The sequence below is a fragment of the Pseudarthrobacter siccitolerans genome (assembly GCF_001046895.1).
Taxonomy (GTDB): Bacteria; Actinomycetota; Actinomycetes; order Actinomycetales; family Micrococcaceae; genus Arthrobacter; species Arthrobacter siccitolerans.
On record NZ_CAQI01000044.1, the window covers coordinates 224999 to 337698 of the forward strand.

Here is a 112700-nt window from a genome sequence, read left to right on the forward strand (position 1 = left end):
CCTCGTCGCCGATATTCTTCAGGCCCTGAAGGGGCGTGCGGCCGTGGGAACCAACCTCCTGGACATCAACCGGTGGGCCGGGGAGATGATCATCGAAGCCGGCGCCACGTCCTGCTACATCGACTATGAGCCGTCCTTCGGGCGCGGGCCGTTCGGGCACTACATCTGCACCGCCGTCAACGACGCCGTGCTGCACGGGCTGCCCCACGACTACACATTGGCCGACGGCGATCTGCTCACCCTTGATCTCGCCGTCATCAAAGGCGGCGTGGCGGCGGACTCCGCCATCAGTTTCCTTGTGGGCGATGCAAAGCCGCTGGAAAGCATCACCATGATTGATGCGACCGAACGCGCGCTCTACGCGGGAATTGCTGTTGCCGGGCCGGGAGCGCGGATCGGCGACATCTCCCATGCCATCGGTTCCGTCCTCAGCGAAGCCGGCTACCCCATCAATACGCAGTTCGGCGGCCACGGCATCGGATCAACCATGCACCAGGACCCGCACGTCCCCAACACCGGGCGGCAGGGCCGCGGGTACACGCTGCGTCCGGGCCTGCTGCTGGCGCTGGAGCCCTGGGTTATGGCGGACACCGCCGAACTCGTCACCGATCCTGACGGGTGGACCCTCCGCAGCGCCACAGGGTGCCTGACGGCGCACAGCGAGCACACCATCGCCATCACCGACGACGGTGCCGAGATCCTTACCCTCCCCACCAAGGCCGTGCAGTAAGGCGTGCAGTAAGACAATCAGCGGTCCCAGGACGTCCAGTCGGCGTCGTCGAACGCCTGCCCGCGGAAATGGGCGCGCAAGTACTCCCCCACCACCGCAGCTCCCAGACCGCCGACGTCGGGCGCCACAACCCTGGCGCCCACCCGCCGGGCCATGCGCTGCACGAACCGCTCCAGGCTGGGATCATTCCCCAGGCGGAAGAACGTGGTCTGGGTGCCGCCGCGCCCCAGGCGGTCGAGCTCGGCCACCGTGACCCGGATGGTTTCCGGGTCCGAGGGCCAGCAGAACCACGGCTCGCCGTCCGAAAGCAGGTGGGCAGTTGGCTCACCGTCGGTCACCAGCAGGAGGACGTGCTGCATTGACGGATGCCGGCGGAAGAAGCGCCCGGCCAGCAGCAGGCCGTGGTGCAGGTTGGTGCCCTGCTCCCGCCGCGACGGCAGGGCGGTCAGCTCGCCGATGTCCATGGACCGGGCGTAGCGGCCGAACGTGATCAGTTCCAGCCGGTCGCCGCGGAAGCGGGTGGAAATCAGGTGGTGCAGGGCCAGGGCGGTGCGCTTCATCGGGACCCAGCGCCCCTCGGCGGCCATCGAGAAGGAGACGTCCACAAGCAGTACGACGGCGGCCTGGGTACGTGCCTCGGTCTCGCTGACTTCGATATCGGCAGCGGTAAGGCGGAGTCCCCGGGCAGGGTTGCCGCCGTCGGCCGCCGTGCGGTGGATCGCGTTGGTCATGGTGCGGGTGACGTCCCAGGGTTCGGCGTCCCCGAACTCCCAGGGGCGGCTGGAACCGGTCTGCTCGCCGGCGGCGCCGGCGACGCGCGTGTCCCGCCGCCCCTGCCGGCCGGACAGCTGCTTCGCGGTATCCCGCAACAGGGACCTGCCGAGCTGCCGCATGGCCTGGGGGGAGAGCCGCAGGTCGCCGTCGCTACCCTTGCGCAGGTAGCCGCCGTCCTGCATGGCCCGTTCGATTTCGGCGAGGGTGCGGGCGGTGACGGCGGCGTTCTGGCCGAGCTGGCGGGCCAGGGCATCGAGGTCCAGGTCGTCCAGATTGGACCCGTTGTAGGACTGGGACAGCTGGTCGGCGAGTCCGTCCAGTTCGGCGATGTCCTGCAGCACGCCGGTTCCGTCGCCCAGTCCCAGGCCTTCCTGGCCCTCGAACCGCTCCGAGCCGGACCAGTCTTCGCCCGGCCGCAGGGCGCGCAGGCTGTCATCGAGCTGGTCCAGCTGCGCCATCAGTTCGGGCGAGCCGAACGCCTGGGCGGAGAGCCGCATCAGCTCCTCGCGCTGCTCGGGCGACATCGACTGCAGCAGGCGCTGGGCCGCCGCGGCGCGCTTGGCGAGGGCGTCAATGAGCTCCTCGACGGACTGGGGATTCTCCGGGAAGAAGTCCCCGTGCTTTGCCATGAAATCCTGGAAGTCCTGGTCCGTGTCCTCGCCGCGCCGGTGTTTGTCCAGCAGCCCGTTGAGGTCCCGCAGCATCCCGGCCACGGCTGCTTTGTCCTCCTCCGTGGCGTTTTCGAGCGCCTGCTTCATGCCGGCGAACCGCTGGTCCAGGACTTCGCGGCCCAGCAGGTCCTTGATCCGTTCGTAGGCCTCCCGGGCTGTACCCGACTGCCAGTCATAGGAGGCCAGTTCGTTGACCGCAGCTGCCGTGGACTGCGGCAGGTTCTTCAGCTGCATCTCCCGGAAGGCGCGGTCGGTGTTGTCCATCATCGCGTCTCTGGCAAGCTGCTTGCGTTCCTCCAGCACTGCGGTGTCAAGCAGCTTCTGGACTTCGTTGAGGGTTCCGTCCAGCCGGTGCCGGCCCAGCAGTTCGCTGCGGCGCTGCTGGACCCGCCGGGCGAGGTCATCCAGGCCTTCCCGGTTCCGGCCGCCCCGGCGCAGGAACTCCTGCAGCGCATGCCGGGGCGAGTAGCCGGCCATCACGTCCTCGGCGACGGCGTCCAGTGCCTCGGCGAGGTCAACCGGCGGCGCGAGAGGATCGGGCCCGCCCGTGTATCTGCCATACCTGGCCGAGTGGTTGTGGCTGGCCATGACGCCTCCTGTTCCGGCCGCCCGCTCCTGGCTGTAACTCTTCCAGCGCCGCGGCTAGCCGTAGATGGTTTCCTCGTCGTCGGACTCCTTGGAGATCCGGCGGGCGAGGTACAAGCCCTCCAGGGCAAGTTCGATGGCCGCAGCGCGCTGACCCTGGTTGGTGGCGCCCAGCCGCCCGCTGATCTCGTCGTAGAGCCCCGACCCGTTGAGGCCAGGCAGGTTCTCCAGGAACTCCTGCGCCGTGATGTGTTCGCCGGTGGTCACCGTCCGGTGGCCGTCGAGTGCAGCAACGAGCGGACCCATGTCGATTCCTTGGTAGTGGGCGCGCACAGCTTCCGCGGTGGCCGTCCGCAGGAGGTGGTCGAGGACCGCCTGTTCCCTGCCCTCCTCGCCGGACTCGAATTCGATCTTGCCGGTGAGGACGTCCACAGCGGTGCCGAGGTCCACGATCCGTGCCACGGCTTCGCCTTCGCCGCGCACGCTGGCCCGGCGCAGTGCAGCCGCCGCCACCGTTTCGGCGCCGGCGATCGCGAACCGGGCAGAAACACCCGAGGTCTGGTTGATCGCCGGGGACTGCCGGAGCGCCCTGGTGTAGCGGGCCAGGATTTCGAGGATGACCGGCGGCACGTCCGCCACCAGCTGTCCCTCCTGCCGGATCACCGAAACCTCGTCCTCCAGTTCGATGGGGTAATGAGTCCGGATCTCGGCGCCGAAACGGTCCTTCAGCGGCGTGATGATCCGGCCGCGGTTGGTGTAGTCCTCGGGGTTGGCGGAGGCGACGACGAGCACGTCCAGCGGCAGCCGCAGCACGTAGCCGCGGATCTGGATGTCCCGCTCCTCCATCACGTTGAGCATCGACACCTGGATCCGCTCGGCGAGGTCCGGCAGTTCGTTGATGGCGATGATGCCCCGGTTGGAGCGCGGGACCAGTCCGTAGTGGATGGTCTCAGGATCGCCCAGGCGCCGGCCTTCGGCGACGCGCATCGGGTCGACGTCTCCGATGAGGTCGGCCACCGAGGTGTCAGGGGTGGCAAGCTTCTCCACATACCGCTCGGACCGGTGCCGCCACGCCACCCGCATGCGGTCCCCCTCAGTCAGGGCACGGGCCCGGGACTGCTCAGTAATCGGCTCGTACGGGTGCTCGTTCAGCTCGGAGTCCTCGATCACTGGAGACCATTCGTCCAGCAGTCCGGCCAGCGTGCGCAGCAGCCGCGTCTTGCCCTGCCCGCGCTCGCCGAGCAGGACCACATCATGGCCGGCGATCAGGGCGCGCTCCAGCTGGGGCAGGACGGTGCGGCTGAAGCCGTACAGCCCCGGCCACGGATCACGGCCTTCGGCGAGCGCAGCCAGCAGGTTGTCGCGGATTTCGTGGCGCAAATCTTTCTGGACATGCCCGGCTGCACGCAATTCACCAACAGTGAAGATTTCGGGTCGATCAGTCACCACTCCACGGTAGCCCTACCCCTGCCGGGAATCGAGGAAATTCCGGGAATCGATCCACGCGGTCCCGCCGTCCAACCTAAGCTGATTGGTGATGACTGCCCAGAGCACTCTGCTTCTCCTCATCCGCCATGGGGAGACGCCGACCACCGGGAAGGTGCTGCCCGGCCGGGCGCCGGGACTGCACCTGTCCGAGCATGGCCGGACCCAGGCCGAACGGATATCCGAACGCCTCACAGGCTTGCCCGTTGGCGCCATCTACTCCTCGCCCCTTGAACGGACCAGCGAGACTGCGGCCCCCTCGGCTGAACGCACTGGCTTGCGGTTGAACCACAACGACGGCCTGATCGAATGCGACTTCGGCGACTGGACGGGCGCGGCCCTCGCCGAACTCGCGGTCCTGCCCCAATGGCAGGAAGTGCAGCACAGCCCGTCGACCTTCCGCTTTCCTAACGGGGAGAGCTTCATGCAGATGCAGGCGCGGATGGTGGGCGCACTCGAGGTGCTGCGCGCAGCACACCCGGGCGCCGTCGTCGTATGTTTCTCCCACGCCGACCCCATCAAGGCGGCTATGGCGCATGCCATGGGCACGCACCTCGACCTGTTCCAAAGGATCATGATCAGCCCGGGATCGGTGTCCGCCATTGGGTATGTGCAGGGCTGGCCGCCCGCGGTGCTGATGGTGAATTCGACGTCGGAACCATTGAGCGGGTTGAGGGCGCCGTGATAACTCCCGATACCGGCCCTGCTGGAGGAGATTGCGCCGCTTGCTGAGGAAGTTCCTCCCAATGTGGCGGAGCTGCTGGACCCTGGGGAAGTCCGTGCGCTGCGGCGCCGCGTTCAGCGTGTATTGAACAACGGCGTCCTGCCCGCGGACCCCACGGGCATGCGCTACCCGTGGCCGCTCGTTCAGGAGGCATCATCGGCTCAGCGCTAACCCAGCGTGCCGCAGGCCCGCTACACAGCGTCCCGAACAGCATCAGTGTCAGTGGGCGCGGCGCGGTGGTCCACGCTGGCGGTCAGTTCGTCGATGCGTTCCACTGCCGAGTTGAGCTGCTGGACCGCCGCCCAGAGGACGGGCTGCCCGTCGCGGATCTGTTCGAGGGTGGCGCCGGCGGATCGAAGGGTTGCGAGGTCGAAACTGACGTTGGTGCGCGCCCCTGTCACCGCTGCCCGCAGGGCGCCGAACGCGACGACGACATCGGCAATGAGCGCCGGGTTCCCGTTGGCAGCAAGCCAGCCCAGGTCTTCAATGGCCTCGGCGGCGCGTTCGCCCAGCACGGCCGATGCTTTGGCGGCGTTCACCGATGCCCGATGGATGGCCTCGTCGCGTTCCGGGCCTGGTTCGAGGCGGAAGGCGGCGCCGAAGGCTTCGGAGGCGGCAGCATCGTCGTCGGCAAGCCGCAGGGCGGTCCGGCGCAGCGTGCGGGCCCGTGCGTGGACATCCGCCAGTTCCTTCCGCTCCCCGTCGCCGGGTTGCGTGTAGCCGGCCACCATGGATGCCAGCGACGCGGCGATGGCGAGCATCACCCCTGTCCCGGCCCCTCCTCCCGGCGAGCCCTTCGACTCCGCCAGGGCCTGGGTCCATGCTTCAACCGTCGAATCCTGGGTAGTCACCGCTTCAGAATCAGCCATGGCTCCCATTGTGCCTGCTTCCCCGGCGGATCTTGAGCAAATTTTGGGCGTACACATGCCGTTTCCTGATGATGATGCAGCAGGATCAAGCCAGGTTGGATATGCGCTGGATGAGAACAAGGGGACGGCATGGCACAGGACGCTCCACCGCCGGGGATTTCCGGCGACGACGAGCCCCACCAGGCCGCGCCTCCGATGGGAACCATGGTCATCCGCACCTGGACCGAACCCGACCATAGCCCGGGCTTCCGGGCACGGATGACCTACAGCCATTCCCCCACGGCAGAACCGAAAACCATGTACACCGTGGACCCTGATGAGGTCCTGGACGCAGTGCGGCGCTGGCTCCTCCCGCACACCGGGACCCCGCACCAGGCGTAGCGCGGCACCCTTCAGCCCTTCCGTTCCGCCCTGTACGCCCGCGGACTGACGCCATGCAGCCGCCGGAACTGCCGGGAGAAGTAGAACTGGTCAGCGAGGCCCACCTCGCGCCCCACCTCAGCCACTGTCAGGTCGGTGGTGTCCAGCAGGAGCCGCGCCCGCGCCATCTTCAGCGCTGTGTGATGGGCCAGCACTCCCCCGCCCGTCGCCTCCCGGAACAGTTTGCTCAGCTGCGACGACGATACCCCCACCAGGGATGCCAGGTCAGGCAGCCGGATGGACCCGTCCACCCGGTCCTCCAGGAAGTTCATCGCCCGCTGCAGCGCAGTGCCCTGGGCGGGGACACGGTGGTCCACCGCCAGGGTGGCCAGCAGCCTCCACGCCATCCCGGCCGTGGCCACCAGGCGGGCCGGCGACTGGTCCTGTTCCAAGGCGGTGATGATCTCATCCAGCATGGCCGTCAGCCGGTCCACGGCCACCAGTGGAATGATCGGCCGGTCCGGACGGACGCCTGATTCTTCGACCAGTTCGGCGGCATCCGAGCCTCGGACGTGGCACCACCAGATGGTCCAGGGGTCCTCCCTCGACGCACCGTACGCGTGCGCCTCCCCTGTGCCACCGGGAAGGACGACGGCGGTGCCCTTGCCGACGTCGAACCGGGAACCGCGGGTTTCCACCCACCCGGACCCCGCGACGCAGAGGATCACGATGGTTTCCTGTGCGCCCTGGGGGCGGTGCCGGCCGTGCGCTTCCGCGACCGGAAAGACCCCGGCGTCCGTCACCACCAGCCGCCGGGTGACCGGGCGGGCCAGCGCTTCCCGGACCAGGGGGCGGGGAACCACCACCAGCCGCTGGTCCTGGAATCCCGTTGCCCGCTCCACGTCCGCCCCCTTAGCCACCAAACGTCCATGCTAGCCGCTCAGGTTCAGTCAGGCCGGAGCCTCCCGCCAGGCAGTCCAGTGGATCAGCTCCACGGTGTCCAGGGCGGCCAGGTCGCCGTCAGCATCATTCCGCCTTTGTTGGGCCGCCTGCGGCACACCTGCTTTGGCTTCCCTGGGGAGCGGCAGGATTTGCAGCAGGATCTCCGCGCCGGGGCGGATGCCGGCGTCGTGCGTTTCGATCACCCAGGAGGAACCGTCCCAGAAACGGTCGGCCACCACGGTTCCGTCAACGAGCAGCCGGGCGACGTCACCTGCCCAGGTGATCTCCAGCTCCGTATGCCCCTCCCCGGCAGGGAAGGCCGCCACCGGCTCAAGCCTGTAGACCTCTGCAAATTCGTCCATGTCCCTGTCCGTGGGGGCTGCCGCCCTGCCGGACAGTGACCCGAAGGAAACCGGGACGGGCGGGGCGGCCCGGATGCGTTCGGCGGCCAGGGTCCGCCGCGCTGGTTCCGGGCCTTGCCCGGCCACCCGGACCTCCTCGAACTGGCCGGACTCTGTGGAGTACCGCCGGATGGCAGGTGATCCCGGCGATCTCCCGGCCAGGCGTCCGTCCGCCCCCACCCAGAGCGGGTCAGCGGACAGGACCAGCTCTCGTCCACGCCGGGTGTCCAGCACCCATGCCTGGTCCGCCAGGTCTGCCGGCAGGATCAGGATGTTCAGTGCACCTTCGGAGGTCCGCGCCGTCAGGGCGGTGGGCGTGGTGGGGTCGGCGGCGTAAGCGCCGCCGCCCAGGGCAACAGCCGGTCCTTCAAGGACTGTTCCCTGGGCGAAGCAGAGCTGCGGTTCGATTCCCGCTTCGGCTGCCAGGACCAGTGTTGGTGCGGCCTCCGGACCCAGGAGGGTCAATGGGGATGCAGTGGCCCAGCGCAGCCGGACTCCGGCAAGGTCGAGGTTAACGGGCCAGGCCGCGATCGTGCCGGCGGGAATGGCGACAGGCTGCCCGGGAAAAGTGATCCTTTCCTCCCCCAGCGACAGGCTGAACTGGGCGCCGGCGTAAAGCGGCAGGGGCACATGGGGCTGGTGCCAGGTGATGAACACGAAGCCTGACTCGCCATCCGAACGCAGCGCCCAGCGAAGCGTCTGCGAATCCTCCACCCCGACGGGCACCTGGTCCGGCAGTGTGGACGGCATCGGGGCGAGCCGGTCGCCGAACGCCGCGAGGAACGCGTGCTGCCTGCGCAGCAGTGCGAAGCTTGGAGCCAACCTGCCGGCGGCGCCGATTGGGGCATGGAAGTCGTAATCGAAGACGGGAAGATCGTTGGGGTAGCCGGTGGCCTGGGATTCCTGCAGCCTGACGGACGGGTTGGTCCCGCCGGTGAACATGTAATAGCCCTGCCAGCCCGAGCCGCTGCCGATTTTGTTGTTGGCCACGGCAGCCACGTCCTTGCCCGCGGGCCACGGCCGGCGCTGGTAGGCGGTGGCCATGCCCCCGGTCAGTTCGCAGGTGGCGGGCGGGTAGAGGGCCGACGGCGACCGGGGCGGCTCTGCCTCACTGCCAGCGAAATGCTCTCGGAGGTCGGCGCCGATGCCAGGGTCGTCCCACTGGTGGCTGAAGAAGTAGTGCTGCCGGAAGGTGGGGTCCCAGGGCGCGTCGGCGTCCACCCAGAAACCGTCGCCGTAGCCGCCAAAGACCGGCAGGACCTCCTCCTCGGGGATGTCCGCCCCGCCCCAGGCGGTGGCGGTCCAGATAGGGGCGCTTAGACCTGCTGCCCGGGCAAGGTTCTTCAGCCTGGTGATGTGTCCGGGCTGGTCATAGAGTTCGTTCTCCAGCTGGATGCCGATGACGTTGCTCGCCGGCCCGGTCAGCCCCGCAAGCTCCGTGCCGAGGCGGTTGAACCAGCGCTCCACCATGGCCAGGTAGGCAGGATCATTCGTGCGGTGCCCGACGGCGGCCGTTTGGACCCAGTCCGGGAAACCGCCGTTGCGCACCTCGCCGTGGCACCAGGGCCCGATCCGCAGCACAACGTCCAGCTCCAGGGCGGCGCACAGCCGGACGAAGGCGGCAACGTCCAGGTTGCCGTCGAAGCGCGCCTCGCCCTCGACCTGTTCGTGGTGGATCCAGAAAACGTAACAGGCCACCACAGTGATGCCGCCGGCCTTCATCAGCCGCAGCCGGTCTTCCCAGCGGGACCGGGGAAGCCGGCTGAAGTGGATTTCGCCCGATACCGGCACGGTGGGGCGGCCATCCACTTCGATGTAATGGCTGGTCACCCGCCACCTGGTGTGCTGGTCCAGGGTGTTGCTCATGGGCGGCAGGTGCAGGGCACGTTCGTGGGGCCGGTGGGTGGCGGTCAGGAGTTCGAGGGTGGTTTGTTCAGGAGGCATGGGACTCTTTCAGCTCACGGGGGCGGTCAGGATGACGTTGTTCATGCGACGCTGCCACCCGTCGTCGGCCCACAGGGGATGGTGCGGGGCAGCGTTTGAGCTCAGGACCATGCCCCAGATTCCGTGCTGCAGTGCCGTGCGGATGCCGCGTTCGGCCAGGTCCTTGCCGATGGGGCCTTCCTCGAAGGTTCCCTGGAGCGGGGTGTAGCCGATCCAGCCTTCGCCCACCACGGCCGGCACGTTCTTCCAGCGGGCCCAGGCTGCGATGGCGATGACCCGCGACTCGATTTCCCGCCGCATCGCCTCGCGGTAGGGCCTGTACTCGTTGTAGAGCCAGGTGTCCCACGCCTCCGGATCAATCCAGTCGTACCCATAGAACATCTGGTCGGTCACCACAGTGGCGCGGTACTTCCAGTCGGCCAGGCGCCCGTACTCTTCAATCGACGGCGCATCGGGGCGCAGCAGCGCACGCAGGGCCGGGTTGGGAAAGCCGGAGGTGCCCTCGGACCGGATATCGATCTGCTGCTGCAGCGCATCAAGCACCCCGTAGCTGTAGACATGGAATTGCGCCCCGCCAAGGCCGTCAGGGACGGTGTGCATGGCCAGGTGCGGCGGTTTGCCGTAGCTGGCGGTGACGAGGAGGTCCGGATGCAGTGACCGCAGCCGGTGCAGCTCCTCACTGCCGCCGTCGGCCAGCGCGGGCAGGATGGAAAAGTCCACCTCGTTATGCAGTTCCACCATGGCGATGCGGTCCCGGTGCCCGGCCGCGGTGAGCGTTTTGATGAGCCTGTCCCAGGCATCCGTCAGAACCCGGTATCTGTCAGCGAAAGGAACGGAATCGATAGCCTCGAACCACTCGGGGGACCGGGCGAACACTGTGGACTGCTGGTACTCCCAGCTGGCCAGGATCACAAAGAGTCCGTGCCGGGCTGCGGCCTCGAAAAGCTCCAGGAGCCGCTCCCGCAGGTTGAGGCCATAACCGCCCGGCGCGTCGTACCAGCGTGTGCCCCTGCCGTAAATGCCGCCATCCGGAGCCTGGCCCAGGCCCTCGATCTCAAGGTCAGCGGCCACGGAGTCCAGCCCCAGGCCGCCGAAAAGCAGCAGCGGGGCGGCACAGATCCGGAGTGTGTTGTAGCCGAGCTCCGCCGCCTCCGCGCAGGCGGCGTCCAGGTCCGCGTATGGGCCGCCGTCCTCGGCCCGCGTGTACCAGGAGAAGTCCCAGAGGGTGATGGTCAGGCGTGCCGGAAGGTGCGACGGCGGCGGCCCGGTCAGGCCGCCCGGGTCGCGTTCGAGTGTTCCGGAGCCCAGGTACCGCGGTGCGTCGGTCACAGGTTCGCCCCTTCTTTCTCGTGTGTCCGTCCCAGGGCGGCGAGCTCCCGGAGTGATTTCGCCAGGTCGAGCCGGGATGGTGCAGTGCCGGTGTCGAACAACAGCAGTTCGGGCAGGGACGTCGCGAAATAGTCGGGAACCGCGGGGGCGGCCGCCAGTTCATCAGCCCGGGCTTCAAGGCACCGCCAGGCCGCCTTCGCTTCCGTCTTTCGGCCCAGCCGGATGAGGGCGATGCCCCGCCAGTAGTCTGCAGGGCCGGCAGGCCTGGGGTCCACGGCCAACAGGCTGTTTTCCCGGCACGCCTCATTCCAGGCTGCCGCCGCCGCCTCGGTATCCCCGGCCAGTTCGAGGGCGTCGCCCAGTGCCACCAGCCGTTCGGCCATGCTGTCCGCCGGGTGCCGTCCCTCGCCCAGGTTCGCCGGGGCCTCGATACCGGCGCGCAGCAAGGTGATGGCCGCCGTCGGTTCCTGCTCCATCAGCGTCCTGGCCTGCTGGACCGCCGCCCGGTCGTAGGCCGCGAGCGCCTTGCCTTCACCGCCCTCGAAGGGCTGGAAGCTGCGGGTGGACATGATCTCCAGGGCTTCTTCTGCCCGCCCTGCATCCAGGAGGAGGTTGACGTAGAGGAGCACCAGGTCGTCGCGGTTCAGGACCGAACGGGAGTGCCGTTCGATGGCGGCGATCCGCTCGTTGGCCGGCACGCCGCGGAGGCCGGCCAGCACCGACCGTTCGAAGACCAGCCGTGCATCATCCGGGCTCAGTTCCAGTGCATGCTCCAGGTACTGGTCGGCGGCCTCGGGATCACCGCCGCTATTGACCGTGGCAATGGCGGCGTTCCGCCACACCACGGGATCCGTTGAGCCGAACAGCATGGACTTTTCCAGGTGGGCCAGGGCTTCTTCGGTGCGTCCGGCATCCAGCAGCCAGCAGCCCAGGAGCCCGTGTGCCACCTTGTCCCCGGGGTGGGCCTCGAGGGCCCGGTGCAGCGCGTCGTATTCGTCCAGCCCATAGGGGAAGGCGTAGGCCAGATCGCTGCTCCTTGCCGCCCTGCGCTCCACCGACGCCGCGTCCGGATCCAGCAGTTCCTCGAACCAGCCGGCACGGAGGTAGTGGCGCAAGGGTTCCGGGTTGCCAAAGGCTTTGTTGGCAGCCCCTGGCAGCCCCTGTCCGGTAAGGTCCAGCGCACGCCGCCACTCCCCTGCACGTGCCAGCCAGCAGGCCACGGCCAGAGGGGTCTTCGGGTCCGCCGTTGCCAGGGAGCCGTCCAGTGCCAGTGCCACGGGGTCCAGCGGATCCGACACGAGGATGTCCTGCAGCAACCGGGCGCTTTCGTCCAGGTGTCCGGAGCCGGCCATGGCAAGGAACAACAAGTGCTTTGCCTCCGGGCTGGCCGGGTCCAGGCGCAGCGCGGTGCCGGCGTGCCGGCGTGCCTCAGCGGGCTGTCCCTGCCCCAGGGCCAGGCGGGCCAGCGCCAAATGCGCCGGATGGGCCCAGGCCTTGTCCCAGGCCGCCTTCCCGAACCGCTCCCGGGCCTCATCCAACTGGCCGATGCGCTCAAGGACGAGGCCCAGGCGGTAGCCGGCCTCCCCGCTCGGCGGATTCAGGTTGCGGCGGGTCAGCCGCGCCAGCGCGTTCTCCAGCAGCTTCCTGGCCTGCCCGTAGTGTCCGGTTCGGTACTTCGCTGCCGCCAGCGCCATCGACGCGCGGGAATCCTGCGGGTCCCGGCGGAGCATCTCCTCCAGGTAAGGCAACGGCGAGCGCGTGGGGTGCCGGTTCTGCGCCAAGTGGGTTGCCGTCACAAAGAGCTCGTCCTGGTTTTCCATGTCCGACGGCGGCACGGGTTCAGTTGCTGCCCAGGGCTCCGCGGGGGCGTCCGCTGGCGGGCGCGGGGTCCAGGTGATCAGTTCCCGGTCCCCGTCCATGACCTGCAGGGTGAGGCCGGTTTCCGTTGCGCCCGCGGGCAGCTCCACGGTCCCGGTGAAAGGGTGGGCCGGTGACAGACGGCCAGTCCATTCCCGTATGGTTGCCTCCCGGTGTTTGAGCACCATGGTGGCGGTCTCCCGGCTGGCCGTGCTCGAGAGACCCACCGTGACCTTGCGGCCCGTCTTGTCCAGCTGCAGTGACACGGCAACATCGAGGTTCGCCTGGTGCGCCGGCCCGATCTGTCGAATGGGGTACCAGAACTCACTGAAGCTGCGGGTCTCCCCCGGTGCCAGGTAGCTGAAGTCAGGCTGGTTGTCCGTAAAGACCCCGGACATCAGCTCCACGTAAGGGCCGTCGTCGTCCGTTAAGTGCTGATCCCACGCCTTGCCCACTGAACCGTTTCCCCAGGTCCACTGCTTTTTGCCCGGGGAGATGCTGCGGTCGGCCCAGTGGACGAAGCCGGCACCGGCGTCGTGGTCGTAGCCGCCGAAGAAGCTGTCCTTCGTGTCCGTGATCATGTACGAGGTGGGGACCGGGATGTTGGCATAGAAATCGATCCGGTCCGCGTCCACCTGGCCGTCCTGCCCGGCCAGGGCCGGGTAGTCCACGCCGTAGTAGGGCCGGTCGGCGCGCGGGAAGGCGGTGACCGCCCGCCGGGCATGGTCCGCGACGTACCGGACATCGGTGGGAAAGAACGACCGGTAGTTCCCGTGCACCCGGGCCGCGGCGTTCGCCCACCACAGGAAGGTCTGGGGTTCATCAGTGCAGTTGTACAGCCTGGCCTCAACCTCCACCAGGGAACTGCCCGGACGAAGGCGCACCCCGTGCGTCCCCCGCATGCGCTGCAAGGGATCGAGGTCGCTGTGCCACACAGTCACCAGGCCGTCGTCGCTGCGCTCCACCGAGGTTTCCACCGGGAGGAACGTTCCCGGGCGGTGGTGCTGCGGCCAGTTGAACTCCACCCCGCCCGAAATCCAGGGCCCTGCCAGCCCCACCAGGCCGGGCTTGATCACGTTGTTCCGGTAAAAAAAGTCGTAGCCGGCGGTCTTGTCGAAGCCGATATGGATCCGGCCGCCGATCTCCGGCAGCAGCATCAGGCGCACATATTCGTTTTCCAGGTGGATGGCCGGCCAAAGTCGGGGTTCCTTCGACGCCGCGATGCTGTCGATAAAGGGCAGGGGGTACACCTTGCCGCTGGAGCCCTGGTACACGCGCCGGTCCAGGAACAGGGGGTAACGGTCCGGGTTCCCCGCAGCGTAGGTATCGATAACCACCGGCTCGGACCAGCAGGCAACACCGCCCGTTTCCAGGACCGCCTCCTGGTCCGGGGGTGCGTCGGGCAAAACTATCCGGCTTTTGTTCTGATGCTTCACGGATCAAAGCCTATGGAGTTGTTGTGGCCGTTCCCATGGCAGATCCGCGCCAGTATATGGACGATTGTGTACGGCTAGGCGTCAGCGACGTCGGTCGGCACCTTGCCCACAACGCCGTCTTCCACGGCGGCATGGGCCGCGGCAGTATCGGCCAGTCCAAAACGGTGCAGCGTTCAGCGGTGCACCAGGTTTGGCACCACGGCGTGACTTCCGATGGCTTTCATGGTCACCTAACCTACGCAGAAACACGGCAGCGGGGCCACCGTCAGGCGGCCCCGCTGCCGTGTTTGTGTTGGCGTGCCTCGACCCGGCGCGCGCGTTCCCCAGGGCCGGGGTCAGTGGTGGCCGCGTCCCTGGTGCTCGGAGTCAACAACCTGGACAGCGGTGGCGAGGGTGCCTTTAGCCAGGCTTCCCCAGGCATACACGATGGTGTTCTTGCCGCCCTCGATGGTGATGTCCGCCGGGCCGATCACGGGGGTGGTGGTGCCGGCCGCCGCAACGGAAGCCGAGATGGTCCCGGCCCTGAGCTTCAGGGTGGCTTCGGCGGGGTTGCTGAGCCCCTCGATCACTGCAGTTCCACCAGCCAAAATGTCGACGGCGGGCGCTGCGGCTACGTGCCGCACCGTCAGTTTCCCCTTCTTGTCGTTGCGCGGAGCCCTGGTGTCATTGGTGAAGAGCGTGGCAGTGGGAGCGCCGTCAGCGCTGAGATGCGCCACCGCCGTATAGTTTCCGCCGCCCTCAAGTTCAACGGACACCGGCCCGATCACCGGATTGGCTGCGCTGGTGGCGTCCGAAGCGGTGATGGCAATGTCGTAGTCTCCGCCCGCGAGTTCCAGCGGACCGGCCAGCTTTCCGGGAGTGAAATCATTGAGGGTGAGGTTGCCGTTAACCCAGACGTCCACGGTCAGCCCGGGCACGCCGTGGAGAACCGAGAGCCTGGCGGGATCATCGCCGTGGTGGTGCCAGCCGCCTGCCTGGGCCGGAGGGGCGAAAGCCAGTGCGGCCGCGAGTGACAGTGCACCGGCGGCGTAGGTTGATGTGCGCATTTCAAACTCCTCAGGGGGACGCCCGCGGGGACGGGCTGTGCTTGTGCTTACACCTCTACTACCGGCGGAGCAGCCCCTGTGGATGCAAAGTAATGAATCTTTTTTGCCCGGGTCCATATCCTCAGGCGCTGCGCGGGGCCGGCGGGCCGCTGAGTACCGTGGGGACGTATTCGAGCAGTTGGAGCCGGCCGTCGAAAGTCCTGCTGTCCACCATGTCCAGTGCCACGTCCGGGTACCCGTCATAGATCCGTTCACTGCCCGTCCGGCCCGTGATGACCGGGAAGACCACCAGCCGGAACCTGTCGACCAGGCCGGCAGTCAGCAAGGAGCGGCAGAGGCTGAGGCTGCCGAGCGTGCTGAGGGGCGCCGTCCCGCTCCGTTTCATCTCCGCCACCGCCTCCACCGCGTCACCGGCCACAAGCTGCGAGTTGGGCCAGGTTAAGGGAGCCTTCAGGGTGGAGGAGAAAACCACCTTGGGCACGGCAGCCAGGCCGGTGAGGCTGGCCCCCTCGTTGTCCGAAAAGCCCGAATCTGCGGACGCCGCCTCCTGGGACATGCCGGACATCAGCCGGTAGGTGTTGGCCCCAAGCAGGAAGGTGTAGTTCTTCTGTCCCTCTTCCTCAAGCCAGGCCAGGTACTCCGGCCCTTCCAGCCCCCACCAGCCGGGCCATCCTTCGGCAGAGGCATAACCGTCCAGTGAAATGATCAGGTCCACCATCAGTGATGATGCTCGTGTTTCTCCGGTTGCCTGGCTCATGGCCGTCTCCTCGTTGAATCGGCGGATCCCGGAGAGGCAGCAAAGTACGTGCCGCAGGGTCCGGTGCCGGCCATGCTATCGCCGGCCTGCTGCCGGGTCTACCCGTCCGGAGGCTTGCGTGAGAGCATACGGGCATGTCCCCCATCAGGCGCATCCGTCCCGAAGGGCTCGTTGCAAGCCCTGCCTTCAGTCATGTTGCTGTGGTGCCGCCGGGCGCAACCACCATTTATGTCGGCGGGCAGAACGCCGTAGACGCCGAAGGATCACTGGTCGGCAAAGACGACGTCGCCGTACAGTCCGCCAGGGCTTTCGGGAACGTGAAGACCGCGCTCGCGGCTGCGGGCGCGACCACCAGTGACGTTGTGCAGTGGACCGTATTGTTTGTGGACGGCGCCGACATTGCTGCAGGGTACGGGGCCATCGCACCTGAACTGGCCTCCGACGAGCCGGCCTTGGTCACTGCAGCCCTTGTGTCCGGGCTGGGCGTACCGGGCGCTCTTGTGGAAATCAGTGCCGTCGCTGCCGTGCTTCCGGAAGCCGCGCCGTAGCACTGGACATCCCGCCACCGCAGAAGGGAAGCCATGAACCGCGTCACCTGTGATCTGACCGTATCCCTCGATGGCTATCTCGCGGGCCCCCACCAGACGCCGGACAATCCTCTGGGTGAGGGCGGCGAGGAACTGCACCGGTGGCAGTTCGAGGAACCCGTTGCCAACGCCGCAGAGCTTGAGGGAATCCTCTCCGCCGGTGCCTACATCATGGGGCGCAACATGTTCGCCGGCCCCGGCCCTGGCCCATGGGGAGCGGACTGGCGCGGCTGGTGGGGCGAAGAACCTCCCTATCACGCCCCGGTCTTTGTGCTCACGCATCATCCGCGGCCGCCCCTGGCGATGGACGGCGGCACAACGTTCTACTTTGTTGAGGACGGGATCGGGCCGGCACTGGCGCAGGCGCGGGAAGCCGCTGGAGGCAGGGATGTGGCCGTTGCCGGCGGCGCGGAAACCGCCCGCCAATATCTTTCGGCGGGGCTCATCGACGAGTTGCGCCTCCATATCTCCCCGCTTCTCCTTGGAGCGGGCGAACGGCTCCTGGACGGCGTCCGGAACGTCAGGCTGGAGCCGGTGGGGGTAAGCGGCACCAGCCTGGTAACGCACATCCGCTACCGGGTGGCGGTCCGCGAAACAAGGTAGCTGAAGAACCTTCCCGGTCTTGACCGGCATGGTGCCCGGGCGTATACCAAGAGGGTCATAGCGCTGGCCCTCGCTGGGCCCGGACGGAGCCGGCTGCCCTGTGGTCTCTGTGTGTATTTGGAGTTGTCATGGGTAGCGATCAATTCGCTGTGCTCCGCGAACAGGTGCGCGGCCAGGTCATTGAAGAGGACGACGCCGACTACGAGTCGGCGCGTCGCGTGTACAACGGCATGATCGACCGTCGGCCTGCGGCCGTCCTGCGGGTGTCCCAGCCGGCAGATGTGATGGCCGCCGTCCGCTTTGCGCGCGGTCTTGATATTGAGGTTGCCTTGCGCGGCGGCGGACACAGCGCGCCTGGCTTCGGAACGGTCGACGGCGGCCTGGTCCTCGATTTCTCGGCCCGCCGCGGGGTCCGGGTTGACCCCGCCCTGAGGACTGCGCGAGTGGAGCCGGGCGCCACCTGGGCTGATTACAACCACGCGACACATGCGTTCGGGCTCGCGAGCACGGGCGGCATCGTGGGCTCAACCGGCGTAGCAGGCCTCACGCTGGGCGGCGGCATCGGCTACCTCACCCGCAAATACGGCCTGGCATGCGACAACCTGCTCTCCGCCGACGTGGTTCTCGCGGACGGTACGTTCGTAACGGCCAGCCAAGCGGAAAACGTGGACCTCTTCTGGGCACTGCGTGGCGGCAGCGGCAATTTCGGCGTCGTCACGTCGATGGAGTTCCGGCTGTACCCTGTGGACATGGTCCATGTGGGGATCATGTTCTTTGATGCGGCGATCGGAGCTGAAATCGGCGCGGCATACCGCGACTGGATTGCCGCAGAACCCGAGGAGATGGGCGCCTTCCTCGGATTCCACCGGGGTCCCCCGGTTCCCTTCCTTCCTGAGGAATGGCATGGGCGGCCCGTAGCAGTGATCGCCGGCATGTGGACGGGTGATCTTGACGCCGGGCCTGCACACTGGCAGGCCATGCTGGAAGCCGGTCCTGCACTGGGGAGCTTCTTTGCTCCGATGCCGTATCCGGCGCTGAACATCATGTTCGACGGGCTTAATGCCCCGGGACTGCAGGGCTACTGGAAGGCCGATTTCCTGCGGACCCTCAGCGACGATGCGCTGCGCACCGCCGTGGAATTCTCCCCCGGGATCCCCACCGTCCACTCGGCCAACCACTTCTATCCCATCGACGGGGCCGTGAACCGGGTCGCCCCTGAGGCCACAGCTTTCGCTTACCGGGATGTGAAGTTCGCTCCGGTCATCGCCGGTCAGTGGCCAGAGCCTGCGGAGAATGAAAAGAACATCGCCTGGGTCCGGGACTACTGGGCAGCGCTGCACGAGTATTCCGAGCCTGGCGGCTACATCAACTTCCAGGATGCCGACGACCAGTCCAGGATCGAGGACACACTCGGGTCCAACTATCCGCGGCTCGCCGAGCTCAAGGCCAAGTACGATCCGGACAACTTCTTCCACATCAACCAGAACATCAAGTCCGCTGCACCTGTCTCGGACGGTGTCCCGTCACAGGCGCCGGCTGTGCTGCTGTCAGCCCCGACGGCGGAGACGGCGCCGGCGGGTGCGGCACTGCCGGAGGCCACCCCGCCAGAGGCCGCTCCCACCGTGTAGGCCCCGCCGGGCGCCCCTGGATCAGCGGCCGGAGCCGCCTCAGGGGCGTTCCGCCGTCGCAGTTTGGACGTGCTGGGCGCTAGCCCTGCCCGTGTGGAACGCGCAGGGTGCCGTAGCGCTCCATACGGTGCCAGCGCAGGTGGACGCCGGCCAGCGCTGTGACCACTGCCTGGATGACGACGAGATACATGAGCTGCCGGTAGACGAACTGCTGCAGCGGAAGCGTCCAGAGCGGCCGGAGCCGTTCATTATCGAGCCGGAACGCGTAGGCGGCCATCAGGAACTGGACGGCCAGGAAGACGAACCAGAGCGCGGCAATCCGAAGTGGATCGAGGAAGATCAGGCCGTAGAGAGCAAAAATATCCACCACGGGTGCGAACAGGGGCAGCAGCACCTGCAGGACCAGCAGGTAGCCCAGTCCGCGCCGGCCCAGCTTGCCGGCCGCACCTCCCTGCACCACCGCGCCCCGGTGCTTCCACATGGCCTGCAGGGTGCCGTAGCACCAGCGGTAGCGCTGTTTCCACAGCGCTGCGAGGCTGGCGGGCGCCTCGGTCCAGGCACGGGCGTCGTCCTTGTACACAACCCGCCAGCCGTCGCGGCACAGTGACATGGTCAGGTCGGTGTCCTCGGCGAGCGTGTCGTCGCTGACTCCACCGACCCGGAGGAGGGCGTCACGGCGGAAAGCACCGATGGCGCCGGGGACGGTGGGCATGCATTCGGCGACGTCGAACAGCCTGCGGTCCAGGTTGAAGCCGACCACGTACTCGATGTGCTGCCAGGCGCCCAGGATGCCGCCGCGGTTGGCGACCTTTGTGTTCCCCGAAATGGCGCCCACCCGCGGGTCGGCGAAGGGCTGGATGAGGGCGTGGACCGTGTCCGGTTCGAAGACCGTGTCGCCGTCCACCATCACCACGAAATCATGGCTGGCCGCGTGCAGCCCGGCGTTCAGGGCGGAGGGTTTGCCGCCGTTCTCCTTCCGGATGACGGTGACGCCGGGCAGTCCGAGCCCGTCCACGATATCGGCCGTCCCGTCGGTTGAACCGTCGTCCACAACGATGATCTCCACCGGATGGGTGGACGCCGCAATGGACCGGACCGCGGCCTCTATGCCGGCCGATTCGTTATAGGCGGGCACAATCACGGTAACCGGCCCGGTAATTTCCGGCCGGACCAACACGTCCGCCCGGCGCCGGCCACGGCCGGCAGCCGCGATCCGGCGTGCTGCGCGGCTGTGGCGGGCGGCAAAGAAGACCACAAGGACGGCGCGGATGAACGTCACGACGCCGGCCGCCACGAGCGCCCAAGAGATGGCAGTGACCACGAAGTCGCTCAGCCGGATACCCCACAGGAAGGCCGTCCCGCTGACCTTTTCCATAGCGGAGGCCGGCCGCGTGCTGTCGATGCCCATTGAGTCACCCACTGTGGTGACCCGGAAGCCTTCGTCCTCGAACTTCGTCAGGGCGGAATCAAGGGCGGCGACCGTCTGCTCCCGGTCTCCTCCGCCGTCGTGCATCAGGACCACCTGCCCCTGCGCACCTGTTGGATCAAGGTTGTCTTCGATCGTGGCGGCGCCCGGCAGCCGCCAGTCCCCGCTGTCCATGCTGCTGAGCACCGTAAGGTAACCCTGGTCCGCCAAGCCTTGCATGGCGGACCACGTGCCATTGGTCAGCGCCGCGTTGCCGGAACTGTAGGGCGGGCGCAGCAGTGACGCGGCCTCACCCGTGATTCCCACGATCACGTCCTGGGCACCCTGCACCTCGAGCTGGCTGCGCCACGTTCCGGCGGTGCCGAGATCGGCGTGGGTGAGTGTATGGACGCCGATCTCGTGGCCCTCAGCCACCATCCGGCGCAACAGGTCGGGATTGTCGGCCGCCGCGGACCCCACCACGAAGAAGGTTGCATGGACCTGGTGTTTCCGCAGGACGTCGAGGATCCTGGGTGTCCAGACGGGGTCCGGACCGTCGTCGAAGGTCAGGGCCACCGTCCGGTCCGGAGGGCTGGCCGCACGCACTGCCCCGCCGCGCGGATCCACTACCGGACCGCCCTCGGATACAGCTTTCGGGACATCACTGGCAGATGCGCCTGCCGGTACGGAGTCGTAACCCACCCGGCCAAGGTGGTGCATGTATCCCTGCACCACGAGGGCAAGGCCCAACGCCAGCAGCGTGGCCAGCAGGACCAGCCAGTGAGCGCGGACATTTGAGGTGCGAGGGCTTTTGGTGCTGGGGCTTTTGGTGCTGGGGCTTTTGGTGCGGACAGCGCCTTTGCTGCGCACACCGGCTTCGCCGGGGCGGGACATACTCACGGGCGCGCCGGGGCCGAAGGCCGTGTTGCCTGGCCGGGCGCCAACCCGCTGGCGCCCGGCGCCGTGCCGCTCATCCCGGGATCCGTTGGCCGGGCTCCGGGCTCCGGCTCAACAGCGGGTGCTGCCGGGGCCGCCGGCGGGACAGCGGCGGCGCTGACGGGCGGTGCTGCAGGGACCGCCGGGGGCGCCGCCGGAACCTGAAGTGCAGCAGGCGCGGCCGGGACGGCTGCCGGGCCTTCTGCACCCTGGGGAGCAGCGGCGTCCGCAGCGGGCGCCGGCGGGGAAGACGGTACGCTGCCGGTGCCCACGGCGGCGGGGAGGGGCAGGTAGGGCGCGGCTATGTTGGGACCGCCGATGAGGGCAACCAGGAGAAGGGCCACATAGCCTGCCACGATTCCGAGGGCGCCCAGGCCCACGAGCTTGACCCGCCGCAGCCGTCGGCCCGAGGAATCAACAAAAACAGGACCAGGCGGCGATGTCTCATGAGGGGCATTCATCGAGCACCAACCTTAGAGGACGGGCATTCTTCACCCAACTTGATGATTACTGTCCGAACGGGGGAAAGCACCAAAACGGTGACAGGTGTGCGTGGCGGCGCAGCCCTGGACGGACCCCGCAGCACCGGACGGGTCCCGCCTTTTCCGCTTGAAAGCTGCTATGGCGCGGCCGCTGAGCGTGGCTGTAGCTTTGGATTACTTTCCTTCGAACCAGCCGAGGTGCCGGAGGTACCGCCGATGCAGCCCTTGTCCACGTCATTGGTTCTGATTGCGTTGCTGGCTGTTGCCGCGCCCCTTGCTGCCCGCTTCCTGGACCGGGTGCTCAAGGTGCCCGTCGTAGTGTTCGAAATCATCCTCGGAATGGTGCTCGGTCCCAGCCTGCTCGGCTAGATACAATCCACGCAGTTCACTGACACCCTGGCGGATTTTGGGTTGGCGATGCTGTTCTTCGTGGCCGGCAACGAGATCGATTTCGCCGCAATCCGGGGCCGGCCCGCCAGGCGTGCTGCGGCAGGCTGGGTGATCTCACTCGCGGCGGGCATCGGTGCCGGGCTGGTCCTGGCACCGGGGCCGGAGGCTGCCGTGATCATCGGCGTGGCTTTGTGTTCCACCGCCCTCGGTACGCTCTTGCCGATCCTGCGCGACGCCGGCGAGTCAAAGTCCCCGATCGGCGTCACGGTGGCAGCGCTGGGCGCAGTCGGGGAATTCGGGCCCCTGGTCGCGGTCTCGCTGTTCTTCAGCGGAAGGGAACTGGGGCCGGCCACGGCAGTGCTTCTCGGGTTTGTCCTGCTGACCGGCCTGGCGATTTTCCTGGCCTCCCGCGCGCGGCATTCACTGCTGCACTCCCAGGTCACCAGGACCTTGCACACCAGCGGCCAGTTCGCGGTCCGGTCCATCATGTTCATCCTGAGCGTTCTCGTTGTCCTCAGTATGGTGCTGGGGCTGGACATGCTGCTGGGCGCATTCGCCGCGGGGGTCCTGTGGAAGGTTGCCATCGCCCGGGCTCCCGAACACGACCGGCACATCATCGAGATGAAGATCGACGCCATCGCCTTCGGTTTCCTGGTGCCGATCTTCTTCATCGATACCGGCATCGACTTCGAGCTGAGCGCGCTGACCAGCAGCCCGGCAACCCTTGCGCTGGTCCCCCTGTTCCTTGTACTCCTGCTCGTCATCCGCGGGCTGCCGTCCCTGCTGGCCGCTCCCCCGAAATCCATTCCCGGCGACAAACGGGCCATTGTCCTGTTCGCGGCAACGGGCCTGCCGATCATTGTCGCCGTGACCGGCATCGGCCGGGACGAAGGGCTGATCACCAGCGGCATCGCTTCGGCGCTTGTGGGAGCAGGAATGCTCTCTGTCCTCCTGTTTCCGCTGCTTGCACTCCGGCAGCATCAGCGCGGCGCAGCAGGAACCAAGCGGCCGCCTGTTTCCAGCCGTTAGGTCGATTCCGCCTCCTCTTCACCGCACTTTCCATGCCGGCTTCGGGAACGACGAGAGCCCGAGCGGGCACATCCCTGGGTTCTCAACCCTGCCCTTGACAGACATTTCTGAGTGTACTCATAATTGAGAAGGATCATATATTGAAAGGGTATTCATGAAAGCTTTTGTCATTACCAAGTACGGCGAGCCGCTGCGCGAAGCGGACGTCGCCGAGCCAGCCATGGGGGAAGGGGATGTGCTGGTCCAGGTGCAGGCAGCAGGCCTGAACCAGCTGGACGAAAAGATCCGGCGGGGCGAGTTCAAGCAGATCCTCCCCTACAAGCTCCAGTTGATCCTCGGCAACGACGCAGCCGGCACGGTCCTCCGCGTCGGGGACAAGGTGCGCCGGTTCAAGCCCGGCGACGAGGTCTACGGCCGCCCCGCCAAGGACCGCATCGGCACGTTCGCAGAGCGCATCGCCGTCGCCGAGGAGGACCTTGCGCTCAAGCCCGCGTCGGCAAGCATGGCGGAGGCCGGCTCGCTGCCGCTCGTGGCACTCACGGCATGGCAGGCCCTTGTCGAACAGGGCAACGTGCGTCCGGGCCAGAAGGTCCTCATTCACGCCGGTGCAGGCGGGGTTGGTTCCATCGCCATCCAGCTCGCCAAGCACCTCGGCGCGACCGTTGCCACCACGGCGAGCGGCTCGAATGCAGCCTTCGTCCGTGAGCTCGGGGCAGATGTGGTGATCGACTACCGGAACGAGGACTTTGAGCAGCACCTCAGCGGGTATGACCTGGTACTGGACAGCCTCGGCGGGGCGAATCTCGAGAAGTCGCTGCGCGTCCTCAAACCAGGCGGGAAGGCGATCGGGATTTCCGGTCCGCCGGATCCGGAATTCGCCCGCAAGGAAGGCTTGAATCCTGTCCTGCGGCTGGCGGTCACCCTGCTCAGCAGCAGGATCCGACGGCAGGCCAGGAAGCTCCGGGTCAGCTATGAGTTCCTCTTTATGCGCGCCAGCGGCGACCAGCTGCGCCGGATCGGCGCACTGGTGGACGACGGCGTGCTGCGCCCGGTGGTAGGAAGGGTTTTCGATTTCGCCCAGACTCCACAGGCGCTGCAGTCCCTGGCCGGCGGCGGCATCCGCGGCAAGGCCGTGCTCACCCTCACGCACTGACCCCACACTCAGCCAGCAGCCCCCACAGCCCAATCAGGAGAAGACCATCATGAACACCACCGATCCCGCCTCGTACGCCGAAGCAGCTACCCGCACCATCAATGCCGGGGACGTCACCTACGCGTACCGCGAGCTGGGGCCCAAAAGCGGCATCCCCGTCGTCTTCTTCGTGCACCTCGCCGCAACACTGGATAACTGGGACCCCCGCATCATCGAACCCATTGCGAAGGACCGGCACGTCATTACTTTCAACCAGCGGGGCGTGGGGGCCTCCACCGGAGAGGTTCCTGGCACCATCGAGGAGATGGCCGATGACGCTTACGCCTTCATCACGGCCCTCGGATTCGACAGGATTGACGTTTTCTCCTTCTCCATGGGCGGCATGATCGCCCAGGACCTCGCCCTCAAGCACCCCGGCCTGGTCCGCAAGCTCGTGCTGACCGGAACCGGACCGCGGGGCGGCAAGGACATGGACAAGGTGGTGGCCATTGCCTACTGGGACATTCTCCGCGCCGCCGTGACGCGGTCCGACCCCAAGGAGTTCCTGTTCTTTAACCGAAACCCCACGGGCAAGCCGGCAGCAAAAGCATTCATCAGGCGCCTCCAGGAGCGCACCAAAGAGCGCGATCAGGCCATCAGCACCAAAGCCTTCCAGACGCAGCTGAAGGCGATCCAGCGGTTCGGCCGGGCTGTTCCCTCGGACCTGTCGAAGCTCACCGTCCCCACCCTCATCGCCAATGGCGACCATGATCGCATGGTGCCGTCGGTCCTCTCGGAGGATCTGCACCGGCGGATCAAAGGATCCGAACTGGTGATTTACCCCGACTCCGGCCATGGCGGCATCTTTCAGTACCATGCCCAGTTCGGACCCGTGGCAGCTGCCTTTCTTGGGACAGCAGATACGCCGCTCGACTGAGTCCGGAGCAGTAGGGAACGTTATACTCATAATTGAGTGCGGTCAGTTAATCCCGGAGGAACCACTATGTCTGTTGCGTCCCAGCCGATCGGACGGCGCGAGCGGAACAAGCAGCAAAAACTTGACCGCATCACGGCCGCCGCCAGCGAGTTGTTCGCCGAACATGGGGTCGAGGACGTCACAACCCAGCAGATCGCCGACAAGGCGGACATTGGCACCGGGACGTTGTTCCTCTACGCCAAAACCAAGGGCGAACTTCTCCTGCTCGTGCAGAACGCCCATTACGCCGAGGCCCTTGAGCGCGGCAGGGCCGATGCTGAATCCACCCCGGAGGCACTGGACGCAGTAATGGCCATCGTGCGGCCGATCGTGGAATGCAACCGCGTCCAGGTGGGCAACGGGCGGATCTACCTCCGCGAGATGGTGTTCGGCGACCCCTCCGAGCCGCACCATGGCCAGGCTCTGTCTATCGTGGCCCACACTGAGGAAGCCATCGCCGCCGTCCTGACCAAGCACCATGTGGTCAGTGACGGCGACGCCGCAAAGCTGGCGCACATCGTCAGCGCGGTCATGTTCCTGGGCATGGCGGCGACTGTGAACGCCGGTTTGAGCGTGGACGAGATTGTCCAGGACATCCGCGCCCAGGCCAGCCTGCTGATTCGGCGCTAAGTGCGGGCCGCTGCCTGTTGTCTTGCACGGCCGTCTTGCCCACCATTGAGGGGTGGGAAGGAAGTGTGAGCGGCACCTGCTCTCGTTCGCTTTGTGCCTGCTGGTCCCCCTCGGCGGAACGGCCGGGTGCGTCTATGAATACCCCGAGCCCTCGCATACACCGGAATCCGCCCCGGAGCGGGCGCGTGAACCAACAGTTGAGCCTGCACTCGGCACAGCGGCCCCGAAACCGTACAGCGATTCCCAGGTTCTGGAACAGGAGGCCGTGAACTACGCCCGGCTGGACCGGATTCTCGGAGCAATGCCGGAGCCAGTCCTTCTTTCCGAGGTGGGCCCATTGGACGGCCCGCTCAGGGGATTTGGCAATACCGGGAAGGTGCCGGCGGCCGGGCGGTACACCGTCACCGCGGCCTGTGTTGGTGCTACCGGAGCGAAAGTTTCCGTGAGGCAGGAGCACCCCGGCGCCCCCTTCCGGCCGGTGGAGCTCGACCTGGATTGCGCCGGCGCCACGTCGCAGGTCATTGCACTTGAGCAGGGGCACGTATTCGCCCACCTGTCCCTGCCCGGCCCGGGCGATACACCGTGGACCGGCGCGGTTGGCGGTGTCCGCGTGGGGGCTGCCCCTATCGAGTGACAGTCAGGGGTTCGGTCCTGGCAGCGCAGGAGGCCCGCTTCATGCCTGACGGGTGCGCCACCCGGTTGTTCCTGCCCGTATCGTCGCACCAGTCCAGGTCGTAGGGAACAGCTTCAACCGAAGCCTCCCCTGGAGATGCCTGTTGCGGGAGGACGAACCGGAAAGTGAACCCGCCGCCGTCGTTCATGGGCGACGTTTCCTTGATGAGATCAAGGCCTGCTGCATCGGTGACCGTGACCTGAATGAGGGCGTCCTGGCCGTAGCGGGGATTACAGCGCGCGTCGTCGGCGTGAACTGTGACTATGTCGCCAGGTTTGACGGATGAAGGGCTCACGGCGTAGTCGGGCGGGAAGCATGGCGGTGCGTCCTGCCAGGAGGGTCGACAAGCCGAGGAACCCACAACGAGAAGAACGCCAATCCCCGCGACCAGGAACGCCCTTTGGCAAACCTGGGCAATCCCCTCGGCACGAAGTCCCATGGGCCAATTATGGCCAGCTTTGGTGGCAAATAGTCCTGTCGCCCGGCAGTACTTCTTCGTCAGGCTTTTTTGCTGGAATATATTCTGAGCGGGATCAGTTATGAGTAGCATCAGCAACAATCCTCCGCACCGATCAGGGGCGCACCGTCCAACAAGAAAGAACTGTGAAATGCCTTCACTCACTGGAGCAGTCGTCCTCGTCACCGGAGCAAACGGCGGCATCGGAACCAATTTCGTTCACCACGCGCTCGCCCGCGGCGCCAGCAAGGTCTACGCCACCGCCCGCAACCCACGGACTTGGGATGACGAGCGCGTTGTGCCCCTCACCCTGGATGTCACAGATCCCGCCTCCATCCAGGCAGCAACCGAGGCCGCTCAGGACGTCACTGTGTTGATCAACAACGCTGGGGCCTCTGTTGCCAGCGCGGGTATTCTCACCCACACCGCCGAGGAAATCCGGACCAACGTGGAGACAAACTTCCTCGGCCCGCTGTTCCTCGCCCGCGCATTCGCACCGGTCTTGTCAGCGAAGGACGAGTCGGTCATTATCGACATCCACTCTGCCATGAGCTGGTACGCCGTAGGTGGCATCTACAGTGCCACCAAAGCCGCCCTCTGGTCGGCCACCAACTCCCTGCGCCTGGAACTCGGCCCCGCGGGGGTCCACGTGGTGGGTGTCCACGTCGGTTATGTAGACACTGCCATGGCTGCTAATGCCACCGGCCCCAAGATGGAACCGTCCGACCTCGTCCGCATGGTTCTGGATGCGGTCGAAGCGGGTGAGTACGAGGTACTCGCCGACGAGACATCCGTCCAGCTCAAGGCCGGGCTCAGCGCCCCGATTGAGGCCATGTACCCACAGCTGGCTGCCAAGAACGTGTAGGGATGACTGGTCGCCGTACCGGCGTCTCTTCCTGGCCGGCGGGCGCGCCGTCACATGCTAGGCTGCCCGGAACCCCACGCGGCTGCATGAAGGCCGCAATCAACCAGGAGGTTCGCCGTGCCGGATACTACCTGCCACATGTCAATCTCACTGGACGGCTTTGTTGCCGGGCCGGACCAGAGCCGGGAAAACCCACTGGGCAGGCGCGGGCTGGAGCTGCACGGCTGGCACATCGGGGACCCGCGGGCCAACGATGCCGACAAGGTCGCGAACGGGTGGCTGATGCGTCCGCGGGGAGCGTATGTGATGGGCCGGAATATGTTCGGCCCGATCCGCGGGGACTGGGACGAGGAATGGAGCGGCTGGTGGGGAGCCGAACCGCCGTATCATGCACCGGTGTTCGTGCTGACCCATCACGCGCATGATCCCATCCAGATGAACGGCGGGACGACCTTCCACTTCGTGACCGAGGGGTTCGATGCCGCCTATGCAGCAGCGTGCGAGGCTGCCGGGGACAACGGCGTAGATATCGCGGGTGGAGCCTCGACCGTCCGGCAGGCACTCAATGCCGGTGTCGTGGACGAGCTCATCCTCGACATTGCCCCGGTCCTGCTCGGTTCGGGTGAGCGGATCTTCGACGGCGTGGAATCCTTCGACTTCGCACCCACCGAGGTGCTTCACTCACCCCTGGCCACCCACATCCGCTATCGGCGTGTGAGCTAACCACGACATTGCCAGCTTCTGGATCGGCACCCACCCCGGGTGCCGACGTCGGAATTTCCGTGCCGGAAGTGGCACTCGGACTCCGTGCGCCTCGAAACACCAGGGTGCAGGACCAGGCAGCAGCAGCGGCTTCTGCGAGCGGAAAAATAGGCGTGATACTAGGCGGTCCTGTTCAGGGTCGGCGCCTGATCGTTCTCGCGGTCTTCCAAGGCTCCCGTCGCTGCAGCTGTGAGGCTGTTGGCAATGTGAACCCTGGCAAGTTCAGCTGCACCCGCCCCGTCCTGGGCAACGATGAGGTCAAGGATCTGGTGGTGCTGGTTCAGGTCAATTGTTCGGGGCTCATCGCCGGACGGCAGTTCGAGTCCGATACGCCGGTAGCGGTCCGATTTGTCCCACAGGTCATCAAGAAGCTTGATCATCGTGGTGTTGTGGGACGCGCTGTAGACGGCGCGGTGGAAGTCGCGGTGGGCCGTGATGGCGTCCTCGCCCCAGATCCGAGTGACCGGCAGCAGCTTTTCCGCCGCTATCCGAATGGCGTCAATATCAGCGTCGTTCCGGCGGTACGCGGCCAGTTCGGTCGCTGACGGTTCCAGCGATAGACGGACCTCCAGCAGTTCCCGGGCCTCGGCAGCGCTCATGTCAGCCACGCGGGAGTCGCGGTGGGTGTCCATGATGATCAGGCCCTCACTGGAAAGCCGGCGGATCGCTTCACGCAGGGGGGTGATGCTCATCTGCATATTGTCGGCGAGTTCGTACTGGGAGATACGCGACCCCGGGGCCAGGCTCCCGGAGAGGATCAGTTGGCGAAGTTCGCTGTACGCCAGGCTGCCTTTACTCGAAAAGACGTTCGTGGCGTCCATGACTGCTCCGCTTCTCTCTTGGGGAAGGGGCGTCCCACTTCCTCGTCTCGAAACATCTTATAAGAATTTTCCCCCGCTAGCTTGTGCTGCCCATCACTGATCCCCTACGCTTGAACCAAGGTCTTATAAGATATTCGCTCAAGCGCCCCGTTCCTCCCCTTTTATAAGGAGCAATGCTGCCGGCAAGTCTTATAAGAAATAAGATCCGAGTGAAGAGAGATTCAAAGATGAAAATCGTTTCCGCCCACGTAGGCACCATTCCCATCAGCTCGTCGATCCGCAACGCCTTCATCGACTTCACCAAGATGGACTGCACGATCATCGCGCTGGTCAGCGATGTTTTTGTTGATGGAAAGCCCTTGGTGGGCTATGGATTCAACTCCAACGGCCGCTACAACGCGACGGCCATCCTTGAAGAGCGCATTCTCCCCCGCCTGCTCGACGCACCGTCGGAGGACCTTCTCGATGATGACGGCGGCCTCTCGCCGGAGAAGGCATGGGACCTGATGATGTCCAACGAAAAGCCCGGCGGCCACGGTGAACGTTCCGTCGCCGTCGGCGTTGCCGACATGGCACTGCACGACCTCGCCGCCAAAATCGCCGGCGTACCGCTTTACCGCTGGATTTCGGACCACTACGGCGACGGCAACCCGGACAAGGACGTCTTCGTCTACGCCGCCGGCGGCTACTACGCGCCGGGCAAGAGCCTCGAAGACCTGCAGAACGAAATGAGGGGTTTCCTGGCCAAGGGCTACGACGTGGTCAAGATGAAGATCGGCGGCGCCGACCTCGCCGAAGACCTCCGCCGCATCGAGGCTGTCCTCGAGGTCCTCGACGGCGACGGCTCCCGCCTCATGGTCGACGTCAACGGCAAGTTCGACCTGGAAACAGCACTTGAATACGGCAAGGCCATCGACCAGTACGGGCTGTTCTGGTACGAGGAAGTCGGCGACCCGCTGGACTACGCCCTGAACGCCACCCTCTCCGAGCACTACAGGAACCCGATCGCCACCGGAGAGAACCTGTTCTCCCTCCAGGACGCCCGGAACCTCATCCGCTATGGCGGTATGCGCCCGGACCGCGACTTCATCCAGGTGGACCCTGCCCTGAGCTACGGCCTGACCGAATACCGCCGGATCCAGGACATGCTCGCCCAGCACGGCTGGTCCTCCCGCCGGTGCATCCCTCACGGCGGACACCAGTTCTCCCTGCACATCGCCGCCGCCCTCAAACTCGGCGGCAACGAGTCCTACCCTGGCGAGTTCCAGCCCACCGGCGGCTTCACCGACGACGCTGTCATCGTCAACAGCCGTGTAGCCCCCGGCGACCTTCCGGGCATCGGCCTGGAAGGCAAGGCCGAGTTCTACAAGGTCCTGCGCGGGCTGCACGAGTAGGACCAGCTGTTCGCGCCTGGTCCCGGGCAGCACCACTGCCCGGGACCAAACCCTTATTCCCACCCCAAGTCTGATGTGCAAAGGAGCACCCTGGATGTCGTCCCACACTGTTAAGAACCCGCAGCATTCCTCCCCGGCGCGGCAGCCCTCCAGGTTCGGGCGCCTGCTGCGCGAACTCTGGTTCCAAGTTGTCCTGGGCGCCGTCCTGGGCATCGCCGTCGGCTTCCTCCTGCCCTCCGTCGGCAAGCAGCTCACGCCCCTCAGTGACTGGTTCATCGCCCTGGTGAAAATGATCGTCATCCCCGTGGTGTTCTGCGTCGTTTCCCTGGGAATCGCATCGATGGACAGCCTGCGCAAGGCCGGCCGCATCGGCGTGAAGGCGCTGGGCTACTTCCTGGCCCTGTCGCTGCTGTCGATGCTCATCGGCCTGGTTGTTGCCAACGTTTTCCGTCCAGGCGATGGGATGAACATCGATCCGTCCCAGCTGGACTCCAGCAAGGTTCCCGCCAAGGCCAATGAAGGCTTCGACGGCATCGAGTTCGTCAACAACATCATCCCCGAGTCCCTGTTTGGCGCCCTGACCGGCCACACGATCATCGCCGCCCTCATGGTCTCGATCGTCTTCGGCGCCGCAATGAATGTCTCCGGTGAAGCCGGCGCCTTCCTGACCAAAGGCATCCAGGCCCTGTCCACCGTGATCTTCAAGATCGTCAACTGGGTCATGCGCCTCGCCCCCATCGGCACCTTCGGCGCACTGGCCGCCGTCGTAGCCAACTACGGGACGCAAAGCCTGCAGCAACTCGGTTACCTTGTCCTGCTGTTCACCGGAACCTGCATCGTGTACGTCCTCGTGGTCCTGGGCATCATCGCCCGTACCTGCGGGCTGAACATCTTCACGGTCATGCGCTACTTCAAGGCAGAACTGCTGATCGCCCTGAGCACCTGCTCCAGCGAAGCGGTCCTTCCGCAGCTGATCAAGAAGCTCGAAGCCATGGGCGTCGGCAAGTCCACCGTCGGCATCGTCATCCCCTCCGGGTTCTCCTTCAACCTCGACGGCTCCGCCGTCTACCTCACCATGGCGTCGGTGTTCCTGGCCCAGGCCGTTGGAATGGACCTCTCCTGGGAACAGCAACTGGTGATGGTCGGCGTCATGATGCTCACCAGCAAGGGCACCGCTGGAATCGCCGGCGGCGCGTTCATCGTCCTGGCCAGCACCCTGAGCTCGGTCGGCGGCATCCCGCTGGCCGCTCTCGCCCTTATCGTCGGCATCGACCGCCTCCTGAATGAAGGCCGGGTGTTCATCAACGTCCTGGGCAACGTCATGGCAGCCGTCGTCGTCGGCAAGTGGGAAAAGGACTACGACCCCGAACAGGCCCGCCAGGCCCTGGACGCCGCAGGCCAGAAAAAGAAAGACCTCGAATCAAAGACACCAACCACTGTGGAAGCGGACAAGGTCGACGTCCACTAGAACCGGATCTGTCAGGGCCGCCGCGTACCCGCGGCGGCCCTCTCCCCTGCGCGCTTCACACGGCAGACTCCCCCGCCACACCATCGACGAGGAACACCATGGCCCTTCGCATACTGATCACCACCGATTACCTCCATCCTGGGGATGCCGTCGACCAACTGCTGCGCGATCATGGTTTGGAACCCGTCTACTCACCATTTCGAGGCCCGCGGCCTGTTGGGGAACGCCGCGCGCTGTTCGACGGCGTCTCCGGGGCCATCCTCGCCAGCGAGCCGGTCACCGCCGACATGCTCCCGCAGGCCGCGTCGCTCAGAGTCATCGCCCGCAGCGGGGTCGGATACGACTCCATCGACATCGAGGCCGTGGCCGCACAGGGAATCAGGGTCTGCAACGCTCCCGGGACCAACCACCACTCCGTCGCCGAACTCACCATCGGACTGATCATCATGGCCGCACGCCGCCTCTCTGAGGTCACCACCGCCGTCCGACAGGGACACTGGCCCCGAGAAGCCGGCAACGAACTGCGCGGTTCCACCCTCGGCATCATCGGCTACGGCCCGAGCGGGCGCGCTACCGCAAACCTGGGTGCCGCACTGGGCATGGATGTCCTGATCAGTACCGCCCACCCCGACCCTGACACCACCGCCGCCCGGTTCGCCGATCCCGACACCGTCATCCGCAAAGCCGACTACCTCTCCCTGCACACACGGGCAGGCCAGCACACCGGCCCGCTCATCGACGCGCCCCGGCTGGAAGCGATGAAACCTACCGCCTTCCTCATCAACACGGCCCGCGGCTCCCTTGTGGATGAAGAGGCGCTGGCCAAAGCACTCCACGACGGCACCATCGCCGGGGCTGCGCTGGACGTGCTCCAGAGCGAACCCCTGCCCGGCGACAGCCCCCTTCGAGGCCTGGACAACCTGCTCATCACCTCCCACCTCGCTGGCCAGACAACCCAAGCCCGGACGCGGGCCGGCCTGGCAGCGGCCCAGGCCGTCATCGACGTCCTCGAAAACCGCGAACCGGCACATCCGGTCGGCCGCTAACCCAAAACCTGCGAACAGATAAAGAAGGATTCCTGATGTCGAAACCCCACCGCATCGCAGTCATTCCCGGCGACGGAATCGGCACCGAAGTCGTGCCGGAAGGACTGCGCGTCCTGGACGCCGCGGCGTCAGTCTTTGACCTCAACCTCAAATACGAGCACTTCGACTACGCCTCCGCTGACTACTACACCCGGCACGGCAAAATGCTCCCCGACGGATGGTTCGATCAGTTGAACCAGTTCGACTCCATCTTCTTCGGCGCCGTCGGGTGGCCTGATGTGGTCCCCGACCACATCTCGTTGTGGGGCAGCCTTCTTCAGTTCCGTCGCCACTTTGACCAGTACGTCAGCCTCCGTCCGGTCAAACTCCTCCCCGGCGTTCCCAGCCCCCTGGCCGGCCGTTCCCCGGGCGACGTCGACTTCTATGTCGTGCGCGAAAACACCGAAGGCGAATACTCCAGCATCGGCGGGAAAATCTTTGAAGGCACCGACCGCGAAACCGTGGTCCAGGAAACGGTCATGACCCGCACCGGCGTGGACCGCATCCTCAAATACGCCTTCGACCTGGCGCAAAGCCGTCCCAGGAAACACCTGACCTCAGCCACCAAGAGCAACGGCATCTCCATCACCATGCCCTACTGGGACGAACGGGTGCAGGCCATGTCCGCCGCCTACCCGGAGGTCGATGTGGACAAATACCACATCGATATCCTCGCGGCGAACTTCGTGATGCACCCGGACTGGTTCGACGTCGTCGTGGCCAGCAACCTCTTCGGTGACATCCTCTCCGACCTTGGACCGGCCTGCACCGGAACCATCGGCATCGCCCCCAGCGGCAATATCAACCCCGAACGGAAGTTCCCCAGCCTTTTCGAACCGGTCCACGGCTCCGCCCCCGACATCGCCGGCAAAGGCATCGCCAACCCCGTCGGGCAGATCTGGTGCGCGGCGATGATGCTGGATCACCTGGGCGAAGCCGAGGCAGCCGCCGCCATCACCACCGCCATGGAAGCCGTGCTCGCCCGCGGACCCGAAACCCTGACACCCGACATGGGCGGCAACGCCACCACCGAAGAACTGGGCAAAGCGGTGGCCTCGGCGCTTACCGCACCGTGACTGGGCCTGTGATCGCGGCGTATTCCGTGGCCTGGTCACGAACTTGTTGAATGTAGGCGTCGGATTGGTTGTAGGCATAGATCGCGGCGGTCCACCCTTCGGCGGTTGTGAGGTCACGGCCGCGGGCACACAGATAGGTCGCTGCACTGAGGGCCGCATCGTCAATATTGAACGGATCCGCCGTTCCATCCCCGTTACCGTCCCGCCCTACAAGCTGCCAGGTGGAGGGAATGAACTGCATCGGTCCCACGGCACGGTCCCAGCGGTCATCCCCGTCCAGGGCACCCCCGTCCGTGTCAGCGATAGCGGCGAAGCCGGCACCGTCAAGGACCGGGCCTACAACCGGACGGTTCACCTGCCCCGCGGCGGTGAGGCCGCCGCCACCGTACGTCCCATGTGCTGTCTCAACGAAACCAACGGCCGCCACGGTGTTCCAACCGATCCCGCACGTGGGAGCAGCAGCTTCTGCTGTCTCCGCCGCGGCAACGTACGCACGCAGCGCGCGTTCCGGGATCCCGGTTTGCCCGGCTGCGCGAGCAACCCAATCGGCATCCGCATTTCTGGTGACATTCACGGCCGTGGTCATGCCGGAGGTAAGCATCTCGAGCTCAGCGCCGGCCCGCGGTGGTGGAGAAATGACATGCCCTGTTTCCGCCCCACGCTGCCCAAGCACCCAGAACAAGGCGGCGGTAGTGGCGAACACCGCAAACAGGACAAGGACCACGAGGCGTCTGAGACCGAGCACCGACTAATCAAACCATCCCAAGCTGCCCACCGTTGCCTGAAAGATCATTCCGAGCAGAAGTCACGCTGGCTGTGTACCGACTCCGATGATCGAGATGCACGGCGGGTGTCCCTATGATCGGCCTCCGGATCGCCAAGCGCCCTAACAGGGCAGCTGTCGCAGTTGCCTCCTACCGTCCAACGGCCTGCAGGCGTAGCGTCTTTTGCAATGGAGTAAGGCAGCGATCGACGGCGCGGGCCAACAGTCGAGGAGCCTTACATAAGCGGCTGAAAGGAGACCGTGATGGCTGGATGGAATGCCGACACGGCTGCCGGGCCGGTGGGGGCCGGCACGGTCACCTTGGTGGAGGGGCCTTCCTTCTGCATTTCGTCGGCGAATGGGGACATCCACCCGGAACATCCGCACGGCGTTTTCCATGAGGACACCCGCATCCTGTCGCGCTGGAACCTGACAGTCAACGGGCAGGTCCTGGAGCCGTTGACAGCATCAACGCAGGAACCCTACCGGGCCTTGTTCATTGGCCGCGTTCCCCGTTCCGACGGTTACGCGGACAGTCCCATGATTGTGGAAAGGCTGAGGGAGGTCGGTGCCGGCATCCGTGAGGAGATCACCATCCGGAACTACTCCTCGGAGGCCGCTGACTGCCGCGTCTCGCTCACCGTTGAATCGGACTTCGCGGATCTTTTTGAAGTGAAAGAGGCGCGCGTCGAACGGCACTGGGCACAATCCCGCCGCCCGGAGGGCGACTCCCTGACCATCAGGGGCGCCTGGCAGGACGTCCGGAAGGCCGTCGTCGTCAACGCCGGCGGCGCCGACGTCACCACCGAGGGTGTGACGTACCGGGTGGTCATCCCACCGCACGGACAGTGGAGCACCGTTTTGACAGTGGTGCCGACCACGAACGGCGCGCAACCGGCGTCGTTCGTCCGTCCGCTGAGCGGTGAGCTATCCCTCAGCGACCGCCGCCGCCAGGAATGGGTAGCAAAGATTCCCAAACTGCATATCGGGAACCGCTCCATCGAGCGGACCCTGCGGCGCAGCTACGATGACCTGGGCGCGCTCCGCATCGAGGATCCCGCCCATCCGGAGCGGATTGTCGTGGCCGCCGGAGCGCCGTGGTTCATGACCCTTTTCGGCCGGGACTCGCTGTGGGCATCCGAAATGGCACTGCCCGTGGACCCTTCCCTGGCACTTGGCACGCTGCAGACGCTGGCCGACCGCCAGGGCACTGTGGTGGATCCCATGAGCGAGGAGGAACCCGGGAAAATCCTGCACGAAGTCAGGCTCGGCGTGTCCGGCGGGCTGGCGTTGGGTGGGAAATCCGCCTACTACGGCAGCGTCGACGCCACTCCACAATTCGTGATGGCCGTAGCCTCAGTGAGCCGTTGGGGCTTTGCCAAGGACACCATCGCCGCGCTGCTGCCCCACGCGGACCGCGCACTGGACTGGATCAGGACATATGGCGACAAGGACGGCGACGGGTTCGTCGAATACAAGCGCCTCAACGATTCCGGCCTCATCAACCAAGGCTGGAAGGACTCCTGGGACGGCATCAACTTCGCGGACGGCCGGCTCGCCGAACCCCCTATCGCCCTCTGCGAAGCCCAGGCACTGGCCTACAGTGCATTCTTGTCCCGGGCATGGATGGCGTTCGACGCCGGTGACGAGGCCTTGGCGGCCCAGCTCACGGGTGAAGCAGCCCAGTTGAAGAAGAGGTTCAACGAAGAGTTCTGGATGCCTGAGCGCGGCTACTTCGCCATCGCCCTCGACGGCGAAAAACGGCAGGTCGACGCGTGCGCGTCCAACATGGGACAGTGCCTGTGGCACGGCATCGTGGACGAAGACAAGGTACCGCAGGTAGCGGAACGGCTGGTGTCCCCCGAAATGTTCAGCGGCTGGGGCGTTCGAACCCTCGCCAGCGACATGGGGGCCTACAATCCCGCCAGCTACCACAACGGATCGGTCTGGCCGCACGACAACGCCATCATTGCCGCCGGGCTTATGCGCTACGGCTTCGTGGATGAGGCCCAGCGGATTGCCACCGCCCTGTTCGAGGCGGCCGACCACACCGATGGCCGCCTCCCCGAACTCTTCTGCGGGTTCAGCCGTGACCAGGTCGCCGAGCCCGTGCCCTATCCCACGGCATGCTCCCCGCAGGCCTGGGCAGCCACCACCCCGATCATGCTGGTGACGAGCCTGATGCGGTACGACGCCCATATTTCCCGCGGGGGCCTGTGGATGGATCCGGCACTTCCCGGATCATACGGCGACCTCCACATCACCAATGCGCCCATGGCGGGAGGCCGGATCACCATCGATATCAAAGGATCCGAACCCTCCGTGCAGGGGCTGCCCGAAGGCATAGCATTCCATCGTGACCACCGCCCCTGGCTGACGGAGCTGATCAAACAGGCCGGGTTGTAGAGGTCCACAAGTCGCCTTTGGATGTTGCAGACTCGCGGGCAGGAACGACGACGACGGCCCAGCCGTGGTGCCGACCTCACCATAAGCGCCCGCACGTTGGAAGCCCAGCTATGGCGCCGTTGCCCCCTGTCCGACGGCGGGACGCCCGGTTCCGACTCCACGTAGACTCGCCTTTAGGACTGGGACTTGGGGGATCAATGATGGACAGCAAGCACACGTGTGCGATGTGCGCGCGGGCTACGTCTGCGCATGACAGGGACGTCCGCTTCCGGCTCCCGGACCCGGTCCTGAATAGCCCGGACCAACACCGCGCCGAGGACAGCTGGCTGAGCGACCCGGACCCCAACCAGGCGACACTCATGCAGATTCCATACATCAGCCCGTTCGTCCGAGCCCTGCTCCCCGTCAAGCTTGAGGGCGGGCACGAGCTGCGCTTCGGAGTCTGGATCGCGATTCACCCCGATGACCTCCAGCGTGCGTGCAGGGTGTGGAATGCGCCCGAGTACACCGACCTGAAGCTGACCGGCTACCTTGCGAACAAGATCCAGCCCTGGGGCCTCTACAAGGTCCCAGTGAACCTCGCCGTTCTAAACCCGGACCACACCCCCTACTGTGTCTCCAGCTCGGATCAAGAGCTGAACGACGTGCTCACCAAAGCGTGGCCGCACGACATCCTCGCTTCCTTGCCATGAGACCTTAAAGATACGTGGCTTGACTCCTCGCCATGGATTCACGGCAGCCTTTGCCAGGGCACTCGGAAGCTTGCCAATTCGACTATAAGCATGCTTATGATACGTGCAGTCGGATGGGGATGCGGCTGCGAGGGGAATCGAAAGGGTGCGCTCAGCGAACGGGGCGCACCTTTTTCGTGCCCTCGGGCATTTCCACCGGTATTGGTCCCTGCTTGTGCAAATTTCCGGCTTCGATGCTGCGGAGTTGCGTCCGGGAATCCAGGCGGCGCCGTCCTAGACTTTCGGCATGCACCCCTTAGTGGCAATCGGTCTGGTCTTCCTCGCCGCGATTGCCTGGACGGTCACCATCCTGACCATGCTGATTGTTCTGGTCAAAGCCCGACGCCGGCCGCCAGCCGAAGTCAGCGGCACAGTCCAGGGTGTGGAGATCCAAAGCTCCGATGAAAGGGCGGCTTAGTTCTTACTGGCGCCTGGTCGGTGCGTGGCAAGCTGGGACTCGACCGTGGCGAACAGTTCACGGACGCCAGCGAGAACCTAACTGACCTGTAACCGCCGGATCGCCGGACCTTCGCCACTCCCCCGAAGACCTGGTTCAGACGGCCCGGCTCGTCAACCTCCCGCCGTCGGACCTATCCACGCGCTGAAGTCACCTCTTCTTCCTTCCCCACGCTGGTCGTCATCCTTGCCACACCGCCGGCACCGCCTATAGACGGCCCCGTCATCGGCGTGTTCGAGATGCCATTCGTGCCGGATGTTGAACTTGCACAGCAGGGCCTGGATCATTGCAGCCTCCGATTCAAATCGCAGCGCTCTGTACCTTCCATGATGGCCTTCAGCTTGCACGTGTGGAATGGGCAATCGCCCAACCCCGGTCAGGAATTGAGTACTACAGTGGATGCATGGCTCCCAGCCGCCATCCGCTCGACGAACTGCGCGAAACCATCGGCCATCTGGCCGATCAGCTCAAGCTGCCCACTTCGGAGCGCGTCGACGACCTGGTCGGCGATCTCATCGGCTCGCGGCCCGGCCCGGCCCGCCCGTTGTCCGAAGTGCAGGCCGAGCTCGACGGGCTGGTGGGACTGGAGACCGTGAAGGAGCAGGTGCGGGCCCTCGTCGCACTGCTCCAGGTCCAGGCCCGCCGCAAGGCGCACGGCCTGCCGGAGGTGGCCACCTCACAGCACCTGGTGTTCCTCGGAAACCCGGGCACGGGCAAGACCACCGTGGCGCGGCTCCTGGCCGAGATGTACCGCGCGGTCGGTCTGCTGCAGAAAGGCCACCTGGTCGAGGTGGACCGTTCGGGCCTGGTGGGGCAGTACGTCGGGGCGACTGCCATCAAGACGGACCGGGTGATACGGCGGGCGCTGGACGGCGTCCTGTTCATCGACGAGGCCTACGCGCTGGCCCCGGAGGACGGCCGGATGGACTTCGGCCCCGAGGCGATCGAGGTCCTGCTCAAGCGGATGGAGGACCACCGCCACCGCCTGGTCGTGATCGTGGCCGGGTACCCGCGGCTGATGGAGTCCTTCTTGCTCTCGAACCCCGGGCTGCGCTCCCGGTTCGCCCGCGAGATCACGTTCCCGGACTACTCCGTCGACGCACTCGAGACGATCTTCCAGCAGATGCTGGCCCAGCACGAATATGTACTGGAACCGGGCGCCGACCAGGTTCTGCGCCGCATCTTCGCCGGGCTCCACGCGGGCGAAGAGTCCGGCAACGCACGGTTCGCCCGTACGCTGTTCGAGCAGGCGCTGAACCGCCAGGCGCTGCGGCTGTCGCTCGACGAGGAACAGAGTCTCGACGCGCTCGATCGTGAGGCCGTCATGACGCTAACTGGGGACGACATCGTCAAGGCCGCACTGGCCTTGGGCGAGGAGCCTGAGCCGGAACCGGCGCCGGAACCTGAGCAGCCACGCTGGTGGCGCTGGCTGGTCTGACCGGATCCGCGGCGGCTGTCAACCGAATGCTACGTCAGCCCATGGGGTCGGACCTCCGGACCAGCTTGGGCATCAATGAAGACCTGGACCGCGACAACATGCGCCTCCGTCAGCCCTTGGTCCGGGCTCGGTTTCTCCAGGAGGACTGGCTTGGCGTAGTTGTGGGCCCATTCGTGCACGTCCGGCCCGAGAACGTCGTCGATCCACACGACCGCGTCCCAGTCCGCCTCCCCCGCGGCGTCCATCCGGTCCAGCCACCGTGCGACGGACCGGAGCTTCGGGGTCGGCGTATCAACGTCGCTGTCCTTCATCGCCAAGGTCACGCGCAGCGGCTCCACTTCGAGCTGCAGCTGCTCCTCCAGTCCGGCCACCACATCTCCGGGTGAGGTGGACACCCAGGCGATCCGGCCCTTGGTTGCGAGCCGCCGCACGAGCGCCACTTTCCCGTCCGACAGTTGCGGGTCCGGACTGTCGCCGCCACCGCGGCGGACCGTGGGGTTGAGCACTCCGTCGATGTCGAGAAGGATGATCGGCTTCATACGAGCAAGCTACATGGTCGGCCCGGCGCTGACTATGCACAGCCGTTCCGGCCCGCCGCTACAGTGTCAGCGTGACCAAAGCTGCACTTCTCCTGGCCGGCACTGCCACCGCAGTCATCGTTTCTGCTGCAGCGGGGGCTTCCCTCCATATCGCACGTGCTCTTATTACCCCTGCGGGTGAACGGCCCGAGCGGATCCGCATCCTGGCAGCAGACGACGCCACAGTGACGCTGCACGCAGACGAGGACACCCTCTCCCCTGGAGTTTTCAGCCTCTACTGGGGCAACCGGACAGGCCATGCCAGGATCGGCCGGATCCTCTCCCATCAACCGGCAGCAGGCACTGTCACCCGTGCTGTGGAGAAGGTCTACGCCGGCGTTCTGGAGGCGGGCACCTCAGGTTACTGGTCCGGGTACACCTACCCGACACCTGCGGAGGCAGGATTGCCCAGCAGCGACGTCTGGCTGCCAGGGCCGGCACCGGCATGGCTTGTCCCCGGCGACGACTCCGGGCGATGGGTCATCCACATCCACGGCCTGGGCGGCCGCCGCGCCACTGGCGTTCGGACTGCACCGCTCTTCCACCGCCTCGGATACACGCAACTGCTGATCTCCTTTACCGGTGACGGTGATGCTCCGGCCACTACCGACGGCAAACACCATCTCGGGCATACTGAGGTCGACGACGTCCATGCAGCTATCGACTACGCTGCCAGCCACGGAGCGGACTCCATCATCCTCTCCGGCTGGTCAATGGGGGCCGCCATGGCCTTGGCTGCCGCGCACACGTCACCGCTGAAGGATCGCATCGACGGACTTATCCTCACAGCTCCCGTCCTGGACTGGGACAGCACACTGTCCTTCAACACGGCGGCGGCACGGCTCCCCGCATTTCTGTCCGGATCGGCGCTGTGGATCCTCCGCGGCCCCCTGTACCGGCTGGCCGGGCTGAACCAACCCCTGAAACTCAAAGACCTGGACTTCACCTCCATAAAGCCCGAATTCCCGGTTCTCCTCCTGCACAGCAACGCCGACGCCAGCACACCGATCAGCGTCAGCGCCAAGTACGCCGCACTTCACCCGGACAACGCGACACTGGTCCGCTTCCCTATCGGCCGGCACACCCAGGAATGGAATGCCGACCCCGGACTGTGGGAGCGATCAGTGGAGCACTGGCTGCAACCGTGAGACCGGCCCGTGCGTTTTGAACAGGTTCAGGCTGCTGGGAGTCCCGGCGGCGATCAATCGCAGCCCTGCAGTATCGTCGCGATGGCGTCGTGCTCGGCTTGCGTGACCCAGAGACGGTATTTGGCCTTAACGGCAGTTTGGCGGGCGACGTATTCGCACCGGAAAGCCTTGTTGGGCGGAAGCCATGTAGCTGCATCTTTGTCGCCTTTGGCACCGTTGGTGGGGCCGTCGGCGGCCATGAGATTCACCGGGTCATTGGCGAGTTCCTTGCGCTGGTCCGCGTTGAGCTGCTGGGCGCCCTTTTGCCAGGCATCGCTGAGGGCGACGATGTGATCGATCTGGACGTCGGAGCTCGTGTCCTGGCCGCGCGTGAAAGTAATCGTGGTGCCGGTGTACTTATCGGCCAGGGTTCCCGTCAGGACCACACAGTTGTTGGTGCCTTGCTTGAACGTCTCGTTCGCCAGGTCACGGGCGAGGATGTCGTTGCGGGTGTCGCAGCCATTGCGGTCCGTGTCTGCCCAGGCCGGTCCAAACTCATCGCGGGTATAGCCAGTCTTCGGCGCGCGACCCTTAACCGGAATACTCTTGAGCTGGACGAGCGCATCGGCGGCAGTTGCCGGATCTACCGTGCTCGAGGCACCGCTGCCTGGAGCACGGTCGATATTCTCAAGGGCGTTGGCTGCGGCGTCACAACCTACTAGCGACCCTGCCAGCATCATCGCGGTGACAACGGTCAGGACTTTGGCGGCAGAACAGTTGGTCTTCATGGTCCTTCTGGGTATAGGGCGTTGTTCCACGCTAGCTTCGACCACCACCTGCCGCGGGTAACTCAGTCCGTGGTGCCTGCCACACGTCCGTCACCGACAAACGAACGGCCTTCGGTAAACCCGTCCTTATACTGCGCGGATTGAAACGAGCTCGTAGACCATGGCCGAGCTCATTGCCGGTCCGCGGCAAGTCAGTTGGTTCGGCGGGGCGTGGCGGGCACGCAGTTCGACGTCGACACGCGCCGGGTGGGGCGGGTTGCCGGTGATGCGGACCCGCCAGTAATCGCCATCGCGGGAGGTCGCCGCAACCACATAGTCATTCCGGCCAGCCGGGCCGAAACGTCTGAGCGTGGCCGCGACAGCGGCCTGCTGTGCTGGGATGAGATCCGTGTAGCCGCGCAAATACTCCGCGTGGATACGGCCGGCCAGGTGTTCTTCGATCGTGGCGACGGATGACTCAACGTCCAGGTTCCCGTAGTAGACACCGTCGGGTGCAACCACCACGTTGGCTGCGAACCTGTCACCGCCTACATGCGAGGATTCCCACACCAGCTCCGGCCACCGCTCAGTCAGCGCACGTGCCACAGGCCGTCCCCGCACGGCACAGCATTGGTCACGTTGACTGTGGGTGCACACCAGGATGACTGGCGGATGGCCGAGCTCTCCCGGGGTGCTGAGGGCTGCGGCAATCTCCGCCAGGTCCTCATCCCGGCTCCACGTTCCCCACTGCTGACGAAAGGCACCGGAGTTCTCATGGCGCAGCACGGCCCAATGGCTCTGTCCCTCACGGCGGCGGGTGCCGGGCCGCCTCACCAGCAGTACCCGCGCCCGCGCCGTCTTCGCGGCGGAAAGCACTATAGCTTTGGTCCCAGGCTCGAGATCAAGCCCCTCGAAGCCATTGAGCGGCCACCCGCCCCGATACTCAATGAGGACCCAGACGGCACCGTGCGACGCCGTTCCGGCAATCGGGTCGCCGCGCAACCGGGCGCCATCAGAACAGAAGAAGCGCTCACTGGCGGCCGCTGCGGCCAAGTTATTGGTTGGATCACTGTTCAACGGGAACGAGAACCCCCGCGCGCAGTAGTCTTTCAACGAGTTCGACGCCGAGATCACCCGCGGTGTGAACGTCACCGTCCAGCGCGCACATCACGGACGGCAGGTCGGTCTCACGGAAGTCGAGCCAACCGACGCGGGTGGTCAGGCGCAGGCCCTCCAGCCGTGCTTCCAGTGCATCGCGAAGCCGTACCCTGGACTCGGGGCTTATGCCTTCGACAGCGGCGAGCTGGGCCAGCGGTCCCAGCGGCGCGGGGCGTCCCTGTCCTCGCCGGGCGCGGTGGAACAGGGCAGTGGCATCAGCCTCAGCGAGGGCGGCCGCCAGCCGCTCACGGACGACGTCGATCTCCCCGTTTGGCCCGTCCACGCCCAAAGGCAACGTCCGGCGCATCTCGGGATCATCACCCAGCGCTGCAAGCGCGGCCTGGGCGAGCTGTTCGGCCAATCCGTAGCGGGTCCAGCTGTGGATTCCCAGCGTGAGGTGGATAGAGACCTCGCCCTGCGCCTGGGCGGCATGCAACCAGCCGCGCGGCAGGTAGAGGACATCCCCTGGCTCTAGCACCGTGTCGATGTAGGCCTCGCCTTTCGCGGCCTCGGCCACAGCGGAGCGGCGGTCGGTCCAGGGTTGGTCACGCAAGGGGTCCGTGTGAACCGGCTCATGGATGATCCAGCGCTTTGTCCCCTCGATCTGCAGGACGAAGACGTCGTGCACGTCGTAGTGATCGTCGAACCCCCGGTTTTGAGGCGGCGTGATGTAGGCGTTGGCCTGCACCGGATGTCCGAGCTCGGTGCTGAGCCTGCTGCTGAAGTCCGAGACTGGCTCCCAGGTTCGGTGCAGTGCCTGCAGCACGAGCGTGGCACCGTCCGCGAATTTGCGCCAAAGCGCTGTGTCGTCGAGCTGGTCAGGGATGGTGGCGCCGACGCCGGCGGGTGAGGTGAATGATGAGTCGGGAAATGTGGTGCCATCCTTGGCCACGCGGAGAAAGGGTGTGCGCAGTCCACGGCGCGAGATCAGTTCGTCGACGGCCTCGGCGGAGAAGAGATCGGAAAAGTCGCTTGCATCACGCGTGAGCAGCGCCGTTCGCCCCCAGACGTCGCCGGCGAACCTTTCCCGGTTAATCTCAATCAGGCGTGTCTCCAGGACCCCGCCGCTTTCCACGGCGTCGGGGTCCTGAAAGTCCGTGCGGGTGGTGCTCAAAATTTAGATGCCCCGTTCTGCGGCTCCCCCATCGGCTCCGCCGTCGGCACCGCTGTCAGCCCCACCGTCGGCACCACTGTCAGCGCCTCCGTCTGCACCACTGTCGGCACCTCCGTCTGCACCTCCGTCAGCACCGCTGTCGGCGCCTCCGTCTGCACCTCCGTCAGCACCGCTGTCGGCGCCTCCGTCTGCACCGCCGTCGGCGCCTCCGTCTGCACCGCTGTCTGCACCGCTGTCGGCACCCCCGTCATGCATGCCGGGGACGCCGGCCGCGCCAGCGTCCGCGGGGCCTTCCTGCTGGCTTGGATCCTGCTCTGGACTGGTCATGCTTCCTCCCGAGAATCGAATCGCTGGAATCAGCTCCATGACTGGCACCTGATTACCCAACCGGGCGATCCTTCATCGGCACCGCCCGTGATCACCCTAACCTCACTGGCCAGCCCTGGGAACAACCTTCTTTTTATCCAGGACTGGGACAGTCCTGGTGGCCGGCCGGCACGGCCGTCCCGTCCCCTTCATGTATTGAATCCAGCGCGCGTCGGCGTCCGGGAACACTGCTGTCTGCAAGATTGAGCAGCTTCAGAGGCATGATTTCCGCTATGGGCTCGACACCGCCGTCGGGGCCGTCATGTTGTACCGGTAACCCCGGACCATGAATAGATGTGGCTACCCATGACCAACCCGAAAGAATGGAACGAGGAACCACGAAACCCGCCACAGCCGGCGGAAGATCCGCCAGCCTGGGGACTTGAACCGCCATCGCACAGACCTGAATTGGTGGAGCGGCGATCAGGCAACAGCCCCCGCACCTAGCCTCAGCGGGACGCCACCACAAGCTTTATACAGACGACAATGCCCCCCGTTGATGAGGAGATCGGGCCAAGGGGATCTCCGCAGGTTCTTCACGGGGATCATGCATCTGTCCTCGATGTTGGTCCACTCTCGCCAGATGATGACTCGCCTGACGGGCCGGGGCCGAGTTCGGCTTCCTGGCAGGCCGAGCGGCTGGCTGAGATCCCTGAAGAGATCGAGTCATGTCAAGGGTTTGCGCGCGAAAACTCGCCTTACCGGGGACGAGTATCCCCTCGCCGTCAGCGTGGTTGCACCGTCAGCGAGGGGATACTTTAATGTCGCGTTGCTCAGCTCTTGACCGGTTCCGCTGCAGTCACATCATCGCTCGCTTGTGAGGTGGCATTAGTCCCTTCCGCCTCCGCCGCCTTAGCCTTGACCTCGCGCCGGCGTCTACGCTGCTGCATGAAGACTGTGATCGCAACCGCAATAATCAGGGCGAGGCCGTTGAACACGTCGGTCACCCAGAGGTCGGCGCCAGCCAGCCGGAGTCCCTGGACGCCGGTTCCGAGCAGGTAGATTGCAAGCACCGTTCCCCAAATATTGAATCGCCCGGGTTTCAACTGCGTCATCCCGAGGAAGGCCGCAGCGAAAGCGGGAAGCAGATACTGCGGACCGAGCGACTGGTTCACTGAGTTCAAGTTCGACGCCAGGAGTACGCCTGCGACACTCGCACCGGTGCCACTAATGACGAAACTCCAAAAGATGAACCGGTCCGTACGGATTCCCGCGAGCCGAGCCGCATCCGGATTGGCGCCGGTCGCATACACTCGACGCCCCCAGGGAGTGTGCTCCAGGATGTACCAGAACACGAGGGCGATCAAAAGTAAGTAGATGGTAAGAACTGGAATACCGAACACGTTGCCAGCCGTCAGCCCGCGAAAGGAATCCGGAAATGGCCCAAGGTACTCGCCGTTCCCGACGAGCGCTGCGGCCCCGACAAGTAGCGACGTCGTCCCGAGAGTCGCGATGAAACTCCCTAGCTTGAACAGGGTCACCAGCAAACCGTTGACCGCTCCAATCAACGCGCCCAAAACCATCACCAGCAGGATCGCCGTACCGGGATCGAGACGTGGCTCGCGCGTAATCAGTGCCCCACAGACGAGGGCACAGAAGCCCATGATCTGTGCGGCAGAAAGGTCGAAGCCGCCGGTCGCGAGGGGGAAGAGCAACATGATCGCCAAGATGGCGGTGATCGCTTGGCCCTGAAGGATGGTGCGAAACGTCGCTTCAGTGAGAAAGGACTGGGGCATCCACGCCGCGAAGATGGCGATGATCGCAATGAGGATGAAAATTCCGGAGTACCTCCCAAGCTGCACGTGCGCCAGACGTGCGCCGAATCCGGGCGCTTCCGAAGTGCGCTCTCGCGTCTTCGAAGATTGAGTAGTGTCAAGCATGAGTCAGGTTCTCCCTAGATGAAGTGTTGGGCCGAAGCATCTCCCCCAGCAGGTTGTCGACTGTGAGGCGGGCGCCTCGCAATTCGCCAGTAATTCGGCCTTCGTGAACGACGTATACGCGATCGCAGACGGCGCAGGCCTCTTCCAGATCGGATGTCGTCATCAGCACGGCCGCTCCGTCCGCTGCCAACTGAGTCAGCGCGTTGTAGATGGCGGACTTTGCCCCGACATCCACTCCGGCGGTCGGTTCATCCAGCAAGTAGGCGCGAGCCTGGCATCGCAGCCACCGCGCGATCATAACCTTTTGTTGATTTCCGCCGCTGAGCGAAGAAAAGCCCGCTTCGGTATCGTTCGGCTTGACCTCGAGATCGGTGAGGAACGAAGCCACCTGCTTGCCCTCCCACCGCTCGGACAACCAGCGGAGAGGGCCCCTGCCAATGATTTTCGGTAAAGTCAGGTTCTCACGCAGAGTCCAGTCGGCTACGCCACCGAGCCGTTTGCGATCACCCGGCACAAACGCAAATCCTTTTCGGATCGCATCCCAGGGCGAGCTCGGGTTGCAGGACTTGCCGTCAAGCTTGATGTCACCGGCGTCTCTTTTAGTGGCCCCGAAGATCAGGTGGGGAATATCTCCAGCTCCGGATCCGTCGAGTCCGACGATTCCGACGATCTCATTTGCCATCACGGTGCAGGAGAAGTCTTTGACGGCACCGCCCTGCAGGCCAGCAATCTCAAGCACGGCATCTTTTCCGGGAACTGAAGGCTCCGGGTAGAACGCATCAACCGGACGACCAAGAATCAACTCCACCAGACTGTCGTGATTCAGGTCCGCAACATCGCGAGTCGCAACACTGCGTCCGTCGCGAAGCACAGTCACGCGATCAGCTAGCTCGAACACCTCGTGCAACCGATGCGTTACGTAGAGCATCGTTCCGCCCTGCGCCTTTACATCACGCAACATCGCGAAGAGATGGTCCTTCTCGACCTCGGAGAGCGATGCGGTGGGCTCGTCGAGAACGAGAATGCCGTTGACCGCGTCGCCGTGGTGCAGCGCGCGAACAATCGCGGTCATCGTACGACTGGCCGCTCCAAGCGCACCGAGAGAAGCACCGACGTCGATATCGATGCCGTACTTGGTAAAGACATCCTTTGCATGCCGCCGCTCCCGCGATTCCGAGAGCCAGAAACGGCCTGTGTACTGGTTGCCCAGGGCAAGGTTTTCATAAACGGAAAGGCTGTCGATCAACGCTAGATCCTGGTGAATGAAGCGTATGCCTCGACTATGAGCAGCCGCGGACGATCCGAGTTCCAATTCCTCACCATCGACGAACGCGCTCGCCCCGGCTTCTGGCGAGTGATAGCCAGCCAACGTCTTAATCAGGGTCGATTTACCCGAACCGTTCTGGCCGAGAAGGCAGTGTATTTCTCCCGCTCGAAGCTCGAGAGAAACATCATCAAGGGCACGCTGACCCTGAAAGATCTTGGTCAGACCCGTCAGCGACAATTTTGCGTCTTGGGCGCCGAACGTGCGGTTCAAGTCAGAAGCCACCGGCGTCCCCTTTCCGCGCAATGATCCGGTCGGCCTGTTGGGTTATTTCCATACTTGTTCCTCTTGGAGAGATGACCGAAGTGAATACCATCTGCGCCAACACTCAACCGATTGCTGGAATCGGGAGGGTGAGGCGATGCTACAGGAGAGATCGGGGGTTAAACTCACCCCCGATCTCTGAATCCGTTTCAGTAAGCGGTCAGTTCACACCCCAGGCGGTCTTGTAGACCTTCTTGAAGTCCGCCGGCGCCTGCAGGGAAGGATCGGCCTTGTCTGGTGTGATGAGACGCATCACGGTGATCGGCTGCTTCGGGTCGATCGGAGCATCCTGGACGGCTCGGGCCGCTGCATCGAATACTCGCCAGATATAGGCCTTATCGCCGCTCTCGCCTGCCACCCACAAGTCCACGTCGCCGGTCTTGACCATTTCGACGTCACCATCGTTTGAGGGGTTGAGGACAATCTTCTTGACGTCAAGCCCGGCAGCCTTCAAAGCACTGCTGGTGCCAGGCAAGAAGGCGGGTGACGTGAAGAGGAGATACTTCACGTCCGGATTGCGCTGCAGAAAACTCACCGTGCGCGCGGCGTTGGCCGCAGGATTGTCGACGACACTCAGTTCGAGCACCTTGGCCGTGCTCCCTCCGCCGTTCTTTTCGACCGCCGACTGGCCCCCCTTAACCATCGCGCCCAACGCCGAAATGTTCTTGTCGGTGACGAATCCAACCGATGTCTTGGAGCCCGCGTCAGCCAGCGCGACGTTTGCAAGTGCGGCACCCTGCGCCTCCACGGCCGGCGCGCACTGAATGCAGGCCAAATAGCCAGGCGGGTCCTCCAGCGAGCCGATATTGATCACTTTGATGCCTGTTGCTACCGCTGCGTCAATCTGATTTTGAACTAGCGATGCCGCATTGTTCTGAGCCACGATGAGTACATCCGGCTTCGATCCGATTGCGGCATCCATGGCCGCAACAACATCCGACGGACCTTTTGCGAGGTCATACGGGAAGTCTTTTACGTTCCATCCCAGCGCGGCCCCTGGCTCCGCACCGCCACCGGGCAGGCAGGCGGGCAGAGTGCAGTTGACGACGGCGACCGTAACCCCCTTCTCGGCTGGCTTCGGTAGCGGCTCGACTTTGAGCGGAGGGTTGCTCAGGAGCTCGTCATAGACGGCTTGTGATGCCGCAAAAGCGCCTGCGTCGCCGCTCGCCGAGCCTGTCTGGTCGCTCGACGCTGGACCGTTGGCGCATCCAGCCATCAATAGAGCCGAAGCGGCAACCGCCGCTGTTGCTCCAAATCGCCATTGGCCAAGTAGTTTCTTGTTCATTTCTGCTCCTCCATTGGAGAGATAACGCTGGAGCGAACTCCGGCGACGCTGCCATTTTGCTCACTCGGGGTGTGACGCGAATGCTCGGCCCTTGCTGACGGAACACGGCGCCCAAAAGGCGCCTGTGAACTGTACTGCGTTCGGGCTTCGATCCCTGCCTGTTGGAATCGTAGTCAACAATGGTAGAAAAAAGCAAGCATCTGGAGCTCGGACGGCAAGTACACCTATAAGAGAACTTCCACATACCTTCACCAACGACATTGGCATCCGTGAACATTTTCGAATACAGCGACGACGGCGGCGCACGTAAGGAATACGAATTTGATCAAGGCACTCGGGGAATTCTCAACTTCCTCCACGAAAACCGACCCTGGAAGTAACCGCGACCAGGAGGATGTCGGCCTGATTTCGGCCTCTCCCCCGGCCATGTAATCGCAACGCTAACAACGTGCTGGCCATCATTCCCGGCTGAGATCAGCCCATCCACCCGCAACCCATAGGCTGTGCGACGGTGGCATCACCGGCATAGAGGAGGTAGTAAGGCTCCGGAAGGCCTGACGGGGCTTAATGACGTAGGGCGTAGGCGATCCTAGTGGCACGGTGCGCCATGGCGCAGGCGATGACCCCACCATGTTTGCCCCGCGCTGTGAGGCCGGCCGCGTAGGCCCGGCTCGGCGCATCATTGAGCCACAGCCCACCCCGAGATCGATCAGGGCCCGGCGCAGCGCCACGCTGCCTTCCCTGCTAATGGATCCGTCCCGCCGTTTGCCTGCGGACTCATACTGGCTCCGAGAGAGCCCCGAGGCCCGGTAGATCTGCGATGGTCCGGGCCAGCGGTGCGGGTCACCCAGCGTCCCGCCATAGTTCCCGGCCCTCACAACACCCCGGCCCGGGGTGTTGTGAGGGTCGCGAACGGGCTCATCGGCAGCAGCCGGGCGAGCTCTGCCTCGGCCGCGTCGATTTGGGCGCTGAGCTCTGCCAGCAGCGTTAGGTCCTCGGCGAGCACGCGCCAGGCCACCGGCGCCTCCACGGTGGCCAAGGCATCGCGGGCAGCACAGACGACGCGTTCGGCCAGCGGCCGGCGCACCTGAAGCCCGCGGGCGGCCGCGAACCGATGAACCGGCCCGCGCCCAGCGCCGCAAGCCGGCCAGGGTCGGAGAATTCGGCCGCGACGAGCCTTCCAACCTTGGTGCCGAGCACATCCGGAAGAACAAGGCTCAACCCGGCGAAGGCCCGGTCCAGCTGGCCCAGCAACTGGTTCTTAGTGGCCGTCCGCACCTGAACCCTCCGGGTCCGGTGCGCGGCCCGCGCCCCCAACTCCCCGATCACTGCCTCGTGAGCCGTAACCAGGATGCCGCGGCCGGCCAGCACCAGCTCCGTGATCGCTTCTAGATCCAGGGCGTCCGTCTTGACCCGGCGACGTCCCTGGACCCGGCGCTGTTCGGCTACATGCGCGGGATTCAGCTCGAGGACCTGCCGGTCTGCAGGCCACACTGACGGACCCAGCAGCGGTCGGTGGTAGTGCCCGGCGGCTTCGATGCCGACTTTCACCGGAACATTCGCCCCTGCCAGCGTTCGTCTGATCAGGGCGAGGACCACCTCCACGCCCCGGCCGGTCATCTCAAACTCCACCGGACCCAACAGACGGTGCCGCCCCGAATCAGTGACCGACAACGAGACCACTTTCTTGCCCACATCGACGGCAACAACCACGGGTAACTCCATGGCCACCAAGGCCTGAACAGACATAAAAACACCTCCGGCATCGGGAGGACCCCAGATCAAACCCAAGTCCTCAACGGAAGCTGATACATCCCGTCCTGACATCTCCGGAGGTGTTTGGGAAGGACAGACTCAACTCATATCAGCTGTACTCAGCCAGTAGGTTGGTTGCACCTGCTGACGGCGGCGATTGAGTTCGCGTCTTCCGAGTCGACTTCGATGAGGTCCTAGCCGTGCGCCGCGACCGGCAACTGCGACCGCACCGCACCGCACCGCACCACCTCGAGTCTGGACCTGGAGCGGCCCGCGAGTCCGAGTCGCATACCCGGCGGTGCATGCTCTGCGACGTAGACGGCGATCAGCCGGCCAACGAAACCCGTCGCTCCGTAAAAAACGAGGTCATGTTCCCGAGATGAGGTGTCCACTGAATTGACCCCAGCCGAGGAGTGAATGCACTCACCACCGGTTCCGGCCGCATGCTCAGCTAAGCACGGGTTTGCCCGCTCGCGCAGGTTTTCGGCGTATTGGATTCAGTTAGCGGAAGGGGCTGCGAGAGGGCCATCAAGGGCCTGGGAGAGAAGGACGGCGGCTCGCAAGCGACAGTGCGACTCGTAGCATGAGGTCCACTTGGTCCTGGCTCAGGCCAACATTCCCTTTCTAGAGGCACGGAGTGCCGCGCGAGTATGCAAAGGCCACGGGTGACGCTGCAGCACCGATCGGGGATCGGTCGCCGCCCCGCTACTGAGCGGTGTGCCCACCGTCGATGACGAGGTCCGCGCCCGTCATAAACCGCGATTCGTCCGAGGCAAGGTAAAGCACGCCGTACGCGATGTCGATGGGATCCGCAGCGAACCCCATCGGGATCTTCGACAACGTGCGAGCGATTCTCTCTTGTGGGAAGTTCTCGAGGATAGGCGTGCGAACGAGGCCGGGATACACCGTGTTGACTCGAACGCCGTCCCTGGCAACGCCAAGAGCAATCTCCCGAGAGACTGCACCTACCGCCGCTTTCGACGACGCATAGGCCACCGATCCACCACTGACCCCGCCCACGAATGCGGCAGCAGACGACACGTTGACTATCGATCCCGCCCCGGACTTCTTCAGCTCGGGCATGGCCGCCTTGATGCCGAGAATTGCACCCATGATGTTGGTCGTCAGAACCGTCGTGGCGTTTTCAGCGTCGACGTCCCACGGCTCCTCGCTCGCGCGGCCAGGGATCGCCGCGTTGTTCACTAGAATGTCCAATTGGCCAAAAACCTCAACTGCCTTGGCAACTACGTTGGCCCAGTCGCTTTCGCTCGTAATTTCATGCGTGACGCCGAACACTCGCTCGCTGTTCAACTGTCGATTAAGGTCCGACACCAACTCATTGAGCCGCGCCTCGTTACGTCCGGTCGCGAGGACTCTCGCGCCCTCATGGGCGAAGAGCTTCACTAGGGCTTCCCCGATGCCACCAGAGCCGCCGGTGATGATCGCCACCTTGTTGGCCAGACGCCCCATGCGATTGCCGCCCTCTAAGTTTGACGCACGTCGAAGCGGGCGCCCATCCAATGGTCGAGGAATCGCGGCTGCGACTCGCTCGCGTGACAAAGACTGACGCTACCCACGCTTGAATACGATGTCAAGAAAGTTGCGCCGGACACGCTGACTGTCCGCTAGAGCGTCATGTCGCCAGGGATTGCGAATCCGCAGCAGGGTGGCGACTGGCTGGTCGAGCAGAGGTACCGGGCGGTGCTCGAGGGACTGGATGGCTCCCCGGTGGCCGAGGTGGCATGGCGCTACGGGGTGTCCCGGCAGTCCGTCTACGGCTGAAGGCGAAGATGCGGCTGGTGGCTTCGATGGACTGCGGGAAGGACCGCGGCCGAGGTCGAGGCATTGGTCTGTGAGATGCGGCGGGCCCATCCCCGATGTGTCCGTGCTGCGAGAGAGGGATGAGGGAAACCGTCCCGGTACTGCCGCGGAGGCTCTCGCTAACCTCACCCCGGTGCTACCAGACGGATTCCCCTCGGCCGTCTCCAGCGCACCGCGGGAGATTCCAGCCAGCTTTCGGATGGCGCATCTGCAGCTGTCCTCATGGAAGCGTCCGAAGCGGAGCGTCGCGGCCTGAACCCACTGGGGATCTACAGGGGAATGGCGGTCGCGGGGTGCAGCCCGGAGGAGATGGCGTCGGTCCTGTTCCCGCGGTACGGACGCTCCTGGAACGCCACTCACTCGACATCGACGACATCGGCCTCTGGCAGCTCAACGAGGCGTTCGCCTCACAAGCCCTGTCTGCCGCGACGAGCTCGGCATCGATCCCGACCTCCTCAACGTTGACGGAGGTGCGATCTCCCGTCGGTCACCCTACGGCATGTCGGGTGCACGAATGGTCGGGCACGCGCTCCTGGAGGGACGTCGCCGGGGGCGCAGCTCGTCGTCATCTCCATGTGTGTCGGCGTCGGTATGGGAGCAGCGGGGCTGTTCGGGGTTGTGCGATGACGGACCAAGGCCGTCGGAGCGTCTCGAGCGCTAACGAGATCGGCCGGGCCGTCGGGGAACACCTCGGAGTCATCTTGGACGACCAGCACCCAGCAGCGCATCGATGATTTTGCCGAGGCGACCGGGGACTATCAGTGGATCCACGTCGACCCCGTCCGCGCGGCCTCCGGATCTTTTGGGTCCACGATAGTGCACGGCTACCTGACACTGTCTCTCGTTAGCATGTTCATTGAAGGGCTCATCGACTTCGGCGAGTCGATCACCCGGATCAACTACGGTGCGGAACGAACCCGGTTCCCCGCGCCAGTCCCGGTCGGTTCACGGCTTCGCGGAGGCGTCGAGATTGTCGCCCTGGAGGAGACGATCCGGGACCATCACCGCCTCGTCGCTCGAGTCACCGTGGAATCGAGGGGCACGACAAGCCGGCCTGCGTCACCGAAATGGTGATCTTCCTGCTCCCCTGACCCCTGGGGCCGGGCACCGGCGCGCCGCAACATCCTTAGAAATGGCAACCAATTCCCCGAGGAGACCAGCTGACCCTTTCGTTCGACTTTCATGACAGGGCAGCCGTCGTCAGCGGAGCCGCCCGGGGCGTTGGATACGAAATCGCTTGCCTCGTGGCAACGGGCGGAGTTTGGCAAGGTCATCGATCAGGTCGTTCAGAAAACCGGATCCCTGGACATTCTTGTCAACAACGCTGGCATCCTCCGCGACGGGGTGCTCTGGAAGACGACGGATGCGGACTGGCAGAGCGTGCTGGAGGTGCACCTCACCCGCACTTTCCGACTCACACGAGCGGCAGTCAGGCCGATGCGAGTGCAGGGCTTCGGACGAATCGTGAACGTCACCTCCTATTCCGGGATGCATGGCAACTTCGGTCAGGCCAACTACGCCGCGGCCAAGGCGGGGATCATCGGATTCACCAAGACCGGAGCGAAGGAGCTCGCGAACTTTGGCATCACCGTGAAGGCGGTCTCGCCGAACGCACAGACCAGGATGATCTCCTCCATCGGAGGCGAGGCTTACCGAGCTCACCGAGACGATCCCCTTCGGCGGTTCGCCGATCCACACGAGATCGCCATCGGAGTCGGCTTCCTCGCTTCAGACGAGGCGGCCTACATCACTGGGGTCATGCTCCCGGTCGACGGCGGAGTGTCCATGTCGTCATCGCCACCAACGGCAAACACCACATCCTCGATAGTCCCGGCCAGCATCGGGTCATCGAGGATGCGGTGTTTGAGCAGTGAAATCCCGACTCTTATTCTGAGGGCGGGCGGCCTGAAAGCGCGACCGCGGCATTTTGCTCCGCCAAGAGTGCTTCGCGGTGTTCAACCCACGCCCGGGCGGGCCTGCCCGGATGATCGACGGTCATTCCGCCGTCCGCTGTGAACTCCGATCCGGTGGAGTAGCTGGACTCGTCGGAGGCGAGGAAAAGGACCAAGTAGGCGATCTCTTCCGGCCGGCCCCAACGCCGCAAAGGCAAGGCCCACTCTATGGGGTTGGTATCCAGCACACCGGCGCCGTACCAGGATCCGGAGGTCGCCGACATCGGAGTCTTGATGCCACCGGGAAGCACATGATTGACGCGAATGCCGAAAGGCCCGAACTCGATCGAACTGCTCTTGGTGAGACCGGCCAGGGCGTGCTTAGAGGTGGTGTACCCGGTGCCTCCGGCTTCTCCACGGCCACTGTTCGTCGACCCGATATTGATGATCGATCCGCCACCTGCACGCCGCATCGGATCAAACACCGCCTTGGTGCCAAGCCAGGGGCCCACAACGTTGACCGATAGAATGTTGAGCAGATCTTCCTTCACCATCTGATCGATCGTTCGGTGCTGCGTTATCCCGGCGTTGTTCACGAGAACCGTAGGAGGTCCGAATCGCTCGATGGTTGTAGCGACCGCAGCATTCCAGTCGTCCTCGCTGGTGACGTCCAGGTGGACGTAGAGGGCGTTTTCGCCGAGGTCTGACGCCAGCGCCTGGCCAAGATCGTCGAGCACGTCCGCGATGACGACCTTCGCTCCCTAAGCGACGAAGAGTCGTGCTTCGGCCTCGCCCTGTCCTCGTGCTCCGCCCGTGATGATGGCGACCTTGCCATCCAGCCTGTTACCCACTTCACTACCCTTTCAGCCAGTTTTTCCCGCGTGTTTCGCATCGACAAGAGGCGAGGCGATGTTGCATGTTTGCGCACCACGGGTGCGCGGTCGACCCGACGTTCGCGCCAGAGAGCCTTCGGCTGGCGCCTAACTGCACTCCACGCGCAGGCGGGCAAGTCGAAGTGTTTTGATGTACCAGCGTCCGTCGTCAAGTCGAACGTAGCTCTCGTGATAAGTACCAAAGTTGTGCATATAGGCCACCGGCTCGCCCGTGAGGAGCCAGTGGTGGCTCTCGTAACGGAAAACTGCGGTGGCAGTGGTATCGGACGTGAGCTCGATGTCAGGGTTGAAAATGTGATGGACCATGCCGTGGTCCTCCCGGGTCGATGAGACCGTGGCACGGATGGCGGCTCGGCCCACGACCGGCCATACAGCCCCCTGGCTCGCAACCGCCTCAAGATACTCGAACGCAGCCTTAGAGGCTGGTTCGTTTGAACCTGGTTTGCGGGCATTCGGGAAGTCACTCTCATCTAGCTGCGCATCAGGAGCGAAGAGCGACTCGAACTCATCCCAGCGGCGGTGATCGATGCTGTTTGCATACTTGCTCTTGACCCGTGTGATGGCCGCGATCGCCTGCAGTTGCTCGACATCGCTCAACGTGAGTTGGCTCGATGACATCAGTAGTCCCCTCTCGATGCGCTCCCCGCGGTGACATCATGCTGTCGTTCGCGTGGACGCGATGAGTACCGCCGCCGATGAGCCCCCGACCCTAGAAATCGTATTCAAGGCATGCTAACAGCATCCCAACACGAATGTCACGCCAACCAGCGCACAACCCGGCATTCTGCAATCCTAGGGGCGTCCCCCTCCGGTCTGCCTACGACAGTAGGGCCGAACACCCGAGGAAGGGCAATAGAGTGGAATCCGATCAATGATACGGTAGATTCGTATTCAGCGTGGTGTGGTGTCTGCCTCCCGCTATTGTGTAAGCCGTGTTCGTCGCTACGAACTCAGGCACAATCGAAGGACTGTTTCCGCGTCACAGTTTTCTGTGCCATATACAGCAACGAAGGAGTCGCTCACCGTGACGGAGTTCGTCGATTACCAACACAGTTATCAGCACATAAAACTGACTAGGGGTGAGGATGGAATCCTCCTGGTGCAGCTACATTCGGACAACGACTTCCTTCGCATGGGAGAAACGACTCACCGGGATCTCACCGCCGCGTTCCGGCAGATCGCTCTGGACCGCGCGAATCGGGTGGTGATCATCACCGGCACCGGTACCGACTTCATCGGCCCGCGAGCCGACGCTCCCGGAGGCAGAACCCTGACCCGCCAGAGCAACCTCGCCGACGAGTACGCAGTGTGGGAAGAACTTGCCTGGACCAATCAGCGCGAGATGAACAATGCGCTGCTTGACATCCCCGTGCCCGTGATCGCGGCGGTCAACGGTCCCGTGCGTCGCCACTGCGAAATGCCGTTGTATTCGGACATCGTGATCGCATCCGAGACCGCCTCCTTCGAGGATTCCGCCCACTTCGATCTCCAGGATTTGGTACCGGGCGATGGCAGCCACATCTGGATGACCATGCTGCTGGGCATAAACCGCGCCCGCGCGTACATGCTCACCGGAGAGGTCATCACCGCTGAGGAGGCGCTTCGCTGGGGGCTCGTCAAGGAAGTCCTGCCACAGCAGCGCGTCCTTGAGCGTGCCTGGGAGATCGCACGCAGGATCGCCGAAAAATCGGATTCGACGCTCCGCTTCACGCGCTCCCTCATGGTTCAGCCGATCAAGAAGCAGACACTCGAGCTCCAAGGGATGGGCCTCGCCTACGAGGCCCTCGCAGCGTTTGGCCGAGGTCTCTAACCAATACCCTGACCTGAATGACGGATTAGAAGGAGTATCCACTGTGAAGAAGACCTTGGAGTGCCCGTGCGGTCAGACCATTCACGGACGGATGAAGATGACCTTGTAGCCAAGGCGAATGAGCACCTTCGCGTCGAGCACCCTGGCCGGGAGTATTCGCGCGAAGAGATCCTCTTCATGGCTTTCTGAACGAGCCCTCGGCAGGCCGCGCGCAAGGCTCAGGCACTGCTGCGCGGGTTCGGCTTCACGCGCACAGTGATGAGCAAAGGAGACTTATGAAAAATCAACTTCAGCGCTACGGGGTGTGGAAGGTAGCAGACACCTGGACACCGGTCCTGGCGAAGGAACTGGAGACGTTGGGCTTCGGGGCTCTGTGGATCGGCGGCTCGAAGGACAGCGAACTGCACGTCGTAGAGCAACTGCTGCAGGCGACAGAGAACATCGTCATTGCCACGGGAATCATCAACGTGTGGTCCACAGATGCAGACATCGTTGGCCCAGCGTTCCATCGCATCGAGCAGCGCTTTCCTGGCAGGTTCCTTCTGGGCATTGGTGCCGGCCATCGCGAGTCCAACCAGAGCGTCTACGACAAGCCGTACACGGCAGTGAAGCACTACCTCGACCGTCTCGACGCCGGCGACGTGCCGTCCGATCGACGCGTCCTTGCCGCCCTGGGCCCCGACATGGTGCGCCTATCCGGACGCCGGTCACTGGGAGCACATCCCTACCTCACCATTCCGGAGCATACGAAGAAGGCGCGAGATCTCCTGGGGCCACTCCCCCTCCTCGCTCCCGAGCAGAAGGTCGTCCTGGGCTCCGACCCCAGCATCACCCGCGCGGTCGGACGCGCATTCGTTGATGACCCCTACCTCCAGCGGGTGAACTACCGCAACAACCTCCTGTCCCTCGGCTACAGCGAGGACGAGATGATCAATGGTGGAAGCGACCGGCTGATCGACGACCTTGTCTTACAGGGCACAGCCGCCCGGGTAGCCGAACGGCTGGAGGGCGGCCACCACGCCGCCGGGGCCGACCACGTTGCCATCCAGCTCCTTGCGGATGGAGCGCCCACCGTCGAATCGTATCGAGAGCTGGCACAGGCTCTTGGCCTTCGCCGTGCTCGGTGACGAGGGGTCTAGCTAACGAACCAGCGTCGCTGACGCGCCGTGGTGGGAGAAAGTTGTCCTCGCGTCACTTTTGTCTCTGGTGGGTAGAGCCTGTGCGGGCAGATCATGGAGGTGTCTGCCACGGTCGAGGCCGGTCAGTACTTGGTGCTGTTTGTGAGCCTGTTAGCTAGCGTGGCACGGAGGGCTTCCACGGGAACCGTGGATTGTTGCTTTGGGGCCCCGCTCTCGCCACCACAGCCCAACCAGCCACTCGTCACCACACTTGATGCCGGCGCCTTATTCGAGGCCGACAGCACGACGTTGATGAGCCGGGAAGGCGCCATCGCCGCCGTCTCCGCACTGGTCCAAGCCTGGAAGACCGGCAAGTATTCTAGGGTCCAATGCGTCGGCCGGGTGGGGGCCAGCACGCGTGCGGGAAGCGTCCGCTGGTGGCGCCATCGCGAAGCCATGATTCGGCGCAGCGCATCAGCGCGGCTGCTTCTGCGGGTTCAAAGAGTTCGATCTCCACGGGATCTCCAAAAGTAAGGCGTTGCTTTCCACTTTCATGACGGCTTGGAACCCGACCGACATGACCGGGGCTGCGCGCCGGGCGCATTTTCAAGCAATGGCGCAGCATCGCCACCCGATACGACAAACTCGCCATCACCTACCGCTCCGGGGTCGCCCTCTACTCGGTCCTGATCTGGCTACGCCAATAAGGAGACACGCCCTAGTCAGACCGCTACCGCTGAAAAGCCGTGACGGAACGCTCAGCAGCGAAAGCGCCAGCCTGCAGCGCCTCCGGCATAAAGTACCCGTACACCTGCTCAGTAGTCCGTGTAGAGGCATGCCCGAGCCGGCGCGAGATGGTGAACAAGGGCACTCCGTCCTGGATCAGCCAGGACGCGTGGGTGTGGCGGAGGTCGTGAATCCGCGGATTCTTAGTGAGCCCGATTGCTTGGGCCGTTCGAACGGCAGGAACCCAGTAGTCGTGCCAGTAAAGCTTGTGGATGATTCGCCCACCTTTGGGCGTCGTGAACACAAGTTCCCTCCCCGGCCTGCTCGCAACCAGCGGGATCAGCAGCTCCACAAGGGCAGGGTTCAACCCTATGGTCCGCTTACCGGCGCCTGTCTTCGTCGCCCCGATGTAGTACTGGTTCTGTCCGTCCCGCTTCCAGGCCTTGTTGATCCGGGCCGTGGGCGGTTTGGAGAGCAGGTCCACGTCGGCAACAGTAAGGGCGGTGGCCTCGCCAAAGCGGGTGCCCGTCATGACCAGGAAATTGGTGAAGGCCTTGTATCGCTCCCCCATCCCCTCCATGATGAGGCTGAACTCCGTATGGGTGAGGAACATCGCCTCGTCCTCGGCCTTCTCAATGCCCGGTAGCTGAACCCCACGGCAGGGGTTCCGCGTAATGTAGCCGAGCATCTCCGCCGTGTTCATGGCTGCCGAAATCAGGCCATGCACGTTGTGGATGGTCTTTGGGGCCTTGCCCTTCGCCATCATCGACTTCACCCAGTGCGCGATCAGCCGGTAGTCCAGCTTGTCCACCGGTACATGGCCGATGACGTTCCGGATATGCAGGTCCAGCATCGTCTGGTACGTCTTCGTGGTTCCGCTCGATGGGCGAATCAACAGGTCGATGTGTTCCTGCATGACTTCGGCCACAGTGGGCGTGCGTTTCTCGTTCGACAGGATGGCATGCTGCGCGATCTCGAAGGACTGGCCATTGGCGTCCAAAAGCCTCTTCAGGGTCTCGGCTTCGACGAGGGTAGGAACAGTGATGCCCTGCTGCTCGCGGCTCTTCGGGTCCCGCCACAACACCATGTAGGACGATGAGCCGTCCTTTTTGGTGCGTTTTCGAATGCTTGCCACACAAAAAACGGTACGCCGCTGTCAACACTTTGGGCGGTTTTGTCAACACTGAAAGACTAAACAGGCCTTTGACCTGCGGAAACACTGTGCCCGAGGTGGGACTCGAACCCACACACCTTTCGATACCGCATTTTGAGTGCGGCGCGTCTGCCAATTCCGCCACTCGGGCGCGGATTACACGAAGCAAAAGGCTACGCCCACAGCTGATTGTGAGCAACGCGATCGCTTCACGTACGCGGAATTACTCTACATGCAGATAGGCTAAATTCCAGAATCGCGCCGCCGACGCCGCAACCAACCATGCAGATCAAGTACTGGACCGGGCGCACACCTAAGATAGTGATGTCCCCGCCGTACCTTTCCAAGGAGATCCCGTGACTGAACAGACGGAGTCAAAACCATCGTCCCAGCCGGCGCGCCGCGTCATTGTGGCCGAGGATGAAACCCTCATCCGCCTCGACATCATCGAAATCCTGCGCGGCGAAGGCTATGACGTCATCGGCGAAGCAGACAACGGTGAGAAGGCCGTCCAGCTGGCCGAGGAACTGAAGCCGGACCTGGTCCTGATGGACGTCAAGATGCCCGTCATGGACGGCATCTCCGCAGCCGAAAAGATCGTCAAGGCCCGCATCGCCCCCGTGGTCCTGCTGACCGCTTTCAGCCAGAAGGAACTCGTGGAGCGCGCCCGCGACGCCGGCGCCATGGCCTACGTGGTGAAGCCCTTCACCCCCGCTGACCTCATCCCTGCGCTCGAGATTGCGCTCTCCCGCCACGAGGAGATCAAAGCCCTCGAAAGCGAAGTCTCCGACCTCCAGGAGCAGTTCGCCACCCGCAAGCTCGTGGAGCGCGCCAAGAGCCTGCTCACCACCAAGATGGGCCTCACCGAGCCCGAAGCTTTCCGCTGGATCCAGAAGACCTCCATGGACCGCCGCCTCAGCATGCGCGAAGTGGCCGAAACGATCATCAACCAGGTCAACTAGCGCCGACGGGTTGGGCCTGTTGATTTCGACTGGCTCAACCACCGGAGCGACAAAACGAAAATAGGACCCCCGCCAACCGGCGGGGGTCCTTTCGTGTCAGAAAGCCTAGGCCTTCTTCTTCTTTTCCGGCCAGGGGCCGAGCTTTTCCTTGTTGCTGGTGACTTCACCTGCGCGGGTGGAGTCGGCGAGGTCGCCCACCTTGTGCACCTTCAACGAGTTCGTGGAACCGGCCTTTCCGGGAGGGGAACCGGCGGCGATGACCACCAGGTCACCGTCCTGGACCAGTTCCATCTCCATCAGGCTGCGGTCAACCTGCGCGGTCATGGCGTCGGTGTGGTCCACCATCTGCACCAGAACCGGCTGGATGCCCCAGGTCAGCGCCAGCTGGTTCCAGACCTGCTCCACCGGGGTGAAGGCGAAGACCGGCTTGATCGGCCGCAGGCGGGACAGGCGGCGTGCGGAGTCACCGGACTGGGTGAAAGCACAGATGTACTTTGCGTCCAGCTGGTCGGCGATTTCGACGGCGGCACGGGTGATGGCGCCGCCACGGGTCTTGGGCTTGGTGCCCAGCGGGGGGACGCGCTCCAGGCCGTGGACCTCGGTGGATTCGATGATCCGGGCCATGACCTTGACGGTCTCGATCGGGTACTTGCCCACGCTCGTCTCGCCCGACAGCATCACGGCGTCTGCACCATCAAGCACGGCGTTGGCGCAGTCTGATGCCTCTGCGCGGGTGGGGCGCGGGTTGTCGATCATGGATTCCAGGACCTGGGTTGCCACGATGACGGGCTTGGCCCAGCGGCGGGCCAGCTCGATGGCGCGCTTCTGCACAATCGGCACTTCCTCCAGCGGAAGCTCCACACCCAGGTCACCTCGGGCCACCATGATCGCGTCGAACGCGTCGATGATCTCGGGCAGCTGCTCCACGGCCTGCGGCTTTTCGATCTTGGCGATCACCGGCACGCGGCGGCCTTCTTCGTCCATGATCTCGTGGACGCGCGTGATGTCGGAGGCGTCGCGCACGAAGGACAGTGCCACCAGGTCAACACCGCGGCGCATGGCCCAGCGGAGGTCGTCCTCGTCCTTTTCGCTCAGCGCGGGGACGTTGACAGCCACACCCGGAAGGTTGATGCCCTTGTTGTTGGACACCATGCCGCCCACGGTCACCTCGGCGACCACCTTGACGTCGTCGACCGCCGTGGCACGCAGGGCCACCTTGCCGTCGTCGATCAGCAGCGCGTCTCCCACGTTGACGTCCTCGGTGAGGCTCTTCAGCGTGGTGGAGCAGATGTCCTTGGTGCCGGGAACGTCCTCGGTGGTGATGGTAAAGGTGTCACCGACGGCGAGGGCGTGCGGGCCGTCAACGAACCGGCCAAGGCGGATCTTGGGTCCCTGCAGGTCGGCCATGATGGCCACAGCCTTGCCGAGATCGGCGGCTGCCTTCCGGACGTTTTCGTAGGTGTTGTCATGCACGGAGTAGTCGCCGTGGCTCATGTTCATACGGGCAACGTCAACACCGGCTTCCAGCACCGCGAGGGTGTTTTCATAGCTGGCAATTGCCGGGCCGAACGTAGCCACAATTTTTGCGCGTCTCATATACCTACCCTATTGGTCTCTTGCATTGGTTAAGTTGTCGAAGAGGTGAACCCTCGGTGCAGCTCTAGAGGACGGCGATGGCCCGGTCCGTAGGCGCCACGGGTGCGGGCAGGATGGTGCTGCCCATCAGGTATTTATCCACGGCTGCGGCAGCGGCACGTCCTTCGGCGATGGCCCACACAATGAGGGACTGTCCGCGGCCGGCGTCGCCCGCCACGAAGACACCTTCGGTGTTGGTCATGTAGTAGCCGTCGCGGGACACGTTGCCGCGGCCGTCGAATTCGGCGTGCACCTGTTCGGTGATCCCGGCAGGCTCCGCGCCGGTGAAGCCCAGGGACAGGAACACCAGGTCAGCGGGGATGATCCGCTCCGTGCCGGCCTTGGGCAGGCGCTTGCCGTCCACGAACTCCGTCTCGGCAACCTTCACGCCGGTCAGCTTGCCGTTTTCGCCCACGAACTCCACGGTGGAGGCGAGGTAGGTCCGCTCGCCGCCTTCCTCGTGCGCGCTGGCAACTTCAAAGAGCGTGGGGAACGTCGGCCAGGGCTGGTGGCTGGCACGCTCGGCCGGCGGCTGCTTGCCGATGGCGAGGGTGGTCACCGACGCAGCGCCGTGCCGGTGGGCGGTGCCGAGGCAGTCCGCTCCGGTATCGCCGCCGCCCAGGATCACCACGTGCTTGCCCTGCGCGTGGATCTGGTCCTCGATCTGCTCCCCCGCGACAACGCGGTTGGCCGGCACCAGGTAATCCATGGCGAAGTGGACGCCGTCGAGGTCGCGGCCCGGGATGGGCAGGTCACGCGGGACGGTGGCGCCGGTGCAGACCACGACGGCGTCATAGCGCCTGCGCAGCTGCTCCCAGGTCACGTCCGTGCCCACGTTAACACCGGTGCGGAAGCGGGTACCTTCCGACTTCATCTGCTCGATGCGGCGGTCCACCTGCTCTTTTTCCATCTTGAAATCGGGGATGCCATACCGCAGCAGGCCGCCGATCTTGTCGTCACGCTCGTACACGGCAACGGTGTGGCCCACACGGGTCAGCTGCTGCGCCACGGCCAGGCCGGCAGGGCCGGAGCCGACGACGGCAACGGTCTTTCCGGTCAGGCGAGCCGGCGGCAGGGGGCTGACCCAGCCGTTGTCCCAGGCTTCGTCGATGATGGAGACTTCCACCTGCTTGATGGTAACGGCGGGCTGGTTGATGCCCAGCACACAGGACGCCTCGCACGGAGCCGGGCACAGGCGGCCGGTGAACTCCGGGAAGTTGTTGGTGGCGTGCAGGCGCTCGATCGCTTCCTCGCCCTTGTCCCGCCACATGAGGTCGTTCCACTCGGGAATGAGGTTGCCCAGCGGGCAGCCCTGGTGGCAGAACGGGACGCCGCAGTCCATGCAGCGGCCGGCCTGCGCCTTCAGCGTGCCCTTTTCCTGTGCCTCGTACACTTCCTTCCAGTCCATGATGCGGACGGGAACGGGACGGCGCGGCTGGGTTTCACGCTGACGTACTTTCAAAAATCCGCGTGGATCAGCCACCGGTTACCTCCAGGATTCGAGACCACACTTCTTCGCCGTCGGGGTCCAGGCCCTCTTCAATGGCGTCGAGGCGGGTTTGCAGCACGGCCGCGTAATCCCGCGGCAGCACCTTGGTGATGCGGGCAGCGGTGTCATCGAAGTTCTCGAGGAGGCGCGCCGCCAGCTGGGAGTCAGTTTCTTCAACGTGCTTGACCAGGAGTCCATGCACGATGTCGCGGTCCTCGGCGTCCAGCTCACGGAGCTGGAGTTCACCGGACTGCAGGGCGTCCTTGTTGACCTTGGCAGTGTCCAGGTCCAGGACGTAGGCGGTGCCGCCGGACATGCCGGCACCGAAGTTGCGCCCGGTGCGGCCGATGATCAGCGTCTGGCCGCCGGTCATGTACTCGCAGCCATGGTCGCCGATGCCTTCGACGACGGCGGTGGCACCCGAGTTGCGGACAAGGAAGCGTTCGCCCACCTGGCCGCGCAGGAACATCTCGCCGCTGGTGGCGCCGTAGCCGATCACGTTGCCGGCAATGACGTTCGTCTCGGCCTTGAACACGTTGGTGCGGTCCGGCCGGACGATGATGCGGCCGCCGGAAAGGCCCTTGCCCACGTAGTCGTTCGAGTCGCCGAACAGCCGCAGGGTGATGCCTGCGGGCAGGAAGGCGCCCAGGGACTGGCCGGCGGTGCCGCTCAGGGTCACATCGATGGTGTCCGTGGCCAGGACGTCCGTGCCGAACGTCTTGGTGACCACGTGCCCCAGCATGGTGCCCACGGAACGGTCCGTGTTGATCACGTCAACGGAGATCTTCACCGGGCTGCGGTCCGTCAGGGCCTCGGTGGCCATGGTGATGAGCCGCTGGTCGAAGTGCTTGTCCAGCTCGTGGTTCTGGCCGGTCATGTTCCGCAGCGGGGCGTCGTCGTCAAACTCCAGCCCATGCAGGATGGGATCCAGGTCCAGGCCGTCGGCCTTCCAGTGGTTGATCGCCTCGCGGGCGTCGAGGACCTCGGCGTGGCCGATGGCCTCTTCCAGGCTCCGGAAGCCCAGCTCGGCCAGGATCTCGCGGACTTCCTCGGCAAGGAACTCGAAGAAGTTGACCACGAACTCGGGCTTGCCGCTGAAGCGTGCCCGCAGTTCCGGGTTCTGGGTGGCCACACCCACGGGGCAGGTGTCCAGGTGGCAGACGCGCATCATGATGCAGCCTTCCACCACCAGCGGTGCGGTGGCGAAGCCAAACTCTTCACCGCCGAGCAGCGCGGCGATCACCACGTCGCGGCCGGTCTTGAGCTGGCCGTCAACCTGCACCACCACGCGGTCGCGCAGGCCGTTGAGCATCAGCGTCTGCTGGGTCTCGGCCAGGCCGAGCTCCCACGGGACACCGGCGTGCTTGAGCGAGTTCAGCGGCGAGGCGCCGGTTCCGCCGTCGTGGCCGGAAACGAGCACGACGTCGGCCTTCGCCTTGGTCACGCCCGATGCCACGGTGCCGATCCCCACCTCGGAGACGAGCTTGACGTGCACACGGGCCGAGGGGTTGGCGCGCTTGGCATCGTAGATCAGCTGCGCCAGGTCCTCGATGGAGTAGATGTCGTGGTGCGGGGGCGGGGAAATGAGTCCGACGCCGGGGGTCGAGTGCCGCGTCCGGGCCACCCAGGGGTAGACCTTCTGCGCCATGAGCTGGCCGCCTTCGCCGGGCTTTGCGCCCTGCGCCATCTTGATCTGAATGTCGTCGGCGTTGGTCAAGTAAAGGCTGGTGACGCCGAAGCGTCCGGAGGCGATCTGCTTGACTGCCGAACGGCGTTTGGGGTCGAGTAGGCGCTCCACGTCCTCGCCGCCTTCACCGGTGTTGGACTTGCCGCCCAGCTGGTTCATGGCGATGGCCAGCGTCTCGTGGGCCTCCTGGGAGATGGAGCCGTAGCTCATGGCACCCGTGGAGAACCGCTTGACGATGCTGGAGACGGGCTCCACTTCCTCGAGCGGAACCGCGGGGCGCTCGTTCTTGAACTTGAGCAGGCCGCGCAGGGTCATCAGGTTCTGGGACTGGTCGTCCACGCCCTTGGTGTAGGCCTTGAAGATGTCATAGCGGCGTTCACGCGTGGCGTGCTGCAGCCGGAAGACCGTCTCCGGGTTGAACAGGTGCGGCTCGCCGTCGCGGCGCCACTGGTACTCGCCGCCGCCCAGGAGCGGGCGGTGGGGCTGTTCGATGCCGCCCTCGGGGTAGGCCATCTGGTGCCGCGCGGAAACTTCGGCCGCGATGACATCCAGGCCCACGCCGCCGAGCTGGGAGTGCGTGCCGGCGAAGAATTCGTCCACCAGTTCCTGTCCCAGGCCCAGTGCCTCGAACGTCTGCGCGCCGGTGTAGGACGCCACGGTGGAGATGCCCATCTTGGACATGATCTTCAGGACGCCCTTGCCCAGGCCCTTGATGAGGTTGTAGACGCCGTCCTGCGGAGTGACGCCGGTGACGTCTCCGGCAGCAATCAGCTGCTCCACGGATTCCATGGCCAGGTACGGGTTGACTGCGGAGGCGCCGTAGCCGATGAGCACTGCCACGTGGTGCGTCTCGCGGACGTCGCCGGCCTCGACCACCAGGGCGGTCTTGGTGCGGTTGGCGCTGCGGAGCAGGTGGTGGTGGACCGCGCTGACCAGCAGCAGCGACGGGATGGGTGCCCACTGTGCATTCGAGTCACGATCGGACAGCACGATGTACTGCACGCCGCGGTTGATGGCGCCGGAAACCTGCTCGCAGATTTCGGTGAGCCGGGCACGGAGCGCGTTCTCGCCGCCTTCGGGGCGGTACAGGCCGCGGACCTTCATGGCCACGCGGTTGCCGTCGGCGTCCTCAATGTTGGCGATCTTGGCGAGCTGGTCGTTGTTGATCACCGGGAACGGCAGCTGGACCTGGGGCTGGCGGACCTGTTTGGTGTCCAGGAGGTTGCCGTTGGGGCCGATGGCACAGGTCAGCGACGTGACGAGTTCTTCGCGGATGGCGTCCAGCGGCGGGTTGGTCACCTGGGCGAAGGACTGCACGAAGTAGTCGAAGAGCAACCGGGGGCGCTTGGACAGCACGGCCACCGGGGTGTCCGAGCCCATGGCACCCAGCGGTTCAGCACCGGTACGGGCCATCGGGCCGAGCAGGATCTTCAGTTCCTCGGTGGTGTAGCCGAAGGTCCGCTGGCGGATGTTCACGGACGCAGCCGTGTGGACCACGTGCTCGCGCTCGGGAAGGTCGTTGAGGTCGATCAGGTTGTCCTTGACCCACTCCGCCCACGGGTTGGCGGCGGCCACCTCGGCCTTGACCTCTTCGTCGTCAATGATGCGCCCGGCCTCGGTGTCCACCAGGAACATCTTGCCCGGGGACACACGGCCCTTCTTGACCACCTTGGAGGGCTCGACGTCGATCACGCCCACCTCGGAGGCGAAGACGATCAGGCCGTCCTCGGTGATCCAGAAGCGGCCGGGGCGCAGGCCGTTGCGGTCCAGGGTGGCGCCCACGAGGTTGCCGTCGGTGAAGGAAACAGCTGCGGGGCCGTCCCACGGTTCCATCAGCAGCGAGTGGTACTCGTAGAACGCACGCCGTGCCGGATCCATGGTGGCGTGGTTTTCCCAGGCCTCGGGGATCATCATCATGATCGAGTGCGTGATGGGGCGGCCGGAGAGCCAGAGCAGCTCGGCTACCTCATCGAAGGACGCGGAGTCGGAGGCACCCGGGGTGCAGATGGGGTACAGCTCTTCCGGCGAGTCACCCAGCAGCGGGTTGGCAAGCTGGGACTGGCGGGCGCGCATCCAGTTCCGGTTGCCCTTGACGGTGTTGATTTCACCGTTGTGGGCGATGGTGCGGAACGGCTGGGCCAGCGGCCAGGACGGGAAGGTGTTGGTGGAGAAGCGCGAGTGGACGATCGCCAGCTTGGTCTTGAACCGCTTGTCCGAGAGGTCCGGGTAGAACGGCTCCAGCTGGGCGGTGGTGAGCATGCCCTTGTAGACGATGGTCCGCGAGGACAGCGACGGGAAGTACACCCCGAACTTGTTCTGGGCACGCTTGCGGATCCGCCAGGCGCGGGAGTCCAGTTCGTTGCGGTCCAGTTCCTCACCGGTGGCGGATGCCAGGAAGGGCTGGGAGAAGTAGGGCATGCAGGCACGGGCCATGGCACCGACGAGGTCGGCCACAATGGGCACTTCGCGCCAGCCGAGGACCTTCAGGCCCTCGTCAGCCGCCAGGCCTTCGATGCCGGCCTTCGCGGCGTCGGCTTCGCGCTGCTCTGCCGGCAGGAAAGCGGTACCGGCAACGTACTGGCCGGGTGCGGGAAGTTCGAACTCGGTGACCGCACGGAAGAACTCATCCGGGATCTGCATGAGGAGGCCTGCGCCGTCACCGGTGCCTTCGTCCGCGCCCACGGCACCGCGGTGCTCGAGGTTGCGCAGGGCGGTGAGGGCGGCATCCACGATGTCGTAGCCGGGTTCGCCGCGAAGGGTGGCGATAATCGCAAGACCGCAGGCGTCCTTCTCCTGCTCGGGGTTGTACAACCCGCTGGCCTCCGGCAAGGCCGCGAAGCGCTTGAACGGCGACATGGCAGTCTCAGGCTGATCCGGTTCAGACCAGCTGGGAGTGTGAAGAGTTTGGGTCATGGGAGACGTCCTTCCTCCTGATCGTGCGTATGGAAGGGACACCGTTGGCCCCACTCGTCGGGCGCCGCTCACATGGGCACAACAAAGTGTTACTTACTGGAAATTGTAGGTCAGCCCGGCCTGCTGAACTAACGGTTACGCAGGCCCCTGCCCAGGGCTTCACCTGACAGCAGCTCTATGCTGTACAGATTTGGCCCCATGCCACGACACTGTGGTTTTCGGGAGCTTCGAGCGGTGGCTCTGCTGCCCTTCGGGCCGGCGGTTTACTTGCTGGTGCCGGCCTCCGGTGCGGCTCCGGTGGCTGTACTGCCGGAATGTCCGGCAGCCGTTGCATCCTGTCCCGGCTTGACGCCGGCCGGTGCTGCCGAGGCCTCTTCCGCGGGGACGGATTCGGGCCTGGAACCGCTTTGGTTATCAGGGAGATTATCACGCGATTCACTATCTGAGACAACAGGGTCCGTATCACGGACCGAGTCGCTGGTGCCTGTTACGGCCTCCCCGCCCTGTCTTTCCGAAGGTTTCCGGCCCGGCAGGTATACCGTGTCCGGCTCCGTCCTCTTCTTCAATCCCAGCACGATGAACGCCGCCAGCGCGGCCAGGAAAACGAAGATGCTGGTCCAGACATTCAGCCGGGTGGTGATGCCGAACAGCGAAATCTGCTCCGCATCGTCGATGCGCATGGCTTCGATCCAGACCCGGCCCAGCGTGTAGTACATGGCGTAGAGCCAGAACAGCCTGCTGCGGCGGAAGTTGAACTTCCGGTCCAGGGCGAGCAGGATAACGACGCCGGCCAGGTTCCACAGCGATTCGTACAGGAACGTGGGGTGGAACAGGGTGTCCGCGGCCACTCCGGCGGGGAAGTTGGGGTTGTCCGCGTCGATCTGCAGCCCCCAGGGCAGCGTGGTGGGCCCGCCAAAGAGTTCCTGGTTGAAGTAGTTGCCCCAGCGGCCCACGGCCTGGGCGAGCAGCAGCCCGGGGGCGGCGGCGTCCAGGAACGCGCTGAGCTTGACGCCGCTGCGGCGGCAGCCGATCCACGCACCGACCGCGCCCAGGACCACGGCGCCCCAGATGCCCAGGCCCCCGCGCTGGATCTGCGGGATCAGGGAGAGGTCGCCGGTGCCGTCAAAGCCGGGGCCGAAGTAGGCGTCCGGCGAGGACACCACGTGGTAGAGCCGGCCGCCGATGATTCCGAACGGAATGGCCCAGACCACGATGTCCCAGACACTGCCTTCGGGCGCGCCGCGCTTAGCCCAGCGGACCGACGTGAGCCACAGGCCCACCACGATGCCGGCCAGGATGCACAGGGCGTAGGCGTGGATGCGCAGCGTTCCCCAGGGCAGGGGAATATCGAACCCGGACCAGTCCGGGCTGGGAATGCTGGCCGGCACCAGGGCCGCCGCCTGAAGGAGCGTCTGCATGGATTAGGCTTCTTCCCCGGTCAGGCCGGTTTCCCGGGTCAATCCAGTGCTGAGGTCCTTGGTGAGGGCGGCAACGGCGTCCACGCCGCCGTCGCGGATTGCGGCCACCAATGCGGTGCCCACGATCACGCCTTCTGCGTAGGCGGCGATCTCGCGGACCTGTTCGGCATTGGAGACGCCCAGTCCCACGCACACACGCTCGGCACCGGCGGCATGCGCTGCGGCCACCACGTCCTTTGCGGCGGTGCTGACGGAGGTCCGGGCGCCGGTGACGCCCATGATGGAGACTGCGTAGACAAAGCCGCGGCTGGCGTCCACGGTGCGCTGCATCCGCTCCGTGGTGGAGGACGGCGCCACGAGGAACACCCTGTCCAGGCCGTACTTGTCCGAGGCTTCCATCCACTCGGCAGCCTCGTCAGGGATGAGGTCCGGGGTGATGAGGCCGGCGCCGCCCGCCTCGGACAGGCGCCGGGAGAACTCGTCCACGCCCATCCGGACTACCGGGTTCCAGTAGGTCATCACCAGGACGGCGGCATCGGTTTTGCTGGTGATGCCTGCCACCACATCAAAGACCTGGCGGACGTGGAAGCCTTTGGCCAGGGCCTCGGTGGTGGCAGCCTGGATGACCTGGCCGTCCATCACGGGATCTGAGTACGGAATGCCGATTTCGATCAGGTCCGCGCCGTTCTCGGCCAGGGCGATGCCTGCGGCGATGGTCTCCTCCACGCTCGGGTATCCGGCGGGAAGGTAGCCGATCAGGGCGGAGCGGCCTTCGGCGCGTGCCTTGTCGATGGCCGCGGCCGACTTGCTGGTGGTCTGTGCGGTGCTCACAGCTGCTCCCCCTCTTTGCCGATTTCAGACTCGGCGGAATTCTTGTCCAACAGATCGAACCATTCGGCGGCGGTGGCCACATCCTTGTCCCCGCGGCCCGAGAGGTTCACGATCACGATCTTGTCCTGCGCGGTCCCGCCGGCCTCAGCGGTTTCGGCAGCGAGCCGCTGCCCCACCTTGATGGCGCCGGCCAGCGCGTGCGCGGATTCGATGGCGGGAATGATGCCTTCGGTACGGCAGAGGAGGCGGAACGCTTCCATGGCTTCGCTGTCGGTAATGGGTTCGTAGCTGACGCGGCCGATGTCCGAGAGGTAGGAGTGCTCCGGACCGACGCCGGGGTAGTCCAGGCCGGCGGAGATGGAGTGGGACTCGATGGTCTGGCCGTCGTCGTCCTGCATGAGGTACGAGCGGGCGCCGTGCAGGACTCCCGGCTTGCCCAGCGTGATGGTGGCCGCGTGGCGGCCTGTTTCCACGCCGTCGCCGCCCGCTTCGAACCCGTAGATCTTCACGGACGGGTCGTCCAGGAAGCCGTGGAAGATGCCTATGGCGTTGGAGCCGCCGCCGATGCAGGCGCAGACGGCGTCCGGGAGCCTGCCTTCCTGGTCCAGGATCTGGGCGCGTGCTTCCTCGCCGATGACCTCGTGGAAGTAGCGGACCATCGCCGGGAACGGGTGGGCGCCGGCGGCGGTGCCCAGGAGGTAGTGGGTGTTGTCCACGTTGGCCACCCAGTCGCGCAGGGCGTCGTTGATGGCGTCCTTGAGGGTCTGCGAGCCGCTGGTCACGGGGATGACGGTGGCGCCCAGGAGCTCCATCCGGGCAACGTTCAGCGCCTGGCGGCGGCAGTCTTCGGCGCCCATGTACACCACGCACTCCAGGCCCATGAGGGCGGCGGCGGTGGCGCTGGCGACGCCGTGCTGGCCCGCGCCGGTCTCGGCGATCACACGGGTCTTGCCCATGCGCTTGGCGAGCAGCGCCTGGCCCAGGACGTTGTTGATCTTGTGGGAGCCGGTGTGGTTCAGGTCCTCGCGCTTGAGGAAGATCCGGACTCCCCCGGCGTGCTGGGAGAAGCGCTTGGCTTCGGTCAGCAGCGAGGGACGGCCGGAGTAGTTTTTGTTCAGGTCCGCGACCTGGGCCCGGAAGTCGGGATCGTCCTTGGCCTTGTCGAACGTCTCTTCGAGCTCGTCCAGGGCGGCGATGAGGGACTCGGGCATCCAGCGCCCCCCGTAGCTGCCGAAGTACGGCCCCGGGGCGTGTTTCAGGGAGCCGCCCTGCAGGAATGCTTCCGCGGCCTTGTTGTCAGCGTTTCCTGAGGGTGCGTCGGCCATCAGTCCCGTCCTGTTCCAGTTGATCGTTCGGTAAGTTGTGGTGTTCCCGCCGGTGGGCCGGAACAAAAGCGCCTCAGGCGGCTGGCAGCCCCTGTCCGCGGTGCCGCGGCCAGGGGCGCTGCGTCAGCCCCGGGCGGCGAGGGCGGCGGCGCCTGCCGCCGTGAACTCTGCAATCCGCTCTCGGGGGGTGGAGTGGCTCACCAGGGCCTCCCCCACCAGGACCGCGTTGGCGCCGCTGGCGGCATAGTGCGTCACGTCATCCACGCCGCGGACGCCGGATTCGGCGACCACCAGGGCCTGCGCCGGAATCAGGCCCGCGAGGGACGCGAAAACGGAACGGTCGACGTCGAGCGTCTTCAGGTTGCGAACGTTCACTCCGATGATGCGCGCCTGGGCGGCGACCGCCCGCTCGATTTCCTCTTCGGTGTGCGTTTCGACGAGCACATTCATGCCCAGTTCGCGGCTCAGTGCCGAGAACTCGTTCAGCTGGGCATCGGAGAGCGCAGCAACGATCAGCAGGATCAGGTCCGCGCCGTGGGCCCGGGCTTCCCAGATCTGATACTCGTCGAGGGTGAAGTCCTTGCGCAGCAAGGGCACATCCACCGCGGCGCGTACCGCGTCCAGGTCCGCCAGGGAGCCGTTGAAGCGGCGCTGTTCGGTGAGGACGCTGATGACGGAGGCACCGCCGTCGGCGTACTGCCGCGCTAAGGAAGCGGGATCGCCAATGGCTGCGAGGTCGCCCTTGGAAGGGCTGCGGCGCTTGATCTCCGCGATGACTTTCAGCTGCTCACGCGACGGGGAAGTGCCGCCGAGGGCGGCCCAGGCGTCGCGGGCGGGTGCTGCGCCCTGGGCCAGGTCCTTCAGTTCAGCCAGGGAAACGAGGCGTTTCCGGGCGTCCATATCCTCCCTGACACCGGCGTTGATGTCATCGAGAACAGTTGCCATCAGTGGCCGGAGTTCTTCAGCTTGCTGCCTTCGACGCCGTAGCCTGCCTTGCGCATGATGTAGCCGAGGATGAGGCCGAGGACCATCACGCCGGCGCCCGCGATGAAGATGGGGGTGCTGGCGATAACGAAGGCGATTGACGCGATGAGGGCGCCCACCAGCATCACAATGACGCAGGTCCAGGCCGCGGGGCTGTTGCCGTGGCCGAGTTCCTGGCTGTGGTCAATGGCGCCGGGGGCAACCGTGCGGGTGCCTGACTTGGAAACGGATGCAGGTGCTTTGCTCATGGAAAATCTCCTCAGGGTGGATACTGCTTACATTCTGCCATTTTTTGGCTGCGGGCCGCGTATCGGCGGCATGGCAGCCCGGGCTTGTCCGGCGCCGGCGATCAATCAGGTGGGATCATCGCCCTTGGAAAGCCTGTCCCAGCTGTCGATCTCGTCGACCGGTCCTGACGTGGCGGCGGCCCCGCCGAGGGCCGGCGCGTCATATTTGGTCCGGGTTTTCCAGTGCCGGCTGGCCGGAATGATGAGCAGGCCGGCGAGGGCCAGCAGGCAACCGGCGACGACGGCGAGGGCCGGGAACGCGGTGACGGCTACTTGCGCCTGGCTGCCGGTGATGCCCGTGGCGGCCGCGATGGCGCCCTGGGCTGCCGCCAGCGGGTCGGCCAGGACGGTGGACGCAGCGGCGACGATTCCCGCTGAGGCCAGGACGATGATGGCGGTGATGATCCACCGGGCGATCCGGCCGGCGATGGCGGCCGCCAGGCCGCCGGCAAGGGCCACGAGCGCCAAAGCCGTGACGGCGGTGGCAGCCTTACTGCCCTGGACGTCCAGCGCCGACTGCGCGGCACCGGCCTGGCCCACCTGGTTCGGGTCCAGCGTGACAGTCATCCAGGTCTGGGTAGTGGTGCCGAAGACCGCCAGGGCCAGGACGGCCACCAGCAGTATCAATGTGGACTTGCGGGCCCAGGCGGGCGTTGCACGCTTTGCTGGTGTCCCGGACTGTTCCGCTGCCGGTCCAGCCCTGCCGGGGACAACAGGACCGGACATCAGGAGTCCGTCCGGCCAGGCAGTGATTCCGCAGAGATGTTTTGCAGCGAACCTGCCGTGTGCACGGCGCGGAGCGGGGCGGCAGCCTTGTTCACGGTTTCGAGCGCTTCCGTGGGGTTGACGGAATCGGCCACGATGCCGCCGCCGGCCTGGACATACGCCCGGCCTTCGCGCAGCAGCGCGGAGCGGATGGCGATGGCCATGTCCATGTCGCCGGCGAAATCGAGGTATCCCACCACTCCGCCGTAAATGCCGCGGCGGTGCGGTTCCAGTTCGTCGAGGAGCCGCAGGGCGCGCGGTTTCGGGGCGCCGGAGAGGGTACCTGCCGGGAAGGTGGCTTTCAGCACGTCGTAGGCCTTCGCCCGTGGTGACAGCTGGCCCACCACGGTGGACACCAGGTGCATGATGTGGCTGAAGCGCTCCACCTCCATGAACTGCGTGACATCCACCGTTCCCGCCACGCACACCTTGGACAGGTCGTTGCGGGACAGGTCCACCAGCATCAGGTGCTCGGCGCGTTCCTTCTGGTCCGCGAGCAGCTCTTCGGCGAGGGCCTTGTCCGCTTCCACAGTTTTGCCGCGCGGGCGGGATCCGGCGATGGGGTGGGTGATGACCTCTTCGCCGGTCACGGTGACCAGGGCCTCCGGCGAGGAGCCCACGATCGAATACTCCCGGCCCTCCGCGTCCTCGAGGCTGAAGATGTACATGTAGGGGCTGGGGTTGGTGTTGCGCAGGACCCGGTAGACGTCCAGGGCCGAAGCATTGCACTCCATCTCGAAGCGGCGGGAAATAACCACCTGGAACACTTCGCCGTCCACGATGGCTTCCTTGCCGCGGTCCAGTGCTGCCAGGTACTCGGCTTCGTCCCAGCGTTCCTGGACGCTGGAGGCAAAGTCCAGTGCGGCCGGGGCCAGCACCGAGACGGGCTGGGCCACGGGGGTGCTGACCTTGGTGAGCAGGGCCTTGACCCGGGCGACGGCGTCGTGCCAGGCCTCGTCCACGCGTTCGGAACTGTCATCGAAGTTGATGGCGTTGGCGATCAGCAGCACGGTGCCGTCCACGTTGTCGTGGACCGCCATGTCCGTGACGAGGTTCAGCGCCATCTCCGGCAGCTGCAGATCGTCCTCGGGCGGGCTGACCAGGCGTTCCCAGTGGCGCACGGTTTCCCAGCCAAGGAAACCCACCAGGCCGGAGGTAAAGGGCGGCAGGCCCTCGAACCGGTCGGTGCGCAGGGCTTCGATGGTGTCGCGGATGGCGTCCACAGGACTGCCGCCTACCGGGACTCCCACCGGCGGCTCTCCCAGCCAGTGGGCATTGCCGTCCTTGGTGGTCAAGGTGGCCCGGGACCGGGCGCCGATGAAGGAGTAGCGGGACCAGGCCCCGCCCACGGCTGCCGACTCCATCAGGAACGTTCCGGGCTGCCCCTGGGCGAGCTTGCGGTACAAGCCGATGGGGGTCTCGGCGTCAGCGAGTACTTTGAGCCGGACGGGGATGACGCGGCTGTGGCCGGCCAGTTCCCGGAACTCCTCGAGGCTTGGGCTGATGGTTCCAAGGTCCTGCATGGCTATGCTGTTCCGCCTGTTCTCGTCGGGGCCGGTCTGGTTCTGGTGGGCCGGAGCTTTGTTGGCCTGGGCCGTACCTGTTGCTGGGGGTTGCAGGGGTGGCCAACCCTCCCCTGCCTGCCGCAGGTTGCTGCGGTCAGTGGAACAAATTCAGAGTGCCTGGCCTGTGGTGACAGCCAGGTCCCTGCCGTCGAAGCAGGTGCGGGTGCCGGTGTGGCAGGCGGCACCAACCTGGTCCACGCGCACCAGGAGGGCATCGCCGTCGCAGTCCATGGCTACTGACTTGACCCACTGCACGTGCCCGGATGTGTCTCCCTTGCGCCAGTACTCCTGGCGGGAGCGGGAGTAGAAAGTGACGCGGCCGGTGGTCATGGTGCGGTGCAGTGCTTCGTCATCCATCCAGCCAAGCATCAGCACCTCATTGGTATCGAACTGCTGTACGACGGCGGCCACCAGTCCTGCGCTGTCCCGCTTAAGTGCGGCGGCCAGATCGGACGGCAGGGGGCTGGCCGCAGGGGCGTCTTCGGGAGTTCCGGCCGGGCCCGGCAAGGGTGCCGCGGGCAGGGTGGAACCAGGGGTGGGGACGGGGGCGGGCTGCTCAGACATCGAGTCAAGTCTAGTGCCTTTGCAATGCCCGGATTCGTGTGTGAACAACGGCACGCCAGCACCGGTGGCCACGCTGCCCAACTGCGCGGGTGTCGTGCTAGTTTCACAAGTGATGCATTTCGTCGACCCGTCCCGAGAAGTCCTGGCCGAAACTCTGCTTGCGGCCGGCCCTGACGCGCCCACGCTCTGCAAGGGCTGGCGCACCAGGGACCTTGCCGCGCACCTGTACCTGCGTGAGCGCAAAGCCGCTGTGGGCCTGGGGCTGATCATCAAACGCCTGGCCAAGGCCTCGGACCAGGCCACGGCCAAGCTGGCAGCAAAGCTGACCACGCCGGAGGCGTACACGGGGCTCGTGAATACGTTCCGGGCGGGGCCGCCAACGCTGTCCCCCATGAAGATCAAGGCCTTGGACGAAAGCTCCAACCTCATCGAGTACTTTGTGCACACCGAGGATGTCCGCCGCGCCGTGGACCGCTGGGCACCCAGGGCCCTGGATGAGGCGTACTCGGAAGCACTGTGGGATGAGCTGGTGAAGCGTGCGGCCATCCTGTACCGGGGCGTCGATCTCGGCATTGTGCTGGTGCGGCCCTCCGGTCCCCGGCACGTGGCCAAGCGGGCGCCTGTTTCGGTGGCCATCGTGGGTGAGCCGGGCGAGCTGCTGATGCACGCCCACGGCCGCACGCGCCACGCCCTGGTCACCTTCGAAGGCCAGCCGGACGCCGTCGCCCTCCTCCAGTCAGCCGAAGTGGGGCTCTAACCTAGCGGACTTCGAAGCCTGCCTCGCGGATCGCCTTCTTGACCTGGGACATCATGTCGTCCGGGCCCCAGTGGAAGATCGATGCGGCCAGGACCGCGTCAGCCCCGGCGGCGACGGCGGGCGGGAAGTGCGCCGGCTCCCCTGCCCCGCCGGAGGCGATGATGGGCACTTTCACGGCGGCGCGGACCAGTTTGATGAGTTCGAGGTCGAACCCGTCCTTGGTGCCGTCGGCGTCGATGGAGTTCAGCAGGATCTCCCCCACGCCGCGGTCCGCGGCTTCCTTGGCCCAGGCGATGGCGTCGATCCCTGTGCCGGTCCGCCCGCCGTGGGTGGTGACTTCGAAGCCCGACGGCGTGGGCTGGGATCCGGGGCGGGTGCGGCGTGCGTCCACGGACAGGACGAGGACCTGGGACCCGAAGTGCCGGGTGATCTCGTCGATGACGTCGGGACGGGCAACGGCTGCGGTGTTGATGGAGGCTTTGTCCGCGCCGAAGCGCAGCAGCTTGTCCACCTCGGCCACCCCGCGCACGCCGCCGCCGACGCACAACGGGATAAAAACTTCCTCGGCGGTCCGGCGGACCACGTCGAAAGTGGTTTCACGGTTGCCGGAGGAGGCGGTGACGTCAAGGAAGGTCAGTTCGTCAGCACCGGCGTTGTCGTACCGGTGGGCGAGCTCCACGGGGTCCCCGGCGTCGCGGAGGCCCTCGAAGTTAACGCCTTTGACGACGCGCCCGGCGTCCACGTCGAGGCAGGGAATGACGCGTACGGCTACTGCCATGGGAAACTCCTGGAAATTCTGTGGTGGATGTCGCGCTGGATCCGCTGGATGGAATCAGATGCGGCAGGCGTGGATGCTGCTGACCAGGATGGCGCGTGCCCCGAGGTCGTACAGCTCATCCATGATCCGGTTGGTTTCGCGCTTGGGCACCATGGAGCGGACGGCCACCCAGTCCGAGTCGCGCAGCGGCGAGACCGTGGGCGATTCCAGTCCGGGTGTCAGCGAGGCGGCCTGTTCCACGAGTTCCTTGCGGATGTCGTAATCCATGAGGACGTACTGGCGCGCTACGAGCACACCCTGCAGCCGGCGGATCAGGACCTCGATCTCCTTGGCTGTGCCGTTCGCGGCACCGCCGGCGCCGGTGCGCCGGATCAGGACGGCCTCGGACTTGAGGATGGGCTCGCCGAAGATTTCCATCCCGGCGGCCTTGAGCGTGTTGCCGGTTTCCACGACGTCGGCGATGGCGTCGGCTACACCGAGCCGGACCGAGGACTCCACGGCGCCGTCCAGCCGGACCACCTTGGCATTGATGCCGCGTTCGGCGAGGTAGCCGCGGAGCAGGCCGTCATAGCTGGTGGCCAGGCGCTTGCCTTCCAGCTCCTCAACCTTGCCGAAGTCACCGACAGGGCCGGCGAAGCGGAACGTGGAGGCGGCGAATCCCAGCGGAAGCAGTTCCTCCGCCTCCACCTCTGCGTCCAGCAGCAGGTCGCGTCCGGTGATGCCGACGTCGAGCGTTCCCTGGCCCACGTACACGGCGATGTCGCGGGGACGGAGGAAGAAGAACTCGATGTCGTTGTCCGGGTCCACCATCACCAGCTCACGAGTGTCGCGGCGCTGGCGGTATCCGGCTTCGGACAGCATCGCGGAGGCGGCTTCGGACAGGGAACCCTTATTGGGGACGGCTACTCGCAGCATGGGGAAATCTTTCTAAATGTGGAAATGTCCAGGTGTTCAAGCAGTGCAGGCCACGGCAGGCACCGGCGGGCAGAGAGCGCGCCGGACCGGTGGCTACAGATGCTTGTAGACGTCTTCCAGGGTCAGGCCTTTGGCGAGCATCAGAACCTGCAGGTGGTACAGCAGCTGGGAGATTTCCTCGGCCGCCGCTTCATCGGATTCATATTCGGCAGCCATCCATACTTCGGCTGCTTCTTCAACGACTTTTTTGCCGATGCCATGGACACCGGAGTCCAATTCAGCGACGGTGCGGGAGCCTTCCGGGCGGGCGGCTGCCTTCTCGCTGAGCTCAGCGAACAGCGTCTCGAAATTCTTCACGCCCTCCAGCCTACTTGCTGCGGCCCAAAGGGCGCTTGTCGGGCCGTTGCATGACGGGCGCGATGTGAGTGAACACACACGCGCCCGCCATTTGCCCGGCTGCTAGCTGCGGTACTGCTTGAGCACCACGGCGGTAGCCAGGGCTGCGGTGACAGCCTCGTGGCCCTTGTCTTCCTTCGACCCGGGGAGGCCGGCACGGTCCAGGCCCTGCTGCTCGGTGTCGCAGGTCAGGACGCCGAAACCCACGGGGACGCCGGTGCGCACGCTCACGTCGGTGAGTCCCGACGTCGCGGCCTGGCAGACGTACTCGAAGTGCGGCGTGCCGCCCCGGATCACGACGCCGAGGGCCACCACGGCGTCGAAGTGCGGCGCGAGGCGCGCGGCTGCCACCGGCAACTCAAAGCAGCCCGGCACCCGCAGGACGATGGGATCGGCGATGCCGGCGTCCTTGGCCGCGCGCAGGGCACCGTCCAGGAGTCCGTCCATGATCTGGGTGTGCCAGCTGGCCGCGACGATAGCCAGCTTCAGCTGGGACGTTTCGGCCGGGTTGAGGGTGGTGAGGTCGATGTCGGGGGCGCCGTGTCCGCTCATAGGTCAGTACTGTTCCGTTCGTTGTGGTGGCTCAGCAGCGAGATGCGCTGTTCAATCTTGTTCGTGTCAGTCTTGTTCGTGCTCGAAGCCGGCGCCGGGACTGGCTACCGGCACCGGGCCCACGTGGGAGCCAAGCACCAGCCGGTGCTCCATGCGGTCCTTCTTGGTCTGCAGGTACCGGATGTTCTGGTCGCGCGAAGGCACCTCGGTGGGGACCATTTCCACTACCTTGACGCCGGCCTTCGCCAGCCTGTTCTGCTTGTCCGGGTTGTTGCTCAGCAGCCGCACCTCGTGCAGTCCCATTTCGGCCAGCACCTGGGCGGCGGCCTTGTAGCACCGGCCGTCCACGGGCAGGCCAAGCTGTTCGTTGGCCTCCACCGTGTCGAAGCCGGCTTCCTGCAGGGCGTAGGCCTTGATCTTGTTGGCCAGGCCGATGCCCCTGCCTTCCTGCCCGCGCAGGTACAGCAGCGTCCCGCCGTGTTCGCGGATCATTTCCAGGGCGTAGGCAAGCTGCTCGCCGCAGTCACAGCGGTACGAACCAAAAACATCCCCGGTGAGGCATTCGGAGTGCAGCCGGACCAGGGGCGCTTTTCCATCCTTGGGCGGGTTCGGAGAACTGACCGCCAGGTGCTCGTGGCCGGTGACGAGGTCCGTCCAGGCCTGGGCCACGAAATCGCCGAAGGCTGTGGGCAGCTGCACGATGGGTCCGGCGCTGACGGGATGGGGTGTGTGGCGGTTGCCCTCCGTGTGGTGGTGGCCAGGTGCGGATTCGGCCTTGTGGTGGCCGTTGCCTGAGGCAGGCAGGTGGCCGTTGCCCGAAGCTGCGGAAGCCGTCATCGTATCTCCTCTTCTTCGCCCGCGCGTGCTGCCCGGGGGTTACCGTCCGATGTGCCCTCCGCGTCGAGGTAGGCCACCAGGTCCTGGATCGAAATCAGGGGGCATCCGTGTTCAGCAGCGAAGGCACGGAGCCCGTCCAGCCGCATCATTTCGCCGTCGTCATACACTACTTCAGCGATCACGCCCACAGGTTCCATGCCGGCCAGGCGGCACAGGTCCACTGCGGCTTCGGTGTGGCCGGGACGTTCCCGCACACCACCGTACACCGCACGCAGCGGGAAAATATGCCCGGGGCGCGTCACGGACGCCGGCCCCGACTGCGGATCGGCGAGCACCCTGGCCGTGAGGGCCCGGTCCGTGGCGGAAATTCCGGTGCTGACGCCCGTGGCGGCGTCGCAGGAAACAGTGTATGCGGTGCCCTTCGCGTCCTGGTTGACTTCCACCATGGGAGGCAGGTCCAAGGCATCGGCACGTTCGCCGGACAGCGGGACGCAGATGACGCCGGAGCTGTACCTGATAGTCCAGCCCATCAAGGCGGGTGTGGCGGACTGGGCGGCGAAAATGATGTCGCCTTCGTTTTCCCGGTCCTCGTTGTCCACGGCCAGCACGGGCCTGCCGGCGGCGATGGCCCGGACCGCTTCCTCGATGGTGCTCAGCCGTACTGTGGGGTTTTCCTGGGGGCGGGAGTGGTCAGCGGTGGCCACGTCGGGCTCGACTCGTACGGCGGCGTTCATCGTGTTCCTCCTTCAACAGCGGCGGGCGCTGCCGTGTTGAACGCCAGCAGGCGTTCGGTGTACTTGGCCAGCACATCGACTTCCAGGTTCACCCGGCTGCCGGTGGTCTTGGTACCGAGGCCGGTTTCAGCCAGGGTGGTGGGGATCAGCCCCACTTCGAACCAGGGTTCCTGCTCTGCGGCGGGGCTGACGGCGGTTACGGTCAGTGACACGCCGTCGATGGCAATCGAGCCCTTTTCCGCGATGTAGCGGGCCAGGTTCGCCGGGACGCCGAAGCGGAGCCGGTCCCAGTTGCCCAGTGGCTCGCGTTCCAGCAGCACGCCGACGCCGTCCACGTGGCCCTGCACCACGTGTCCGTCGAGCCGTCCGCCGGCGGGAACGCAGCGTTCAAGGTTGACCGGATCGCCCGGTGCAAGTTCGCCGATGGTGCTGCGGACCAGGGTCTCGCCTATCACGTCAACGCTGAACTCCTTGCCGTCGATTTCAGTGGCAGTAAGGCAAACGCCGTTGACGGCGATGGATCCGCCAAGGGCGAGCCCCTCGGTGGTGCCGGGTGCGTGCAGCCGGAGGGTGGCGCTGGTGTCGCCGTCCTTTTCCACGGACAGGACCTGCCCCTGCTCGGCAATAATTCCGGTAAACATCAGTAGCCTCCCTGGGCTTGCTCCGCGGTGGCGCGGGACGGTTGTGGGTCGAGGGCAACAGTGCGTTGCGGTCGGAGATGGAGTCTTAGGTCACGGCCCAGCGTCCGGACGGCGCCGCCGTCGGATGCGTCCCACTCCCACTGCTGAGCGTCAGCGAGGGTGGTGATCCCCAGCCCGGTGAGGGCAGGAGTGCCGGAGCCGAGCAGTGTGGGCGCCAGGTAGACAATAAGTTCGTCCACCAGCCCGGCCGCGAGGAAGGCGCTGAGGATCCGCGATCCGCCCTCGACCATCAGGTGGCGCATGCCGCTGCCGTACAGGCTGGACAAGGCTTCGCGGGGGTCGCGGGTGGGCAGGTGCAGCACCAGGCCGTCGCTTCCGTGGACGGCTGCGTCCGCCGGAATGTCGCGGAGTCCCATCACAGCGCGCACGGGTTGCTTGGTGGCCGGATTGCCGGCAGCGTCCCTGGCGGTAAGGCGCGGGTTGTCCACCAGCACGGTCTGCGTGCCAACGAGGATGGCATCGATGCGCCCGCGGACGGCGTGGTTGTCGGCGAGGGATTCCGGGCAGGAAATCCACTGGCTGGTGCCGTCCTCGGCAGCGATGCGGCTGTCCAGGGTCTGGGCGATATGCAGGGTGACGAACGGGCGTTTTGCCGCCACCGCCTCAAACCATTGGCGGTTCAGGTCCAGCGCTTCACCGGCACCAAGTCCGGCGCGGACACGGACGCCCGCCTGCCGAAGGGTGGCAGCTCCGCCCGCTGCCGGGTCATGCGGATCGTCCACTGCGTAGACGACGTCGGTGATGCCGGCATCGATGATCGCCCGCGCGCAGGGACCGGTGCGGCCGAGGTGGTTGCAGGGCTCCAGGGTGACCAGCATGGTGCAACCCGAGAGATCGATTCCGGCAGCCGCCGCCTGCGCGATCGCGTCCACCTCAGCGTGGGCGGTTCCGGCGCCGCGGTGGAACCCGGTCACCAGTTCACGTCCTTGAGGATCGACGATGACGGCACCTACCAGGGGATTCGCGCCGCGGGGACCGTTAAGGGCCGCCTTCAGGGCGGTGGCCATGGCGGTGGTTTCAGCAGCGGTAAAGGCCGTGACCACGCCCGCAGTCACGCGGCGGCCTCGATGATTGGGCCGGCAGGCATGCCGGCAGCAGGAATAGTGGCCTCAAAGAGCCATCGCAAACGGTTCATGATGCTTGTGTCGTTCCTTCCCTCTCGAACCGCGATGGCTCCGGGGGTATACGACAGCAGAACGCCGCGGCGTCACAGGACGCCGTAGAAACAGCTGTACGTGCTTCTCTCATCCAGACTTTAACTGTCGGTACCGGAATTCCACCGGTTCAACCGTCTGCCGGTGTCCTCCCGAAGGAAGCACCGGCTCGCGGGTCGCGGACTGTCACCGCCGGTTCGGACTTACACCGACCCCGGAGCACGTATGTGTGTAGCTATTGTGCCACAACGCCGGACGTCTCCTGACTATTCCGCCGCGGAACGTAACGTTTCGCTTCCCGCCTGCCGCAGCCGGTCAATCGCGGCCGCCGGGTCATCGGCACCGTAGACGGCAGAGCCGGCCACAAAGACGTTGGCACCAGCCTCGGCCGCCCGGGCGATGGTGTCCTCGGTAATACCGCCGTCCACCTGGATGGCCACACCGATCCCCGAACCGTCGATCGCGTTCCTGGCACGCCGGATTTTGGGCAGGGTCACGTCCAGGAAGGCCTGCCCGCCGAAGCCGGGCTCCACCGTCATGATCAGCAGCATGTCCAGCTCTGACAGCATGTCCAGATACGGTTCCACAGGTGTTCCCGGCCGCAGGGCCATGCCTGCCTTGGCACCCCTCGCCCGCAGTTCGCGTGCAAGTTTGATGGGTGCAATGGCGGCTTCGGCGTGGAACGTGACGGATGCCAACCCGGCGTCCGCGAAGCCGGGCGCCCAGCGGTCGGCGTCGGCAATCATCAGGTGGGCATCGAGGGGCACGGGGCTGACTGCCTGGATCCGCTGGACCACCGGCAGGCCGATGGTGAGGTTGGGCACAAAGTGGTTGTCCATCACGTCCACGTGCACCGCGTCCGCATTGCTGATGCGCTTGAGCTCAGCCTCAAGGTTGACGAAGTCGGCAGAGAGGATGCTCGGGTTGATGCAGCATTGCGTCACGGGGGGTACCTTTCACGGGCAGGACTCCGGGGAGCCGGCACTTGTTGGGGGTCAGGGCTTTTTGCGGATCAGGGCAAGGAACATGGCGTCGGTGCCGTGGACGTGGGGCCACAGCTGGGCGGTGGACTCGTGCCCTGCGCCAAGGTTCCCGGTCAGGCTCACACTGTCCAGGACCTGCCCGGCCTCCAGCAGCTCCAGGTCATCGCGTTTGCGAAGGGCATCGCTGACCACGGCGGTGGTTTCGGCAGGGTGGGGCGAGCAGGTCACGTAGGCCACCACGCCGCCCGGGCGGACAGCAGCCAGTGCGGAGGCGAGCAGTTCACGCTGGAGCGGGCCGAGGTCGGCCAGGTCCTTGGGCGTGCGGCGCCAGCGGGACTCCGGCCGCCGCCGAAGCGCGCCCAGGCCACTGCAGGGGACGTCGACCAGGACGCGGTCAAACGACTCGGGCTTTTCGGTGCCCACGTCGCGGCCGTCGCCGGTCCTGACCTGCCAGGTTTCCCGGGGCACGGCCGACAGCGCCTGGCTGACCAGTTTGGCACGGTGGGGTGCAGGTTCATTGGCCAGCAGCGTGGCTCCCGTCTGGCTCGCCAGCGCACCGAGCAAGGCAGCCTTGCCGCCGGGGCCCGCGCACAGATCCAGCCAGGCTTCGCCGTCGTGCTTTGAGTCAGCCCCAGCAGCATCGCCGGCGCCACGGTTCATGCGAAGGTCAACGGCGGCCATGGCCCGTGCCACCAGCTGCGAACCGACGTCCTGGACCCTGGTGCTGCCATCCCTCACTGAGGCCAGCCGGCCAAGGTCCCCGCCGCTGGACAATGCGGAACCTTCCACCAGTTCACCGGGAGCGGCTCCATTTTCAAGGGCCTCGTCAAGGCTTCCGATGCCCGGCAGTGCCACCAGGTTAACCACCGGTGCGGCATTGTCGGCTTCCAGAAGATCGTTGATTTCCGAGGCCGGACGCCCGTGCGCCACCAGCGACTGGCGCATGGCGCGCACAATCCACTCGGGGTGTGCGTGGCGGAGGGACGCCACCTTGGTCTCATCTGTTTCATCGGCGGTCAGCAGCTCCAGCCATTCCTCGAGGGTGTGCGCAGCGACTTTGCGGAGGACGGCGTTGATGAGGGCTGAGGGTCCCGCGCCGATGACGGCGCGGGCCAGTCCCACGGTCTGGTCCAACGCCGCATGCGCGGGAACCCGCATGGCCAGCAGCTGGTGGACTCCGAGCCTGAGGGCGTCCAGGATGGCCGGGTCCAGCTGGTCCAGCGGACGGTCGACGCAGCGGGCCAGGATGGCGTCGTACGTTCCCTGGCCCCGAAGGGCCCCGTAGCTGAGTTCGGTGGCGAACCCGGCGTCCCGCTTGTCCAGGCCGTGGTGCCGGATCCGCGCCGGCAGCACCAGATTGGCATAGGCGTCATCGGCGGCCACAGCCCGGAGAACTTCGAACGCCACCAGCCGGGCTGGATCTGCCCGGCGTGTCCGCTGGGACGGCGCGTTTTCAGTGAAACTGCGCTGGGAGGCCCGGTTCCGTTCCCGGCCCTTGGCGTTGCGGTTGCTGGAATCGCGCGGCCCGCCGTTGCCGCGGCCGCTTCCTCCGCGCTGGCCGCCACCGGAGCCGCCGCGCTGGCCGCCCGAGTTGCCGCCGCCGGTTCTTCCGCGGCCGCCCTGGTTGTCGCCGGAACCGCTCATTCGAACACCACGCTTTCAAGGGAAGCCATGCCGCGTGCCCAGTCGGCAGCGGCCATCATCTTTTTGCCGGCGGGCTGGACCCGGGTCAGCTCCACGGCGTGGGAACCTGTTCCCACCAGCACGCTCTTACCGTCGACTGACACGACACCGGGCGCCAGCTGTGAAACGTCAGGCCGCAGCCGGACGGGTTCCAGCTTGACGCGCTGGCCCGCCAGAACCGTCCAGGCTCCCGGTTCCGGAGTGACTCCCCGCGCCTGCCGTCCGATCGCCAGGGCCGGGTACTTCCAGTCCAGGCGGCCGTCGTCGAGGGTCAGCTTGGGTGCCAGGGAGACTTCACCGGTCTGCGGCACCGCGGCGGCCTTGCCGGCGTCGATGGCCGACAGGGTTTGGGCGAGCAGCACGGCGCCACTGTGCGACAGCCGTTCCAGGAGCTCCCCGGCGGTATCGTCGGGCCCCACCGTTTCCGTCAGGGTTCCGAACACCGGTCCGGTGTCCAGGCCCTCCTCCAACTGGAAGGTCACAGCGCCGGTGATGTCGTCGCCGGCCATCACGGCGCGCTGCACGGGGGCGGCACCGCGCCAGGCGGGAAGGAGGGAGAAGTGCAGGTTGATCCACCCGTGCCGCGGGATGCCGAGCGCCGCCGGCGGGACCAGCCCGCCGTAGGCCACAATGGCGGCGACGTCCGGACTGGCCGCGGCAATCCTTGCGACCGTTTCATCCTTGATCCGGGACGCATGGATCACCTCGATCCCCAGCTCAGCTGCCCGGGCGGCCACCGGCGACGGGGTCAGTACGCGCTTCCGGCCGATAGGTGCGTCGGGCCTGGTAAGGACAGCGACGACGTCGAACCCTGCTTCGACGAGTGCATTAAGGGACGGGACAGCAACGGCGGGGGTTCCCGCGAAGAGGACCCTCACCCCTTGGTACCGGCCGCGCCTGAACCGAAGCTGGATCCGGACGTCGCGCCGCCAAAGCTCGAGCCCCCGAAACTCGAGCCGACTGTTTTGGCGCGTTTCGCCGTCGTCTTTTCCGTGATCGAGTCGTAGTTGGCGTTGCGGATGGAACGCAGGGCAGCCTTGCGGTCCTCCCCTTCCAGCCTGTCCGTGTAGAGGATGCCGTCCAGGTGGTCATTCTCGTGCTGGAAGCAGCGTGCCAGCATACCCTCACCTTCAACTGTGACGGGGTTGCCGTGCATGTCCACGCCGGTGACGCGGGTGGCACGGTAACGCTTGACCGGGAAACCCAGGCCCGGGATGGAGAGGCAGCCTTCCACGTGGTCCGGCTGGAAGTCCTCGCTGTTTTCCAGTACAGGGTTGATGATGTGCCCTTCCACGCCGTCGATTCGGTAGGTGAAGACGCGCTTGCTGACGCCGATTTGAGGCGCGGCGAGGCCGGCGCCGTCCACGTCTTCCATGGTTTCAGTCATGTCCGCCACCAGCTTGGCCAGCTCAGGCCCGAAATCCGTCACAGGCTCGGCAACTGTGCGGAGCACAGGATCACCGATGATGCGGATATTCAGAATAGCCATGCGCTGTTTGTCCTTACGGTAGGCGGCAAAGGGGACCAATCCAGTTTAGGCGCAGACAAGTCGGCGGGCTGTCCGTGCGCCCGCATACCTAGACGGGCTGTACCTGCGGGAGCGGCGGAGGGGCGATGGGCAGGAGCGCCGTGCCGGCTGAAATGGTGTCCGCGGACAGCTCCCACACACGCCGGAGGGCGCAGAACTTCCACCAGTGGTGCTTGAGGACGTCGGGGTTGGCGCGGACGGGGCGGACCTCGGTCTCGCCAATGGCCACGGCCAGCAGGACCGGGTTTTCGCCGTACTTCCAGGGCTCCCAGGTCCCGGTTTCCGGGTCCACCAGGCTTTCCTCGGCTTTCATGCCGGCCACCAGCTGCATCACCACTTTGTCGTCCAGCGGCTTGACCAGGCCGTCGCGGGTGGTGCCCTTGGTTTTGTAGTCGATGAGGCAGATGCGGCCGTTAATCCTGGCCACGAGGTCCAGGGTTCCGGCGTACCCCACGGAGTTGTTCCAGACGGTGATCTCGGGGGCGATGGGCTCAACCTGGAAAAGCTCCCACCATTCGTCGAACCGGACGGCGAAGGCTTCTTCGCCGTTGGCGGCCAGGGCCTCGCGCGCCTCCTTCATGCCGTGGGGACGGCCCAGGGCCCGCAGGGCCACCTGTTCGCAGTAGAAATGCACGCGGTCCCCGCGCTTGGCGGCCTCGTCCCGGTAGGTTTCCGCCGCCTTGGCCGCCCGGTTGACTGCCTGCTTGATTTTCGCCGGACTTCCCAGGCAGTCCGCCAGCAGCGGATCCTTAGCCAAACTGCTGGCGCCCATATATCCGAACCAGCCGTCAAGCCCGTGCGGCTGCTGGCCGATCACTGTGGTGATGGACGGCACCGAGAACTGCTCGGAGGTGGACCGGGCGTACATCCGCCCGTATTCGGTGGCGTGGGCAAGAAGTGGAGCTGTCATAAGAAAAACTCTTTCACAAGGGGCTGACAGAATGTCCGCATGCACAAAAAAGGTCCGTTTCCGCTGCTGATGAGCGGAAACGGACCCTGTGCGGTGGGCGATACTGGGTTCGAACCAGTGACCTCTTCGGTGTGAACGAAGCGCGCTACCACTGCGCCAATCGCCCTGATGCATTTGAATGTTAGCGGACCTTGCGGCCATTTCGGAAATCGGCCGGAAGCGGCACCAGATCAGCCACGTAACCCGGCAGCCGGGCCGGCCATCGGAAGCGACGGAGACACGCGCGGCTCCCCTGCCCGGCCCCTTCCGATGCAGCCACCCGCGCGAACAACCCGGGTACCGCCGTCGGGAATTACATGCCTGTAACTTCGCAAAACCGCGCTATTACTGGGAAGCAGCGCCATTGCGTCTCCCCCGTCAGCCGCCGATTTGGAGAATCCCCGAACCTCCTATATTGTTTTTACTCGTTGGAAAGCGAGGAAATGCCGGGAACGGCACCGAATCAGCCCTCCAAAATGCGGACGTAGCTCAGCTGGTAGAGCACCACCTTGCCAAGGTGGATGTCGCGAGTTCGAATCTCGTCGTCCGCTCGCAGGACACTGTCACGGCAAAGGTTCTTAGGAATCGGAGCTAACACGGTGGGTTGGCCGAGAGGCGAGGCAGCGGCCTGCAAAGCCGTATACACGGGTTCGAATCCCGTACCCACCTCGGTGAAAACCATGGTTTTTCGGATCATTTCCGAATGAACATGGGCGATTGGCGCAGCGGTAGCGCGCTTCCCTGACACGGAAGAGGTCACTGGTTCGATCCCAGTATCGCCCACTGGCAAGGCAACTTGCCCGCAGTAACTCCGGTTTTACCGGTCCATCCTGCACACGCGGACGTAGCTCAGCTGGTAGAGCACCACCTTGCCAAGGTGGATGTCGCGAGTTCGAATCTCGTCGTCCGCTCTCTCACTTCACAAAAACCCATACGCCGGCCTTCCGGTTCCGGGCGATTGGCGCAGCGGTAGCGCGCTTCCCTGACACGGAAGAGGTCACTGGTTCGATCCCAGTATCGCCCACATCGAGCAGCTCCCCGGAGCTGCTTTTTTCATGCCTGCCTGGCTGCCGACGTTCCTGCATCCGCTCCGGGCGAACGCCCAAACCCCCTGATTTCCTTGGCACGCCTTCCCGGCAGGGCTAGGATCGAAGGCGCAAGGAGCGACCTGGCTCCGCGATTGAAGGGAGGTGCTCGTGGGACTGATTGACGATCTAAAGGGCAAGGCTCAAGGTCTCATCCATGGCAACGAGCAGGCCATCAAGGACGGCCTCACCAAGGCCGGCGATTTCGTCGACACCAAGACCGGGGGCAAGTACTCGGGTCACGTCGACAAAATCCAGAATGGCGCTTCCAAGCTCATTGACAAGAACGGAACCCCAGGCGCGGCACCTGCCGCTGAGCAGGTTCCGCCGGTCAACCCGGTTCCGCCGGTTGACAAGGCTCCGTAAACAGGATTTGGCCAGGGCTTTGCCCTAGTACGTCAACGGGGTGCGGGTCCCGCCGGGAGGCGGCACCCGCACCTTTGGCGTTTAAGGACAATCCCATCCCGGGCTTGTCCGCCGCGGCCCGATTGAAGGCTGGTGGAACAGTCCCGATAACCTGCCCGTATGGCGAAGTCCCCAGCATCCCTCAAAACCCACCGGTCCGGCAGGACATCCGCCCTCGATTCCAGGCCGGTTGTGGCAGGAATTGTCACGGCGCTGGTGGGCTTCACCTCGTCGTTCGCAGTGGTCCTGTCCGGGCTGAAGGCAGTGGGGGCCGACCCCGCGCAGGCCGCTTCCGGACTGCTGGCACTCACCGTGGCCGTGGGCGTGGGCGTCTTGTGGCTTTCCTGGCGGTCCAAAGTGCCGGTGACCCTCGCGTGGTCCACCCCCGGGGCTGCGTTGCTGGCAACGTCAGGAACGGTCGACGGCGGGTGGCCGGCCGCCGTCGGCGCCTTCCTTGCCGCAGGCATACTGATTGCCATGACCGGCCTGGTCCCCGCCCTGGGGCGGATGATGGCCAAGATCCCGGCAACGCTGGCGCAGGCGATGCTGGCCGGCGTGCTGCTGCAGCTCTGCCTCGCGCCATTCAAAGCCCTGGGCAACGTCCCGCTGTTCATAGCCCCGGTCATTGCCTGCTGGCTGGTCATGATGAAGTTCGCTCCCCGCTGGTCGGTGCCGGCAGCGCTGCTGGTGGCCCTGGTGGTGATTGGCGTTTCCCTGGCAGCGGGCGGAACATCCCTGGCAGGCACCATAATGCTTCCCACGTTTGACTGGACCACCCCTCAGTTCACCCTTCAGGCCATGGCCGGCATCGCCCTGCCGCTCTTTGTGGTGACCATGGCATCCCAGAACGTTCCGGGGGTGGCTGTGCTCCGGTCGTTCGGCTATTACACCCCCTGGCGTTCAGCCATGCTGGTGACGGGGGCCGGGACTGCCCTGGTGGCCCCTTTTGGTGCCCACGCCATCAACCTCGCCGCACTGAGCGCCGCGCTGGCGGCAGGTGAGGAAGCGGGGCCGGACCGGAGCAGGCGGTGGATTGCGGGCTTCACGTCCGGGCTTGCCTACCTTGTGCTGGCTGTGTTCTCCACTGCACTGGTTTCCCTGGTGGCCGCCGCACCGGCAGGCATGCTGGAAGCGGTGGCGGGCCTGGCACTCTTGGGCACGCTGGCAAGTTCAGTATCGGCGGCTCTGGCGGACCCGGAGGACAGGATAGCCCCGGCCGTCACTTTCCTGACGGCGGCCTCCGGACTGGGCTTTGCCGGCGTCGGCTCCGCGTTCTGGGCGCTGGCCGCCGGCCTGGCGGTCCGGGCGGTGCTCAACCCGCGCCGGCCGCCGGCTTCAAGCTAGGACGGTTCGTGGTTCTGGCCCTCACGGGCCAGTGCCGTGAGGCGTGAGACTGCACGGAAATACTTCTTCATGTAGCCGCCGGTCATCATTTCCTCGGTGAAGAGCTTGTCGAAGGGAACACCGCTGGCCAGGATGGGCACATCCTTGTCATAAAGCCGGTCGGCCAGCACCACAAAACGCAGTGCCACTGCCTGCTCGGTAATGGTTCCCACATTGCGCCACACCACGCCGTCGATGCCGTCGATCAGCTGCCGGTAGCGGCTGGGGTGCACACCGGCCAGGTGGGCGATCAGGGTGCTGAACTCATCCTGGGCCACCGTCTTGCCGTCGAACTCGGCTTTCATGTGCGCGGACAGTTCGCTGTTCTTCAGGGGCGCCGGGGCGGCCGGGAGCCCGCGGTGGCGGAAGTCCTCGCCGTCGATCCGGACCACGTCGAACTGGTCCGCGAGGACCTGGATTTCACGCTGGAAGTCCACCGCGGCGAACCTGCCGTCGCCCAGCGAGCCCGGCAACGTGTTGGACGTGGCCGCGAGCTTCACGCCGGCGTCCGCGAGTTCACGCATCAGCCGCGACATCAGCACGGTATCGCCCGGATCGTCGAGCTCGAATTCGTCGATGCAGACGAGTTTGTAGCCGCTCAGCGCCTCCACGGTTTTGCGGAAGGAGAGGGCCCCCACCAGGTTGGTGTATTCCACGAACGTGCCGAAAGCCTTGGGCCCGGGCGAGGCATGCCAGAGCGAGGCGAGCAGGTGGGTCTTGCCCACGCCGAACCCGCCGTCGAGATAGATGCCGGCGCGGGACGTGTCTTTCTTCCCGAACAGTTTCTTGAACAGGCCGCCCCCGTCACCGGCCCCTACGCCCTCGGCAAAACTCTGCAGGGCGCGCACGGCGTGTGCCTGGCTGGGCTGCCTGGGATCGGGCCTGTAGCTTGCGAAGGACACTTGGCCGAACCGCGGCGAAGGATAGAAACCCTTGAGGAGCTCATCCACCGATACCGACGGGGTGCGGGCGGCAAGCTGTTCGATCTGTACCAAGGTGGTCCGTTCTGCTGGTGGTTGGTCCCCAGAAAGGATACCGGCAATGCACCACGGCTCCCGGTGGCGCCGGCCACACTTGGCGGATGCGTGATGAAGCCAACATTTCCTCCTGTTAACGGAATACGGACATCACTTGGGGCGCTGGCTACTGTGGGAGCAGGTCCCAACACCGGTCCCGCGGATCTCCCGTGCTCTCGATGAAAGGCAACGCTATGTCCTACCCGGTTGAACAGAACGAAAAGTTTGCAGCCTACGCCCACCCGGAGCGCCTCGTCTCCACTGAGTGGCTCGCCGCCGCCGTGGACAACGGTGCAGTGGAAAGCGGCCAGCTGGTTGTCGTGGAGTCCGATGAGGACGTGCTCCTCTACGAAACGGGGCACATCCCCGGCGCCGTGAAGATTGACTGGCACACCGACCTGAACGACGAAGTGACCCGCGACTACGTGGACGGGGCCGCCTTCGCGGAACTGGCGGCGTCGAAGGGCATCTCCCGCGACAGCACCGTGGTGATCTACGGCGACAAGTCCAACTGGTGGGCTGCCTACGCGCTGTGGGTCTTCACCCTCTTCGGGCACCAGGATGTGCGGCTGCTCGACGGCGGCCGGGACAAGTGGATTGCCGAGGGCAGGGAACTGACCACGGACAAGCCGGCACCGGCCAGGGGCGACTACCCCGTGGTGGAACGCGATGACGCGCCGATCCGCGCCTTCAAGGAAGACGTCCTGGCCCACCTCGGCAAGCCCCTCATCGACGTCCGCTCCCCCGAGGAATACACCGGCCAGCGCACCCACATGCCGGCCTACCCCGAGGAAGGCGCGCTGCGCGGCGGCCACATTCCCACTGCTGCCTCCATTCCGTGGGCCCGCGCTGCTGCGGCAGACGGAACGTTCCGCAGCCGCGAGGAACTCGACGCCCTCTACCTGGGCGAGGCCGGCATCACCGAAGGCGACGACGTGGTGGCCTACTGCCGCATCGGCGAGCGTTCCAGCCACACCTGGTTCGCCCTCAAGTACCTCCTGGGCTTTGAAACCGTCCGCAACTACGACGGTTCGTGGACCGAGTGGGGCAACGCCGTGCGCGTTCCCATCGTCAAGGGCGCCGAGCGCGGGTCCATTCCCGTCGCCGTCGGAGCCTGACACGGCCCCGTTGGATCCTGCGTAAACTTGGAATGATGACTACTCAAGCACTGCCCACCGCCCTTGCGGCCATTGTGGATGACTTCCAGGCCCTGACGGAGCCCGAGCGGCTGCAACTGCTGCTCGAGTTCTCACAGGGCCTGCCGGAACTGCCCGACCGGCTCAAGGACCATCCCGAGCTGCTCGAACAGGTAGTGGAATGCCAGTCCCCGCTGTTCCTGACCATCGAGACGGAAAAGGGCGCCGGCCCGGTACGGCTCTTTTTCAAGGCCCCGGCAGAGGCTCCCACCACCCGCGGGTTTGCCGGTGTCCTCCACGAAGGCCTGGACGGGCTGTCCGCCGAAGAGATCCTCGCCGTGCCGGATGACATGCCGGAGCTGCTGGGCCTGACCCGCGCCATCACGCCGCTGCGCATGCGCGGGATGACGGCGATGCTGGGACGGATCAAGCGCAAGGTTGCCGCTTCCACGGCGGTACGCTCCTAGCCGTCCGCCTGTACCCGATGGGACGCAAAAACGCATCACAGGGAACCCCGGCCACCGCCGTACTGGCGGCCGCCGGGGTTCCCTTTGTGCTGCATCCCTACGATCACGATCCCGCCGCCGCAAGTTACGGCGCCGAAGCTGCCCAGGCCCTGGGGATCCAACCTGCAAAGGTCTTCAAAACCCTGATAGTGGAGGTGGAAGGAAGGCTGGCGGTGGGCATCGTGCCCGTCAGCGGCACACTCGACCTCAAGGCATTCGCCGCCGCCATGGGAGCCAAGAAGGCGGCGATGGCGGATCCTGCCGCCGCCCAGCGGCGCACCGGGTACGTACTCGGCGGCATCTCCCCGCTCGGCCAGCGGCTCCCTTCCCCCACCGTCCTGGACCACAGCGCCCTGGCGCTGGAGACGCTGCTGGTTTCGGGCGGCAGGCGCGGCCTGGACATCGAACTCGCTCCTGCCGACCTGATCCGCCTCACCAACGCGGTGACGGCGCCCATCAGCTCGCTGTCGTAGGCTCGGGAGAGCCAACCCTGCTGTGCAAGCTCAATGTGGGACACCACTGGGTGGCCGAAACGGACCGTGACGGCAACTTCAACCGGCACTGCAGGAATTGCGGCAAAGAAGACCGGCGCGGCGGCCGATGGTCCGAACGGCTGTCAGCCCGGGACCGTCCCCCGCACATCGAACCACCGGATCCTGGCCCTGGATATTTCTAGGCCCGGTCCCCATCCACTGCAGCGTTGCGTTCCTGCCGGGCTGCACCCGGATTCAGGCGCGGGGCCAGCTGTTTCCGCAGCCACGCCTTGACTACCCGCTCCCAGCGCTCCGGGTCAACGTTCCATTCCTTGGTGTGCCGGGCATGGTTGAAAGCCTCGAAGGTGACCATTTCCGGATTACGTTCAGCCAACAGGGCGGAGGGGCCGTAGGGCACGTACTCGTCGTCCACGCTGTGGATGATCAGCGTGGGAGTGCGCAGTTCAACCGCCCGCGACACCCAGTCCATCGCTTTGAGGTCCACCGGTGCGGACAGCCCGGTGAGCCGCCGTCCCAGCGGGTGCCCCAGCATGAGTTGCCCGTAACGCCCCACCAGTGACGGAATCTTGTTCAGCTGGGCGTGGTGGGCCAGCACGGTCACCCAGTCAATGACCGGGGCATCCAGCACCATGGCCCGGATCAGGTGCCGGTAGCGGGACAGATCGGCAGTCTGCAGGCAGATGGCGCCGCCCATGGACCAGCCGAACAGCACAATTTCCTCGGCCCCGTTCGCCAGGGCATACTCGATGGCGGCTTCGATATCGCGCCACTCGGTGGACCCGAGCCCGTAGCGTCCGTCGTCGGCGGACGGCGCGAGCCCGTCATTGCGGTATGAAACCACGAGGGATGTCAGCCCCAACTCGAGGGCGGGCCCGACGGCGCGCAGGGCTTCCTGCCGGGTGGCGCCCCTGCCGTGGACCATCACTGCCCAGGTCCGTGCCGTCCCGCCGGCGCGGACCAGCCAGGCAGGCGCCTGGCCCCGGTCCACCTCGATCATGACGTCTTCGGCAGGGATTCCGACGGCGGCCGGGTCCGGGTAGAGCGCCCCGCTCCACCAGCCCCAGCGGGCCTTGCCCAGGTCCCCTGCGTACACCGCTTCGATCTCGCGGGACACCGTGCGCTCAGCAGGAGAGTAGGAGACGATACGGCCAATCCGGGCGTGCCCCTTGCCGCCGTCGAAAAAGAGCCCGTAGACCCCGTCAACGGTGGTGTCCTCATTGGCTGCCATGATCACCTGCTGTCCGTTGCCGTCCCGGATCACGGCGAGCACTTCCTGGTTCGCGGCCCGCTGGCGTGCGGGGGTGATCACCCGGCGGGCAAAGTAGACGGCGAGCGCCGAGGATCCCGTGGCCAGCAGCCCCGCGAGCGCGCCTCCGCCGATAGCCCCGCCGATGGCCCATTTGGTCCGCAGCGACAGGCCGGTGCCGGAATCCTTGGGACTCAGGAGGGGTGCGGGGCTGCTGCGCTGGAAAAGTGCCATGGAACTATTCTTACCGCCCCGGCACCGGCAGGCCGTATTTGCCGCCTACGGTCGCATCGGCCCGGCACGTCGTTAAGCCCGACACATCCCTGAACCGGCACAACCCTGAACCAGTGCGGCCGCACCTTGCGCGGGACTAGGCTAAGGCCATGAGTGATCCCATCGTCATCCTGACCGAAGAACCCCTGGGGGCGGACGACCGCCTGAATATCGAGCGTCTAGTGGACGGAGGAGACACGCGGCTGCTGGTCCTGGTTCCGGCGAACACCGAACGCCATCTGCTGGTGGACTTCCTCGAGAACCTCTCGATGCTGGACATCGCCAAAGCCTTCCGCGAACTGACATCCCACACCCCGGATCCAGCCACGGAACGGGCACAGGCGGCGGAGACCCTCGCGGTGTCGCTGGCAGCGCTGGCGGGGCTCGGCGCCGGCGTCACGGGAGAAATAGTCGACGGCGGCGCAGTGCAGGGCCTGGTAGCCAAGGTCAAGGAAAGCGGCGCTTCCCAGGCTGTGGTGATCACCCGGCCGCACGCCGTGGCAGATACGTTCCACACCGACTGGGCGAACAAGGCCCAGGACCAACTGGGCCTGCCCGTCCTGCACCTGTACGCAGGCTCGGGATTTATCGGCGACTCCTGAGCGTTGACAACGCTATGAGCATCTTCGGAAACAACATCGTGGGAAAAAACATCTTCGGAAACAAGGACGCAGATCCGGCTCCCGAGTCCCCTGCCGCCGAGCCCAGCGTCCAGAAGACCGACGCCGAGTGGAGGCAGGAGCTCACGCCGGAGGAATACCACGTTCTCCGCCAGGCGGGCACAGAGCGCCCCTTCACCGGGGAATACTGGGACACCCATACCGCCGGCGTTTACCAGTGCCGGGCGTGCGGGGCGGAACTGTTCACCAGCAATGAGAAATTTGATTCCCACTGCGGGTGGCCCTCCTTCTTTGCACCGCTGGCAGAAGGCACTGTCCGCTACATCCATGACCGCACCCTTGGCATGGAGCGCGTGGAAGTGCGTTGCGCCACCTGCGATTCCCACCTCGGGCATGTGTTCGACGGCGAGGGCTACCCCACCCCCACTGACCAGCGGTACTGCATCAATTCCGTCTCCCTGAAGCTCGTCCCGCGTGAAGAACCGCAGGCCAGCGCGCCCTCAACGGAGGCCTGAGATCAGGAAAGGCTGGACCTTCTCGCAATCCTGAAGCCAGAAGGAAAAGCTTTTCTTATGCTAGGCCGCTTTTCTGATTAGTCCTGCTGTTTGCTTGTTACGCTCGCCGTAGATAGCAAGCAACCAGAAAGGCGCCGACGATGACCGAAACACTGATCACCGCTCCCACCGGGATTTCCGCAGAAAACCAGGACTGGACCAGGCTCAAGGCCGCCGCCACGGCCATCCAGGCGCTCCAGGTGAAGGACGGCTCCGTTCCCGACCCCGCCAACCATGCCGAGGCATCCGTGCACGTGGGCAACATCATTGATGCGGTGAGCGCCCTGGCCCCCGCCTTCCCGCACGATGCTGCTTACCTGGATGCGGTCTGCGCTGATTTCGGCGCCTGGGAGGCCAATGGCTTCACGGTCCCCGACTTCCTGTCCTCGCTGCTGGCCTTCCAGCCGCAGGAACAGCGCCAGGACGGCCTCCAGCACCTGGTGGTCTTCCCCATGTACACGCAGAACGGGAGCAGCAACAGGCTGGTTGAGGCCGTCCTGATCGAAGTGATCTGGCCGGAGTTCATCGCCGGACTTGAGGCCGGGGAGTACTCTAACAAACTGTTCGTCCCCATCCGCTTCCTGGACTTCACCGCCGGTTACGACACCAACTCCGCAGTACTGTTCCCGGAGACCGTTGCCGTCAGCGAAACCCCCACGTTCACCTGGGGCGCCATCTTCGCCGACCGGGAGGCCGCCCGGTTCCGCCGTGTGCTCAAGGCCGCCGCCGAAACCACCCGCCTGGAACTGCCCGAGGGAGCGGCGGAACTCCTCGCCGACCAGGACCTGACGGAGGCAACCTTTGTGATGTGGGATCTCATCCACGACCGGACCCACATGCGCGGCGACCTTCCCTTCGATCCCTTTATGATCAAGCAGCGGATGCCGTACTTCCTGTACTCCCTCGAGGAACTGCGCTGCGACCTGACCGCCTTCCGCGAAGCGGTGCGGATCGAAAAAGACGACGACGCCGACCCGGAGGCGCGCCGCCATGCCAAGCTCGTGCAGTACGCCATCATCTTCGACCGGATTTTCCGCTTCGCGATCACCGGCAGCCGCGTCCGCAACTACGACGGCCTCGGTGGCCAGCTCCTTTTCGCCTGGCTGCACCAGCAGCACGTCCTGCACTGGACCGACACCCGGCTCACCATCGACTGGGACGAGGTGGCCGATGCCGTCATCGCCCTGGGAGCCAGCATCGATGAGCTGTACTGGCGTTCCATCGACCGGCCAAAGACCGCCCACTGGCTCGCCGCCTACGAGCTCATTTCCGCTACCGTTACCCCTAACCCGGCATCAGCCTGGGCCAAGGGTCCTGAAGCGCTGGCACTGGCCGGACCGCCCCGCGGCCTGACTGACCAGGTGCTCGAGGACGAGTTCCCGCTGTCCATGTTCTACGAAGCATTGGAGAAGAAGATGCGCCCCGTGATCGAATCCACCGCCGGAATCACCGGAGCCTCCGCACTGTGACGGAGGAACCGGCAACAGCTGAATCAGAGCCGGAAACGCCTTCTACGGAGGCCGCGCAGCTGAACATCCTGGTGACCGGCGGCAGCGGGACGTCGGGCGTCGCCGTCGCACGGGCGCTGCACCAGGCAGGCCACCGGGTGTTTACGGTGGGTTCGGACCAGGCCAGGATCGAGGCGGCAGCGCAGGAGGCGGGCGACGGCGTCACCGGGCTTGTGTGCGATCTCGCCGCTCTGGCGGAGGTGCGGCAGTTGCGGACTGACGTGGGCGCGACCGGCGGAGACGGCAAGACCACCACCATTAATGGCGTGATCCACCTGGTGGGCGGCTGGCGCGGCGCCAAAGGCATCGCGGACCAGACCGATGAGGACTGGGACTTCCTGGAACGCGGTGCCATCACCACGCTTCGGAACGTGTCCCGTGTGTTCTATGACGATGTTGCCGCCTCGCGCCGCGGCCGCTTCGCCATGGTCTCCTCCACCGCCGTCGACAAGCCGGCGGCGGCCACCGCCAACTACGTCGCCGCCAAAGCCGCTGCCGAAGCCTGGACCATGGCCATGGCGGACGGCTTCCGCCGGGCGGCCGACAACAACCCTGGCGCGGACGCCGGCACCGGACCGGCCGCCGTCGTCCTCGTGGTCAAAGCCCTGGTGGACGACGCGATGCGCCGCAGCCACCCCGAGCGCAGCTTCCCCGGCGCCACGGACGTGGAAGACCTCGCCCGTGCCGTCGTCGGACTTTTCGAAGCCCCCGCTGACCAGCTGAACGGCACCCGCCTCCGGCTGGCGGACCAGCGCGCCCGCGACTGAACTTAGACTGAAAGCGTGACCAAAGCCATGACCACAACAGCTGAAACCGCCGCCGGGATCCGGCTGCACGATCCCAACGTCCGCGGATTCGCCTCGGACAATTATTCGGGCGTCCATCCCGAGATCCTCGCAGCGCTGGCCGCCGCGAATGACGGCCACCAGGTTTCGTACGGGGAGGACGATTACACCGCCAGGCTGCAGGAAGTGCTGGAAGGCCACTTTGGCGCCGGCATCGAGAGCTTCCCGGTCTTCAACGGCACGGGTGCCAACGTCCTGTCCCTGCAGTCGCTGCTTCCCCGCTGGGGCGCCGTGGTTTGCGCCTCCACAGCACACATCAACATGGACGAAAACGGTGCACCGGAACGCATCGGCGGCATCAAGCTGCTGCACGTCCCCACCCCGGACGGCAAGCTCACGCCCGAACTGATCGACCGGGAGGCCTGGGGCTGGGGCGATGAACACCGCGCCCAGCCGCTCGCCGTCTCCATCACCCAGACCACCGAACTGGGCACCTGCTACACGCCCGAAGAAGTCCGGGCCATCGCTGACCACGCGCATGCCAAGGGGATGAAGCTCCACATGGACGGTGCCCGGCTGGCGAATGCGGCCGCCCACCTCCAGGTCCCGCTGCGGGCATTCACGCGCGAAGCCGGCGTGGACATCCTTTCCTTCGGCGGCACCAAGAACGGGCTGCTGTTCGGTGAAGTGGTGGTGGCCCTGAACCCGGAGGCTGCGCACGGGCTGGTGTACCTGCGCAAGATGAACATGCAGCTGGCGTCCAAGATGCGCTTTATGTCGGCCCAGTTCATTGCCCTCCTGGAGGGGGACCTCTGGCTGCGCTCCGCCTCGCATGCCAATGCGATGGCAGCCAGGCTGCGCGCCGCCGTCGACACCATTGACGGGGTGCGGCCCACCCAGAAAACCGAGTCGAACGGCGTCTTTGCCATCCTCCCCGAGGGCGTGGCGGACCGGCTGCGGCAGTCCTTCCGTTTCTACGACTGGGACGAGGCCGCCCGGGAGGTGCGCTGGATGTGTTCGTTCGATACCACCGAGGAGGACATCGATGCCTTTGCCGATGCCATCAGGCGTGAGCTTCGCACTTACCGAAGCGGGACGGCCAGCTAGTCGCGCGGCGACGGCGAGCCTTCCCGCCGTCCCCGGCCCGGTTGCGTAACCTGCGAAGGTGAACGCACTTGACCAGGTTCCCCCGGAATTTCTCCACGCCTTGGGAACCCTCAGGAAAGCCCGGTGCCGCGGGGAACTCCGCCTTGCGGAGATCCCCGCGCCGGCACGCCTGGCGCCCTTTGCCGTAGCTCTTGGCGCAGAGGTCCTGGCGCCAGGACCAAATACAGCCGCTACTCCCCTGCACGGTCCTGCCGCCATGGCGCTGGCTGCCGCCTCAGGAACAGCGGACGACGACGAGACAGAGTTGGCCACCGGCCGTTTTATCCTGCTCCACGACCCCGAGGGCTCGGCGGTGTGGGACGGCGAGTTCCGCATCGTTACCTATATCCGGGCGCAGCTCGAGCCGGAGATGGGCAACGACGAGATGCTGGGAACAGTGGCGTGGACCTGGCTGGTGGAGGCGCTCGAAAGCCACAAAGCGCCCTACCGCGCCGCCGGCGGCACTGCCACCCGGGTCCTCTCCGAAAGCTTCGGAACGCTGGCGGACAGGCCAGGGTCCATCGACATAGAACTCCGGGCTTCCTGGACTCCGGCCACCTCCGATGTCACCGCCCACCTCGAAGCCTGGTCCGACATGGTGTGCACTTACGCCGGCCTTCCGCCGCTTCCCGACGGCGTCACCCCGCTGCCGCAGCGGCGCCGGAACTAGCGGCGTGGCATGCGGCCAGGCGCGGGACGAAAGCGCGGCAGGGTTCCGGCGGCAGCCCGGAAGCGGCCGGCCGGTAAACTGAAGGCATCATGACCCCTAACATTCCGGAAAACACCACGGCCGGCGTCCCGGCTGCTGATACCGCACCCCACATCACGGTGGAGGGCTTTGACGCCCCCATCCCCCAGATCATTGAACTCGATTCGCCCCGCGACGGTGTTCCGCTGGTCATCGAAACGCAGGCCGGGCTGGAGCGGTGCGCAGCCGCCATCGCCGCCGGTACCGGACCGGCCGGCGTGGACGCCGAACGTGCCTCCGGCTTCCGCTACGGACAGCGCGCGTTCCTGGTCCAGATCCGCCGCGAGGGTGCCGGCACCTGGCTGATCGACCCCGAACCCTTCGACAACCTGGACATCATCAACGATGCCCTGCGCGGCGTGGAGTGGATCCTGCACGCCGCCAGCCAGGACCTGCCCTGCCTGCACGAGCTCGGGATGTGGCCGGACAAGCTCTTCGACACCGAACTCGCCGCCCGCCTGGCCGGCCTGCCCAGGGTAGGGCTTGCCGCCGTCATCGAACAGCTGCTGGGCTTCGGACTTGCCAAGGAGCACTCCGCGGCGGACTGGTCCACGCGGCCCCTTCCCGAGCCATGGCTGCGGTACGCTGCCCTGGACGTCGAGGTCCTTACCGAACTGCGCGAAGAACTCATCGAACTCCTCGAAGCGGACGGCAAGCTGGAGTATGCGGAACAGGAGTTCGCCGCCATCCTGGCTGCCGGACTGCCGCCTGCCCGTATTGACCCGTGGCGGAAAACCTCCGGCCTGCACCAGATCCGCGACCGGCGCCAGCTGGCCGCCGTCCGGGAACTGTGGCTGGAACGCGATTCCCTGGCGCAGAAGCGGGACGTGGCGCCGGGCCGGCTGATCCCGGACTCTGCCTTGGTTGCCGCCGCCAAGGCCATGCCGTCCACGGTGCCCCAGCTGCTGGGAACCAAAGGCTTCCACGGCCGCGCAGCCCAGCGCGAAGCTCCACGCTGGCTGCGCTGCATTGCCGCAGCCCGGGACCTTGAGGAACTTCCGCCGCTGCACCTGGCCACCAACGCGCCACCGCCTCCCCGGGTCTGGGCGGACCGGGATCCCGAAGCCGCCGCACGCCTCGCCACCGCACGGCCTAAGCTGCAGGAAAAGGCCGACCAGCTGAAGCTCCCCCTTGAGAACCTGCTGACCCCGGATTACCTGCGTCGGGTAGCGTGGCGGCCCCCGGCGGAGACCAGTGAGGCATCCATTGCTGCCGAGCTCCGGGCGTTGGGCGCCCGCGAGTGGCAGGTGGAACTGGCAGCGCCCCTGATTGCAAACGCGTTCCTCCACCCACAGCCGCTTCCGGCCAAAGAACCCAAACCGGACGTGGCCGCCGCCGGATAGCCTGCCCGACGCTCTCTCACTTAACGCGTGCTTTTTTGTAACGCTCTCTCACTTGATGCCTGAATATCGCTCACGCTCTCTCCCTCTCTTGAGGAAAGTGAGAGAGCGCCGGCCCAAAAGACGCATTAAGTGAGAGAGCGTCCCTTGGGGAGGGGTCTTGCCGGGTAAGTTACTGGCGAGTAACATGGAAAGCATTGCCGCTTGGCTGCCTGCCGTCTACCGGCATGCACCGGCGCCTACGTCTCGATGAGGAGTTACACGTGAGCACAGCCCGCAACAGCGGAGAGCGCAGCGGCGCATCCGCGCGCACTGTCCGGGACGTCGTTTTTGTCGACGGCCTCCGCACCCCCTTTGGCCGGGCGGGAGAAAAAGGCATCTACGCCGGAACCCGTGCCGACGACCTGATAGTGAAATGCATCCGCGAACTGCGGCGCCGGAACCCGTCGCTCCCGCCGGAACGCGTTGATGAAGTGGCCATCGCTGCCACCACCCAGACCGGTGACCAAGGCCTCACCCTGGGCCGGACCGCGGCCCTGCTGGCGGGACTTCCCAGGACGGTCCCCGGCTTCGCGATCGACCGGATGTGTGCGGGCGCCATGACGGCCGTCACTGCCACCGCCGGCGGAATCGGCTTCGGCGCCTACGACGTGGTGATCGCCGGCGGTGTGGAACACATGGGCAACCATCCGATGGGTTCGGGCGCAGATCCCAATCCACGGTTCATGTCCGAACGGCTGGTGGATCCCGCAGCGCTGAACATGGGCAACACAGCGGAGAACCTGCATGATCGCTTCCCTTCCATCACCAAAGACCGGACCGACGCTTACGCAGTGGCGTCACAAACCAAATTTGATGCAGCCCGGCACAACGGCCGGATCCAGCCGGACCTGGTTCCGGTTGCGACTCTGAAGCCGGGCCAGGGCTGGAGCCTCAACACTGTTGATGAACCGCCGCGGCCCGGCACCACTATGGAGGACCTGGCAGCGCTCCGCACCCCGTTCCGTCCGCACGGGCGGGTGACCGCAGGAAATGCCGCGGGCCTGAACGACGGCGCCACCGCCGCCATCCTGGCATCCGCCGATGCCGCTGCCGAGCTGGGACTGCCGGTCCGGATGCGGTTGGTCAGCTACGCCTATGCGGGAGTCGAGCCTGACGTAATGGGCATCGGCCCCGTCCCGGCGACCGAAAAGGCGTTGAGAAACGCCGGGCTGTCCATCAACGAGATCGGCCTGTTCGAAATCAATGAAGCCTTTGCCGTCCAGGTGCTCAGCTTCCTGGACCACTTCGGCATTGCCGACGACGATCCCCGTGTCAACCGCTACGGCGGCGCAATCGCGGTGGGCCATCCCCTCGCATCCTCCGGTGTGCGGCTGATGAACCAGCTGGCCCGCCAGTTCGAGGAGGACCATTCCGTGCGGTACGGAATCACCACCATGTGCGTAGGGTTGGGGATGGGGGCCACAGTGATCTGGGAGAACCCGCACCACGCCGAATACAGCGGAACCCTGCCAGGAGCATCCGAAGCCGGGACCGTCAACGCCGCAACCGTTTCCGAAGGAGCCGCATGAGCGCCGCAGATTTCACCAAGCTTGCCGATCTGTTCCCCCACGAGATCGTGACGCACTCCTATGTCCAGGACATTGAGCTGCCCGCGCAAGCCGGCAAGCCCAGCCCCGGTACCTTCGCCCTCATCACGCTGGACAACGGCCTGGACCACACCAAGCCCACCACCCTGGGGCCGAACACCCTGGTGGAGCTGGGCACGCTGCTTGAGGAACTACGGGAGCGGGCCGGCCGCGGCGAGATCGTGGGTGTGGGCGTAACCGGCAAACCGTACTTCCTGGTGGCCGGCGCGGACCTCTCCGCCGTCAAGAACCTGGAAGAGCGCGAGCACGGGCTCTGGATGGCCCAGCTGGGCCACGACGTGTACGCCACACTCGCCAACCTCGGCGTGCCCAGCTTCGCGTTCATCAATGGCGCAGCCCTGGGCGGCGGCCTTGAGGTTGCCCTGCAGTCCACCTACCGCACTGTGTCCACCGGCGCGGGTGCGCTGGCCCTGCCGGAAGCCTATCTTGGCCTGGTTCCGGGCTGGGGCGGCGTTTACCTCCTGCCGCGCCTCATCGGCCCGGAGAACGCGGTGAAGGTCATGATCGAGAACGCGCTCAGCAACAACCGGACGCTCACTGGCCCGCAGGCCTTCGCACTCGGCATTGCCGACGCCATGTTCGAACCCGCAGACTTCCTTGAGCAGTCCCTTGCCTGGGCCGGGAAGGTCATCTCCGGTGAGGTGACGGCGGAACGTCCCAACGCCGTCGACCCCGCTGATCCGGAAACGGCCGAGCGCTGGTCCGCGGCGGTGGCGGCCGGCCGGGCACTGGTGGAAGCGAAGACGTCCAATGCGGCGCCCGCTCCCGGCAAGGTCCTGGATATCATGGAAGCCAACCGGACCATGACCCAGGCTGAGTCCGCGGCACTTGAGTGCGAAACGCTCGCCGAACTCATGCAGACCGACGAATTCCGCGCCACCGTGTACGCCTTCCTGGACCTGGTCCAGAAGCGCTCCAAGCGTCCTGCCGGGGCCCCGGACCGCAAGCTGGCCCGCCCGGTGACAAAAGTGGGTGTGGTGGGCGCCGGCCTGATGGCCAGCCAGCTCGCGCTGGTCTTCGCGCGGCAGCTGAAAGTTCCCGTGGTGATGACGGACATCGACCAGGCCAGGGTGGACAAAGGCGTGGGCTACGTTCACGCCGAGGTGGACAAGCTCCTTGCCAAGCAGCGCATCAGCCCGGACGCCGCCAACCGCACCAAGGCCCTGGTGACCGGTTCGGTATCGAAAGACGTCTTCGCCGACGCGGACTTTGTGATCGAAGCGGTCTTTGAAGAGCTGAACGTCAAGAAAGAGGTCTTCGCCGAACTGGAGCGGATCGTCACCCCGGAATGCATCCTGGCCACCAACACCTCGTCGCTGTCTGTCACGGCCATGGCCGAGGACCTGCAGCGTCCCGAACGGCTGGTGGGCTTCCACTTCTTCAACCCCGTGGCCGTGATGCCGCTGCTGGAGATCGTCCGCGCCCCGCGGACCGATGACGCCGTGCTGGCCACCGCCTTTGAACTGGCCAAGGCCCTGAAGAAGACCGGGGTGCTGGTCAAGGACGCGGCCGCTTTTGTGGTCAACCGGATCCTCCTGCGGCTGATGGGCGAGGTGACGGCGGCCTTCGATGAAAGCACTCCCGCCGAGGTGGCCGACAACGCCCTCCGCCCCATGGGCCTGCCCATGACCCCCTTCACCCTCGGTGCGATGGTAGGCCTTCCCGTGGCACAGCACGTCCAGGAGTCGCTCCACGCGGCCTTCGGCGACCGCTTCACCGTGTCCGCCAACCTGCAAAAGCTGATCGACAACGGCGTGAGGGGCATGTGGGCTCCAGGGCCTGATGGCAGCCAGGTGATCCCGGAATCCACGCTGTCCCTGATGTCCTTTGGCACCAGCCCTTCCACCGCTGACGAGGTGTTGCGCCGCACCCAGGACGCCCTCGCGGAGGAGATCGGCCTGATGCTGGCGGAAGGCGTGGTGGCGGGGCCTGAAGACATCGACCTCTGCATGATCCTTGGCGCCGGCTGGCCGCTGTTCCTGGGCGGCATCACCCCCTACCTTGACCGGGTGGGCGCCTCGGAACGCGTCAACGGCAAGCGCTTCCTGCCCGCAGGTGTGGCGTCCCGCAGGTCAGCGGACAACCCGACGAAGGTGTAAAAGCGTGAAAGGCCAGCGCCACACCTGAAGCATCACACAAGGGCTCCGTCCGGGTTTCTCCGGACGGAGCCCTTTCGTTTATTGGCCGCACCCGGTTGGGGTCAGTGCGGTGCCAGCCGCCCGCCGTCGAGCGTTAACAGGCGGTCCGCCACCGAGCGCGCGTAGGGCACGTCGTGGGTGACGAGGACGACGGCGGCACCCGCCGCTGCTGCGTTCTTCACCGCTGCGTCCAGGAGCCGGAGCCCGTCCCCGTCCAGGGCGACGGTAGGCTCGTCCAGGGCCAGGACCGTCGGCTTACGGGCGAGCACCGTTGCCAGGGCAAGCAGCCGTTGCTGCGACGCCGGGAGCTCGATGGGGTGGGCTTCCGCAGCCCTCAACAACCCGACAGCAGCCAGTGCGGCCCCGGTCCTGGCCGCCCCTTCGCTGCTGCCGAACCGCCGGTCCAGGCCGAACCGCACCTCCCGGGCAGCCGTCCGTTCGAACAGTTGGTGCCGCGGGTGCTGGAACAGCAGGCCCACGGCCGCCGCCACCTCGCCCACAGGCCGGCCCGCAATGTCCTCGCCGTGCACCAGGACCGAGCCGGACGTGGGCCGCAGCAACCCGTTAAGGTGCCGCAGGAAGGTGGATTTCCCCGCCCCGTTCGGTCCGGTGACGGCAACGATCTCCCCGGGCATAACCCTGAGGTCGATCCCCCGGAGCACCTGTTCGGGCCTTTCCACCGCTGCCCCGCCGGTGCCTGGGCGGCCCTTCCTGCCGCCCGCCGCCTTGTCCGCGTACCCGAAGGCCACGCGCTGGAGCTCCAGGGCAGGGGTGGCCCTGGCAGCGATCGTGTCCCGGGCCTTCGCCCGTGGCTGCTGCCGCGCCTGCGGCCGGGTGCCAAGCCCACCAGTGCCGGTCCATCGGATGCCGCTGGGCAGCCGTCCAGGCGCTTCGGTAAGTTCAGCCGGGGTGCCGCTGGCCGTCACGGTGCCGCCGTCCAGCACAGTCCAGCGTTGAGCCGGAAGGAGCGCCTTGTCCATGGCCTGGCTGAGGATCACGACGGCGGTCCCCCGCCTGAGGAGCGCGTCCACCAGGTTTGCCAGTTCATCCGCCCCGGCCGCATCCAGGGAAGCGAAGGGCTCATCCATGATCAGCACGTCGGGTTCCGTGATGACGGCGCAGCCGACGGCAAGGCGCCGTAATTGGCCGCCGGAGAGCGTGTCCGGGTGGCGCTCCAGCAGCCCGGAAAGGCCAAGCAAATTAGCCGTCCGTTCCACGGCGGCCTTCATTGCCGTCCGGCCCACGCCCGCGTTTTCCAGTCCGAACGCCAGCTCTTCGGCGACGGTAGCCCGGACCGTGGACAGGATGGCCGACGCGTCCTGCGGGACAAAACCCACCCGCCGGCCCCACTGCGCCGGGTCGATGCGTGGATCATCTGGCGCGCCCCGAAACTGCAGCCTGGTTCCGGCAAGCGTCAACTGGCCGAGTAACCGCCCGCCAGGTCCCGGCGGAAGCCAGCCCGCCAGGATCCGGCCGAGAGTGGATTTGCCGCAGCCGGACGGCCCCAGGATTGCCGTAAAGGTTCCGGGTTCAAAGGAGAGATGCACGTTGTGGAGGACCGGCGCATCGTCGTCGTGGAAAGCGAAGCCGGCGATGCGGGCGGCGAGGATCGTGTTGGATGCCACCTAGGCTCCCGCCGGGAGTAACCGCGCGGCCACCGTCATGGCGGCGGCCAGCAGCAGGACAATCCGGAGCCCCCGTTCCCACGGCCGGTCCGGAACGTCGCGGTAGCTGGTCCGCGGGCCAGCGCTGCCAAAACCGCGGGCGTCAAGGGCGGCGGCGCGGAGTGCGGCGTCCTCCACCAGGGCGGACACCAGGGGCACTGCCTGCAGGTGGAACGCTGCGGCCCGGGCCCGGAGCCCGCGCCGGATCACCAGTCCGCGTGCTTCCTGGGCCTGGCGGATGCGCTCAAGCCGGGAGGTAATGGCAGGCAGCAAGGTGAGGGTGGACGCCAGCACGAAGGCAAACCGCCCGTGCACCCCTTTGGCCGATAACGCCGCGGCCAGGTCCGGAACGCTCACGCTGAAGGAGAACACCAGGAGGACAAGGACCGCGGCGGAAAGCTGCGCGGCACGCTGGAGTGCGAAGGAAACTCCTTCGGAGGTTACCCGCGCCGGCCCCCACTCGGCCAGCACGGTGCGGCCCTCCGGGAAAAACAGGCCATGCAGCACCAGCAGCGACAAGCACAGCGGCACCAGGATGGCAGCTGCCGCGGGCAGGAGCCTGCGGAGCGTACCGGCCCAGGCCGCGAGGCCCGCTGCCGCCATGATCACGGCGAGCGACAGCGGCAGGTACGCCGCCGCCGTCGTAATGATTGCCGTACTGCCGGCGGCCGCCAGGGAGGTCAGCGGATGTAATCGCATCAGGAGGCGGTCAGGCGCCCTGTTCCGGAGCCTTGCCGGCCAGCACGCGGTGCCGCCGGACAAACGGGAACTGCAGGCTGGCGCGGCGGGGCAGGGCGTAGATGAGCAAGGCCACGGCGGCGAACACGATGGCTTTGTCCATGGGGTCCGAGATCAGGGCCTGCTTGGTGATGGCTGCCAGGAGGCTGTCCCCCATGGAACGGAAGGCGCTCACGATGGCACCGGTGGCAACGCCGGAGGTGCCGCCGAAGACGAAGGCGGCCACCGGGGCGGAGACCACTCCGCCGATGATGCCGGTGACGAATCCGGCCACGGGTGCCAGGTAGAAGCGGCGGAAGAGTCCGTAGCGGGCGGCAAGGCCGGCGAGGCAGCCGATCAGCGCGGCCCCGGCGGCGAAGGGCAGCACGGTGGGGTTGAAGAAGGACCAGACAATGCTGCTCAGTGCGCCGGTTGCCGCCCCCGCCGCGGGGCCGGCGAGGACTGCCACCAGTACGGTGCCGATCGCGTCAAGGTAGAACGGCACCAAGGTGCTGCCCACGAACTGGCCCAGGACGATGTTGAGCACCAGTGCGACGGGAATCAGCACCAGGGTGGACGTCGGCAGGGTGGGCAGGACAGCCACGATGAGCAGGATGGCGCCGGCCAGGAAACCGGACAGTGCGATCAGGGCTGAGGCGCTTCCCGGTCCGCCGGTAATGTCAGTGGGCTGGTTGAGGACCAGGTAGAGGTAGGTGCCGGCGATGGCCAGGGCGCCGAGGATTTCCAGCAGCCGGCGTTTACGGGCGGCGGCAGGTGACGTGGCGGGCAACGTCAGGGAGTGCGATGACATGGAGTTCCTTCAGGGTGCGCACGGACGGCCCGGGAAGCCCGGGCCGGAGGAAGCGCTGCTTATGTCACCTCGGCAGCGGCCGGCAGGCAGCCTGCGCCTGTCCGGTCCGCGGACAATTCTACCGCGGTGCTCCCCCAACCGCGCCGTCTCAGCCCAGCCGCCGTGCCAGGCTTCCGACGGCGGACACCAGCTCCCGGAAGGCGGCTTCCGGATGGTTTGCGGACACCACCCGGGCATTCGGCGGTACTCCCCAGAGGCCGCGGAAGTCGGCCACAGTAGTGCCCATCAGCATCTGTGAACCGGTTTCCACGTCCACGCTGGCGGGCCGGGCCTCGAAGTCCAGCGTGCCCGCGGCCACGCCTGCCGCGAAGTAGTCGTGGACGTGGGCCAGGTAGCCCTGGTCATAGTGGCGGTGGAATTCGAAGTAGAACCGCAGGGCGTCGGACAAGTGCCGCACCAGGGTATTGTCCGAGGTGCTGCGCAGGCCTTCCGGCTGGTCGGGCAGGACCAGTTCGGAAACTGTGGCACCAGCAGCCTCCGCCAGCTGCCGGACATGCTCCGGGTGCAGTTCCATCCGCTCGGTGGTGTCCAGGGAGCAGACGATGGGGAGCTTTTCCAGCGGCCTGCCCTGGAAGGCGGCATAGACCTCCTTGGCCGCGTGCGGGTCAACGTGGGTGTTCCACTCCGCGGTGGGCGTTGTGTTGCCCTGGTGGTAGAAGCTGCCGCCCATAATGACGACTTTCGCGAGCAGCTCAGGCAGCCGCGGTTCCTTCCGCAGGGCCAGCGCAAAGTTGGTCAGGGGTGCGGTGATGAGGGCGGTGAGCTCCCCCGGCCGTGCCCGGGCGTGCTCAACCCACAGGTCCACGGCGTTCCGCACCGAAACAGTGCCTTCGGGTTCCGGCAGGACCGCGTATCCGATGCCTTGCGGGCCGTGGGTTTCGGGGGTGGTCAGCAGCGGTATGGCCAGCGGTTTGCGCGCCCCGACGGCCACTTCCACTCCCGGCCGGCCGCACTGCTCCAGCAGGGCCAGGGTGTTGCGCGCCACTTGGTCCGCGTCCACGTTTCCGGGCGTGGCGGTGACGGAGACGAACTCCGAGTCCGGCAGGGCGGCAAGGTAGGCGAGGGCCAGGGCGTCATCGATGCCCGTGTCCACGTCCAGCAGGAAGGCTGTCATGCCGGCCCTAAAAGAGCGCCACCTTGGGCGCTGCGGGGAAAATGCCGTCCAGCTCCGCGAGGTCCTTTTCGGAGGGGATCCAGTCCGCAGCTTCAGCGTTTTGCTGCACTTGTTCCGGCCTGGTGGCCCCGGCGATAACGCTGGCAACAGAGGGCTGGGCTGCCAGCCAGGAGAAGGCCACCTGGATTTCGCTCAGGCCGCGTTCTTTGGCGAAGCTGCTGAACCTGCCCAGCTGGTCCCAGTCGGCCTCGTGGACCATGTGCTTGCGCGTGTGGCTGAGCCGCGAGCCGTCCGGCGCATGCCCCGGAGCGTACTTGCCGGTCAGCAGGCCGTTGGCCAGGGGGAAATAGGGAAGGACGCCCAGGCCGAACTCCTCCGCCGCCGGGGTGACCTCAAGCTCAGCCCGCCGGTCCAGGAGGTTGTAGTGGTTCTGGGTGGAGATGAAGCGTGCGCCTCCGAGTTCGCGGGCAACGTACTCCGCCTGCGCTATCTGCCACCCGGCCCTATTGGAGTGGCCGATGTAGCGGACCTTGCCGCTGGTGACCAGGGTGTCCAGGGCGGACAGGGTTTCGTCGATGGGGGTCAGCGGGTCCGGCGTGTGGAACTGGTACAGGTCGATCCATTCGGTGCCCAGCCGGCGCAGCGAGGCTTCCACCGCCTGGAGGATGTAGCGGCGCGAACCGCGGGCACCAAAGTCCGGGCCGCTCGCGCCTTTCATGTCCATACCGAATTTTGTAGCAACCACGACGTCGGCCCGCCGGGCGCCGAGCGCCTT

General features: G+C 65.7%; 102 protein-coding genes, 7 tRNA genes, 2 pseudogenes and 1 riboswitch (2 of these 112 running past the window's edge). Of the genes and pseudogenes, 50 read left to right on the plus strand and 61 right to left on the minus strand.

Translation table 11 applies throughout. The features are described from left to right. Window positions 1–730, plus strand: the 3' portion of a protein-coding gene (map, locus tag ARTSIC4J27_RS11805) for a type I methionyl aminopeptidase (protein WP_050055383.1). 53 nt of this gene lie to the left of the window's left edge; 730 of the gene's 783 nt are visible here — the last part of the coding sequence; its start codon lies off the left edge, out of view; its stop codon occupies window positions 728–730. Window positions 731–747: 17 nt separating this feature from the next. Here the strand turns inward: map and ARTSIC4J27_RS11810 are convergent, their stop codons facing one another. After that, complete coding sequence (locus ARTSIC4J27_RS11810; protein ID WP_050055384.1) at window positions 748–2763, minus strand: vWA domain-containing protein; 2016 nt, start codon at window positions 2761–2763, stop codon at window positions 748–750. A 54-nt stretch (window positions 2764–2817) separates the two neighbouring features. Further along, on the minus strand, window positions 2818–4206 hold the full coding sequence (locus tag ARTSIC4J27_RS11815; RefSeq protein WP_050055385.1) for a sigma 54-interacting transcriptional regulator: 1389 nt from the start codon (window positions 4204–4206) through the stop codon (window positions 2818–2820). Between the two features lie 91 nt (window positions 4207–4297). On the opposite strand from ARTSIC4J27_RS11815, the gene ARTSIC4J27_RS11820 reads away from it, so the two are divergent. Continuing rightward, window positions 4298–4930: an MSMEG_4193 family putative phosphomutase gene (locus ARTSIC4J27_RS11820; RefSeq protein WP_050055386.1), complete on the plus strand. Its 633-nt coding sequence runs from the start codon at window positions 4298–4300 to the stop codon at window positions 4928–4930. 230 nt (window positions 4931–5160) lie between these two features. On the opposite strand, the gene ARTSIC4J27_RS11825 is transcribed toward ARTSIC4J27_RS11820, so the two are convergent. Next, the gene (locus ARTSIC4J27_RS11825; protein WP_050055601.1) at window positions 5161–5838 is read right to left on the minus strand and encodes a cyclodeaminase/cyclohydrolase family protein; all 678 of its coding nucleotides are present in this window, start codon (window positions 5836–5838) and stop codon (window positions 5161–5163) included. A 129-nt stretch (window positions 5839–5967) separates the two neighbouring features. Between ARTSIC4J27_RS11825 and ARTSIC4J27_RS11830 the strand changes: the two genes are divergently transcribed. Then, window positions 5968–6219 carry a hypothetical protein gene (locus ARTSIC4J27_RS11830; protein ID WP_050055387.1) on the plus strand — a complete coding sequence of 84 codons (252 nt, stop codon included), beginning with the start codon at window positions 5968–5970 and terminating at the stop codon, window positions 6217–6219. Window positions 6220–6230: 11 nt separating this feature from the next. Here ARTSIC4J27_RS11830 and ARTSIC4J27_RS11835 read toward each other — a convergent pair whose 3' ends face one another. From ARTSIC4J27_RS11835 to ARTSIC4J27_RS11860, 6 genes are all read right to left on the minus strand, one after another. After that, entirely contained in the window at window positions 6231–7118 is an 888-nt protein-coding gene (locus ARTSIC4J27_RS11835) for an AraC family transcriptional regulator (protein WP_235436649.1), read from the minus strand. A 30-nt stretch (window positions 7119–7148) separates the two neighbouring features. Then, the gene (locus ARTSIC4J27_RS11840) at window positions 7149–9485 is read right to left on the minus strand and encodes a beta-galactosidase (protein WP_050055388.1); all 2337 of its coding nucleotides are present in this window, start codon (window positions 9483–9485) and stop codon (window positions 7149–7151) included. Window positions 9486–9494: 9 nt separating this feature from the next. Next, on the minus strand, window positions 9495–10814 hold the full coding sequence (locus ARTSIC4J27_RS11845) for a cellulase-like family protein (protein WP_050055389.1): 1320 nt from the start codon (window positions 10812–10814) through the stop codon (window positions 9495–9497). Next, complete coding sequence (locus ARTSIC4J27_RS11850; protein ID WP_050055390.1) at window positions 10811–14107, minus strand: DUF5107 domain-containing protein; 3297 nt, start codon at window positions 14105–14107, stop codon at window positions 10811–10813. The genes ARTSIC4J27_RS11845 and ARTSIC4J27_RS11850 overlap by 4 nt, the downstream gene beginning before the upstream one ends. A gap of 335 nt (window positions 14108–14442) precedes the next feature. Then, window positions 14443–15153, minus strand: a complete 711-nt coding sequence (locus ARTSIC4J27_RS11855) for a DUF4397 domain-containing protein (protein ID WP_050055391.1) — start codon at window positions 15151–15153, stop codon at window positions 14443–14445. A gap of 121 nt (window positions 15154–15274) precedes the next feature. Continuing rightward, the gene (locus ARTSIC4J27_RS11860; RefSeq protein ID WP_050055392.1) at window positions 15275–15910 is read right to left on the minus strand and encodes a dihydrofolate reductase family protein; all 636 of its coding nucleotides are present in this window, start codon (window positions 15908–15910) and stop codon (window positions 15275–15277) included. A gap of 134 nt (window positions 15911–16044) precedes the next feature. On the opposite strand from ARTSIC4J27_RS11860, the gene ARTSIC4J27_RS11865 reads away from it, so the two are divergent. The 3 genes from ARTSIC4J27_RS11865 (at window position 16045) to ARTSIC4J27_RS11875 (ending at window position 18728) form a co-directional block, all read left to right on the plus strand. Next, window positions 16045–16458, plus strand: a complete 414-nt coding sequence (locus ARTSIC4J27_RS11865) for a RidA family protein (RefSeq protein ID WP_050055393.1) — start codon at window positions 16045–16047, stop codon at window positions 16456–16458. A 33-nt stretch (window positions 16459–16491) separates the two neighbouring features. Then, complete coding sequence (locus ARTSIC4J27_RS11870) at window positions 16492–17100, plus strand: dihydrofolate reductase family protein (RefSeq protein ID WP_050055394.1); 609 nt, start codon at window positions 16492–16494, stop codon at window positions 17098–17100. A 128-nt stretch (window positions 17101–17228) separates the two neighbouring features. Continuing rightward, the gene (locus ARTSIC4J27_RS11875) at window positions 17229–18728 is read left to right on the plus strand and encodes an FAD-binding oxidoreductase (protein WP_050055395.1); all 1500 of its coding nucleotides are present in this window, start codon (window positions 17229–17231) and stop codon (window positions 18726–18728) included. A gap of 79 nt (window positions 18729–18807) precedes the next feature. Here ARTSIC4J27_RS11875 and ARTSIC4J27_RS11880 read toward each other — a convergent pair whose 3' ends face one another. Together ARTSIC4J27_RS11880 and ARTSIC4J27_RS11885 are read right to left on the minus strand one after the other, a co-directional pair. After that, window positions 18808–21027: a bifunctional polysaccharide deacetylase/glycosyltransferase family 2 protein gene (locus ARTSIC4J27_RS11880; protein ID WP_083435430.1), complete on the minus strand. Its 2220-nt coding sequence runs from the start codon at window positions 21025–21027 to the stop codon at window positions 18808–18810. 2 nt (window positions 21028–21029) lie between these two features. Further along, window positions 21030–21530: a hypothetical protein gene (locus tag ARTSIC4J27_RS11885; protein WP_152683863.1), complete on the minus strand. Its 501-nt coding sequence runs from the start codon at window positions 21528–21530 to the stop codon at window positions 21030–21032. A 237-nt stretch (window positions 21531–21767) separates the two neighbouring features. On the opposite strand from ARTSIC4J27_RS11885, the gene ARTSIC4J27_RS23225 reads away from it, so the two are divergent. The 6 genes from ARTSIC4J27_RS23225 (at window position 21768) to ARTSIC4J27_RS11910 (ending at window position 26342) form a co-directional block, all read left to right on the plus strand. Next, window positions 21768–21920, plus strand: a complete 153-nt coding sequence (locus ARTSIC4J27_RS23225; protein ID WP_235436650.1) for a hypothetical protein — start codon at window positions 21768–21770, stop codon at window positions 21918–21920. Next, the gene (locus ARTSIC4J27_RS11890) at window positions 21921–22970 is read left to right on the plus strand and encodes a cation:proton antiporter (RefSeq protein WP_268794395.1); all 1050 of its coding nucleotides are present in this window, start codon (window positions 21921–21923) and stop codon (window positions 22968–22970) included. Window positions 22971–23124: 154 nt separating this feature from the next. Continuing rightward, window positions 23125–24123: an NADP-dependent oxidoreductase gene (locus ARTSIC4J27_RS11895; protein WP_050055397.1), complete on the plus strand. Its 999-nt coding sequence runs from the start codon at window positions 23125–23127 to the stop codon at window positions 24121–24123. 49 nt (window positions 24124–24172) lie between these two features. Further along, entirely contained in the window at window positions 24173–25039 is an 867-nt protein-coding gene (locus ARTSIC4J27_RS11900; RefSeq protein WP_050055398.1) for an alpha/beta fold hydrolase, read from the plus strand. A gap of 66 nt (window positions 25040–25105) precedes the next feature. Further along, complete coding sequence (locus tag ARTSIC4J27_RS11905) at window positions 25106–25708, plus strand: TetR/AcrR family transcriptional regulator (protein WP_050055399.1); 603 nt, start codon at window positions 25106–25108, stop codon at window positions 25706–25708. Window positions 25709–25760: 52 nt separating this feature from the next. Then, a complete protein-coding gene (locus ARTSIC4J27_RS11910) occupies window positions 25761–26342 on the plus strand; it encodes a hypothetical protein (protein ID WP_235436651.1) in 582 nt (193 codons plus the stop codon). On the opposite strand, the gene ARTSIC4J27_RS11915 is transcribed toward ARTSIC4J27_RS11910, so the two are convergent. Continuing rightward, the gene (locus tag ARTSIC4J27_RS11915) at window positions 26332–26676 is read right to left on the minus strand and encodes a hypothetical protein (RefSeq protein WP_235436652.1); all 345 of its coding nucleotides are present in this window, start codon (window positions 26674–26676) and stop codon (window positions 26332–26334) included. The genes ARTSIC4J27_RS11910 and ARTSIC4J27_RS11915 overlap by 11 nt on opposite strands. 313 nt (window positions 26677–26989) lie before the next feature. On the opposite strand from ARTSIC4J27_RS11915, the gene ARTSIC4J27_RS11920 reads away from it, so the two are divergent. Further along, window positions 26990–27703, plus strand: coding sequence for an SDR family oxidoreductase (locus ARTSIC4J27_RS11920; protein WP_050055401.1), 714 nt, complete (start codon window positions 26990–26992; stop codon window positions 27701–27703). A gap of 138 nt (window positions 27704–27841) precedes the next feature. Continuing rightward, the gene (locus ARTSIC4J27_RS11925; protein WP_200900818.1) at window positions 27842–28426 is read left to right on the plus strand and encodes a dihydrofolate reductase family protein; all 585 of its coding nucleotides are present in this window, start codon (window positions 27842–27844) and stop codon (window positions 28424–28426) included. 158 nt (window positions 28427–28584) lie between these two features. On the opposite strand, the gene ARTSIC4J27_RS11930 is transcribed toward ARTSIC4J27_RS11925, so the two are convergent. Beyond that, window positions 28585–29286 (minus strand): GntR family transcriptional regulator, encoded by a 702-nt coding sequence (locus ARTSIC4J27_RS11930; protein WP_050055403.1) that lies wholly within the window; start codon window positions 29284–29286, stop codon window positions 28585–28587. Window positions 29287–29513: 227 nt separating this feature from the next. Between ARTSIC4J27_RS11930 and ARTSIC4J27_RS11935 the strand changes: the two genes are divergently transcribed. From ARTSIC4J27_RS11935 to ARTSIC4J27_RS11950, 4 genes are all read left to right on the plus strand, one after another. Continuing rightward, window positions 29514–30680, plus strand: coding sequence for a mandelate racemase/muconate lactonizing enzyme family protein (locus ARTSIC4J27_RS11935; RefSeq protein ID WP_050055404.1), 1167 nt, complete (start codon window positions 29514–29516; stop codon window positions 30678–30680). A 94-nt stretch (window positions 30681–30774) separates the two neighbouring features. After that, window positions 30775–32148: a cation:dicarboxylate symporter family transporter gene (locus ARTSIC4J27_RS11940; protein ID WP_200900819.1), complete on the plus strand. Its 1374-nt coding sequence runs from the start codon at window positions 30775–30777 to the stop codon at window positions 32146–32148. Window positions 32149–32246: 98 nt separating this feature from the next. Further along, window positions 32247–33194: a phosphoglycerate dehydrogenase gene (locus ARTSIC4J27_RS11945; RefSeq protein WP_050055405.1), complete on the plus strand. Its 948-nt coding sequence runs from the start codon at window positions 32247–32249 to the stop codon at window positions 33192–33194. Between the two features lie 35 nt (window positions 33195–33229). Continuing rightward, window positions 33230–34309 carry a tartrate dehydrogenase gene (locus ARTSIC4J27_RS11950; protein WP_050055406.1) on the plus strand — a complete coding sequence of 360 codons (1080 nt, stop codon included), beginning with the start codon at window positions 33230–33232 and terminating at the stop codon, window positions 34307–34309. Here ARTSIC4J27_RS11950 and ARTSIC4J27_RS11955 read toward each other — a convergent pair. Continuing rightward, the gene (locus ARTSIC4J27_RS11955; RefSeq protein ID WP_050055407.1) at window positions 34296–35054 is read right to left on the minus strand and encodes a lytic transglycosylase domain-containing protein; all 759 of its coding nucleotides are present in this window, start codon (window positions 35052–35054) and stop codon (window positions 34296–34298) included. The two genes, ARTSIC4J27_RS11950 and ARTSIC4J27_RS11955, sit on opposite strands and share 14 nt — an antisense overlap. Window positions 35055–35336: 282 nt before the next feature. On the opposite strand from ARTSIC4J27_RS11955, the gene ARTSIC4J27_RS11960 reads away from it, so the two are divergent. The 4 genes from ARTSIC4J27_RS11960 (at window position 35337) to ARTSIC4J27_RS11970 (ending at window position 40104) form a co-directional block, all read left to right on the plus strand. Beyond that, window positions 35337–37478 carry an amylo-alpha-1,6-glucosidase gene (locus ARTSIC4J27_RS11960; protein WP_050055408.1) on the plus strand — a complete coding sequence of 714 codons (2142 nt, stop codon included), beginning with the start codon at window positions 35337–35339 and terminating at the stop codon, window positions 37476–37478. A 200-nt stretch (window positions 37479–37678) separates the two neighbouring features. Next, entirely contained in the window at window positions 37679–38170 is a 492-nt protein-coding gene (locus ARTSIC4J27_RS11965) for a DUF2199 domain-containing protein (RefSeq protein ID WP_161799573.1), read from the plus strand. A 286-nt stretch (window positions 38171–38456) separates the two neighbouring features. Then, window positions 38457–38627, plus strand: a complete 171-nt coding sequence (locus tag ARTSIC4J27_RS22795; RefSeq protein ID WP_161799574.1) for a hypothetical protein — start codon at window positions 38457–38459, stop codon at window positions 38625–38627. Between the two features lie 442 nt (window positions 38628–39069). Further along, window positions 39070–40104 (plus strand): AAA family ATPase, encoded by a 1035-nt coding sequence (locus ARTSIC4J27_RS11970; protein ID WP_050055410.1) that lies wholly within the window; start codon window positions 39070–39072, stop codon window positions 40102–40104. A 29-nt stretch (window positions 40105–40133) separates the two neighbouring features. On the opposite strand, the gene ARTSIC4J27_RS11975 is transcribed toward ARTSIC4J27_RS11970, so the two are convergent. After that, window positions 40134–40643, minus strand: coding sequence for an HAD domain-containing protein (locus ARTSIC4J27_RS11975; RefSeq protein WP_050055411.1), 510 nt, complete (start codon window positions 40641–40643; stop codon window positions 40134–40136). 71 nt (window positions 40644–40714) lie between these two features. Between ARTSIC4J27_RS11975 and ARTSIC4J27_RS11980 the strand changes: the two genes are divergently transcribed. Next, entirely contained in the window at window positions 40715–41830 is a 1116-nt protein-coding gene (locus ARTSIC4J27_RS11980; protein WP_050055412.1) for an alpha/beta hydrolase family protein, read from the plus strand. A gap of 53 nt (window positions 41831–41883) precedes the next feature. On the opposite strand, the gene ARTSIC4J27_RS11985 is transcribed toward ARTSIC4J27_RS11980, so the two are convergent. The 10 genes from ARTSIC4J27_RS11985 to ARTSIC4J27_RS12025 all read right to left on the minus strand — a co-directional run bounded on the left by ARTSIC4J27_RS11985 (window position 41884) and on the right by ARTSIC4J27_RS12025 (window position 53192). Then, window positions 41884–42597 carry an HNH endonuclease family protein gene (locus tag ARTSIC4J27_RS11985; RefSeq protein ID WP_050055413.1) on the minus strand — a complete coding sequence of 238 codons (714 nt, stop codon included), beginning with the start codon at window positions 42595–42597 and terminating at the stop codon, window positions 41884–41886. Window positions 42598–42723: 126 nt separating this feature from the next. Continuing rightward, a complete protein-coding gene (locus ARTSIC4J27_RS11990; protein ID WP_083435448.1) occupies window positions 42724–43563 on the minus strand; it encodes a sucrase ferredoxin in 840 nt (279 codons plus the stop codon). Between the two features lie 79 nt (window positions 43564–43642). After that, window positions 43643–44848: a cupin domain-containing protein gene (locus ARTSIC4J27_RS11995; RefSeq protein ID WP_050055415.1), complete on the minus strand. Its 1206-nt coding sequence runs from the start codon at window positions 44846–44848 to the stop codon at window positions 43643–43645. Window positions 44849–44851: 3 nt separating this feature from the next. Further along, on the minus strand, window positions 44852–45175 hold the full coding sequence (locus ARTSIC4J27_RS12000) for a BatC protein (RefSeq protein WP_083435431.1): 324 nt from the start codon (window positions 45173–45175) through the stop codon (window positions 44852–44854). A gap of 812 nt (window positions 45176–45987) precedes the next feature. Beyond that, window positions 45988–47094: an ABC transporter permease gene (locus ARTSIC4J27_RS12005; RefSeq protein WP_083435432.1), complete on the minus strand. Its 1107-nt coding sequence runs from the start codon at window positions 47092–47094 to the stop codon at window positions 45988–45990. Then, on the minus strand, window positions 47087–48643 hold the full coding sequence (locus ARTSIC4J27_RS12010) for a sugar ABC transporter ATP-binding protein (protein ID WP_161799575.1): 1557 nt from the start codon (window positions 48641–48643) through the stop codon (window positions 47087–47089). Before ARTSIC4J27_RS12010 ends, ARTSIC4J27_RS12005 begins: the two co-directional genes overlap by 8 nt. Before the next feature lie 199 nt (window positions 48644–48842). Further along, entirely contained in the window at window positions 48843–49967 is a 1125-nt protein-coding gene (locus ARTSIC4J27_RS12015; protein ID WP_083435433.1) for a sugar ABC transporter substrate-binding protein, read from the minus strand. 458 nt (window positions 49968–50425) lie between these two features. Continuing rightward, the gene (locus ARTSIC4J27_RS23565) at window positions 50426–51025 is read right to left on the minus strand and encodes a transposase (protein ID WP_407681132.1); all 600 of its coding nucleotides are present in this window, start codon (window positions 51023–51025) and stop codon (window positions 50426–50428) included. Further along, complete coding sequence (locus tag ARTSIC4J27_RS23030) at window positions 50955–51716, minus strand: IS110 family transposase (RefSeq protein WP_200900821.1); 762 nt, start codon at window positions 51714–51716, stop codon at window positions 50955–50957. Before ARTSIC4J27_RS23030 ends, ARTSIC4J27_RS23565 begins: the two co-directional genes overlap by 71 nt. A 711-nt stretch (window positions 51717–52427) precedes the next feature. Then, the gene (locus ARTSIC4J27_RS12025; RefSeq protein ID WP_050055420.1) at window positions 52428–53192 is read right to left on the minus strand and encodes an SDR family NAD(P)-dependent oxidoreductase; all 765 of its coding nucleotides are present in this window, start codon (window positions 53190–53192) and stop codon (window positions 52428–52430) included. A gap of 165 nt (window positions 53193–53357) precedes the next feature. On the opposite strand from ARTSIC4J27_RS12025, the gene ARTSIC4J27_RS23570 reads away from it, so the two are divergent. The 4 genes and pseudogenes from ARTSIC4J27_RS23570 to ARTSIC4J27_RS23575 all read left to right on the plus strand — a co-directional run bounded on the left by ARTSIC4J27_RS23570 (window position 53358) and on the right by ARTSIC4J27_RS23575 (window position 55559). Then, complete coding sequence (locus ARTSIC4J27_RS23570) at window positions 53358–53504, plus strand: hypothetical protein (protein ID WP_161799576.1); 147 nt, start codon at window positions 53358–53360, stop codon at window positions 53502–53504. 119 nt (window positions 53505–53623) lie between these two features. Then, window positions 53624–54204 (plus strand): annotated as a pseudogene (locus tag ARTSIC4J27_RS23035) (hypothetical protein). A 65-nt stretch (window positions 54205–54269) separates the two neighbouring features. Continuing rightward, entirely contained in the window at window positions 54270–54617 is a 348-nt protein-coding gene (locus ARTSIC4J27_RS12030) for a MaoC/PaaZ C-terminal domain-containing protein (RefSeq protein ID WP_235436662.1), read from the plus strand. A gap of 108 nt (window positions 54618–54725) precedes the next feature. After that, window positions 54726–55559, plus strand: coding sequence for an SDR family oxidoreductase (locus ARTSIC4J27_RS23575; protein WP_407681128.1), 834 nt, complete (start codon window positions 54726–54728; stop codon window positions 55557–55559). On the opposite strand, the pseudogene ARTSIC4J27_RS12035 reads toward ARTSIC4J27_RS23575, so the two are convergent. Continuing rightward, a pseudogene (locus ARTSIC4J27_RS12035) lies at window positions 55549–56184 on the minus strand (SDR family NAD(P)-dependent oxidoreductase); the annotation flags it as partial. The gene ARTSIC4J27_RS23575 and the pseudogene ARTSIC4J27_RS12035 sit on opposite strands and share 11 nt — an antisense overlap. A gap of 231 nt (window positions 56185–56415) precedes the next feature. Further along, entirely contained in the window at window positions 56416–56946 is a 531-nt protein-coding gene (locus ARTSIC4J27_RS12040) for a nuclear transport factor 2 family protein (RefSeq protein WP_050055421.1), read from the minus strand. Between the two features lie 406 nt (window positions 56947–57352). Here ARTSIC4J27_RS12040 and ARTSIC4J27_RS12045 point away from each other — a divergent pair, with 406 nt between their 5' ends. Beyond that, complete coding sequence (locus ARTSIC4J27_RS12045; protein ID WP_050055422.1) at window positions 57353–58138, plus strand: enoyl-CoA hydratase/isomerase family protein; 786 nt, start codon at window positions 57353–57355, stop codon at window positions 58136–58138. A gap of 275 nt (window positions 58139–58413) precedes the next feature. Beyond that, window positions 58414–59265: a TIGR03620 family F420-dependent LLM class oxidoreductase gene (locus ARTSIC4J27_RS12050; protein ID WP_050055423.1), complete on the plus strand. Its 852-nt coding sequence runs from the start codon at window positions 58414–58416 to the stop codon at window positions 59263–59265. A gap of 721 nt (window positions 59266–59986) precedes the next feature. On the opposite strand, the gene ARTSIC4J27_RS12055 is transcribed toward ARTSIC4J27_RS12050, so the two are convergent. Continuing rightward, window positions 59987–61117: a tyrosine-type recombinase/integrase gene (locus ARTSIC4J27_RS12055; protein WP_050055424.1), complete on the minus strand. Its 1131-nt coding sequence runs from the start codon at window positions 61115–61117 to the stop codon at window positions 59987–59989. Between the two features lie 87 nt (window positions 61118–61204). Beyond that, window positions 61205–61286: transfer RNA gene (locus ARTSIC4J27_RS12060), tRNA-Leu, on the minus strand. Between the two features lie 205 nt (window positions 61287–61491). On the opposite strand from ARTSIC4J27_RS12060, the gene ARTSIC4J27_RS12065 reads away from it, so the two are divergent. Next, entirely contained in the window at window positions 61492–62097 is a 606-nt protein-coding gene (locus ARTSIC4J27_RS12065; RefSeq protein ID WP_050055425.1) for an ANTAR domain-containing response regulator, read from the plus strand. A gap of 105 nt (window positions 62098–62202) precedes the next feature. On the opposite strand, the gene pyk is transcribed toward ARTSIC4J27_RS12065, so the two are convergent. From pyk to hisI, 11 genes are all read right to left on the minus strand, one after another. After that, entirely contained in the window at window positions 62203–63693 is a 1491-nt protein-coding gene (pyk, locus tag ARTSIC4J27_RS12070) for a pyruvate kinase (RefSeq protein ID WP_050055426.1), read from the minus strand. A gap of 64 nt (window positions 63694–63757) precedes the next feature. Then, window positions 63758–65215 carry a glutamate synthase subunit beta gene (locus ARTSIC4J27_RS12075; RefSeq protein ID WP_050055427.1) on the minus strand — a complete coding sequence of 486 codons (1458 nt, stop codon included), beginning with the start codon at window positions 65213–65215 and terminating at the stop codon, window positions 63758–63760. After that, entirely contained in the window at window positions 65208–69821 is a 4614-nt protein-coding gene (gene gltB, locus ARTSIC4J27_RS12080; protein ID WP_050055428.1) for a glutamate synthase large subunit, read from the minus strand. Before gltB ends, ARTSIC4J27_RS12075 begins: the two co-directional genes overlap by 8 nt. A gap of 263 nt (window positions 69822–70084) precedes the next feature. Continuing rightward, complete coding sequence (gene lgt / locus ARTSIC4J27_RS12085; RefSeq protein ID WP_050055429.1) at window positions 70085–71239, minus strand: prolipoprotein diacylglyceryl transferase; 1155 nt, start codon at window positions 71237–71239, stop codon at window positions 70085–70087. A gap of 3 nt (window positions 71240–71242) precedes the next feature. After that, entirely contained in the window at window positions 71243–72070 is an 828-nt protein-coding gene (gene trpA, locus ARTSIC4J27_RS12090) for a tryptophan synthase subunit alpha (protein WP_050055430.1), read from the minus strand. Next, complete coding sequence (gene trpB / locus ARTSIC4J27_RS12095) at window positions 72067–73395, minus strand: tryptophan synthase subunit beta (RefSeq protein WP_050055431.1); 1329 nt, start codon at window positions 73393–73395, stop codon at window positions 72067–72069. The genes trpA and trpB overlap by 4 nt, the downstream gene beginning before the upstream one ends. Before the next feature lie 123 nt (window positions 73396–73518). Further along, window positions 73519–74340 carry an indole-3-glycerol phosphate synthase TrpC gene (gene trpC, locus ARTSIC4J27_RS12100; RefSeq protein ID WP_050055432.1) on the minus strand — a complete coding sequence of 274 codons (822 nt, stop codon included), beginning with the start codon at window positions 74338–74340 and terminating at the stop codon, window positions 73519–73521. Continuing rightward, the gene (locus tag ARTSIC4J27_RS12105; RefSeq protein ID WP_050055433.1) at window positions 74340–74627 is read right to left on the minus strand and encodes an HGxxPAAW family protein; all 288 of its coding nucleotides are present in this window, start codon (window positions 74625–74627) and stop codon (window positions 74340–74342) included. The genes trpC and ARTSIC4J27_RS12105 overlap by 1 nt, the downstream gene beginning before the upstream one ends. 105 nt (window positions 74628–74732) lie before the next feature. Then, window positions 74733–75392, minus strand: coding sequence for a Trp biosynthesis-associated membrane protein (locus ARTSIC4J27_RS12110; RefSeq protein WP_050055434.1), 660 nt, complete (start codon window positions 75390–75392; stop codon window positions 74733–74735). Continuing rightward, window positions 75392–76954, minus strand: coding sequence for an anthranilate synthase component I (locus tag ARTSIC4J27_RS12115; RefSeq protein WP_050055435.1), 1563 nt, complete (start codon window positions 76952–76954; stop codon window positions 75392–75394). Before ARTSIC4J27_RS12115 ends, ARTSIC4J27_RS12110 begins: the two co-directional genes overlap by 1 nt. Window positions 76955–77104: 150 nt before the next feature. Then, entirely contained in the window at window positions 77105–77560 is a 456-nt protein-coding gene (hisI, locus tag ARTSIC4J27_RS12120; protein WP_050055436.1) for a phosphoribosyl-AMP cyclohydrolase, read from the minus strand. 112 nt (window positions 77561–77672) lie between these two features. Here hisI and ARTSIC4J27_RS12125 point away from each other — a divergent pair, with 112 nt between their 5' ends. Beyond that, window positions 77673–78317, plus strand: a complete 645-nt coding sequence (locus ARTSIC4J27_RS12125; RefSeq protein ID WP_050055606.1) for a TIGR03085 family metal-binding protein — start codon at window positions 77673–77675, stop codon at window positions 78315–78317. A 1-nt stretch (window position 78318) separates the two neighbouring features. Here the strand turns inward: ARTSIC4J27_RS12125 and hisF are convergent, their stop codons facing one another. The 14 genes from hisF to ARTSIC4J27_RS12195 all read right to left on the minus strand — a co-directional run bounded on the left by hisF (window position 78319) and on the right by ARTSIC4J27_RS12195 (window position 89654). Then, window positions 78319–79095, minus strand: a complete 777-nt coding sequence (gene hisF, locus ARTSIC4J27_RS12130; RefSeq protein ID WP_050055437.1) for an imidazole glycerol phosphate synthase subunit HisF — start codon at window positions 79093–79095, stop codon at window positions 78319–78321. Between the two features lie 54 nt (window positions 79096–79149). After that, window positions 79150–80010, minus strand: coding sequence for an ATP phosphoribosyltransferase (gene hisG / locus ARTSIC4J27_RS12135; protein WP_050055438.1), 861 nt, complete (start codon window positions 80008–80010; stop codon window positions 79150–79152). Window positions 80011–80103: 93 nt separating this feature from the next. Then, window positions 80104–80367, minus strand: a complete 264-nt coding sequence (locus ARTSIC4J27_RS12140) for a phosphoribosyl-ATP diphosphatase (protein WP_050055439.1) — start codon at window positions 80365–80367, stop codon at window positions 80104–80106. A 102-nt stretch (window positions 80368–80469) separates the two neighbouring features. Beyond that, window positions 80470–80958 (minus strand): 6,7-dimethyl-8-ribityllumazine synthase, encoded by a 489-nt coding sequence (gene ribH, locus ARTSIC4J27_RS12145; RefSeq protein ID WP_050055440.1) that lies wholly within the window; start codon window positions 80956–80958, stop codon window positions 80470–80472. Between the two features lie 66 nt (window positions 80959–81024). After that, window positions 81025–81795: a GTP cyclohydrolase II gene (ribA, locus tag ARTSIC4J27_RS12150; protein WP_050055441.1), complete on the minus strand. Its 771-nt coding sequence runs from the start codon at window positions 81793–81795 to the stop codon at window positions 81025–81027. Next, entirely contained in the window at window positions 81792–82529 is a 738-nt protein-coding gene (gene ribB / locus ARTSIC4J27_RS12155; protein ID WP_083435435.1) for a 3,4-dihydroxy-2-butanone-4-phosphate synthase, read from the minus strand. Before ribB ends, ribA begins: the two co-directional genes overlap by 4 nt. Further along, a complete protein-coding gene (locus ARTSIC4J27_RS12160) occupies window positions 82526–83170 on the minus strand; it encodes a riboflavin synthase (protein ID WP_050055442.1) in 645 nt (214 codons plus the stop codon). The genes ribB and ARTSIC4J27_RS12160 overlap by 4 nt, the downstream gene beginning before the upstream one ends. Then, a complete protein-coding gene (gene ribD, locus ARTSIC4J27_RS12165) occupies window positions 83170–84237 on the minus strand; it encodes a bifunctional diaminohydroxyphosphoribosylaminopyrimidine deaminase/5-amino-6-(5-phosphoribosylamino)uracil reductase RibD (RefSeq protein ID WP_050055607.1) in 1068 nt (355 codons plus the stop codon). The genes ARTSIC4J27_RS12160 and ribD overlap by 1 nt, the downstream gene beginning before the upstream one ends. 224 nt (window positions 84238–84461) lie before the next feature. Next, window positions 84462–84611, minus strand: a riboswitch (FMN riboswitch). A 39-nt stretch (window positions 84612–84650) separates the two neighbouring features. Continuing rightward, the gene (rpe, locus tag ARTSIC4J27_RS12170) at window positions 84651–85328 is read right to left on the minus strand and encodes a ribulose-phosphate 3-epimerase (protein ID WP_050055443.1); all 678 of its coding nucleotides are present in this window, start codon (window positions 85326–85328) and stop codon (window positions 84651–84653) included. Window positions 85329–85379: 51 nt separating this feature from the next. Continuing rightward, window positions 85380–87011: an RsmB/NOP family class I SAM-dependent RNA methyltransferase gene (locus tag ARTSIC4J27_RS12175; RefSeq protein ID WP_050055444.1), complete on the minus strand. Its 1632-nt coding sequence runs from the start codon at window positions 87009–87011 to the stop codon at window positions 85380–85382. Then, window positions 87008–87928: a methionyl-tRNA formyltransferase gene (fmt, locus tag ARTSIC4J27_RS12180; RefSeq protein WP_050055445.1), complete on the minus strand. Its 921-nt coding sequence runs from the start codon at window positions 87926–87928 to the stop codon at window positions 87008–87010. Before fmt ends, ARTSIC4J27_RS12175 begins: the two co-directional genes overlap by 4 nt. Further along, on the minus strand, window positions 87925–88539 hold the full coding sequence (gene def / locus ARTSIC4J27_RS12185; protein ID WP_050055446.1) for a peptide deformylase: 615 nt from the start codon (window positions 88537–88539) through the stop codon (window positions 87925–87927). Before def ends, fmt begins: the two co-directional genes overlap by 4 nt. Before the next feature lie 88 nt (window positions 88540–88627). Further along, on the minus strand, window positions 88628–89488 hold the full coding sequence (locus ARTSIC4J27_RS12190) for a cytochrome (RefSeq protein WP_050055447.1): 861 nt from the start codon (window positions 89486–89488) through the stop codon (window positions 88628–88630). A 94-nt stretch (window positions 89489–89582) separates the two neighbouring features. Beyond that, window positions 89583–89654: transfer RNA gene (locus ARTSIC4J27_RS12195), tRNA-Val, on the minus strand. A 351-nt stretch (window positions 89655–90005) separates the two neighbouring features. On the opposite strand from ARTSIC4J27_RS12195, the gene ARTSIC4J27_RS12200 reads away from it, so the two are divergent. From ARTSIC4J27_RS12200 to ARTSIC4J27_RS12230, 7 genes are all read left to right on the plus strand, one after another. Further along, window positions 90006–90078, plus strand: a tRNA-Gly gene (locus ARTSIC4J27_RS12200). A gap of 47 nt (window positions 90079–90125) precedes the next feature. Continuing rightward, window positions 90126–90196 (plus strand) — tRNA-Cys (locus ARTSIC4J27_RS12205). 42 nt (window positions 90197–90238) lie between these two features. Further along, window positions 90239–90310 (plus strand) — tRNA-Val (locus ARTSIC4J27_RS12210). Window positions 90311–90365: 55 nt separating this feature from the next. Further along, a tRNA-Gly gene (locus tag ARTSIC4J27_RS12215) sits at window positions 90366–90438 on the plus strand. Window positions 90439–90479: 41 nt separating this feature from the next. Next, a tRNA-Val gene (locus ARTSIC4J27_RS12220) sits at window positions 90480–90551 on the plus strand. A gap of 172 nt (window positions 90552–90723) precedes the next feature. Continuing rightward, window positions 90724–90978 (plus strand): antitoxin, encoded by a 255-nt coding sequence (locus tag ARTSIC4J27_RS12225; RefSeq protein WP_050055608.1) that lies wholly within the window; start codon window positions 90724–90726, stop codon window positions 90976–90978. 159 nt (window positions 90979–91137) lie between these two features. Then, window positions 91138–92361: a benzoate/H(+) symporter BenE family transporter gene (locus ARTSIC4J27_RS12230; protein ID WP_050055448.1), complete on the plus strand. Its 1224-nt coding sequence runs from the start codon at window positions 91138–91140 to the stop codon at window positions 92359–92361. Here the strand turns inward: ARTSIC4J27_RS12230 and zapE are convergent. Then, complete coding sequence (gene zapE / locus ARTSIC4J27_RS12235; protein ID WP_050055449.1) at window positions 92358–93395, minus strand: cell division protein ZapE; 1038 nt, start codon at window positions 93393–93395, stop codon at window positions 92358–92360. The two genes, ARTSIC4J27_RS12230 and zapE, sit on opposite strands and share 4 nt — an antisense overlap. A 215-nt stretch (window positions 93396–93610) precedes the next feature. Between zapE and ARTSIC4J27_RS12240 the strand changes: the two genes are divergently transcribed. The 3 genes from ARTSIC4J27_RS12240 to ybaK are packed head-to-tail and all read left to right on the plus strand — an operon-like array spanning window position 93611 to window position 95531. After that, on the plus strand, window positions 93611–94534 hold the full coding sequence (locus tag ARTSIC4J27_RS12240; protein WP_050055450.1) for a sulfurtransferase: 924 nt from the start codon (window positions 93611–93613) through the stop codon (window positions 94532–94534). Window positions 94535–94569: 35 nt separating this feature from the next. After that, the gene (locus ARTSIC4J27_RS12245) at window positions 94570–95019 is read left to right on the plus strand and encodes a SufE family protein (RefSeq protein ID WP_200900822.1); all 450 of its coding nucleotides are present in this window, start codon (window positions 94570–94572) and stop codon (window positions 95017–95019) included. A gap of 17 nt (window positions 95020–95036) precedes the next feature. After that, on the plus strand, window positions 95037–95531 hold the full coding sequence (ybaK, locus tag ARTSIC4J27_RS12250) for a Cys-tRNA(Pro) deacylase (protein ID WP_050055451.1): 495 nt from the start codon (window positions 95037–95039) through the stop codon (window positions 95529–95531). Between the two features lie 199 nt (window positions 95532–95730). Here the strand turns inward: ybaK and ARTSIC4J27_RS12255 are convergent, their stop codons facing one another. Further along, window positions 95731–97032 carry an alpha/beta hydrolase family protein gene (locus ARTSIC4J27_RS12255; RefSeq protein WP_083435436.1) on the minus strand — a complete coding sequence of 434 codons (1302 nt, stop codon included), beginning with the start codon at window positions 97030–97032 and terminating at the stop codon, window positions 95731–95733. A 149-nt stretch (window positions 97033–97181) separates the two neighbouring features. Here ARTSIC4J27_RS12255 and ARTSIC4J27_RS12260 point away from each other — a divergent pair, with 149 nt between their 5' ends. The 9 genes from ARTSIC4J27_RS12260 to ARTSIC4J27_RS12300 all read left to right on the plus strand — a co-directional run bounded on the left by ARTSIC4J27_RS12260 (window position 97182) and on the right by ARTSIC4J27_RS12300 (window position 107520). Further along, window positions 97182–97673, plus strand: coding sequence for a hypothetical protein (locus ARTSIC4J27_RS12260; protein WP_050055452.1), 492 nt, complete (start codon window positions 97182–97184; stop codon window positions 97671–97673). Between the two features lie 14 nt (window positions 97674–97687). Then, a complete protein-coding gene (msrB, locus tag ARTSIC4J27_RS12265; RefSeq protein WP_083435437.1) occupies window positions 97688–98206 on the plus strand; it encodes a peptide-methionine (R)-S-oxide reductase MsrB in 519 nt (172 codons plus the stop codon). Between the two features lie 140 nt (window positions 98207–98346). Next, on the plus strand, window positions 98347–99714 hold the full coding sequence (locus ARTSIC4J27_RS12270) for a DUF6421 family protein (RefSeq protein WP_050055453.1): 1368 nt from the start codon (window positions 98347–98349) through the stop codon (window positions 99712–99714). 59 nt (window positions 99715–99773) lie between these two features. Then, entirely contained in the window at window positions 99774–100520 is a 747-nt protein-coding gene (locus ARTSIC4J27_RS12275) for an SDR family oxidoreductase (protein ID WP_050055612.1), read from the plus strand. A gap of 27 nt (window positions 100521–100547) precedes the next feature. Then, window positions 100548–101645, plus strand: a complete 1098-nt coding sequence (locus tag ARTSIC4J27_RS12280) for a threonine aldolase family protein (protein WP_050055613.1) — start codon at window positions 100548–100550, stop codon at window positions 101643–101645. A 58-nt stretch (window positions 101646–101703) separates the two neighbouring features. Next, a complete protein-coding gene (locus ARTSIC4J27_RS12285) occupies window positions 101704–102354 on the plus strand; it encodes a DUF3000 domain-containing protein (protein WP_050055454.1) in 651 nt (216 codons plus the stop codon). An 89-nt stretch (window positions 102355–102443) separates the two neighbouring features. After that, the gene (locus ARTSIC4J27_RS12290) at window positions 102444–103775 is read left to right on the plus strand and encodes an HRDC domain-containing protein (RefSeq protein ID WP_050055455.1); all 1332 of its coding nucleotides are present in this window, start codon (window positions 102444–102446) and stop codon (window positions 103773–103775) included. 260 nt (window positions 103776–104035) lie between these two features. Further along, window positions 104036–105343, plus strand: coding sequence for a thiolase family protein (locus ARTSIC4J27_RS12295; RefSeq protein ID WP_050055456.1), 1308 nt, complete (start codon window positions 104036–104038; stop codon window positions 105341–105343). Continuing rightward, window positions 105340–107520: a 3-hydroxyacyl-CoA dehydrogenase NAD-binding domain-containing protein gene (locus ARTSIC4J27_RS12300; RefSeq protein WP_050055457.1), complete on the plus strand. Its 2181-nt coding sequence runs from the start codon at window positions 105340–105342 to the stop codon at window positions 107518–107520. Before ARTSIC4J27_RS12295 ends, ARTSIC4J27_RS12300 begins: the two co-directional genes overlap by 4 nt. Before the next feature lie 101 nt (window positions 107521–107621). Here ARTSIC4J27_RS12300 and ARTSIC4J27_RS12305 read toward each other — a convergent pair whose 3' ends face one another. The 5 genes from ARTSIC4J27_RS12305 to ARTSIC4J27_RS12325 form a co-directional block, all read right to left on the minus strand. Next, entirely contained in the window at window positions 107622–109184 is a 1563-nt protein-coding gene (locus tag ARTSIC4J27_RS12305; RefSeq protein ID WP_050055458.1) for an ABC transporter ATP-binding protein, read from the minus strand. Continuing rightward, window positions 109185–109922, minus strand: coding sequence for an energy-coupling factor transporter transmembrane component T (locus tag ARTSIC4J27_RS12310; RefSeq protein WP_050055459.1), 738 nt, complete (start codon window positions 109920–109922; stop codon window positions 109185–109187). Between the two features lie 10 nt (window positions 109923–109932). Beyond that, window positions 109933–110751 (minus strand): hypothetical protein, encoded by an 819-nt coding sequence (locus ARTSIC4J27_RS12315; RefSeq protein ID WP_050055460.1) that lies wholly within the window; start codon window positions 110749–110751, stop codon window positions 109933–109935. 148 nt (window positions 110752–110899) lie between these two features. After that, the gene (locus ARTSIC4J27_RS12320) at window positions 110900–111925 is read right to left on the minus strand and encodes a nucleoside hydrolase (protein WP_050055461.1); all 1026 of its coding nucleotides are present in this window, start codon (window positions 111923–111925) and stop codon (window positions 110900–110902) included. Between the two features lie 7 nt (window positions 111926–111932). Continuing rightward, window positions 111933–112700 carry the 3' portion of an aldo/keto reductase gene (locus ARTSIC4J27_RS12325; protein WP_050055462.1) on the minus strand. The gene runs 210 nt beyond the window's last position, so 768 of the gene's 978 nt are visible here — the last part of the coding sequence; its start codon lies beyond the right edge, outside the window; the stop codon is at window positions 111933–111935.

What these genes read in the sequence shown, in the direction of transcription:
- ARTSIC4J27_RS11810 (WP_050055384.1), bottom strand. Translation starts at nt 2,763, where the DNA reads ATGGCCAGCCACAACCACTCGGCCAGGTATGGCAGATACACGGGCGGG.
- ARTSIC4J27_RS11820 (WP_050055386.1), top strand. Translation starts at nt 4,298, where the DNA reads ATGACTGCCCAGAGCACTCTGCTTCTCCTCATCCGCCATGGGGAGACG.
- ARTSIC4J27_RS11825 (WP_050055601.1), bottom strand. Translation starts at nt 5,838, where the DNA reads ATGGCTGATTCTGAAGCGGTGACTACCCAGGATTCGACGGTTGAAGCA.
- ARTSIC4J27_RS11830 (WP_050055387.1), top strand. Translation starts at nt 5,968, where the DNA reads ATGGCACAGGACGCTCCACCGCCGGGGATTTCCGGCGACGACGAGCCC.
- ARTSIC4J27_RS11840 (WP_050055388.1), bottom strand. Translation starts at nt 9,485, where the DNA reads ATGCCTCCTGAACAAACCACCCTCGAACTCCTGACCGCCACCCACCGG.
- ARTSIC4J27_RS11855 (WP_050055391.1), bottom strand. Translation starts at nt 15,153, where the DNA reads ATGCGCACATCAACCTACGCCGCCGGTGCACTGTCACTCGCGGCCGCA.
- ARTSIC4J27_RS11860 (WP_050055392.1), bottom strand. Translation starts at nt 15,910, where the DNA reads ATGAGCCAGGCAACCGGAGAAACACGAGCATCATCACTGATGGTGGAC.
- ARTSIC4J27_RS11865 (WP_050055393.1), top strand. Translation starts at nt 16,045, where the DNA reads ATGTCCCCCATCAGGCGCATCCGTCCCGAAGGGCTCGTTGCAAGCCCT.
- ARTSIC4J27_RS11870 (WP_050055394.1), top strand. Translation starts at nt 16,492, where the DNA reads ATGAACCGCGTCACCTGTGATCTGACCGTATCCCTCGATGGCTATCTC.
- ARTSIC4J27_RS11875 (WP_050055395.1), top strand. Translation starts at nt 17,229, where the DNA reads ATGGGTAGCGATCAATTCGCTGTGCTCCGCGAACAGGTGCGCGGCCAG.
- ARTSIC4J27_RS11880 (WP_083435430.1), bottom strand. Translation starts at nt 21,027, where the DNA reads ATGTCCCGCCCCGGCGAAGCCGGTGTGCGCAGCAAAGGCGCTGTCCGC.
- ARTSIC4J27_RS11885 (WP_152683863.1), bottom strand. Translation starts at nt 21,530, where the DNA reads ATGAATGCCCCTCATGAGACATCGCCGCCTGGTCCTGTTTTTGTTGAT.
- ARTSIC4J27_RS23225 (WP_235436650.1), top strand. Translation starts at nt 21,768, where the DNA reads ATGCAGCCCTTGTCCACGTCATTGGTTCTGATTGCGTTGCTGGCTGTT.
- ARTSIC4J27_RS11895 (WP_050055397.1), top strand. Translation starts at nt 23,125, where the DNA reads ATGAAAGCTTTTGTCATTACCAAGTACGGCGAGCCGCTGCGCGAAGCG.
- ARTSIC4J27_RS11900 (WP_050055398.1), top strand. Translation starts at nt 24,173, where the DNA reads ATGAACACCACCGATCCCGCCTCGTACGCCGAAGCAGCTACCCGCACC.
- ARTSIC4J27_RS11905 (WP_050055399.1), top strand. Translation starts at nt 25,106, where the DNA reads ATGTCTGTTGCGTCCCAGCCGATCGGACGGCGCGAGCGGAACAAGCAG.
- ARTSIC4J27_RS11920 (WP_050055401.1), top strand. Translation starts at nt 26,990, where the DNA reads ATGCCTTCACTCACTGGAGCAGTCGTCCTCGTCACCGGAGCAAACGGC.
- ARTSIC4J27_RS11925 (WP_200900818.1), top strand. Translation starts at nt 27,842, where the DNA reads ATGTCAATCTCACTGGACGGCTTTGTTGCCGGGCCGGACCAGAGCCGG.
- ARTSIC4J27_RS11930 (WP_050055403.1), bottom strand. Translation starts at nt 29,286, where the DNA reads ATGGACGCCACGAACGTCTTTTCGAGTAAAGGCAGCCTGGCGTACAGC.
- ARTSIC4J27_RS11935 (WP_050055404.1), top strand. Translation starts at nt 29,514, where the DNA reads ATGAAAATCGTTTCCGCCCACGTAGGCACCATTCCCATCAGCTCGTCG.
- ARTSIC4J27_RS11940 (WP_200900819.1), top strand. Translation starts at nt 30,775, where the DNA reads ATGTCGTCCCACACTGTTAAGAACCCGCAGCATTCCTCCCCGGCGCGG.
- ARTSIC4J27_RS11945 (WP_050055405.1), top strand. Translation starts at nt 32,247, where the DNA reads ATGGCCCTTCGCATACTGATCACCACCGATTACCTCCATCCTGGGGAT.
- ARTSIC4J27_RS11950 (WP_050055406.1), top strand. Translation starts at nt 33,230, where the DNA reads ATGTCGAAACCCCACCGCATCGCAGTCATTCCCGGCGACGGAATCGGC.
- ARTSIC4J27_RS11960 (WP_050055408.1), top strand. Translation starts at nt 35,337, where the DNA reads ATGGCTGGATGGAATGCCGACACGGCTGCCGGGCCGGTGGGGGCCGGC.
- ARTSIC4J27_RS11965 (WP_161799573.1), top strand. Translation starts at nt 37,679, where the DNA reads ATGGACAGCAAGCACACGTGTGCGATGTGCGCGCGGGCTACGTCTGCG.
- ARTSIC4J27_RS22795 (WP_161799574.1), top strand. Translation starts at nt 38,457, where the DNA reads ATGCACCCCTTAGTGGCAATCGGTCTGGTCTTCCTCGCCGCGATTGCC.
- ARTSIC4J27_RS11970 (WP_050055410.1), top strand. Translation starts at nt 39,070, where the DNA reads ATGGCTCCCAGCCGCCATCCGCTCGACGAACTGCGCGAAACCATCGGC.
- ARTSIC4J27_RS11975 (WP_050055411.1), bottom strand. Translation starts at nt 40,643, where the DNA reads ATGAAGCCGATCATCCTTCTCGACATCGACGGAGTGCTCAACCCCACG.
- ARTSIC4J27_RS11985 (WP_050055413.1), bottom strand. Translation starts at nt 42,597, where the DNA reads ATGAAGACCAACTGTTCTGCCGCCAAAGTCCTGACCGTTGTCACCGCG.
- ARTSIC4J27_RS12000 (WP_083435431.1), bottom strand. Translation starts at nt 45,175, where the DNA reads ATGACCAGTCCAGAGCAGGATCCAAGCCAGCAGGAAGGCCCCGCGGAC.
- ARTSIC4J27_RS12005 (WP_083435432.1), bottom strand. Translation starts at nt 47,094, where the DNA reads ATGCTTGACACTACTCAATCTTCGAAGACGCGAGAGCGCACTTCGGAA.
- ARTSIC4J27_RS12015 (WP_083435433.1), bottom strand. Translation starts at nt 49,967, where the DNA reads ATGAACAAGAAACTACTTGGCCAATGGCGATTTGGAGCAACAGCGGCG.
- ARTSIC4J27_RS23030 (WP_200900821.1), bottom strand. Translation starts at nt 51,716, where the DNA reads ATGTCTGTTCAGGCCTTGGTGGCCATGGAGTTACCCGTGGTTGTTGCC.
- ARTSIC4J27_RS12025 (WP_050055420.1), bottom strand. Translation starts at nt 53,192, where the DNA reads ATGGGGCGTCTGGCCAACAAGGTGGCGATCATCACCGGCGGCTCTGGT.
- ARTSIC4J27_RS23570 (WP_161799576.1), top strand. Translation starts at nt 53,358, where the DNA reads ATGTCGCCAGGGATTGCGAATCCGCAGCAGGGTGGCGACTGGCTGGTC.
- ARTSIC4J27_RS23575 (WP_407681128.1), top strand. Translation starts at nt 54,726, where the DNA reads ATGACAGGGCAGCCGTCGTCAGCGGAGCCGCCCGGGGCGTTGGATACG.
- ARTSIC4J27_RS12040 (WP_050055421.1), bottom strand. Translation starts at nt 56,946, where the DNA reads ATGTCATCGAGCCAACTCACGTTGAGCGATGTCGAGCAACTGCAGGCG.
- ARTSIC4J27_RS12050 (WP_050055423.1), top strand. Translation starts at nt 58,414, where the DNA reads ATGAAAAATCAACTTCAGCGCTACGGGGTGTGGAAGGTAGCAGACACC.
- pyk (WP_050055426.1), bottom strand. Translation starts at nt 63,693, where the DNA reads ATGAGACGCGCAAAAATTGTGGCTACGTTCGGCCCGGCAATTGCCAGC.
- gltB (WP_050055428.1), bottom strand. Translation starts at nt 69,821, where the DNA reads ATGACCCAAACTCTTCACACTCCCAGCTGGTCTGAACCGGATCAGCCT.
- lgt (WP_050055429.1), bottom strand. Translation starts at nt 71,239, where the DNA reads ATGCAGACGCTCCTTCAGGCGGCGGCCCTGGTGCCGGCCAGCATTCCC.
- trpB (WP_050055431.1), bottom strand. Translation starts at nt 73,395, where the DNA reads ATGGCCGACGCACCCTCAGGAAACGCTGACAACAAGGCCGCGGAAGCA.
- trpC (WP_050055432.1), bottom strand. Translation starts at nt 74,340, where the DNA reads ATGGCAACTGTTCTCGATGACATCAACGCCGGTGTCAGGGAGGATATG.
- ARTSIC4J27_RS12105 (WP_050055433.1), bottom strand. Translation starts at nt 74,627, where the DNA reads ATGAGCAAAGCACCTGCATCCGTTTCCAAGTCAGGCACCCGCACGGTT.
- ARTSIC4J27_RS12110 (WP_050055434.1), bottom strand. Translation starts at nt 75,392, where the DNA reads ATGTCCGGTCCTGTTGTCCCCGGCAGGGCTGGACCGGCAGCGGAACAG.
- ARTSIC4J27_RS12115 (WP_050055435.1), bottom strand. Translation starts at nt 76,954, where the DNA reads ATGCAGGACCTTGGAACCATCAGCCCAAGCCTCGAGGAGTTCCGGGAA.
- hisI (WP_050055436.1), bottom strand. Translation starts at nt 77,560, where the DNA reads ATGTCTGAGCAGCCCGCCCCCGTCCCCACCCCTGGTTCCACCCTGCCC.
- ARTSIC4J27_RS12125 (WP_050055606.1), top strand. Translation starts at nt 77,673, where the DNA reads ATGCATTTCGTCGACCCGTCCCGAGAAGTCCTGGCCGAAACTCTGCTT.
- hisF (WP_050055437.1), bottom strand. Translation starts at nt 79,095, where the DNA reads ATGGCAGTAGCCGTACGCGTCATTCCCTGCCTCGACGTGGACGCCGGG.
- hisG (WP_050055438.1), bottom strand. Translation starts at nt 80,010, where the DNA reads ATGCTGCGAGTAGCCGTCCCCAATAAGGGTTCCCTGTCCGAAGCCGCC.
- ribH (WP_050055440.1), bottom strand. Translation starts at nt 80,958, where the DNA reads ATGAGCGGACACGGCGCCCCCGACATCGACCTCACCACCCTCAACCCG.
- ribA (WP_050055441.1), bottom strand. Translation starts at nt 81,795, where the DNA reads ATGACGGCTTCCGCAGCTTCGGGCAACGGCCACCTGCCTGCCTCAGGC.
- ribB (WP_083435435.1), bottom strand. Translation starts at nt 82,529, where the DNA reads ATGAACGCCGCCGTACGAGTCGAGCCCGACGTGGCCACCGCTGACCAC.
- ARTSIC4J27_RS12160 (WP_050055442.1), bottom strand. Translation starts at nt 83,170, where the DNA reads ATGTTTACCGGAATTATTGCCGAGCAGGGGCAGGTCCTGTCCGTGGAA.
- ribD (WP_050055607.1), bottom strand. Translation starts at nt 84,237, where the DNA reads ATGGCCACCGCCCTGAAGGCGGCCCTTAACGGTCCCCGCGGCGCGAAT.
- ARTSIC4J27_RS12175 (WP_050055444.1), bottom strand. Translation starts at nt 87,011, where the DNA reads ATGAGCGGTTCCGGCGACAACCAGGGCGGCCGCGGAAGAACCGGCGGC.
- def (WP_050055446.1), bottom strand. Translation starts at nt 88,539, where the DNA reads ATGGCTATTCTGAATATCCGCATCATCGGTGATCCTGTGCTCCGCACA.
- ARTSIC4J27_RS12190 (WP_050055447.1), bottom strand. Translation starts at nt 89,488, where the DNA reads ATGACAGCTCCACTTCTTGCCCACGCCACCGAATACGGGCGGATGTAC.
- ARTSIC4J27_RS12230 (WP_050055448.1), top strand. Translation starts at nt 91,138, where the DNA reads ATGGCGAAGTCCCCAGCATCCCTCAAAACCCACCGGTCCGGCAGGACA.
- ARTSIC4J27_RS12240 (WP_050055450.1), top strand. Translation starts at nt 93,611, where the DNA reads ATGTCCTACCCGGTTGAACAGAACGAAAAGTTTGCAGCCTACGCCCAC.
- ARTSIC4J27_RS12245 (WP_200900822.1), top strand. Translation starts at nt 94,570, where the DNA reads ATGACTACTCAAGCACTGCCCACCGCCCTTGCGGCCATTGTGGATGAC.
- ybaK (WP_050055451.1), top strand. Translation starts at nt 95,037, where the DNA reads ATGGGACGCAAAAACGCATCACAGGGAACCCCGGCCACCGCCGTACTG.
- ARTSIC4J27_RS12255 (WP_083435436.1), bottom strand. Translation starts at nt 97,032, where the DNA reads ATGGCACTTTTCCAGCGCAGCAGCCCCGCACCCCTCCTGAGTCCCAAG.
- ARTSIC4J27_RS12260 (WP_050055452.1), top strand. Translation starts at nt 97,182, where the DNA reads ATGAGTGATCCCATCGTCATCCTGACCGAAGAACCCCTGGGGGCGGAC.
- msrB (WP_083435437.1), top strand. Translation starts at nt 97,688, where the DNA reads ATGAGCATCTTCGGAAACAACATCGTGGGAAAAAACATCTTCGGAAAC.
- ARTSIC4J27_RS12270 (WP_050055453.1), top strand. Translation starts at nt 98,347, where the DNA reads ATGACCGAAACACTGATCACCGCTCCCACCGGGATTTCCGCAGAAAAC.
- ARTSIC4J27_RS12280 (WP_050055613.1), top strand. Translation starts at nt 100,548, where the DNA reads ATGACCACAACAGCTGAAACCGCCGCCGGGATCCGGCTGCACGATCCC.
- ARTSIC4J27_RS12290 (WP_050055455.1), top strand. Translation starts at nt 102,444, where the DNA reads ATGACCCCTAACATTCCGGAAAACACCACGGCCGGCGTCCCGGCTGCT.
- ARTSIC4J27_RS12300 (WP_050055457.1), top strand. Translation starts at nt 105,340, where the DNA reads ATGAGCGCCGCAGATTTCACCAAGCTTGCCGATCTGTTCCCCCACGAG.
- ARTSIC4J27_RS12310 (WP_050055459.1), bottom strand. Translation starts at nt 109,922, where the DNA reads ATGCGATTACATCCGCTGACCTCCCTGGCGGCCGCCGGCAGTACGGCA.
- ARTSIC4J27_RS12315 (WP_050055460.1), bottom strand. Translation starts at nt 110,751, where the DNA reads ATGTCATCGCACTCCCTGACGTTGCCCGCCACGTCACCTGCCGCCGCC.
- ARTSIC4J27_RS12320 (WP_050055461.1), bottom strand. Translation starts at nt 111,925, where the DNA reads ATGACAGCCTTCCTGCTGGACGTGGACACGGGCATCGATGACGCCCTG.